The sequence below is a fragment of the Pseudomonas sp. B21-054 genome, assembly GCF_026016345.1.
GTDB lineage: Bacteria > Pseudomonadota > Gammaproteobacteria > Pseudomonadales > Pseudomonadaceae > Aquipseudomonas.
This window is the reverse complement of record NZ_CP087204.1, coordinates 2,236,248-2,348,033: the sequence shown is the minus strand read 5'-3', so window position 1 is coordinate 2,348,033 and position 111,786 is coordinate 2,236,248. Positions and strand designations below refer to the sequence as shown.

The window sequence follows — 111,786 nt, the reverse complement described above, 5'->3', positions numbered from 1 at the left end:
ACAGGTAACTGCAGCAATCAACGAGCGAGATTTGAACATGGCAGTTCTCTCAAAAAAGGGACGTCCCCTGTAAAGATATAGAGACTGACGGTGATATTAGTTCCATATCACGCTGGCGTCGCTTGCCTGCACCCGATAACACCTGAACACCGCAATCATGGAGTTTCATGCGCAAGGATTACCTGGCTTTTTTCACCTCAATGTTCCTCTCCCGGCTGGCCGACCAGATTTTGCTGTTCATCGTCCCGCTGATTGTTTTCCAGAGCACCAACAGCGTGTCCTGGGCGGGCCTGGCCTTCTTTGTCGAATCCTTGCCACGGTATCTATCGTTCCCGATCTGCGGAGCGTTGTGCGACAAGTTTGCGCCCATTCGTCTCCTGCACATCAGCCAGGTCTATCGCGCCGTGGCCTGTGGCGTGGCGGTCATGCTCTACGGAGTCTTTGGCGGTCTCTATTGGATCGTCATCGTCTCGGCCCTGTGCGGTGTACTCACCACCCAAGGCATCATGGCTCGCGAAGTGGTGATGCCCTACATCTTCAAGCACTACACCTACACCAAGACCCTGTCCTACTCGCAAATTGCCGACCAGACCGGGTTGGTGCTCGGCCCGCTGATCGCAGCGCTGATGCTCGAGGTGTGGGCGTGGCACTGGGTCGTGCTGGCGACTGCGGGGCTGTTCCTGCTGGCGGACCTGGCCATGAGATATTGGCAACGCACCAGCTCGGTCACGCTGGAAACCTTCGAGCAACATCACGATGTCTGGCTGAACCCGCTGCGCATTGCCTTCGGCCATATCCTGCGCCTTACAGAGTTGAAAAAAATCATCGGCCTGGCGGTGGGCGTCAACTTGATTATCGGCGTTACCCTCGCCACCTCGGCCGCCATGGTGATTGGCCAATACAGCGCCGGTAAGGACTATTACGCCGGGCTGCAGGCAGCCGGGGCGCTCACCACCATCATCATCCTGTTCTTCCTGGCGCGGGTGAGCCTGCCCTTGAAAATCCTGGGAGGCGTGTCCTACACGCTGATTACCGTCGGCGCCTTCATCACTGCGTTCAGCCCGAACACTGGTGGCTATGTCGTCGGTTTTCTGCTCATCGTCGGGTTCGACAAGATGTTCAACGTCTACTTCCGCACCCTCCGCCAGCAAGTCATTCCACCTAAGGATTTCGGCAAGACCGTCGGCGTCATTACGCTGCTCAATAACCTCTCGCAACCGCTCGCGGGCCTGCTGGTCGCGGTGCTGGCGGCGCCTGTTGGAACACAGCAGGTGATCCTGCTGCTCGCGCTCGCCACGGGCCTGATCGGCGCCAGAGTGATGGTGGCCTATAGAAACACGACACCCGTGCCAGAGGTCTATGGCGCAGATGCCGACTGATGAGCGCCCGCGTCGAAGTCCCCGACAAAAACAGCGGATTCGGATGCGTTGGTTTGTATTATCAGTGACTTATTGTTGAGGCAAGGTTGTCGTGTTGCCGCGTTGCTGAGCGTTTGCCTGGGCAGTTATGGACAGTAGACCCGCCATTCGTCGCCTGTTAAATGTTGGGCTCAATGGGCGGTCATGTCTGGCTTAGGGTTTGCACTGGCCTGTCTTAGCAGCCAAGAGCGACGTAATTCTGACGCGGCGGCAAATTAATCAATGCTTGGTCAGCAAACGGAGATGTACCGTGTCAACTCTCAACGAAATCGCAGCGAACCACGCGAGAATGGCAAAGGCAAAGGAAGAAGAGTCGATACGGCTGAGTGCGCTTCAGGGTCAGGTAGTGGGAAGCTTTGACATTTCGCCCATCGAAGCGAAACAGGAGATGCCGCTGCACTTTCTGGCGGGTGTACAGGAGCACTCATTCGGGGAGGCCACTGCACTGAATTATTGACCTGGGCATTGATTGGAACTCATCGCCCGCGGATGAGCGGGCGACTCGAGATCATCTGCGTTTCACAGTTGCCGGGTTAAGGCGGCTGCAAGTATGCCGGCCGCAATCGCAGGCAAGGGCTTTTTCACTATCAACATGACGATTGCCGTGGCCAGCAGAGCCATCCGCGCGCCGCTATCACCCTTCACCGCCAGCGGTGCCAGAACGGCCACTAACACCGAGCCGGACATGGCAGTGATGAATTGCTGCACCCGATAGTTGATCGGCACGAACGACATCACGAAAACACCGCCCCACCGAGTCGCCAATGTCACTGCGGCCATGATCAATATGACGATCAACGAGCCATAACCCGCCGTTTCGATGTTCATTGTTTTTTCTCCATCCAGCACGCGCCCAGAATGCCCCCCGCCAAAGCGCCGACCACCACATGACTGTTGGCCGGCAAGTACCAGTAAGCCAACAGCGAGGAGCAGGCAGCCACCGTCCAGATAATGAACATGCGTGGGTTTTTCTTCCCGCCAACGACCATCGCCAGCAAGAAACATCCCATCACCATGTCGAGCCCGAAACTGACCGGGTTCTCAATGGCGCTGCCAAAATGAAGACCCAGCCAACTGCCCAGGATCCAGGTGATCCAGAGTGCAAGGCCGCCCCCGAACAAAATCCCGAGCCCCGGCTTGCCTTGATTGAACGCCTGCATCGCCATCGCCCAGTTAGCATCGGAGACCACCAGCATCACTCCGTAGCGTTTGGCAACGGATAACTCCCGCAGCCACGGGTAAAGCGTTGCGCCCATCAACAGGTGTCGGGCGTTGATGGCGAAGACCGTGATCATCAGCGGAACAATGGGGACTTGCTGTCCCCACAGATCCAGCGCGGCAAATTGAGAAGCGCCGGCAAAAACCAGCGTACTCATGAGCACGGCGGAGGTATCACTCAAGCCAGTTTGTGCAGCAGCCAAGCCGAAGGCGACGCCGAACACGATGACGAAAAGAGAGATCGGAATTAACTGTCTGAAACCGTCATAAATATGGTGCCGCGTTAGGTCGTGCAGATGCGCTTCAACGTTCGACAAAACATCGCCTCTTCTGAGTGGCCGCTGTGAAAAAAAGGCAGTATGCGGCCTGACATGGGGGGCTCGACACTTTCGGCAGGACTTTTAGCCATGAACGATCAGGCAGCCGAACTACTGCGCCGCGTAGCTTTTACAGAGATCCTGTGCCATCGCCGCCATGCCTGAACGCTTGAGGGACTGCATCATGAATTCGACTTCGCCTTTGTAGGCGGGATCTGAACTTATTTTTCGGACTTCAGCCTTGGTCGACTCATCCACCTTGGGATCGCTGGCCATGGCATTTTCGACAGACCCCTTTAATCCTGGGTTTGCGTTATTGCACAGATGCTCCATCGCCACGAGCGTTACGGCAAGTTGATGGGTCTCAACGGCCTGATTGGCAAGTACGCTACCGGTCAATCCGGAAGCGCTCAGCAAGAGGGACAGGCTAGCGATCCTTACTAAAGACATTTGACAACTCCTTGATTGAAGCCCGTAGTCTATTTAGCGCTGCCGGGAGTATCAACTCTTATCCCGATTCACACACTCAACACCCCCATTTTGGACGCAGGTTCCAGATCCTTCATACAGTGATGCGCGTCACAGATCAGAGGGTCATTCAAGCAGCCAGTACGGTATTTCTTCGCACAAACGCTTATAAAGCGGGCAGACCAAACGCCTCGGACAATTTATTGGGTTCAACCGATCGAGAAACCAATAGAATCCGCGCGCCAAGATAGGAAAAACCGAAGCGCAGGACATCTCGGAAGAAAAAATCACCTCATGGAACACCAGGAGCCTTAAAAATGAGCACCACTGAACAAACCCAAACCAACGGCAAATACAGCGCCAAGTGGCAAGAACGCTTTAACTTCTTCGACACTTACGGTGCGCCAAGCGACCCACGATTCAAGCCGGCGCTCAAGGCGCTGCCTGGTTTCAAGAAAAAACTGCTCATTAACGCCAACGTGATTGCGTTTTTCTTCGGCCCTATTTATTTGTTCGTCCTGGGTCTGTGGAAGAAAAACCTCGCCCTGATCGGCATCATGCTGGCGATCAATATCGTGCTGAGTGTGATTTTCGCGATCGTGGGCATGGACTTTCCAAGGCCGTTGAGCACAGGCCTGAGCGTGGCGTTCTCCATGACCTATGCGCTTATGGCCAACTACTCGTACTACCTCAAAGAAGTGAAAGGTGAACAAAGCTGGAATCCGTTCCAAGGCATGCGTTTCTGATTGCAGGCATGGAGTCATCAAAAGCCCGCACCTCGTCATGAGTGTGCGGGCTTTGGGTTGCTGAGTCGTGAAATCAGAACAATCGGCCTCGTCGCAAGCGCGTGTTCTCAATGGGATTCGTAGGGCTGATGGTCATGGTAGCGATCATGGAAATTGTCTTCCTTACCGCATGGTTTCGAACATAAGCGACGCCCTCCTCGCCTAGCTCAATCAGCAGCTTCGCAAGGTAGCTGAGTCCAGGCAGTGCTTTGACTCGCGCTATGCTTTACAGGCGAGCCAGTAAAAGTAAACGTTCTCGTCAGGCTTTGGCTTCACTATGCGCTGAAAAAAGTCACTCAACGTGCTCGGATTATTTTGATTCTGAGAAATCAGATACCTATTCATAGAGGGATACCCATACAATCCGTTCATATCCATCTGCGTCCATTTTTCATCCAGCTCCCAAAAATTGTAATCAGGAATATCGGCGCCTGGACTGTATAAAATTCCTTCTATCGGAACACCTTTCCTCGCGCAAATAATATCCATAGGCGCGGAGTCCCCAAACGGGGATTTACACCTATGTGCCGCGGCTCGGATTTCGCTAAATAGACTAGCGCCTAAGCTATCGTACAAAGTGTCGAACGTGAAACCATGGATGATTACGGTAGCAGTTGATTTAAAATGCGTTCCGTTCTTCTCAGCATGACAAGAAACTATCCAATCAGACATTCTCAACTCCTCCATGTGGTGAGAAATTGATGTTAGTACAGAAATCGAAGGGACCGTTGCCGCCAGATCAAGCCGGTCGTTGACGTCGCTCGACGCACAAGTGATCAGACGATAGCGCCGTTACGGGCCGCGACACCCTTGCTGATACGCGAAAGGTGTCGGGCCCTTATGGAAACTGGGCGATTGACCTATTCAACGGCCGAACGGCTGTTGCGCCAGAATAGGTACGCCAGTCCCACCGGCGCCACCAAAATCGCGAATGACCAGCACATGGCCATGGTGAAAATCTTCACTATCAGCATCAACAGTGCATTCACGAAAAAAACATTGTTGCCCATGATGTAGCCGACAACGCTTTCGTAGACGAATCGAGAGTACGGATAAAGCAATGTGTTGATGATCGCCAACACAATCAGCCCAGGCTTCGCCCCGATTCCTCCAGGGCCGTTGGCCGCCAGGGAGATAATCATCACAGTGAACAGCAGCCCAAAAAGAAACTGGCGGATGTAGTAGCTGGTAGTAAGGCCGCCAAAAGTCTTGGCGAAAAATGAGCGCATAAGAGATCCCTCTAGAATGCTGATTTGAACGAGGCGCCACCCTACCAGCATCATTTATTCACGCAAGATCAAACAGGCTCAGGCCAACGAGTGAATGTCTCTTGCGCAAAAAACGCCGTCGATAAGGCAATCTCCATCAAATGGGCTTAACCACGAATGCGGCGCTCAGTGAAGTCATAATCTTCCTGGCAATCGCCGGAAGGGTCTGACGCCACGTTGACATAGTGCACGGTGTCGGCATCAATCAACTCGTAGGTGTAGACATCAGGCAAACGCACGCCGTCGGTTCTCATTTCGTTCTTGCCACTGCCAGCAGACCAGGTGCCATGTTCGGTTTGAATCGGCTGGGTCTGCTGGGCATCCCGGAAAAAAGTGATGGTGAAGCGACCGTCGGGCTTGAGGTTGTTGTTCCAGGATAGGAACTGGCATTTGCCGTTTTCTGCTCGCAGGCCTTTCCATGAACCAATCAAGGATGGATCATTGGCCGGCTTGTTGGCGGCGCAACCACCGAGCGTTGCAGCCAGGATGACAAGGATCAGGGAGAGATTCCGTTTCACGCGGTGTTTCCTTATTCAAATGAATGCCTTTGCCGGACGACTATTTTTTTGCAGCAAGGAGAGCTGATGAAATTCCATCCACTACGATTAGAAGCTCGAGACTTAAGCCTGGCTCTTTTTGCCTTCAGCCTCATGCTACCAGCCATTAATACGCGCAATGAAGTATGGGAATTTGAGAGTGTCACCTACGGCTACGAAGCTCTCTGCATCGGGTTTCTAGCGTTATTGGGTGACAGTGCTGCCTGGTTGGCCAATCCCTTTTTCATCGTGGCATATTTTTCGCAAAAAAGTGCGAAACGGCGACTGATCAGTTCCTTATGCGCCACGCTGCTCGGTCTATCGTCGTACCTCTACACGAGCATGTGGAATGATGGAGACGGACGTCTGACCGTCACGGGCTACAGCTACGGATTCTATGTATGGCTGTCCTCTTTTTTATGGCTGCTGTTCTTAGCGGCTCGAAAGACCATGAGGGACAGCCAAGCAGTCGATTGCCTGAACGCCCGGTAACTCCCGATAACGCCCCGGCAAATATCGACTCTTGGGCATGTGCTTTTCCAGACACTGAACAAAGCGACCGAGCACTTCTGCGTCCAACTGATTCAGGGAGCGTTGGATACACGCCCCTGACCTGACTGCGCTGAAAGCGGAACATCGAACACACGATCAAACACCCATTGAAAGACCAGCGAGTAAAAAAAGAAAAACACGAACAGTCCCAGGTTCGTCATCAGTGCCAGCCACAGGCTGATGCCTAGCCACGCCCCAATCACGGGGGTCAGAATCAACGTCAAACCGCCTTCAAATCCCAAGGAATGGAGCAGCCGTCGCTGCCAGTTGCGATGATGGCTACGCTGGCGGCGCTCCCACCATTCGAACAGACCATTGAAAAGCATGTTCCAGGCCAGCGCGACAGCAGAAATCACCAGCGACAACAGGGTTGAATAGCCCATGCCCTGGTCGTAGGTCAGCGCCAGCGCCGGCGCCACAAACAGCACGCCGCCGGCTTCGTAGAGTACGGCCTGGAGGATTTTTCGCGGCGTGCCTTGCATCGATGAACTCCTGGGTTGGCTTGGGAGACCACAGCCTGGCAAGTTGAGCGCCTGCGCACAATTGAGCTAAATTGAGCCACGCTCAACCTGAGTAACCTACCCGCCCATGTTCGCCAAACTGCCCCTCACCGCCTTGCGTGGCTTCGAGTCTGCCGCTCGGCTAGGCAGCTTCAAGGCAGCGGCCCTGGAACTGAACGTCAGCCCGGCGGCGATCTCCCACCAGGTCAGGAGCCTTGAAGCCTTCCTTGGCCTGCGACTGTTCGAACGCTCCAGCCAAAACGTGCGCCTGAGCGCCGACGGTGAGCGCCTTCAGCCACAACTGCACCGCGCCCTGCTGGATATCCAGCACGGCTTGCAGACGCTGTCGCCGCCGTGCACTGCGCAGTCCTTGGTCGTGAGCACCACACCGGCGTTCGCCAGCCTGTGGCTGATACCCCGGCTCGGGGACTTTCATCGGTTGCACCCGGCGATAGACATCAACCTGCACAGCAGCAACGACGTGGTGGACCTGAGGCGTGATGCAAGCATCGACCTGGCGATCCGCGCCCTCTTCACACCCGATCCACTGCTGTTCGAGCAGCCGTTGCTGGACGAGTACTTTGGCGTCTATTGCCGCCCCGACTGGCAACCGCCCGCACCGGGTTTGCCCGTGGAACTGATCGATGTGCCGTGGCTGAGTAGCGCGAATGTTGCGGTTGACTGGCCTGCCTGGTGCGCCCAGGCCGGCACCTTGAGCTGGCTGGATAATGCGCGCTTCAGGCGTTATGACCAGGAACAGCATGCATTGCAGGCGGCGATTGCCGGGCATGGGTTGGTGCTTGCCAGCAATGTATTGGTTGCTGAGACGGTTGCGCGTGGGGAACTGGTGGACTATCGCCCTGAGGTTCGCCTGGCGGGGGCGAGATATACGCTGGTGTGCGTGCCGGGGCGGGAGCGGCAAGCGGCGATTCGGGCGTTTAGTGAGTGGGTGCTGGGACAGAGTAACGGCTGAATGGGAAAGACCGTGGAGTTCTCCTCCAGGAGCGTGCTTGCAGTACAGTTACCGAAGATCGCATACGCAAGGTGGAGCTACGATGCTGGACACATTATTGGAGTTCATTTTCGAATATGTGGCGCGGGCGATTTTTTTCCAATCGGTTGGCCGATAGTCAAGCTCATCAGCTTGGGGCGCTACCCGAGTAAAGGTATGTGGTTCAAGGATACGCCCGAGTCGAACTGGACGATGGGATTAGGGATTGCTGCTGCGGTGATTGTGATGATGGTGGCGCTGCACCAGTTTCGGACCCCTTAGCCGTTCTGGGTTGAATGAAGACGAGGCTTCTGTTTTGAGAAAGCGAAAAGTCATCATAGATCGGTTCCGCTTTCACCAGGCAGGCCACCCATCCAGCATGGACAAAAGCCCAGTGGACAGGCGCCTATGGACAGGCAACAGGCGTTCGAGACTGGTGCTTGGTCCATAGGATACGACCATTGATTCTCCCCTCAGACCATGACTCGGTAACCTGAGAGCAATTGCCGCTCAGGTTCTCAACAAACGTCCTTGGATAGCCTTCAGGCTCATATCCACCAAGACGCATCCAGTTTGGATCTGTCGAGGTCACTGATTGATAAGGCATGCAGGCTGCCAATGTGACCAGCGAGAGTGCCAAAACTACTTTTTTCATATAAGTCCTAATCGATCTGGCGCCAACTCCTGGCCGCTATGGAAAAGACTGGGGACAGACCACGGTTTTGAGTTCACTCATCATCAGATCGTGATCTGTTCCCATTTTCTTCCCCCCACCCCGGATGGAGAATACTGAGGGATGACCAGCATCAGCATCTTGACTTCCAGTATCCAACTGGATACGGTCGATTCATGAATTATCTCATCCAGCAAACGCAGACGTTCATTGCCTGGCATTCATCGGTTCGTGATCTGCGAGCAAAAATCGCTATCGCCCGCCGCATTGACCGCGCAGCAGCAGGTAACCTGGGCGATGTGAAACCTGTCGGTGATGGTATTTCAGAATTGCGTGTGGATGTAGGCGCTGGCTACCGGGTCTATTTCACCATGCGCGGTGGAGTGGTCATCGTGCTATTGGCTGGTGGTGACAAGTCTTCACAGAGTGCTGATATCCGGCGAGCGAAGAAATTGGCAAAGGAGATTTGAGCATGAGCCAACACCTGACGACATTTGACATGGCGGCACTACTCGATAGCGATGAAGCGATCAGTGAATACCTTTCTCAGGTGTTGGCTGATGGTGATAGCGAGGAGTTTCTCCGAGCGATCGGCTATGTAGCCAAGGCCCGAGGCATGGCGCAGATCGCTAAAGACTCTGGCATGGGACGAGAAAGCTTGTACAAGGCGTTCGCCCCCGGATCAAAACCGAGATTCGATACCGTACTCAAGGTCATTCATGCGCTAGGCATTGATCTTCATGCGCAGCCTGGGCATGCGACTAATCATTCACCTGCCTGAAGGGTGAATCAGACAGCGTGGGAAACCGGGGACAGCAGGCCCCATCCGGGAATCATCGTTGAGGGCAACCAATCTTGAATCGCCTGAGAGAGAGCGCCTCGTTACGCGCGTCTTTTTCGTGCTGAGCTTTCATGGTGAAGCTGCCGTCTTGGTAGCTGCGAGCCATGGCTTGGTTGTTTCGGTCGATTTCACTGTAAATGCGCGCGCACTCAGTGGCCATTGCTGCCGGTTCGGTTGGAATGGGTGCATTTTCGACGTCGAGAACATATTGAGATTTCTGATAGGCGCAGCCAGCCAGTGCGGCGGCCGCTAAAAACGTCACTGCTATTTTGTACATGAGACATCTTTATCTCAGGTAGCAAACTCGTTTCAATGAAGAACCCTGCGGCTCTCCCCAATCCTGATGCGATCGAGCGCACGGTTTAGTGCATCCAAGGCGTCTAGAAGCGCTTTTGCTTCAGCTTCACGACCATCCCCCCAAAGACGCTCAGCCATTTTATTGAGGGCCAGGATCGATCTCTCGATATCAGCCGCAGTTGCTGGCTTGGAATCTGCCGACTGTTTCGTCGTCATCCGGTTCCTCCGCATGGATTGGGTTGCGAACGAATGGAAAAGGGACCGGCTAGTGGGTGCCTCCTTTTCATTAATTTAGCTCAGGACTTAGGCCCGCCACAGTGGAAGAGTCCCTTCGAAAAGTGAAAAGGCTCGATGCAGGAAACTATTGAAGCGAGCGGCATCACGCCGCAGCCCTGCCTGTTGACCACCAATCAGGCACAGATGGGCCACCTGCCCCATCACTTCTGCTTGGCCTGGCATATGGACCAAGCGGCGGCACGTGCGTACTGCGAAGTCCAGTCGTCTTGTGTCAACACGCTGCTGAAACTCGCCTACCAACGGATCGTGCAACGACCAGGCTCGGATGGACACTTCCCGCCCAGGTTGTTTCTCAGCGGCAATACTCAAGTAGCGTTTCAAGATTTCGCCCGCGCTACGACCCTGCGCCGCATAAGCGAGCATGCGCTCCGTGTAGTCTTCTTCCCAAGCAGCCAGCAAGGTGCGGACGAAGTCTTCGCGATTGCGGAAATGGTGATAGAACGATCCGCGGGTCACATTCAACCGGCGCGATAGACTCTCGGCCGAAACGCCAATGTGTCCTGTTTGGTCGAGGGCCTCAAAACCCGCCGCGATCCAGTGGTAACGCGTTAGTGTGCTCACCCGTTATTTCGCTCCATATTTAGCGCCATACAGACTGTGTATGGTGCGCAACCGATTGATACGCTGCGAACACCCGCAGATGGCCGTCGCGTTTTGCACGCCAGCACATGTCATGGAGTTCGCCTTGAAGAAAATCGTTCTGGTTGCTTTCGACCAATTCACCGATATCGACCTCTTCCTGATGTGGGACATCTTAGGCCGCAACACTGAGGACTGGCACGTCCGAATATTGGGTTCTAGTCCTATCGTGCGATCGGCGCACGGCTTGCCTGTTTCGGTACACGGTCCGCTTTCCGAGGCCAACAGTGCCGACGCGGTATTGTTCGTCAGCGGCAAGGAGGGAGTACCCGCTGCCCTTGCCGCCCCGGATTTCCTGCCGTCGTTTGAACTTGACGCTGGGCGCCAGCGAATCGGCTCCATATGCGCCGGCGCTTTCATTCTGGAACGGCTTGGGCTGCTCAGCGGTCAAGCGACTACACACCCGGATGCACGATCGAGCTTGCAAGCGCTGGGACTTGAGCCCGTAGACCAGCCTCTTGTCTGCCAGGGGAACGTTGCAACCGCTGGCGGATGCCTTTCGGCGCTCTATCTGGTGGGGTGGTTGGTGGAATCCTGGTTCGATGCCGACAAGCGCCGCGCGACGTTGCTCCCTGTTCTACCTGCTGGGCAGCAAGCGCTCTATGATGCCTTGATCGGGCGCAGTATCCGACAGGGTGACAAGGAACGCGGCATGGCATGTCGTCCAATCAATCGTTAGAACTCAGGAGAGATCCCCGATGCGCCGAGAATTTGAGCTCATTATGCCCGTGCCAGTCCCCTCGAGATCCGGCATCATCCACCTTTACCAGTCGATGAACCTGGCGGACGCTTTTGCGATTCGGCTCCCTGCGGGCACATCTGGCAATCCGGATTTGCTAGCTCGATTCATCCTTTCCCACCAGCCATCCTGGATCGGATGGCTCACGAACGTCCGTGACGCTGTCGTTGCCTGTTTTGGGCTCAAGACAGCCAAGCATCTGGCATCACTTGCTAATCGGATTGGACCCTTCAAGGTCTACAGCACGAACCAGGCTGAAATCGTGTTGGGAGAGGACGACAAGCACCTCGACTTCCGGATATCGATCCTATGTTCTGGAGAGGCAGAGCCAGAAGGCAGTCGCCAACTCGTTTTTTCAACCGTGGTCCAGTGCCACAACCGTCTAGGCCGGGTCTACATCTTCATGATTGCCCCATTTCACCGCTTGGTCGTCAAGGCCAGCCTTCTCCGCGCAGCGCGCGTCGGTTGGCCTCTGGCTACCTGTCCCTAAGGTTGTGTCTATCTCTCGACAATCAGCCACAGTTACCGTTTAGGAATCTTGTTTATCACTTGAAAAGTACATTGCACCGGGTACACCACTCTTCAGCTGCGCTCCGGTTCATTGGGAAACGGAAGGGAGGATGACTTGTATCGGCAACGGTCAAAATCAGTGAGAAGTTTATGAATCTACGTCGGATCTCGTCGGCTGGAACGCTCATGCCTGCCCCATCGACTACTCGAAGAACGCCGCCCGACACCCTGCTGTCAACCTGTTGCCACTCATACTGCCAGCCTGTTACCCAAGTGAGGTCTTGAATTTGATAGTCGCCGGTGGCGCTTTGGCATTGAGCGAGTTTCTTGTTGGAGAGGTCAAAGACAAAAAACAAGGGGTTTGGATAGCCGAGCAGCTGAGTATCGTCAAGGCTCAAGCCCTCTTTCAGGTTGATGGATGCTACAAGTGCTTTTGCTCGTCTCTTGCGCCATATCAAGTACCAGATGGTGAGGCAAAAAATAGAAAAAGAAGCCACGAAGAGCTGACGTCCTTCGACTGTAAGTTTGTCGGGCGAAAACCGTATCACGCCCCACAAGAGTCCTATCGTCGCAAGCCCCGATACCCAGGCGGCGGGGATCACTATACGGTTAGCGAGGCCAGCTCCGAGCGTCCCCAAACAACTTTTCATAACTGTTGGCCGGCTAATTTCTTCAGTCCTCCAGAGCCATCATCGACGTATGCAAATATGCCCAGAAATGCAGCTAGCTCACGGGCGAGCTGTTTCTGTTGGTTGACTTTTTTCCCGAGGATACGGCGAGCGATTAACAAGCGCCCGTTTTCATACTCGACATAATGACTGTAGGACGTGTGAAAAACTGCCGGATGGCCGTCGGGTTTGAGCACTACTCGCAGCGGTGTGCGTTTCGTTAGCCGATACCGCCCGAGGAAAGCCACGCCAGACGACTGCACAGCCAGTGAAGCACGCTCGCTGATATCTCTGCCCAGTTGATATACCCACCCCATCACAACAAGGCTTGCGAGGACAATGCCCGGCCATTCCCTCCCAGGTAACGACAACCCGGTCGATAAGCTGATACAAAAAACTGCCGTGATGCCCCAGGGTGCCTGGCGAAGCAGTGGGACGAAGAGCAAACGACCGATGCCGATCTTCGGTCGGATGATGAAAACCTCGTTGGAGCCAAGTGATGTCATCCGTAATCTTCTATCGCAGCCTGGCTTGTTAGTTCTTGCAGACCACCTGCGGAGGCGCAGCAGGCGTCAGCTTTTTGGGAATGACAATTGGAGTGCCAGGTAAAGTGGCGAGTTCGAAAACCCCCAATATGCAAAGAAGCGCTTGCCCACCTTCATTGTTTGGCATGCTACCCACTCCTGCCAAAGCTTCGTAGTCTTTTCCTGGTTCCAGCGTGTAAACGAGCGCCTGGGCACCGCAGGACGAGTAAGTGCTGCCATAGCTACCAATGGTCGCGCCCAGGGTCGCAATTTGGAAGGGTAAATCAGCCCTGACGCGATACTCGGTTACGACCTCTTTATACACCCCTTCGCCCATCCGAATGGCAGGGATGTACTGAGTCAGAGTGGGCGAAACTCTTTTCGGCATACCAACGCTCGCCGGCTTCAGGGGGTGCTGGGGATAGTTGATGTTCGCCGTCCCGTCTCCCCCGAAACGTCCGGCTTCAGCCATCTTATGACGGGTAGCAGGCGCACAACTGCCTGTGATGCTATCTCCGTACACACTGGAGTTCGTGATAACGCGAACACGCGCCAATCCTTCTGATTGAGCAGGCTCTTCGTATGGAACTGAAGGTATTCCAGAGCAACCAGTAAGTGCTACAGCAAAAAAAGTTACGAAAGCGACAACCCGCATGACCATGTCCTTGTGTACTCGATAACTCCAAAAAAAAACCCGACACTATGGCCGGGCTTTTTGTGCACTCCTACGTACGCAAGAATGACAGGATGAATAGATGATGGCTTGTTGGCTCGCCGGGCGTCAAACAGCTTTTGTCTCACGTCCAACATCGCCTTGGCGGACACAAGAGCATCAGATGCCCGCCCCGATCAACCGACGCTGGTCAGGTAGGATCGCATTACTTGGCTTTTGCGCTCTTAATGTCACTTATGATTTTCTGCGAAATAGCCTGAACCTGCTCCTGAGTCATAGCCGACATGACGCCTTCCCAGGCAGACGACGACGTGTCGTACGTCCGAGTCCCAATCAGGCGGCCTGATCTCAAGTCCGAGTAATCGACACTGGAATTGACCCACGCATTTCCCACCATGACCCCAGCTCCGTAGCGCGCGCCAGGGGTCAGGTAACGGAAATTGGTCACGTTGATCTTGATACCGACACCGTCTTTACCCTGAAGGCTCGGCGCCTTGGTTTCCACAAGGTTGTAACCGGCACGGGTTGCTTCCGCTTGCAGCGCTTCATTCCATTCCTGCTTCAAACGAGGCCAGTCCTCGTTTTGTTCAACCTTGCTGTTTCCCTGGAAGTTGACCACTAGGTTCTGCTTGGCTGACTCCCGAATGACCAGCGCTTGAGTGCCGCCGCTCTTCACAGAGGCAGCGCAGCCGCCCAACATGAAAATGGCAACGGCGCAGGACAGTGCAGTCGAAAGCTTGGATGTATTCATTGAATTTCCATATCCATAAATGGGTTTAAAGAGATGAGGCGTTCCAGCCGGACCAGATGATCGCACAGGTTGAACGCGCAGAATCTAGCATGAAAAAAAACAGGCACGCCCAGGAAGCTGCGCTTATGGAGTCACCCGACCGGGTCGCCAGAATCTGAAACCATATAAAGGTCTGGAGCACCTCGAGAAGGCTCGATTCAGAACAGCAATGATCAAGGTGGCATTGGCTGCTCTGATGGATCGGGACTGACGTCATGATCGACTGACGAAGCTTTCGGGGGGATCCAATAGGCATCTCTCACTTCATCCAAAGCCTGCCACGGTTGTGTACCGAACCTCGCGTTTTGGCAGTCCGGTTCGTGGACAAACTGGAGCTGCCTGTCTTGCTCAGGCTGCTCTACACCGCAGCGTCTGCATTTCACGGTCTGATTACGAAGAATCCAGCTTTCGTGCCAGGAGATCAGCTTTTCGAGGGGCGTCACTTTTCACATTCCGCTTAAAAACCTGTACAAAAATATAATTTATGTACAGCTTCTGTGCCACCCCATCGTTCTGTCATACCCTCATCGGCCGCACTACAGCTCGTGGGCTTCTTTGCCGCGACCGCCCCTACGCCATGAGTTTCGAGCAAGCCAGGGAGATGAAAATCGTGGCGTGGCGAATTTATCCAACTCACGCGCATACGCCTGGCATACCGATCAGCCCCTGTCGCCGGAATCAGTGATGGCGACAATTCGTTGGAGGAAACAGGGGACAGACCAGGAATACGTTGAGGTGGGCGCCGAACTGGCGTTGTAAGTGGAGGTTTTGCAAAAGTTTTGACAAAAAAAAGGGCCCACCTTTCGGTGAGCCCTTCTAGACCGCCCAGCAGAGCGGATTTTGTTTGGTAGGCGCGATTGGACTCGAACCAACGACCCCCACCATGTCAAGGTGGTGCTCTAACCAACTGAGCTACGTGCCTGCTGTGAGGCGGCATTCTACGGAATTCCAAAGGGGTGTCAATACCTTTTTTTTACCTAACCCTATGAATATGCAAAATATTTAATTTCACCAATACGACGAAGATTCAGGGGGTGGCTGGCGGCCAATTTTTATCTCGGGTAGGATCGGCGCATTCGTAAAAAATATAAAACAGAGGTTCCAGAATGGCGAACACACCGTATCCAGAGTCTTATTACGCCGCGTCGGCCAACCCGGTTCCTCCGCGCCCAGCTCTACAGGATGACGTCGAGACGGATGTTTGCGTGATCGGCGCTGGCTACACCGGCCTGTCCTCTGCGCTGTTTTTGCTGGAGAACGGTTTCAAGGTCACGGTGCTTGAGGCGGCGAAGGTGGGCTTTGGGGCTTCGGGTCGCAATGGCGGGCAGATCGTTAACAGTTATAGCCGCGACATCGATGTGATCGAGCGCAGTGTCGGTCCGCAGCAGGCGCAGTTGCTGGGCAATATGGCGTTTGAGGGCGGGCGGATCATTCGTGAGCGGGTGGCGAAGTATCAGATTCAGTGCGATTTGAAGGACGGCGGTGTATTCGCTGCGCTCACCGCTAAACAGATGGGCCATCTGGAGTCGCAGAAGCGTTTATGGGAGCGTTTCGGCCACACCCAGCTGGAGCTGCTGGATCAGCGGCGTATTCGCGAGGTGGTGGCTTGCGAGGAGTATGTGGGCGGCATGTTGGACATGAGCGGCGGGCATATTCATCCGCTCAACCTGGCATTGGGCGAAGCGACGGCTGTGGAGTCCCTTGGCGGAGTGATTTACGAGCAGTCGCCGGCGGTGCGTATCGAGCGTGGCGCCAGCCCGGTCGTGCACACGCCGCAGGGTAAGGTCAGGGCCAAGTTCATTATCGTGGCGGGCAATGCCTACCTGGGCAACCTGGTGCCGGAGCTGGCGGCCAAGTCCATGCCGTGCGGTACTCAGGTGATCGCCACTGAGCCGTTGGGTGATGAGCTGGCTCGCCGCCTGCTGCCGCAGGATTATTGCGTTGAAGACTGCAACTACCTGCTCGATTACTACCGGCTGACGGGGGACAAGCGTCTGATCTTCGGTGGCGGCGTGGTGTATGGCGCGAGGGATCCAGCGAATATCGAGGCGATCATTCGTCCGAAGATGCTCAAGGCATTCCCGCAGCTCAAGGATGTGAAGATCGATTACGCCTGGACCGGAAATTTCCTACTGACGTTGTCGCGTCTTCCGCAGGTCGGGCGCCTGGGGGATAACATCTACTATTCCCAGGGCTGCAGCGGCCATGGCGTGACGTATACGCACCTGGCGGGCAAGGTCCTGGCCGAGGCGCTACGTGGTCAGGCTGAGCGTTTTGATGCGTTTGCGGACCTGCCCCACTACCCTTTCCCTGGCGGGCAACTGTTGCGCACGCCGTTCGCGGCGATGGGTGCCTGGTATTACGGGTTGCGGGATAAATTGGGGTTCTGAAGCTGCCAACAACAAGGGCTGCTTCACGCAGCCCTGCGGGGATAAATCCCCTCGCCACAGCAAGCTCCCTCGTCACAGGTTTGTTCCAGTCTCATTTCGCCAAAAACAAAAAACCCCGGTCTTTCGACCAGGGTTTTTGCTATCGACCAGAAGATAGCTCTGCAGCTTTCTTCTTAGCTTCAAGGCGTTCAGTGGGCCTCGAAGCAGATATGGCGCAGCGGACGGGACTCGAACCCGCGACCCCCGGCGTGACAGGCCGGTATTCTAACCGACTGAACTACCGCTGCGTATCGCTATGGACTTGCGTCCAGTTAACTCGTCTGATCAAAACCCTTGGGCTTCAATCTCGAATCAGGCGAACCTGCTTCGGAAAATATGGCGCAGCGGACGGGACTCGAACCCGCGACCCCCGGCGTGACAGGCCGGTATTCTAACCGACTGAACTACCGCTGCGCGTCGGTGGAGGCTTTTGACAGCTTCCGTTTTGCTTTCGCAAAACTCTCGTAAAACATGGTGGGTGATGACGGGATCGAACCGCCGACATTCTGCTTGTAAGGCAGACGCTCTCCCAGCTGAGCTAATCACCCTTTGCTTCGTTGAGGCCGCGAAATTTACGCAGGTACCGAAGCTAAGTCAATAGCAGGGTTGAAGTTTTTTCAAAACAGTTTCAAACGGCACGGGCAACCGTGCTCACTCATAAATCATTTTCTTGGTCATGCCGCCGTCCACCACGAACTCCTGGCCCGTGACGAATCCGGCATTGCGCGACAACAGCCAGGCCACCATCGCCGCCACGTCCTCCACCGTACCAACCCTGCCCGTCGGATGCTGGGCGTGATCGGCGTCGGTCAGTGGCTGCGCACGACGTTGGGATGGGTCGCGGGCATCGATCCAACCGGGGCTGACGGCATTGACCCGGATCTCCGGCCCCAGGCTGATCGCCAGGGCATGGGTCAGGGCCAGCAAGCCACCCTTGCTCGCCGCATAGGCTTCGGAGTCGGGCTCCGATTGCGCGGCACGGGTCGAGGCCAGGTTGACGATGGCGCCGTTGTGGGCGCGCAGATACGGCGCGCAATGCTTGGCTAGCAACATCGGCCCGCCAAGATTCACGGCCAGGACACGATTCCAATAAGCCAGGTCCAGGCTTTCCAGGGTGATGTTGTGCGGGTCGGCGATGGCCGCATTGCACACCAACGCGTCGAGCCGCCCGAACTGCCCAAGCACTTCGGCGACGCAGGTGGCGACTTGCGACTCGTCCGATACGTCCATGGCGATGAACCAGGCGTTATCGCCCAACGTCTTCGCGACCTTGGAACCGCGTTCGCGGTCCAGGTCAGTCAGTACGACCTGCCAACCTTCACAGATCAGCCAGGCGGCAATGCCCAGGCCGATGCCCCGCGCGGCGCCCGTAACCAGGGCAACCCGGCCATGAGTGCCACTTGGAGGCGTTGCCAGCTCAATCACAAGGCCGCCAACCCGCGAGCCAGGTCGGCTTGCAAATCGGCCACGTCTTCCAGGCCGACCGCGACACGGATCAGGCTGTCACGAATTCCCGCCGCTTCACGCTCCTGGGGCGACAGACGGCCGTGGGAGGTGGTGCTTGGGTGAGTGATGGTGGTCTTGCTGTCACCCAGGTTGGCGGTGATGGAGATCAGCCGGGTAGCGTCGATAAAGCGCCAGGCGCCCTCCTTGCCCCCTCTGACCTCGAAACTCACCACGGCACCAAAACCGCGCTGCTGACGCGTGGCCAGATCATGTTGCGGATGGCTCTTGAGTCCGGCGTAATGCACTTTCTCGACGCCGTCCTGCTGCTCCAGCCACTCGGCCAGGGCTTGGGCGTTGGCACAGTGGGCTTTCATGCGCAGGCCCAGGGTTTCCAGGCCCTTGAGGAAGATCCAGGCGTTGAACGGGCTGAGGGTCGGCCCGGCGGTACGCAGGAAGCCCACGACTTCTTTCATCTGCTCGCCACGACCGGCCACCACGCCGCCCATGCAACGCCCCTGGCCGTCGATGAACTTGGTCGCCGAATGCACCACCACGTCCGCGCCCATTTTCAGCGGTTGTTGCAGCGCCGGAGTGCAGAAGCAGTTATCGACCACCAGCATCGAGCCTTTGGCGTGGGCGATTTCCGCCAGCGCCGCGATGTCCACCAGCTCGGCCAAAGGGTTGGAAGGCGACTCGACGAACAGCAACTTGGTGTTGGCCTTGATCGCGGCATCCCAAGCGGACAAGTCCGCCAGGGGTACGTAATCAACCTCCACGCCAAAGCGCTTGAAGTACTTTTCGAACAGGCTGATGGTCGAACCGAAGACGCTACGCGACACCAGCACGTGGTCACCAGCGCTGCACAGGCTCATCACCACGGCCATGATCGCGGCCATGCCGGTGGCGGTGGCCACGGCTTGCTCGGCGCCTTCCAGGGCGGCGATGCGCTCTTCGAATGCCCGCACGGTCGGGTTGGTGTAGCGCGAGTAAACGTTGCCCGGCACTTCGCCGGCAAACCGCGCCGCCGCATCGGCAGCGGTACGGAACACGTAGCTGGAGGTGAAGAACATCGGATCGCCATGTTCGGCTTCCGGCGTGCGGTGCTGGCCGGCGCGAACCGCCAGGGTATCGAACGCTACGCCTTCAAGGTCGCTGTCCAGCCGACCGGCATCCCAATCCTGACTCATGCTGTCACTCCTGAAATCGATTTAAACGCAAACCGGCCCCTCAGGGCCGGTTCGTCAATCAGTTGTTGTACAGATCGATGATCGCACTGACCGCCTGAGTCTTGGCCTTGGACGCATCGTTACGAGCGTTCTCGATCTTGTTCAGGTAGGCCTCGTCGATGTCGCCGGTGACGTACTTGCCGTCGAACACCGCGCAGTCGAACTGCTCGATCTTGATCTTGCCGCCACCGACCGCTTCGATCAGGTCCGGCAGGTCCTGGTAGATCAACCAGTCGGCACCGATCAGGTCAGCCACTTCCTGGGTGGTGCGGTTATGAGCGATCAGCTCATGGGCACTCGGCATGTCGATGCCGTAGACGTTCGGGTAGCGCACGGCCGGGGCCGCAGAGCAGAAATATACGTTCTTGGCACCGGCTTCGCGGGCCATCTGGATGATCTGCTTGCAGGTGGTGCCGCGCACGATGGAGTCATCCACCAGCATCACGTTCTTGCCGCGGAACTCCAGCTCGATGGCGTTGAGCTTCTGGCGTACGGATTTTTTCCGCGCAGCCTGGCCGGGCATGATGAAGGTACGGCCAATGTAGCGGTTCTTCACGAAGCCTTCGCGGAACTTGACGCCCAGGTGGTTCGCCAGCTCCAGGGCCGAAGTACGGCTGGTGTCCGGGATCGGGATGACCACGTCGATGTCGTGATCCGGACGCTCGCGCAGGATCTTGTCTGCCAGCTTCTCGCCCATGCGCAGGCGGGCCTTGTAGACCGAGACGCCGTCGATGATCGAATCCGGACGCGCCAGGTAGACGTGTTCGAAGATGCACGGGGTCAAGGACGGGTTGGTCGCGCACTGACGGGTGTACAGCTTGCCGTCTTCAGTGATGTAGACCGCTTCGCCCGGGGCCAGGTCGCGAATCAGGGTGAAGCCCAGTACGTCCAGGGACACGCTTTCGGAGGCGATCATGTACTCGACGCCTTCGTCGGTGTGACGCTGGCCGAACACGATCGGGCGGATGCCGTGCGGGTCGCGGAAACCGACGATACCGTAGCCGGTGATCATCGCCACCACCGCGTAGCCGCCGACGCAACGGTTATGCACGTCGGTCACAGCGGCGAACACGTCTTCTTCGGTCGGCTGCAACTTGCCGCGCTGGGCCAGCTCATGGGCGAACACGTTGAGCATCACTTCCGAGTCGGAATTGGTGTTGACGTGGCGCAGGTCCGATTCGTAGATCTCCTTGGCCAGCTGCTCGACGTTGGTCAAGTTGCCGTTGTGCGCCAGGGTGATGCCGTACGGCGAGTTGACATAGAACGGCTGGGCTTCAGCCGAGGTCGAGCTGCCCGCGGTCGGATAGCGCACGTGGCCAATGCCCATGTGGCCGACCAAGCGCTGCATGTGACGCTGGTGGAACACGTCACGCACCAGGCCGTTGTCCTTGCGCAGGAATAACCGGCCGTCATGGCTGGTCACGATACCGGCAGCGTCCTGGCCGCGGTGCTGGAGCACGGTTAGCGCGTCATACAGCGCCTGATTGACGTTCGACTTACCGACGATACCGACGATGCCACACATGCGACGCAACCCCTACTTAATGGATCTGAACTGAACAACACTCACTGCGGCGTTTTGGCCGTCGGCAAGAGGTGTTCCTTGAACGGTATTTCAGCGGGTACGCTGATACCGCTGGCAAGCCACTGACTGCTCCAACCCAGGATCAGGTTTTTGGACCAGTCTGCGACCAATAGAAATTGTGGCACGAGCCGAGACTCCTGCCACCACGTATCCTGTTGCACCGGCCCCAGGCTCAGGAGCCCGACGGCCACGACCACCAGCAACGCGCCACGCGCCGCGCCGAAGGCCATGCCCAGGAACCGGTCCGTCCCGGAAAGCCCGGTGACGCGAATCAGTTCGCCGATCAGATAATTGATCATTGCGCCGACCAGCAAGGTGGCGATAAACAAGATGGCACAGCCCGCGATCACGCGAGCCGAAGGCGTTTCGATGTATCCGGCGAGGTACTGGGACAGCGAACCACCAAACAACCAGGCTACGACCCCCGCGATAATCCAGGTCAGCAGCGAGAGGGCTTCCTTGACGAAGCCGCGGCTCAGGCTGATCAATGCGGAGATGGCGACGATCGCAACGATCGCCCAGTCAACCCAGGTAAATGGCACGGTGCAGCCTACAGACGGATAAGGCGGCGCATTTTAGCAGAGCGCAGAGCTGTCGGTAAGCTGCACGATTCAAATCAGCTGAATCGCTGTCAGCCGCGCTCCGGCTGGAAGCGCACCACGAAGCCCTTGAGGTTTTGCTGACGGCTGAGCAGGTCGCGCAGGCGATCGGCCTCGGCACGCTCGATCAACGGACCGACAAACACGCGATTCTTGCCATCGGCGGAGCGGATGTAGGCGTTGTAGCCCTGGCTGCGCAGGGTTTTCTGCAGGCTTTCAGCACTTTCGCGACTGGTCAGGCTGGCCAATTGCACCGACCAACTGACCGACAGGCCGTTGGCATCCACGCGGCTTTGCGTAGTGTCCGGCTTGGTCGTTGCGGCGGTAATCGGCTGGCTTGGCGGCGGCTTGACCGCCGGAGCGGCAGGGACCGGGGTTGGCGCAACAGGCGGCTTGCTCGGTGCGACAGGCGCAGGCGTTGCAGGCGTCGGTGCAATGGGCATCGAAGGCGCCGGTTGTTCGGCCAGCTCCTCATCGCTCGGGACAGGCTCCTGGGGCAGCGCCTGCGGCTCGGGCACTGCCACGGGCTCGACCTGCACAGGCGGCACGGACGGTGCCTGGGGAGCGGCGGGCGCATCGACCGTGACCTGGCGCTGCTCGTCCTGGCGGGAAAACAGCATCGGCAGGAAAATCACGGCCAGGGCCACCAATACCAAGGCCCCTACCATGCGCTGCTTGTACGCTTTATCCAGCAATGCCATCTGCAGCTTCCTCCGTGGCGTGCCGGGCCAACCATTGAAGGGCCTCGGCAACACAAAAAAATGATCCGAACAGCAGAATCTCGTCTTCGGCCGTCGCCAGGGCACACTGCCCTTCCAGCGCGGCGGCCACGCTGTCGTAGGCTTGCACCGAAGCACCGCGCTGCTGCAAGGCTGCCTGCAGCTCGGCCGCCGGCCGCGAGCGCGGCGAATCCAGCGGCGTCACCGCCCATTGCTGGACACTAGCACCCAACGCGTCGACTACGCCATCCAGATCCTTGTCGGACAATAGCCCGAACACCGCCAGGCGCCGCCCCGCAACCGGGCGCCGCGCCAGGCGCTCGGCCAGGTAATGCGCCGCATGGGGGTTGTGGCCGACATCCAGCAGCAGGTTCAGGCGCTTGCCCTGCCAATCGAACTGCCGCCGATCCAGGCGCCCGACAACGCGGGTCGCTTGCAAGGCGTCGACAATTTCCCCAGCCGCCCACGGCAAACCCAGCAACAGGTAGGCCTGGAGCGCCAGTGCGGCGTTTTCCATCGGCAGGTCCAGCAGCGGCAGATCGTGCAGCTCCACCGGGTTGCCCTGGGCGTCACTGCCGCGCCATTGCCAATGCTGCTCGGTCATCGCCAGATCGAAGTCCCGACCGCGCAGGAAGAACGGGCAGCTCAGTTCGCGGACCTTGTCCAGCAACGGCTGAGGGGGATTGAGATCGCCACAAAGCGCAGGCGCGCCCTGGCGAAAGATACCGGCCTTCTCGAAAGCCACGGATTCGCGGGTGTCACCCAGGTAATCGGCATGATCCACGCCGATACTGGTGACCAGTGCGATGTCCGCATCCACCAGGTTGACCGTATCGAGCCGCCCGCCCAGGCCGACTTCCAGCACAACGGCATCCAGGCCACTGCGGGCGAACAGCCAGAACGCCGCCAGGGTGCCCATTTCGAAATAAGTGAGGGACGTCTCGCCCCGCCCGGCTTCCACCGCGGCAAAGGCTTCGCACAGCTCGGCGTCAGTGGCTTCGACGCCGTTGACTTGCACCCGCTCGTTGTAGCGCAGCAGGTGCGGCGAACTGTACACACCGACACGCAGCCCCTGGGCCCGCAGCAGCGAGGCCACGAAGGCACAGGTAGAACCCTTGCCGTTGGTGCCGGTGACGGTAATGACCCGGGGCGCCGGCTTGACCAGTCCCATGCGGGACGCTACCGCTTGCGAGCGCTCCAGCCCCATGTCGATGGCCGACGGATGCAACTGCTCGAGGTAGGCAAGCCAGTCGCCCAGGGTACGTTGGATCATAGGCCAGCAGGCGCCGGTGGAACCACGATCGGCTCGATCGGTGCGGCGACGAATTTCGGCGTCGGCAGGCCCATCAGTTGAGCCAGCAGGTTACCCAGACGCGGACGCAGCTCCTGGCGATGAATGATCATGTCGATGGCGCCGTGCTCCAGCAGGAACTCACTGCGCTGGAAGCCTTCCGGCAGTTTTTCCCGCACGGTCTGCTCGATCACGCGCGGGCCGGCAAAGCCGATCAGGGCCTTCGGTTCGCCGACAATCACATCACCCAGCATCGCCAGGCTGGCGGAAACGCCGCCGTAGACCGGGTCGGTCAGTACCGAGATGAACGGAATGCCTTCTTCACGCAGACGCGCCAGCACCGCGGAGGTCTTGGCCATTTGCATCAGGGAGATCAGCGCTTCCTGCATCCGCGCACCGCCGGAAGCGGCGAAGCAGATCATCGGGCAACGGTTTTCCAGGGCATGGTTGGCGGCACGAACAAAGCGCTCACCGACGATGGCGCCCATGGAACCGCCCATGAAGGAGAATTCGAAGGCCGAGACCACCACCGGCATACCCAGCAAGGTGCCGCTCATGGACACCAGGGCATCTTTTTCGCCGGTCTGCTTCTGGGCCGCGGTCAGGCGGTCCTTGTATTTCTTGCCGTCGCGGAATTTCAGACGGTCCACGGGCTCCAGGTCGGCGCCCAATTCAACACGGCCTTCGGCATCCAGGAAAATGTCGATACGGGCACGCGCGCCGATGCGCATGTGGTGGTTGCACTTGGGGCAAACGTCCAGGGTCTTTTCCAGCTCGGGGCGGTACAGCACCGCTTCGCAGGATGGACATTTGTGCCACAGACCTTCAGGCACCGAGCTTTTCTTCACCTCGGAACGCATGATCGAAGGGATCAGTTTGTCTACCAACCAGTTGCTCATGCTTTCTTTCTCCAGTACCGGCGGCCCGAACACTGTGGTTCGCGGCCCCGCGTATGCCCTTGAGCTAAATTCATTGTGCGGCGAGTCGAAGGGCCGCCACGGTCAGTGCGAAACGTGACCTGCGTGCAGCCCAACCTTCCTCTGCCATCCCGGCAACCGCTGCAGCGCGGTTACCACTTCGCTATCGGCCCACCCGGAGGCGGCGCCTGCCTGCTTTGTACAGTGCTGGTATGGACGGCGGCAGTCTGCCAGCCGTCACATCGACAACTGGCTGCTGCGTACAGCGGCCATGAATGCACGAATCCTTGCTGGATCCTTGATGCCTTTGCTCTGCTCCACCCCGCCGCTCACGTCCACTGCGTAAGGGCGCACCTGGCGAATGGCCTCGGCCACGTTTTCCGCCGTCAAGCCACCGGCGAGGATAATCGGTTTGCCCAGGCCTTGCGGCACCAACGACCAGTCGAACGCTTCACCGGTGCCTCCAGGAACACCCTCTACGTATGTGTCCAGCAAAATACCGCTGGCACTGGCATAGGTTTCGCAGCTGGCCGCAATGTCATCCCCGGCCTTGACCCGCAACGCCTTGATGTACGGACGATGCCAGCCTTCACAATCGGCCGGCGTCTCGTCGCCGTGAAACTGCAACAGCGCCAGTGGCACCGCATCGAGGATCTCGCCCAACTCGCAACGACTGGCATTGACGAACAGGCCCACGGGGGTCACGAACGGCGGCAAGGCCTGGATAATCGCCCTCGCCTGCTGCACCGTCACCGCTCGTGGGCTCTTGGCATAAAACACCAACCCGATGGCATCGGCCCCGGCCTCGACCGCCGCCAACGCGTCCTCGACGCGGGTGATCCCGCAAATCTTGCTGCGAACGACCGGCATGTCGTTAAAACCTCAGGCAAATCCGTGAAAGTCCCGGATGGTAGCAAATGCTACGCAGGGCGTCAGCCGTCGAGTTCCGAGAAGCCCGTGAGGAAATGCGGCCCGATATACCGCTGCGGCAGCTCGAATTCGTCGTGATATTCGACCTGCACCAGATACAAGCCAAACGGATGCGCCGTCACGCCACCGGAACGGCGGATACGGCTTTCGAGCACTTCCTTGATCCATTCCACCGGCCGCTCGCCCGCGCCGATGGTCATCAGCACGCCGGCGATGTTGCGCACCATGTGGTGCAGGAACGCGCTGGCGCGGATGTCGAGCACGATCATTTTGCCGTGCCGGGTCACGCGCAGGTGGTGCAGCTCCTTGATGGGCGACTTGGCTTGGCACTGACCGGCGCGGAAGGCGCTGAAATCATGGACGCCGACCAGGTATTGCGCGGCCTCGGCCATGCGCTCGACGTCCAGCGGACGGTGGTTCCAGGTGATTTCTTCGTTCAGGTGCGCCGGGCGGATCTGATCGTTGTAAATCACATAGCGATAACGCCGGGCGATGGCTTTGAAGCGGGCATGGAAATGCGCGGGCATCGACTTGGCCCAACTGACACTGACGTCATGAGGCAAGTTGATGTTGGCACCCATCACCCAAGCTTTCATCGAACGCTCGACCTGGGTGTCGAAATGCACCACTTGGCCGCAGGCGTGCACACCGGCATCGGTACGGCCGGCGCAATGCAGCGACACGGGCGAATCGGCGACTTTGGACAGGGCGTTTTCAAGGGTTTCCTGCACCGTCAGTACACCGGAAGCCTGCCGCTGCCAGCCACGATAGCGCGAGCCCTTGTATTCAACGCCCAGGGCGATCCGGAAAAAGCCTTCGGCCGCCATTTCGGCAGCCGGGTTGTCTATGTTTGCCAAGGAATTACAGCCTGCTGAGGTACGCAAAGGCGGGCATTATAAGGCGGCCGGGGTGGGATGCCAGCGCAACCGTTGATCCTGGGGGGAATGGGCAGACGCCATCGCGAGCAAGCTCGCTTCCACATTTATTTGTCAGCCCCTTGTGGGAGCGAGCTTGCTCGCGATGGCGCCCGCAAAGCCCCCTCAAATTTCCGCCCCAAACAAAAACGGCAGCCTCATCGGCTGCCGCTTTTGTTCACCCGATCCTCTCAGACCAGGCGCGCCAGCATTTCCTGCGCTTCGCTCTTCTGCGTAGCGTCGCCTTCGCTGAGGACTTCGCCGAGGATATCCCGGGCGCCGTCGCTGTCGCCCATGTCGATGTAGGCCTGGGCCAGATCGAGCTTGGTCGCCACTTCGTCGGTGCCGCTGAGGAAATCGAAGTCCGGCTCGTCTTCAGCGCCGACCAGGGCGTCATCGGCGGTGAAGGTCGGCAGGCTCAGGTCGTCAGACAGGCGATCGAGTTCCGCGTTGACGTCATCCAGCTCGGACTCGAAAGCATCTTTTGGCTTGTCCTGGGCATCCATTTCATCGGCCAGGGACAGGTCGAAATCCGCCGGCAGTTCGAGGTCGTCGGCCGGCGTGTCAGCCAAGGCTGGCGTGTCGGCCTCAGGCAAGTCCAAGCCCTTGAGGTCGTCGCCCAGGTCCAGCAGGAAGTCTTCGTCATCGAGGGCCGGCATCGGGGCATCGGCGCCCAGGTCCAGGTCAAACTCTGACAGGTCGTCCAGGCTTTCGTTGGCTTCGGTCTGTTGCTTGAGCACCGACTCGAAACTCAGGTCGTCATCTTCCGGGAACGCGTCCAGCTCGGCGACAGGCTCGGGGGCCGGCGCGACGGGCGTGGCCTCCATATCATCCAGGCTCAGGTCGAAGGCGCTGTCCAGTTCCTCATCGGTCGGCACCTTGTCTTCCAGCAGGTCCTTGACGTACTGCGCGTCCAGCTCCGCAGCCACGGCCGCAGCGGCCAGCCCGGCAGTGGCGGCGACCACCATGGCCGGGAAACGGCTCTTGAGCTGTTCGACCTGGGCGTAGTTTTCGCCATTGGCCACCAGCTGACGCTCCTGGGCGACGAAGGCGTCGCGGTCGCCCTGCTGGCCGTAGACTTCCATCAGCTTGAGGCGCAAGTCGCTGCGCTGAGGCTCGGCCTTGATGCCTTGCTCAAGCAGATCCGCCGCCTGGTTCAAGCGACCGCGGTCGATATGGGACTGGGCCTGGGGCAGCACATCGTCGGAGCGCTCGGCGGCCGGCGCCACCAATGGCGCCGCGATAGGCGGCGTGACGATCACTGGTGCGACCAACGGGGCCGGCTTGGGCATGGGTTTAGGGGCCGGTGTTGGCTCGAGCTTTACGCTTGGCGGTGGAACATCAATGCCCTCGAAGCTGCTCGGGGGCAGATCGAGCTCCGGGGAGAAGTCGGCCTCCTCCTCGAGGGCTCGGGCCATGCGCAAGTGTTTCTCCGCTTCTTGCTGGGCCTTGCGACGGCGGGCGAGCAACAACAGCAGCAACAGCAGGACCAGTGCGCCGCCGCCAATCAATCCCAGCAGGATCGGGTTGGTCAGCAGGTCGTTGTACTTTTGCGTGTCGGAAGCAGGTGTCGGTTCGACCGGTGCAACTGGCGGCGTTGCCTCAGGGGACGCTTCAGGCGCAGGGGCCGGAACCGTCGCCGGGGTTTGCACCGCTGGCCCAGGGGTCAACTCTGCGGACATCGCCGGGGGCGCTTCACCGGCAGGCGGGACAGCGCTGCCGTCGGCCTGCATCTTGGCCAGTTGATTGTTCTTCAGCTCGATCAGGCGCTGCAGCTTGTCCAGCTGGCTTTGCAGATCGGCCATGCGGCTTTTCAGTTCTTCGTTGTCCCGGCGAGCCGAGTCGAGGCTTTCCTGGGTGACCGCGAGCTTGTTGCTCAGGGCCTGGGCGTCGCCGGCAGCGCCTTTGCCCTTGCCACCCGCTTTCGCAGATTCGGCCGACACCAGGCTCAAATTATCGCGACCGGCGGCCTGCGCCGGCGCACCTTCACCGCGACCACGCTTGGTCGCGTCCAACTGCTGCTGCCCATTGCGCGCCACGCCCGGACGCCCCTGGCGCCAGGCGGCATTCTGCGCAGCCACTTCGGCGATGGCCTGGGGTTGCGGCAGCGCGGTGCTTTGCACAGGGTCTGGCAGGCGCAGCACCTGGCCGGTCTTGAGCAGGTTGATATTGCCATTGATAAAGGCTTTGGGGTTCAACGCCTGGATCGCCAGCATGGTTTGCTGGACCGACCCGCCGTTGCGCACCTTGGCCGCGATTTCCCACAGGGTATCGCGCGGCGTGGTGGTGTACTGGGAGGGCTTGGTGGCCCCGGTAACCGGTGTGGACACAACCTGGGTCGGCTTCGCCCGCGCCGCCTCAGCAGCCTGCGGCGAGAATTTGGACGGATCGAGCAACACGCTGTAGTCGCGCAGCAGACGGCCGTTGGGCCACATCACCTGCACCAGGAATTTGACCATCGGTTCAGACAGCGGCTGACTGGAGGTCACCCGCAGGACGCTTTTGCCATTGGCGTTGATCACCGGGGTAAAGGCCAGATCGTTGAGGAAAGCCTTGCGGTCGACCCCAGCCTTGGCGAAGTCATCGGGCGAGGCCAGGCTCGGTACGACTTCGGCGGCAGTCAGTTGCTGGACATCGAGCAACTCGATCTCGGCGACCAGAGGCTGGTTCGGCGGCGACTTGAGGGTCAATTCCCCGAGTCCGAGCGCTTGCGCCATACCGGAGGACAGCGCCGAGGCGGCCGCTATTGCTAACACCAGTTTGCGAACTTGAACCATAGCCTCTTCCTTTGTTTGAACATTCCTCGGCCAGCGAGAAGGTGTTGATGCCGCTGCCGTAAGGCATTGCGCGCAGCCCCGAAGCGACGGCGCGCGCGATCGTTTCATTCATGCCCCGGAGGGATGTTCGCCTTCAACGCTCTGGCCAAGCATAGCGCCCAGCTAGAATGATTCGACAAATTGTTGCCAAGTATCTTTTACAGCAGGTCTTTTATCAACAACTCAGCCACCTGCACTGCATTGAGCGCCGTGCCCTTGCGCACGTTATCTGACGTCAGCCACATATTTAGTTCCGCCGGATCGTCGATGCCACCGCGTACACGACCGACATACACCACATCCTGCCCCACCGCATCGCCCACCGGCGTCGGGTAATCGCCCGCTTCCACCAGCTCGATACCGGGCGCCGCTTCCAGGGCCGCGTTGACCTTCGCCAGGTCGATGGCGTTGGCAGACTGCACAGTCACGCTAAAGCTATCGCCGAAAAACACCGGGGCTTGAATGCAAGTGACGGAAATCTTTAATAAAGGTTGATTCAGCACCTGGCGCAACTCACGGACCAGACGCTTTTCCAGTGGCGTATGACCCTGTTCGTCCGGGGCACCGACCTGGGCCAGCAGGTTGAACGCCATCTGCCGGTCAAAGAACGTCGGCTCCACGGGGCGGGCGTTAAGCAGCTCCGCGGTCTGGCGCGCCAGTTCGCTCACAGCGACACGGCCCTGGGCGGATACAGCGAGGCTGGCGGTCACGCTGATGCGCTGTAACTCCAGGTCGTCGCGCAGCGGTGCCAGGGCGACCGCCAGTATGGTGGCCGACGAGCTCGGACTGCTGACCTGAAAGGGTTTGCCCAGTCCGACCAGCACCTGGGCATTGGCTTCGGGCACGATCTGCGGCGCCTGTTCCGGCGGCAAGGCACCGGACAGGTCGATCAGCGCGCAACCGGCAGCCGTGGCCCGTGGCGCAAAACTCAGGGTCACCGCCGGGCCGGCGGCGAAGAACACCAGTTGGACTTTGCTGAAGTCGAACTCATCGACCTCACGCACCCGCACGTTTTTGCCGCGAAACATCACCGAACTGCCTGCCGATTCGCTGCTGGCCAGCAGGTGCAGGTTGCCCACCGGGAAGTCCCGCTCTTCGAGAATCTGGACGAGGGTTTCGCCGACAGTACCGGTGGCGCCGATCACGGCAATATCAAAGGACTGGCTCATGGGTCTACCTCAGGTAAAACGTGGGGAGCGGCACTTTACCGGGTGGCGGGTATGCAGGCAATTGGCTGGGGGGACTTGCAGTGCCTGGGCTGGCCCCATCGCGAGCAAGCTCGCTCCCACAGGTTTTGCGGTCACTGAAGATCCCATGTGGAAGCGAGCTTGCTCGCGATGAGGCCAACCCCGACACACAACTCGCCCAATAAAAAACCCGCGCCTCTCACAAGGCACGGGTTCTTTCACAGCAGCAATCGATCAACGCTCGAGCAAAATCCGCAGCATGCGACGCAGCGGTTCAGCCGCGCCCCACAGCAGTTGGTCGCCGACGGTAAAGGCACCGACGAATTGCGAGCCCATGTTCAGCTTGCGCAAACGCCCCACCGGCACGTTCAGGGTGCCGGTGACCTTGGTCGGGCTCAGCTCCTGCATGCTGATGTCGCGGTTGTTCGGCACCAGCTTGACCCAAGGGTTGTGCTGGCTGATCAGCCCTTCGATGTCGGCGATTGGCACATCTTTGTTCAGCTTGATGGTCAACGCCTGGCTGTGGCAGCGCATGGCGCCGATGCGCACGCAGATGCCGTCCACCGGGATCGGGCTCTTGAAGCGACCGAGGATCTTGTTGGTTTCGGCCTGCGCCTTCCACTCTTCACGGCTCTGGCCGTTGGGCAGTTCCTTGTCGATCCACGGAATCAGGCTGCCGGCTAGCGGCACGCCGAAGTTCTCGGTCGGGTACGCATCGCTGCGCATCGCCTCGGCGACCTTGCGGTCGATGTCCAGGATGGCGCTGGCCGGGTTGGCCAGGTCATCGGCGACGGCGGCGTGGGTCGCGCCCATCTGCTTGATCAGCTCGCGCATGTTCTGCGCGCCGGCACCGGAAGCCGCCTGATAGGTCATGGCGCTCATCCACTCCACCAGACCCGCTTCGAACAGGCCGCCCAGGCCCATCAGCATCAGGCTGACGGTGCAGTTGCCACCGATGTAGTTCTTGGTACCCGCGTCCAGCTGCTGGTCGATGACCTTGCGATTCACCGGGTCGAGGACGATCACCGCATCATCCTGCATGCGCAGGCTGGAAGCAGCGTCGATCCAGTAACCCTGCCAGCCGGCTTCACGCAGCTTGGGGAAGACTTCGCTGGTGTAGTCGCCGCCCTGGCAGGTCAGGATCACGTCGAGGGTCTTGAGCTCGTCAATGCTATAGGCATCCTTGAGCGCACCGGTGTCCTTGCCCACGGACGGGCCTTGGCCACCCACGTTGGACGTGGTGAAAAACACCGGCTCAATGAGATCGAAATCCTGCTCTTCCAGCATTCGCTGCATGAGCACGGAACCGACCATGCCGCGCCAACCGATCAGACCTACACGTTTCATCGCAACTACACCTATACAAAAGTGGGCCACCGTCGAAGCGGTGGGCCGGAAAGATTACAGATTCCGCAGCGCGGCGACTACTGCATCGCCCATTTGCTGCGTACCGACTTTGGTACAACCTTGCGACCAGATATCACCGGTGCGCAAGCCTTGGTCCAGGACCACGCTGACGGCTTTTTCGATCGCGTCGGCGGCATCGTTCAAGTTGAAGCTGTAGCGCAACATCATCGACACCGACAGGATGGTCGCCAATGGGTTGGCGATGCCCTGCCCGGCGATGTCCGGCGCCGAACCGTGGCACGGCTCGTACATGCCCTTGTTGTTGGCGTCCAGGGAGGCCGACGGCAGCATGCCGATGGAACCGGTAAGCATCGACGCTTCGTCGGACAGGATGTCGCCGAACATGTTGTCGGTGACGATCACATCGAACTGCTTCGGCGCGCGCACCAGTTGCATGGCGGCGTTGTCGACGTACATGTGGCTCAGCTCGATGTCCGGGTAATCCTTGGCCACCTGCTCGACCACTTCACGCCACAGTTGGCTGGAAGCCAGCACGTTGGCCTTGTCCACCGAGCACAACTTTTTGCCGCGTACGCGCGCCATGTCGAAACCGACCCGGGCGATACGGCGGATTTCGCTTTCGCTGTACGGCAAGGTGTCGTAGGCCTGACGCTCGCCATTATCCAACTCACGGGTGCCACGTGGGGCGCCGAAGTAGATACCGCCGGTCAGCTCACGGACGATGAGGATGTCCAGGCCCGAGACGATTTCCGGCTTCAGGCTCGAAGCATCGGCCAGTTGCGGGTAGAGAATCGCCGGACGCAGGTTGCCGAACAGGCCCAGTTGAGCACGAATCTTCAGCAGGCCGCGCTCGGGGCGGATGTCGCGTTCGATCTTGTCCCATTTCGGGCCGCCCACGGCACCCAGCAGCACGGCATCGGCTGCGCGGGCACGGTCCAGGGTTTCATCGGCCAGGGGCACGCCATGCTTGTCGATGGCCGCGCCGCCGATCACGTCGTGGCTGAGCTCAAAGCCCAGGCCGTACTTGTCGTTGGCCAATTCCAGGACCTTGACCGCTTCGGCCATGATTTCCGGGCCAATGCCGTCGCCTGGGAGAATCAGAATCTGCTTGCTCATGCTTTCCTCGTTTGCTTTATCGGCCCGTCCCGGGCTTTGTACCCGACTGGCCGGGAAAAATGCTATCGCTCGGCCCACAGCACCAGTACATCTGTACTGAACGAACCATCGGCCTCAATCTCAAAATATTCACGCACTTCGTCGCCCATCGAGCGCTGCAGCTCGAGAATCGCCGCCCGCATCACCTCGGGGGTGCGCATGCGCTCGACCCAGGAACGGTATTCCAGGCGCAGGCGCTGGCGCGAGGTGCTGCGGGTATGCAGTCCCGCTTCGCTGACCTGGCGCAACCATTCACCGGCGGAATAATCGCGCACATGGCTGGTGTCACGCAGCACTTCGACGCTTTGCAGGTACGTGTCCAGCAAGGGCGCGCCAGGCGACAGGACATCAATGAGCGCCACCACCCCGCCCGGCTTGAGCACCCGGCGCACTTCCCGCAAGGCCAGGCCCAGGTCGCTCCAATGATGCGCCGAATAACGGCTGAACACGAAGTCGAACTCAGCGTCGGCAAACGGCAGGCGCTCGGCGGCGCCCCGCACCGTGGCGATGTTGTCCAGGCCCCGCTCCACTGCCGCCGCGGTCACGACGTCGAGCATCTGCTGGGACAAGTCATAGGCCACCACTTCACCGGCCAATGGCGCGACATGGAAACTCACGTGCCCGGCGCCGCACCCCAGGTCCAGCACCCGGGCATCGCCATGACCTGCCAGCTCAGCCTGTAGCAGCGCGAACTCGGTGCCCTGGGCGTGCACGGCACTGCTCAGATAGGCCGAAGCCTGTTCACCGAATTGCTTTTGTACTACTTGACTGTGGGCGGTGCTGGTCATGGGATGTCCTTGAAGTTTGTATCGCCTGGGCTGTCCCCATCGCGAGCAAGCTCGCTCTCACAGGGGATTGTTAACACCGCAAATCCAATGTGGGAGCGAGCTTGCTCGCGATGAGGCCGGTACTGCCTACCTCAATCTCGAATCAATCAAGCATCGCGAAACAACCAAGGCTGGCTCGCCCGGTGCTTGGCCTCGAACGCGGCAATCGCCTCGCCGTCCTGCAGAGTCAAGCCGATGTCATCCAGGCCGTTGAGCAGGCAGTGCTTGCGAAACGCATCGATCTCGAACTTCAGCACCTTGCCGTCGGGGCGGGTCACGGTCTGGGCGGCCAGGTCGATCTGCAGTTGATAGCCAGGGTTGGCCTCGACCTGCTGGAACAGCTCATCCACGTCAGCATCGCTGAGGATGATCGGCAGCAAACCGTTCTTGAAGCTGTTGTTGAAGAAGATGTCGGCGTAGCTCGGCGCGATGATGCTGCGAAAACCGTACTCTTCCAACGCCCATGGCGCGTGCTCGCGGCTCGAACCGCAGCCGAAGTTCTCCCGGGCCAGCAACACGCTGGCGCCCTGGTAACGCTCGGCGTTGAGCACGAAATCCTTGTTCAACGGGCGCTTGGAGTTGTCCTGGTACGGCTGGCCGACATCCAGGTAGCGCCACTCATCGAACAAGTTCGGGCCGAAGCCGGTGCGCTTGATGGACTTCAAGAACTGCTTGGGAATGATCTGGTCGGTGTCAACGTTGGCACGATCCAAAGGCGCGACAAGACCAGTGTGCTGGGTAAAAGCTTTCATGCTGCGCTCCTTCAGATCAATTCGCGGACGTCGACGAAACGGCCGTTGACAGCCGCCGCCGCGGCCATGGCCGGGCTCACCAGGTGCGTACGGCCACCGGCGCCCTGACGGCCTTCGAAGTTACGGTTGGAGGTGGAGGCGCAATGCTCGCCCGACTCCAAACGGTCCGGGTTCATCGCCAGGCACATCGAGCACCCTGGCTCGCGCCATTCGAAACCGGCCTCGAGGAAAATCTTGTCCAGCCCTTCCGCTTCGGCCTGGGCCTTCACCAGGCCCGAGCCCGGCACCACGATGGCCTGCTTGATGGTCGAGGCCACCTTGCGGCCCTTGGCGATTACCGCAGCGGCGCGCAGGTCTTCGATCCGCGAGTTGGTGCAGGAGCCGATGAACACACGATCGAGCTGGATGTCAGTGATCGCCTGGTTGGCGCTCAAGCCCATGTACTTCAAGGCACGGACGATGGAGTCGCGCTTGACCAGGTCCATTTCCTTGGCCGGATCCGGTACGTTCTGGTCCACGGCCAAGACCATTTCCGGGGAAGTGCCCCAGCTGACTTGCGGCTTGATCTGCGTCGCGTCGAGCTCGACCACCGTGTCGAACTTGGCATCGGCATCGGAGACCAGGTCTTTCCAGGCCTCGACCGCCATGTCCCATTCCGCGCCCTTGGGCGAGAACGGACGGCCCTTGACGTATTCCACGGTCTTTTCATCGGCGGCCACCAGGCCCACGCGGGCACCGGCTTCGATGGACATGTTGCAGATGGTCATGCGGCCTTCGACGGACAAGTCGCGGATCGCGCTGCCGGCGAACTCGATGGCATGGCCGTTACCGCCAGCGGTGCCGATCTTGCCGATCACGGCCAGGACGATGTCCTTGGCGGTCACGCCGAACGGCAACTTGCCTTCGACGCGCACCAGCATGTTTTTCATTTTCTTGGCGACCAGGCACTGGGTGGCGAGCACGTGCTCGACCTCGGAGGTGCCAATACCGTGGGCCAAGGCGCCGAAGGCACCGTGGGTCGAGGTGTGGGAGTCGCCGCAGACCACGGTCATGCCCGGCAAGGTCGCGCCCTGCTCCGGGCCGATGACGTGGACGATGCCTTGGCGTACATCGTTCATCTTGAATTCAACGATGCCGTATTCGTCACAGTTATCGTCGAGGGTCTGGACCTGCAAACGCGAGACCTGGTCGGCAATGGCTTCGATGCCGCCCTTGCGCTCCGGGGTGGTCGGTACGTTGTGGTCCGGGGTCGCGATGTTGGCATCGATGCGCCATGGCTTGCGCCCGGCCAGGCGCAGGCCTTCGAAGGCTTGCGGCGAAGTCACTTCGTGGATGATGTGACGATCGATGTAGATCAGCGCCGAGCCATCGTCGCGCTGCTTGACCAAATGCGAATCCCAGAGCTTGTCGTAGAGCGTTTTGCCGGCCATCAGACGGTTTCCTCATCAGCTTGTTTCTATGCCCCGGGTCCTGAGCGAATCAATAACCCCTTGGCTTGTGAGGCTGATCCTATGGGGTTACATTAAATAACTCAAATTCATATTTTTCATACTTTGCATAACCAACTGGAATTCGACCGGAACCACCATGGACCTCGCCAACCTCAATGCCTTTATTGCCATCGCCGAGACTGGCAGTTTCTCCGGCGCCGGCGAACGCCTGCACCTGACCCAGCCGGCCATCAGCAAGCGCATTGCGGGCCTGGAGCAACAACTCAAGGTGCGCCTGTTCGATCGCCTGGGCCGTGAAGTGAGCTTGACCGAGGCCGGCCGCGCCCTGCTGCCACGGGCCTACCAAATCCTCAACGTGTTGGACGACACCCGCCGCGCCCTGACCAACCTGACCGGCGAAGTGACCGGCCGCCTGACGCTCGCCACCAGCCACCACATCGGCCTGCACCGCCTGCCTCCTTTATTGAGGGAGTTCACCCGACGCTACCCCCAAGTGGCGCTGGATATTCAGTTCCTGGATTCGGAAGTGGCCTACGAAGAAATCCTCCATGGCCGGGCGGAGCTGGCCGTCATCACCCTCGCCCCCGAGCCCCACACGCTGGTGCGCGCCACGCCGGTGTGGGACGACCCCCTGGACTTCGTGGTGGCCCCGGAACATGCGCTGCTGGACAACGGTGGTGTCAACCTGGCGGACATTGCCTTGCATCCAGCGGTTTTCCCGGGCGGCAACACCTTTACCCACCACATCGTCCGACGTTTGTTCGAGGCCCAGGGCCTGACGCCCAACATCGCCATGAGCACGAATTACCTGGAAACCATAAAAATGATGGTTTCCATCGGCCTGGCCTGGAGCGTCCTGCCGCGCACCATGCTCGATGATCAGGTGGCACGCATTCCTTTGCCGGGCATACAGCTCAGTCGCCAGCTAGGCTATATCTTGCACACCGAACGGACGCTGTCGAATGCCGCACGGGCTTTCATGGCCTTACTGGACGCACAAATCGATCTGCCAAGGACAAAGGCATAGGTTGTGCTACTCCTATAGAGCCGCAACACCTGTGCCCAACGCCCAATCTGCCAAGGCTCGCTAGATAATGCCCAAACCCGCTGACCACCTCCCGCCCCTGCCGCGCATCCAGGCGCTCGACCCAAAACGGTCCGAGCAAAGCTGGGACAGCGCACCGCAGTTGCTGGCCGCGCTGAACGGCGCACGGTTGGGGGCCTGGTCGTGGGACATCGATACCGGGCAGATCAGCTGGTCCCGGGGCACCCAGGCGTTGTTCGGCTTCGATCCGCGCCAGCCATTACCGGCCGACGTGGACTACCTGGACCTGTTATTGCCCGAAGACCGGGCCAAAGCCATGCGGGCCTTTCACGCGGCGGTGGCCGGCGTGCCACTGGAACAGGCAATGCACCACCGCATCGTCTGGCCTGACGGCAGCCTGCACTGGCTGGAAATCAGTGGCAGCGTGCTGCCCGACAAGCGTGGCCGTCCCCGAATGATCGGGGTGATCCGCGAGATCACCCATCAACGCGAGCGGGAACAGGCCCTGCGCAGCTCGGAAAAACGCTTTGCCACGCTCTTTCACCTCTGCCCCAACATGGTCTTGCTGACCCGTCAGGAAGACGGCTTGATCAGCGAGGCCAACCAGTATTTCGAAAGCCTGTTTGGTTGGCCGGTACACGACGTGATTGGCCGTACCACCCTGGAGCTGGGGCTGTGGGTCGACCCCGGGCAACGGGCAAAACTAGTGGAGGCGACGAAAGCCAAGGGCGAACTGGTGAGCATGGAGGTGGAGTTTCGAGCCAGCAACGGCCAGGTCCATAACGGTATTCTCAGCGCCCAAAAAGTCGAGCTCGAGGGCCAGCCCTATCTGTTGAGCACTTTCCTCGACACCACCGAGCGCAAACTGGCCGAACAGGCCCTCAAGGACAGCCAGGAACGCCTGGACCTGGCGCTTGACTCGGCGCAGCTGGGTACCTGGGATTGGCACATTCCCAGCGGCATGCTCTATGGCTCGGCGCGGGCCGCGCAACTCCATGGCCTGGAACCCAAGCCATTCCACGAATCCTTCGATGCGTTTTTTGACGGCGTGCCCACCGAAGAGCGCAATAACATGCGTAACGCCTACCGCAGCCTGCGGGAAGGGCCGGCGGGCAACTATCAACTGACCTACCGCGTGCAACTGCCGGACGGCAGCTCCCGTTACCTGGAAAGCCGCGCCCGCCTCTATCGCAATGACGACGGCAGCCCCTTGCGCATGGCCGGCACCTTGCTGGACATCACCGATCAGGTCGAGCGCGAGCAGAGCCTGGCGGCATCGGAGGAGAAATTCGCCACGCTGTTCCAGGTCAGCCCCGACCCGATCTGCGTCACTCATCAGGACAGCGGCCGGTTCCTCGAAATCAACTCCAGTTTCACCCAGACCTTCGGCTGGGCAGCGAGCGATGTGATCGGCCTCAGCGCCGACGAAATCGGGCTCTGGGATGCTTCGGGCAGCAGCCTGCAACGCATCGAACGAGTGATCCGCGAGCAATCCCTGAACAACGTCGCCATCGTCGTCCATCATAAAAACGGCCAGCCACTGACCTGCGTGATCTCCAGCCGACAAATCAACGTTAGCAACCAGCCGTGCATCGTCACCACCTTGCGGGACATCACCCAACAACAACGTTCCGAAGCGGCCCTCAAGGCCAGCGAGGAGAAATTCGCCAAGGCGTTTCACTCCAGCCCCGACGCCATCACCATTACCGAATGCGACAGCGGCCGCTACCTCGAAGTCAACGACGGCTTCTGCCGCCTGACCGGCTACCGCGCCGACGAAGTGATCGGGCACACGGTCTACGAAGTCGGAATCTGGGCCGAAGAAAAACAGCGCGCGACGTTGCTGGCTGAACTGCAGCTCAAGGGCCGCGTGCACCACATGGAAATGCTCGGGCGCAACAAACGGGGGGAATTGCTTACCGTAGAGGTCTCGGTGGAGCCCATCACGCTCAACGAAACGGCCTGCCTGTTGCTGACGGCCCGGGACGTGAGCCTGCTGCGCAACGCTGAAGCACAGATACGCCACCTGGCCTATCACGACTCGCTGACCAACCTGCCCAACCGGGCGTTGCTGATGGACCGGCTGAGCCAGCAAATCGCCCTGCTCAAGCGCCACAACCTGCGTGGCGCGCTGCTGTTTCTCGACCTGGACCACTTCAAGCACATCAACGACTCCCTCGGTCATCCGGTGGGCGACACCGTGCTGAAAATCATCACCGCGCGCCTTGAAGCCAGCGTGCGCCTGGAAGACACCGTGGCGCGGCTGGGCGGCGACGAATTCGTGGTCTTGCTCAGCGGTCTGGAAGGCAGCCGCGCAGCTGTCAGCGAGCAAGTGCAGAACCTGGCCGATACCTTGCGCGATTTGCTCTCGGAGCCGATGTTCCTCGATGGCCAGCGCCTGCAAGTCACGCCGAGCATCGGCATGGCGCTGATTCCCGACCACGGTTCTACCCCGACCGACCTGCTCAAGCGCGCCGACATCGCGCTGTACCGCGCCAAGGATTCGGGCCGCAACACCTCGCAGATGTTCCACGCCACCATGCAAAAAGCCGCCAGCGAACGACTGCGCATGGAAACCGACCTGCGCCAGGCCCTGGCACGCGGCGAATTCAGTTTGCATTTCCAGCCTCAGGTCGACGCTCGGGACAACCGCATCATCGGTGCCGAAGCCCTGGTACGCTGGCATCACCCAGACCTGGGCGCCCAGTCGCCCGCCGAATTCATCAAAGTGCTGGAGGACAGCGGCCTGATCCTGGAAGTCGGGACCTGGATCCTCGATGAAGCCTGCGACGGCTTCAAGCAACTGATCGCCAGGGGCAAGGTCGATCCGCAGCAATTCAGCCTGTGCGTGAACATTAGCCCGAGGCAGTTCCGCCAGAGCGACTTCGTCGAACGCATTGAAACCTGCCTCGCCACCCACGGCTTGCCCTGCTCCATGCTGAAGCTGGAAATCACCGAAGGCATCGTGATCCAGAACCTGGACGACACCATCGCCAAGATGCGCCGGCTCAAGAAATTGGGGGTGAGCTTCGCCATGGACGACTTTGGCACCGGCTACTCGTCGCTGACTTACCTCAAGCGCCTGCCGGTGGACACGCTGAAAATCGACCAGTCATTCGTGCGCGACGCCACCAGCGACCCCAACGACGCTGAAATCATCCGCGCCATCGTCGCCATGGCCCGCAGTCTCAACCTGGAAATGATTGCCGAAGGCGTGGAGACCCTGGAGCAATTGCAATTCCTGCAGGGGCTTGATTGCCATTTGTACCAAGGTTATTTGCATAGCCGGCCGTTGCCGCTGGAGGCGTTTGAGCGGTTGTTGCCGTAACTTTGTGGCGAGGGGATTTATCCCCGTTGGGCTGCGCAGCAGCCCCAAAGAAATTGAACGACACTGACCCGCCTGACATACCGAGGCGGCTGGTTTTGGGGCCGCTTCGCAGCCCAGCGGGGATAAATCCCCTCGCCACAATGGAATCCTCACACTGTCATTCCACAATGAAGAAGGGCGCCATTTGGCGCCCTTCTTCAGCTGCGATGCATCAGTTTTGCAACACGGCTTGCTGTTGCGCCCCATTGATCGGGATGCGCTTGGCTTTCGCCTCTTCCGGTACCACCCGCAACAGATCGATGCTCAACAGACCGTTGCTCAGGCCGGCGGATTTGATCTCGATATGATCCGCCAACCGGAAGGACAGCTTGAACGCACGCTGGGCGATACCCTGGTGCAGGTAAGTCACGCTGTCGCTGCTGGCCTCGCGTTTACCACCGCTGATGGTCAGCACACCTTTTTCCACTTGTAGGTCCAGGTCTTCTTCCTGGAACCCGGCGGCGGCGACCACGATGCGGTACTCGTCATCACCATGTTTTTCCACGTTGTAGGGTGGATAGCTGCTGCCCGGTTCGTTGCGCAGGGCGGTTTCGAACAGGTCGTTGAAACGGTCGAAACCCACCGAGGAACGGAACAGAGGGGCCAGGGAAAATGCAGTACTCATGATTCAAATCTCCTGAAAAATTCAGCAAGTTTTTTTGTCTCCGCGACCCGAATTCGGCATCGCGCAACCCCTATCTAGGGTCCGCCAAATACTTTTCAAGAGCTTTTTTTGATTTTTTTTCAGGCTGCTTCGGGACGCTGTACACCCAGCAAACGACCCACCGCGTCCAGCTCGGTTTCCCGCCGAAGGGCAGTGAACAGCGCCACCGCCTCAGGGTAATTGCGGGTCAGCATCGCCAGCCATTGCTTCAACCGACCGGGCGCCTGACGGGGTGTCAGTTGCTCGACCACCTGCACCCAGAAATCCTGGAGCATCGGTTGCAACTCGGCCCAGGACATCTCGACCACCTCTTCACCGGCCCGGGCCGCAGCGATCTGCCGGGCCAGGTCAGGGCGGGAAACGAGGCCGCGTCCGAGCATGATGTCTTCGACGCCGCTGATCTCGCGGCACCGACGCCAGTCTTCCACGCTCCAGATATCGCCGTTGGCGAACACCGGCACCTTGACCACGTCCTGAACCCTGGGGATCCATTCCCAGTGAGCCGGTGGTTTGTAGCCATCGGTCTTGGTCCGCGCATGCACCACGATGTGCGCCGCGCCGCCTTCGGCCAACGCCGTGGCACAGACCAGCGCGCCGTCAGGGCTGTCGAAACCCAAGCGCATCTTGGCGGTGACGGGGATGTGCCTGGGCACCGCGCGACGCACGTGTTCGACGATTTGGTTGAGCAGTTCCGGCTCCTTAAGCAACACCGCCCCGCCCCGGGATTTGTTCACGGTCTTGGCCGGGCAGCCAAAGTTCAGGTCAATGACCTCTGAGCCCAACTCACAAGCCAACGCCGCGTTTTCCGCCAGGCACACCGGATCGGACCCGAGCAACTGCACCCGCAACGGCACGCCGGCGGCGGTCCGGGCATCGGTCAGCAGCTCAGGGGCGAGCTTATGGAAATAGGCCGGCGTGAGCAGGCGGTCATTGATGCGGATGAACTCGGTGACGCACCAGTCGATACCACCAACCCGAGTCAGGACGTCCCGCAGGATGTTGTCGACCAACCCCTCCATGGGCGCCAGGGCAATTTGCATGGAAAAACACACTCAACGAAAAAACGTGCGGCAGTTTACCGGATTTTGCCCACATATCCGGCATTCACCACAAATCCTTGTGGGAGCGAGCTTGCTCGCGATGGCGGTGAGTCAGCTTGCGGGAGTGTTGAATGTGCCGCCGCTTTCGCGAGCAAGCTCGCTCCCACAGGGGTTGGGGACACCCACAGCATCGGAGCCCACCACAATCTATGTGGGAGCGAGCTTGCTCGCGATGGCGGTGGGTCAGTCTATGAAGGCGCCAGATGGATTCAGCGCCACGCCATAGCCTTCAATGAATTCCGGCGGCATGCGCTTGGGCCTGCCAGTGGACAGTTCGATGCAGACGAATGTGGTCTGGGCGCGCAGCAAGGTGGTGTTGTCACTGGGGCGGATCAGCTGGAAATGCCGGGTCATCTTCAACCGCTGGTCCCAGTCGACGATCCAGGTCGCCAGTTGCAGCTCGTCGCCTTCGTAGGCCGCCGCCAGATAATCGATTTCATGCCGCACCACCGCCATGGCCCGGTCCAGTCGCCGGTATTCGACCAGGTCCAGCCCCAGGCGCTGGGAATGGCGCCAGGCGCAACGCTCAAGCCAGGTGACGTATACCGCGTTGTTGGCGTGGCCCAGCCCGTCGATGTCTTCGGCATTGACTTGAAGATCAATGATGAATGGCGTTGCCCGATCCCAGCCCATGCCCCTCTCCCGGTTGAATGTGGATCGGGGCAGTGTAACGGATGATCAAGCCGATTGCCGCGCTTGCAGGCTGCGCCCAGCCAGCAGTGATAACACACCATCAATGACCCGAGGATCGGCCAGCACCCGCTGGTGCCCACCCTCGGGCAATCGCAGCAAGCGGCTGTCGAACCAGGCTTCGTGGATCAGTTGCGATTCCTTGACCGAGACGAACGTGTCGTCCTCGGCATGGACGATCAGCCCGGGCAGATCCAGCTGGTAGTGGGAGACGTCCATCTTCGAGACCCGCATGCCGACATCACGCTCCACTTCGCGAATGAAGGCCGAACGTGCCTTGGGTGGCAACCCCATCATTCGGGCGAACCCGCGCAACACGCCAAGAATACGCCCGGGTGCGGCAACACTGACCAGGGTCTCGGTACGCAACCCCAACTGAACCGCCAGCATGGCACTGGCACCGCCCATGGAATGCCCGATCACGGCTTGCAGCGGCGGCAACTCAGCCGCGGCTTCAAGCATGGCCCTGGCGAACAGCAAGACATTCGCCTCGCGACCAGGAGAGCGACCATGGGCCGGGCCGTCCAGCGCCACCACCATGTAGCCGGCGTTCACCAACGCAGTGATCAACGCCCCGAACTGAGTGGGCCGCCCTTCCCAGCCGTGCATCAGCAGAACGACCGGGCCCCTGCCCCAACGTAACGCCGACAGTCCGAAACGCAAGGTGATGCGCTCAGAACTGGCCAGCAGCGGCAATTCCCAGTCGCGGGGCGGCAGGTTCCGGGGCTGCATGAACACCCCACGCATCTTCTTCGCTACCAGGCGCGGAGCCAGCCGGCCAAGTGTGCCATTGACGCCACGAATCCAGCTCAACCTGTTCATCGCTCATCTCCAGGGCTTGCGCCTTAGCTCATCGCACCGCCGACTTCGCGGCACGCAACAAACGATCCGACAACTCTCCCGGGCCCAATGCCCGTGCCAGCGCCAGGCCACCGACCATCAGGGCAATGTCGGCCAAGACTTTGTCGGAGTCTTCCGGGCTGGCCGCCAACTGTGCGGTCATCAGCTCGATATGCTCATTGAGAACCTCACGGAACGCATCCGGCAGCCGCCCGAGCTCACCGACTGACGCAGGGATCGGGCAAGCGTTTTCTGTGGAGTCGCGGTGCTTGCGCGACAGATAGAACGCCGCGACCAAAGCGCGCCGCTCTTCACCGGTCAGCTCGGCATCCATGTCGGCAATCAAGCCACGCCGCCGGCTGAGCAGGTTCTTGAACGCCTCCAGCATCAAGGCATCCTTGCTTTCGAAATGGGCATAGAAGCCACCCACTGTCAGCCCGGCCGCGCCCATCACCTCGCCCACGCTCGGCTCCGCCGGGCCACGCTGGATCAGCGCGTCGCTGGCAGCCTTGAGAATGCGTTCACGGGTTTGTGCCTTTTTATCGCTCATCGCCACCTCCGAATATTACGATTGAAATATTATTCTCATAATAATTTTATGCAAGCGAAAATTCTGACCACTGATCAGAAGCATCTTTTCGAGAAATAGAAGAGTTGGCCGAACGCCAGGCAAACAAAAGGGCCATTCAAGAATTGAATGACCCTTATAAAATCCCGCAGAGCGGGTAATCGTGGCGTCCCCTAGGGGACTCGAACCCCTGTTACCGCCGTGAAAGGGCGGTGTCCTAGGCCACTAGACGAAGGGGACACAAACCTTCTGAACATGATCAGCGCTGAGAACTGATCGACTCAAGGCCGGTGTGGCCAGACCTTGAACCTGTAAATTGGTGGAGCTAGACGGGATCGAACCGTCGACCTCTTGCATGCCATGCAAGCGCTCTCCCAGCTGAGCTATAGCCCCGGATTTTTCGCCTCGCGGCGGAGCGATATCTTGCAACATCGCTTCTGTAAAACTGGCGTCCCCTAGGGGACTCGAACCCCTGTTACCGCCGTGAAAGGGCGGTGTCCTAGGCCACTAGACGAAGGGGACGCAAACCCTTCTATACAACTGATCAACGCTGAGTGTTGATCGCTTCAAGACCCGTGTGGCCAGGCCCTGAAGTGTAAATTGGTGGAGCTAGACGGGATCGAACCGTCGACCTCTTGCATGCCATGCAAGCGCTCTCCCAGCTGAGCTATAGCCCCTCATCGCTGAGGACGGGGCGAATCTTAAGGGCGTATCAGAGGGCTGTCAAATTTATTTTCAACAAATTTGAAAGTTTTTTGCCGGGATAACAATCACTTACCGACAAACCCCGGAAAACCGGGGCATGCCCTGCCCCATCGACCGCTTAGGCGATCGCACCCAACAGTTTTTCCCACTCCTTGTTTTCCTTCTTCGACACGCCACCGAGCAAGTCGATGGCCTGGCGCAGGCGGAAGCGGGTCAGGTCCGGGCCGAGAATTTCCATGGCATCGAGCACCGACACCGAACTGGCCTGACCGGTAATCGCGGCGAACATCAGCGGCATGGCGTCACGCAGCTTCAACTCCAGATGTTCGACAACCGCCTGGATGGTGGCGGTGATGCTGTCTTTTTCCCACTGGCGCAGGCTTTCGAGTTTCCACAGGATCAACTGCATCAACTGGCGGACCTGATCGGCCGACAGTTTCTTGGATTCGAACAGCTTCGCATCCGGCGTCACGCCACCGGCAAAGAAGAAACCGGCCAGCGGTGCGATCTGGCTGAAGGTCTCTACCCGGCCCTGCACGTGGGGAGCGATCTTCATCATGTACTCAGGGTTCAACGCCCACTTCTGCACCCGTGCGGCGAACTCCTCCACCGGCAGGTCCCGCAGCCACTGGCCGTTGAGCCAAGACAGCTTCTCGACGTCGAAGATCGGCCCACCCAGGGAGACACGCGACAGATCGAAGTGCTCGACCATTTCCTGCAGCGAGAACTTCTCGCGCTCGTCCGGCATCGACCAGCCCATGCGGCCCAGGTAATTGAGCATCGCTTCGGGCATGAAGCCCATGCGCTCGTAGAACGTCACCGAGGTCGGGTTCTTGCGCTTGGACAGCTTGCTCTTGTCCGGGTTACGCAGCAGCGGCATGTAGCACAGCTGCGGTTGTTCCCAGCCGAAGTATTCGTAGAGCAGGATCAGTTTCGGTGCCGACGGCAGCCATTCCTCACCGCGCAACACATGGGTGATGCCCATCAGGTGATCGTCGACCACGTTGGCCAGGAAGTACGTCGGCAGGCCGTCGGTCTTCATCAGCACTTGCATGTCCATGCGATCCCACGGGATCTCGACGTCGCCACGCAGCATGTCCGGCACCACGCAGACGCCCTCGGTGGGCACCTTCATGCGGATCACATGGGGCTCGCCAGCTGCCAGGCGACGAGCGACTTCTTCCTTGGACAGCAGCAATGCACGGCCGTCGTAGCGCGGGGTTTCGCCACGGGCCATCTGCTCGGCGCGCATCTGGTCCAGCTCTTCGGCGGTACAGAAGCAGGGGAACGCATGCCCCATGTCCACCAGCTGCTGGCAGTACTGCTTGTAGATATCGCCGCGCTCGCTCTGGCGATACGGGCCATGGGGGCCGCCGACGTCCGGGCCTTCGCTCCAGTCGATGCCCAGCCAGCGCAACGCGTCGAAAATCTGCTGTTCGGACTCGCGGGTCGAACGCAACTGGTCGGTGTCCTCGATCCGCAGGATGAATTCGCCGCCATGCTGCTTGGCAAAGCAATAGTTGAACAAAGCGATGTAAGCGGTGCCGACATGGGGATCGCCAGTAGGCGAAGGCGCGATGCGGGTGCGGACGGTGGTCATGGCATGTCTCGGAAAGAATATAAAAGCGAAGATCAAACAGGGGGCGAATGGTAACAGGCGATGGCGGGCGGGCTCCAGTAAGAGGCGGATTTGAGTGGCCAGTCGTTAGACCGAGGCGCCCCCATCGCGAGCAAGCTCGCTCCCACACTGGACCGCGCCCAATGCGGACAACTGGGTTCCCTGTGGGAGCGAGCTTGCTCGCGATGGCGCCCTTGAAATTACCCCAGAACCTCAGACAGTCAGCAACCGCTCCCGCAACTTGCCAATTTCATCACGCATTTGCGCCGCCGCTTCGAACTCCAGGTCCCGGGCCAGTTGGTACATTTTCTCTTCCAACTGCCGGATACGCTTGGCGATCTCGCTCGGCGAGCGCAGTTCGGCTTCGTAGCGGGCACTCTCTTCGGCGGCCTTGGCCATGCCCTTGCGCTTTTTACTGCGCGAGCCAGGCACGGTGGCGCCTTCCATGATATCGGCAACGTCCTTGAACACCCCTTTGGGCGTGATGCCGTTGGCCAGGTTGAAGGCAATCTGTTTGTCGCGACGGCGCTCGGTCTCGCCGATGGCCCGCTCCATGGAGCCGGTCATGCGGTCGGCGTAAAGAATCGCCCGGCCATTGAGGTTACGCGCAGCGCGACCGATGGTCTGGATCAACGAGCGCTCGGAGCGCAGGAAACCTTCCTTGTCGGCGTCGAGAATCGCCACCAGCGACACTTCCGGCATGTCCAGGCCTTCGCGCAGCAGGTTGATGCCCACCAGCACATCGAAGGTGCCCAGGCGCAGGTCGCGGATGATCTCGACCCGCTCCACCGTGTCGATGTCCGAGTGCAGGTACCGCACCCGCACGCCATGGTCGGCCAGGTAATCGGTAAGGTCTTCGGCCATGCGTTTGGTCAGCGTGGTGACCAGCACCCGCTCCTCCAACGCTACGCGCTTGGTGATTTCCGAAAGCAAGTCGTCGACCTGGGTCAGCGCCGGGCGCACTTCGATTTGCGGATCCACCAGCCCGGTCGGCCGCACCAATTGTTCGATCACCCGGCCAGCATGCTCAGCCTCGTAGTTGCCGGGGGTGGCCGAGACAAAGATCGTCTGCGGGCTGACGCTTTCCCATTCATCGAAGCGCATCGGCCGGTTGTCCAGGGCCGAGGGCAGGCGGAAACCGTACTCCACCAGGGTTTCCTTGCGCGAGCGGTCGCCTTTGTACATGGCGCCGACCTGGGGCACGCTGACGTGGGACTCGTCGATCACCAGCAAGGCGTCGGCCGGCAGATAGTCATACAAGGTGGGCGGCGGCGCACCCGCCGGGCGACCCGACAGGTAGCGCGAATAGTTTTCGATGCCGTTGCAGTAGCCCAGCTCCAGGATCATCTCCAGGTCGAAGCGGGTTCGCTGTTCCAGACGCTGGGCTTCCACCAGCTTGTTGTTCGAACGCAGGTATTCCACGCGCTCCTGCAGTTCGACCTTGATCCCTTCGATGGCATCCAGCAGGGTTTCCCGTGGCGTCACGTAGTGACTCTTGGGGTAGAAGGTGAAGCGTGGCAGCTTGCGGATGACTTCGCCGGTCAGCGGGTCGAATGCGGAAAGACTCTCCACCTCATCGTCGAACAGCTCGATGCGGATCGCTTCCAGGTCCGATTCCGCCGGGTAGATGTCGATCACATCGCCACGGACTCGGAACGTCGCCCGGGCGAAATCCATGTCGTTGCGGGTGTACTGCAAATCCGCCAGACGTCGGAGCAAGGCGCGCTGCTCGAGTTTGTCGCCGCGATCCACATGCAGCACCATCTTCAAATAGGTTTCCGGGCTCCCCAGGCCGTAGATGCACGACACCGTGGTGACGATGATCGCGTCCTTGCGTTCCAGCAACGCCTTGGTCGCCGACAGCCGCATCTGCTCGATGTGGTCGTTGATCGAGGCATCCTTCTCGATGAAGGTGTCCGACGATGGCACGTAGGCCTCGGGCTGGTAGTAATCGTAATAAGAGACGAAATACTCCACCGCGTTGTTCGGGAAGAACGCCTTGAACTCACCGTACAACTGCGCCGCCAGGGTTTTGTTCGGCGCCAGCACCAGGGTCGGGCGCTGAACCTGGGCGATCACATTGGCAATGCTGAAGGTCTTGCCCGAGCCGGTCACACCGAGCAGCGTCTGGTGCGCCAACCCGGCCTCGATGCCTTCGACCATCAAGCGGATCGCTTCCGGCTGGTCGCCGGCGGGCTCGAATCGGGTGACTAGCTGGAATTCAGACATAACATAACCTCTGGGTTCACCCCTGTCGGCCAGCCGACAGGAACGAGAAAGACCGAAACGGCTGCTGCCGTCCGAGGAAAAAGCTGGGATGCACACAATGTGGAGGTGAATGCCTTCGCTTTCAAGACGAACGTCCTACACGCCTTGAAGACTTTGACGCGGCGAAGGGACTAACGGTCGAAAAAAATCGAAAATACTTACCGTAAAAGCCGAATCGCCTGTCGCCCTGCCCAGTGATGGCCTCTATACTAGCTCCCCGTTTGTGCACCGCTCTAGTGCATCCGGCTGGAGCGCGACACGTCCCCCCACACTCCATTCAGAGCCGCGCAATAATGAGCCTGTTTTCCGCTGTCGAATTGGCACCCCGCGACCCCATCCTGGGCCTCAACGAAGCATTCAACGCCGACACCCGTACCAATAAGGTCAACCTGGGCGTGGGTGTTTACTGCAGCGAGGAGGGGCGCATTCCACTCCTGCGCGCCGTTGTCGAAGCCGAGACGACTCGCGTGGCTCAGCACGTTTCCCGTGGCTACCTGCCCATCGACGGCATTGCCGCCTACGACCAGGCGGTCCAGACCTTGTTGTTTGGCAAGGACAGCCCGCTGATCGCCTCCGGTCGCGTCATCACCACCCAGGCCGTGGGCGGCACCGGTGCTCTGAAGATCGGTGCCGACTTCCTCAAGCAACTGCTGCCTGACGCCGTCGTGGCCATCAGCGACCCGAGCTGGGAAAACCACCGCGCCCTGTTCGAAACCGCCGGCTTCCCGGTGCAGAACTACCGCTACTACGACGCGGCCACCCATGACGTGAACCGCAGCGGCCTGCTGGAAGACCTCAACGCCCTGCCCGACCGTTCGATCGTTGTGCTGCACGCCTGCTGCCACAACCCGACCGGCGTGGACCTGAGCTCGCAAGACTGGAAAAACGTGCTGGCCGTGGTCAAGGCCAAGAACCACGTACCGTTCCTGGACATGGCCTACCAGGGCTTTGGCGAAGGCATCGACGAAGACGCCGCGGCCGTGCGCCTGTTCGCCGAGTCGGGCCTGACCTTCTTTGCGTCCAGCTCGTTCTCCAAGTCGTTCTCCCTGTACGGCGAGCGCGTTGGCGCCCTGTCGATCGTCAGCGAATCGAAAGAGGAAAGCGCCCGTGTGCTGTCCCAGGTCAAGCGCGTGATCCGCACCAACTACTCCAACCCGCCGACCCATGGCGCCAGCATCGTCGCCGCCGTGCTCAACAGCCCTGAGCTGCGGGCCCAGTGGGAAGCGGAACTGGCCGAAATGCGCCTGCGCATTCGCGGCATGCGCAACCAGATGGTCGACATGCTGGCCAAGGCCGCGCCGCAGCACGACTTCAGCTTCGTCGCACGCCAGAGCGGGATGTTCTCCTACTCCGGCCTGACCGTTGAACAAGTGACGCGGCTGCGCAACGAGTTCGGCATCTATGCCCTGGACACCGGCCGCATCTGCGTGGCCGCGCTGAACCAGAACAACATCGATGCGGTGACCAAGGCCATTGTCCAGGTGATCTGAAGGTCGTCGGGATGAAAAACGGGAAGCCATGGCTTCCCGTTTTTTTTGGCTGTCTAAACCTATGAAAACAGGCACACACCAAAACCTGTGGCGAGGGGATTTATCCCCGCTGGGTTGCGAAGCAGCCCCAAGGTGCTTGAAGTTATTAACCTGCTACATCCGTTGCTGATTTCAGGGCTGCTACGCAGCCCAGCGGGGATAAATCCCCTCGCCACAAAGCATCCAGCCCCGCATTTCCTATACAAGCAAATGCATCGCGACTACAACTCCGTCGCCCGCTGACTCGCCGCATCGTCGTACACGACATATAACGACTCGGCGACCTGGCTCTTGATGGCCTTGGTGCTTTCCAGTCCCAGGACAAACCCCTCGGCCTTGCCCCCGGCACGGTTCAGTTCTTCAGCCGTGCTCGCCTGGACGATGGCGTCGTAAAGTTTTTCGGCGTGCGGCCCCACGCCTTTGGGCAAGCTGATCTGCGTGGTGCTCATAGCGACACCTCGGTGCGGTTGACTGGGTGAAGCGGTAACAGAGGGTTCATGGCGCGTACCTTGGTCGGCGAATGGCCGGCAGCGCGTCCTGCCACTTCCGGGCGACCATGGTAGTCCTCTCTCGCCGTCGCGGTAACTGCCAATCGTTGCCGAACCTTCAATGGTCACCTGGACTGCACCATTTGCCGGCAGAGGCTTGACTTCTCTTTTCCAATCAGTAACATACGCGTCATTCCGCGATAGCTCAGTTGGTAGAGCAAGTGACTGTTAATCACTGGGTCCCTGGTTCGAGTCCAGGTCGTGGAGCCAGATAGCGACAAATCAAGCCCCTGAATCGAAAGATTCGGGGGCTTTTTTGTGGGCAAAAAAAAGCGTTGCCGGTTGAAAAAGCCTGTCGAGGTCGCTGCCGGAACAATAATCTGGCGCCAAAAAGGCATTATGGTCTGAATCCTGCTTTCTTTTTTCGATCATCCAAGCTGTCACGCGAGTGTCATGGCATCGCCGCAAACTGGTGATGTCCGTCAATAACAGCTTCATAACAACAAGGACGAAGCTATGCCCACGCAAAATCCTCACCGCATTGTCGGCCTGTGCACCTCCAGCAAGGTGTACAACGTACTGACTGAACTCAGGCACCTGGAAGGCCACCGCAGCGCCAAGTTCCTTTCATTGCTGGCGGAAAACCTGGTTCGCAAGGGTCTGCTCAACGAGCAGGAAGTGGTGCATATGCTCGACTTGGTCGTCGATTGAGCGGCATCGATTCCTACTATCGAGGCTGTTGATTTTTCGTCTCCCCGGCTGAGTCGTAAGGTAACCCCATCGATTGATGGAGGTTCCCATGCCCAAGGTTCAAATCATGTCTGTCATTGGCAGTGCCGTCCCCGCCCCACTCCGGGAGCTCGGGCTGCTGGCCTGCTGGTACCTGGTGCAAGACGGCGTGACCATCAGCGGCCCGCTGACTTCACTGCCCGCCGCCCAGGCACTGTCGCAACGCATCGGGCCCTACCTGTTGAGGGCCTAGGGCAACTGCACACGCGGCGTGCTTTCGACGAACAAGGCCCAACAGGACATGAACAGCGCGGCGATCAGCGGCCCGATCACGAAGCCGTTCAGCCCGAACACCGCCAGCCCACCCAGTGTCGAGACCAGCACCATGTAGTCAGGCATCTTGGTGTCCTTGCCCACCAGGATCGGCCGCAGGAAATTGTCCACCAGGCCGATTACGAACACCCCGAACAGCGTCAGCACCACGCCCTGCCAGATCGCCCCCGAGAGCAGGAAGTACACCGCCACCGGTGCCCAGACGAGGCCCGCCCCCACCGCCGGCAACAACGACAGGAACGCCATCAGCACCGCCCAGGGCAATACGGTCGGAATCCCCAGGATCCAGAAGATCAGCCCACCCAGCGCACCTTGGCTGATGGCGACCAGCAGGTTGCCCTTCACCGTGGCCCGTACCACCCGATTGAACTTCAACTGCAGACGGCGCTTTTGATGTTCCCCCAGGGGAACGGCCATGCGCACTTTGCGCACCAGTTCCGCACCGTCGCGCAGAAAGAAGAACAGCAGATAGATCATCACGAAGAAGCTGACCAGGAACTGAAAGGTGCCCTGGCCGAAACTGAAGGCCTGGGTGGCGAAGAACTCGCTGCCCTGCATCGCGCTCTTGACGATCTTGTCGCGCAAGCCGTTCAGGTTGCCCAGGCCGAAACGGTCCAGCAGGTGCTGGAAGTACGGCGGCAAGGCATCCTTGAAGCGGGCCAGGTAATCGGCAATGTCCAGCTCGCCGCTTTCCAGGCTCTTGTACAACGCCGCGCCTTCCTGGACCAACAACGTACTGATGATGATCACCGGCAAGATCGCGCAGACCACACAGATGCTCAACGTGACCAGCGAGGTGACATTGCGGTGCCAGCCGAACCTCAACTGCAAGCGGCGCTGCATCGGCGCAAAGACGATACCCAGGATGACCGCCCAGAACACCGCACCGTAAAATGGCAGCAGAATCCAGATGAAGGCGACCGTGACCAGCACCAGGAGCAACATCTGGGCTTTGTTTTGTAGCATCTTTCGATTCATCAGCTTTCCATGTCCAAAGGCGGGATACACATTAGTCCGCCAGGACTCGCCGGAGTGCCTTCACGTTTGCGCTGCACATTGATTCAGGTCAATGAGGCCTGGCCGCCCCTGGCGTAGCCTCCCCGCTTTTTGCGACCTGACCCCACCATGACCCTCGCCGCCCCCGAACTGCTGGCGCCCGCCGGCACCCTGAAAAACATGCGCTATGCCTTCGCCTACGGTGCCGATGCGGTGTACGCCGGTCAGCCGCGCTACAGCCTGCGGGTGCGCAACAACGAATTCGACCACGCGAACCTGGCCTTGGGCATTGCCGAGGCCCAGGCCATGGGCAAGCGCTTCTACGTAGTGGTGAACATCGCCCCGCACAACGCCAAGCTACGCACGTTCCTCAAGGACCTGGAGCCGGTGATCGCCATGGCGCCGGACGCATTGATCATGTCCGACCCGGGGTTGATCATGCTGGTTCGCCGGCATTTTCCACAGATGCCAATCCACCTGTCGGTACAGGCCAATACGGTGAACTGGGCGAGCGTCGAGTTCTGGCAGCAGCAGGGTTTGAGCCGGATCATCCTGTCCCGGGAGTTGTCCCTGGAGGAAATCGCCGAGATCCGCGAGCAGGTGCCGGCCATGGAGCTGGAAGTGTTCGTCCATGGGGCGCTGTGCATGGCCTACTCCGGGCGCTGCTTGCTCTCGGGTTACATGAACAAGCGTGATGCCAACCAGGGCAGTTGCACCAATGCCTGTCGCTGGAAGTACTCGGCGCAACCGGCGGTGGAAAACGCAGCGGGCGATATCGTGCAAACCTTTGAGCCCGCACCGACCCTGGGCCTCGGCGCCCCCACCGATGAAGTGTTCCTGCTTCAGGAAGCGAACCGCCCTGGGGAGTTGATGCCGGCCTTCGAGGACGAGCATGGCACCTACATCATGAATGCCAAGGATCTACGGGCGGTGCAGCATGTGGAACGACTGGCGCGCATGGGCGTGCATTCCTTGAAGATCGAAGGCCGGACCAAGTCGCACTTCTATTGCGCCCGCACCACCCAGGTGTATCGCCGGGCCATCGATGACGCGGTGGCCGGCCGTGAGTTTGACCGCGGCCTGATGACCGACCTGGAATCCCTGGCCCAGCGCGGCTACACCGAAGGTTTTCTACGGCGCCACGTGCACGACGAATACCAGAATTACCAGAACGGCAGCTCGGTGTCGGAGCGCCAGCAGTTCGTCGGCGAACTGACCGGCGCACGGCGCGAACGCCTGGCCGAAGTACGGGTGAAGAATCGCTTCAGTCTGGGGGATCACATGGAGTTGATGACCCCCAAGGGCAACTTTCACTTCGATCTGCATCAGTTGCAGAACATCAAGGGCCAAGGCATCGACGTGGCACCGGGGGATGGGCATGTGGTGTACGTGCCGATTCCGGATGCGGTGGACCTGCGGTTTGGGTTGTTGATGCGGGATATCAGCGAGAAGTAAGACCGGCAGCGCAATTCCTCTGTGGGAGCGAGCTTGCTCGCGATAGCAATTTCATGATCAACGCAGGCGGTGGCTGATCGACCGCCTTCGCGAGCAAGCTCGCTCCCACAGAGATTGCTGGTGAATTCAGGATTTGCAAACTAGCAGGTTTCAGCCCGCGGCAGGAACTGCCGAAGGCTGCGATCCTTCTTTCCCGATAAGACCCGGTTGCCCAGGTGAAAACATCTGGATCGAGAGCAAAAGATCGCAGCCTTCGGCAGCTCCTGGACGTCAGATCCGGAACTGCCCTACCAGTTTGCCCAGGCGCTGGCCCAGATCAGCCAGGCTGCGGGAGGTCTGGGCGCCGAGCTGGGTTTCGTCGGCGACGCTGTCCACCGCCACGGCGATCTGATGCACGCTGCGGTTGATTTCCTCGGCCACGGCGGTCTGCTCTTCAGCGGCGCTGGCGATCTGGGCGTTCATCGAGTTGATGGTGCCGATCAACTGCGCCATGGTGTCCAGGGACGCCCCGGCCTCGTTGGCTTTCGCCGACGTGCCATCGCCCGCCTCGCTGGAGCGACGCATCGCTTCCACCGCCGCATGGGTGCCTGATTGCAGGCGATCGATCATGCCCTGGATTTCCTGGGTGCTTTGCTGAGTCCGGCTGGCCAGGGCCCGCACCTCATCGGCCACCACCGCGAACCCACGCCCCGCCTCCCCGGCACGCGCGGCCTCGATGGCGGCGTTGAGGGCCAGCAGGTTGGTCTGCTCGGCGATCGAACGAATCACCCCGAGCACACTGACAATCGAGGCCACGTCCTGCTGCAGGCTGTCCAGGGACACGCCGCTGCTGCGAATATCGTTCACCAACGCATGAATCTGCTGGATGCTGCCGGCCACCACGCGCTTGGCGGACTGGCCTTCTTCGTCGGTCTGCTGCGCCGCGACGGCGGCGCCCTGGGCACTGCGGGCGACTTCCTGGGCAGCCGAGGACATCTCGTTGATCGCCGTGGCAACCTGATCGGTTTCGTGGCGCTGACGTTCCATGGCTTGCTCGGAGCGCTGGGCCTGCTCGGAAACTTGCGTCACCAGGCCGGTCAGTTGCGAAGTCATGTCGGTGATCTGCCGCACCAGGCCGTGGATCTTGTCGACGAAGCGGTTGAACGAACCGGCCAGTTGGCCAAGTTCATCCTGGCTGGTGATCGCCAGGCGGCGCGTCAGGTCACCCTCGCCTGCCGCGATGTCATCGAGGTTGTCTTTCATCAGGTTCAGCGGCCGCAGGATGGTATTGGCCAGCAACAGGCCCACCACCGCAATTACCAGCAACACCACGGCGGCGATCCCGACAATGCTCAATATCACGCCTTGTACACGATCATGGACCTTGGCTTCTACCAGGGCCACCTGGCCTTCGATGCCGTCCAGGTTGACCGAGCTACCGACCGCCATGTCCCACTTGGCCAGGTATTCGGTGTAGCCGAGTTTCGGCACCAGGTCTTTGCTGTTAGGCAATGGCGAGCTGTATTCGAGGTAATGGGTGCCATCCTTGGCGACCTTCACCAGGTCGCGGTTGACGTAGACACCGTTCGGATCGCGGTTGTCCTTGAAACTCTTGCCCACGCCGTCGGGGCTGTTGGCCTTGAACAGGCGCACGGTCTCGGAATCGTAGCCGAAGAAGTAGCCGTCCTTGCCGTAGCTGACGCTCGACAGCAGCTTGATCGCCTGGGCGCGCGCCTCGGTATCGCCTGGGGCAGCGGCATCGTACAGCGGCTTAATGGCGGTAAGGCCCACCGCCACGTAGTTCTGCAACGTGGCCTTGGCATCGGCCAGCAGACGCTCGCGGGTCTGCTGTACCTCATTGCGGGCTTGTTCCTTCAAGATGAACGCCGTGGTCAGACTGATGATCACAGCGGACAACAAAACGGGCAGTATTGCCAGGGACAGGACTTTAGCCTTCAGGCTCAGGCGCATGCTGTTCACTCTTGTTGGTTTTATGGCGTGGTTAACTGTATTAACGGCACGGCGCGGTAAAACTGTAGGACAAGGTGAAAAGGCTTTCGCGAACGGTCTGAAGCAGAGTCGCTGAATGGAAGGCCCATCGCGAGCAAGCTCGCTCCCACATGGGACTGATGGTGTTCACAGCAGATCAATGTGGGAGCGAGCTTGCTCGCGATGCAGGCGACTCGGTCTTGAGGCTACAACACCATCGCCGCCACCCAACCGAACGCCAGCAACGGCAGGTTGTAATGGATGAAGGTCGGGACCACGGTGTCCCAGATGTGGTGGTGCTGACCGTCGATGTTCAGGCCAGAGGTCGGGCCCAGGGTCGAGTCCGAGGCGGGCGAGCCAGCATCGCCCAGGGCGCCGGCGGTGCCGACGATGCAGACGATCGCCAGCGGGCTGAAGCCCAGTTGCAGGCACAGCGGCACGAAAATCGTCGCCAGGATCGGCACCGTGGAAAACGACGAGCCGATGCCCATGGTCACCAGCAGCCCCACCAACAACATCATCAGCGCCCCGATGCCCTTGTTGTGGCCGATCCAGGCCGCCGAGGTCTCCACCAGGCTCTGGACTTCACCGGTGGCCTTCATCACTTCGGCGAAGCCTGAGGCGGCGATCATGATGAAGCCGATCATCGCCATCATCTTCATGCCTTCGGTGAACAGATCGTCAGTTTCACGCCAGCGCACCACACCCGATACCGAGAAAATCAGGAACCCGACCAGGGCGCCAATAATCATCGAGTCGACCAAGAGCTGGATGGCGAACGCCGCGACAATCGCCAGCCCCGCCACCAGCAGGGTCATGGGGTTGTAGCGCACCGCCACCTGCTCGACCCGGGCGATCCTCTTCAGGTCGTAGACGCGTTTCTTGCGGTAACTGAACAACGACAGCAGCAGGCCGAACACCATGCCCAGCGCCGGAATGCCCATGGCATGGGTGACGTTGATGCCACTGACGTCCACGCCGCTGCGGGCGATGTTGGCCAGCAGGATTTCATTGAGGAAGATATTGCCGAAGCCCACCGGCAGGAACATGTAGGGCGTGATCAAGCCGAAGGTCATGACGCAGGCGATCAAACGGCGGTCCAGTTGCAACTTGGTCAGCACAAAGAGAAGCGGCGGCACCAGCAGCGGGATGAAGGCGATATGGATCGGCAGAATGTTCTGGGAGGCGACTGCGACCGTTCCCAACAGGCCGATCAGCACCCATTTGACGCCCGTGCCACCGGCGGCGTCCTGGCGGTCCACCAGGGCCAGGGCTTTGTCCGCCAGGGCGTGGGCCATGCCGGATTTGGCAATCGCCACGGCGAAAGCGCCGAGCAAGGCGTAGGACAACGCCACCGTCGCGCCGCCACCCAGGCCGGCGTTGAACGCCTTGAGTGTCGCCTCGATGCCCAGGCCACCCGTCAGGCCACCCACCAACGCGCCGACAATCAGCGCGATCACCACATGCACGCGGGACAAGCTGAGCACCAGCATGACGCCAACCGCGGCAATTACTGCATTTATCATCGTTACCTCAAAGCACAGCGATGGAAAGCCACCGGACAAAAAGGTCGCGACTTTGCAGCAAGCGGCGGCAAGCTGCAAGCGTCATGCGGCGGGTTTTCCTGTCTCGCAGTATTTGCAGCCACCACCCTCGACTGTGGGAGCGAGCTTGCTCGCGATAGCAATCTATCAGTTGATACCGATGGGAATGAACGGACGCCATCGCGAGCAAGCTCGCTCCCACAGGATGGGCGGCGTCATGCGATAGAGGTCAGCGTTTAGGCAGTTCGATCACGACCTTCAACCCGCCCCACTCACTCTCGGCCAGCGCCAACGTCCCACCCCAGGTGTCGACGATGTCCCGCACGATGCCCAGCCCCAGGCCATGGCCATCGGTCTGCTCATCCAGTCGCGTGCCGCGGCTGAATACCTGTTCGCGACGATCCTCGGGAATGCCTGGGCCGTCGTCTTCCACCGCCAGGCTGAAACCCTCGGCCGTCTCGGTCACCGTCAGGCGCACTTCGGCGTCTGCCCATTTGCAGGCGTTGTCCAGCAGATTGCCCAGCAGTTCCAGCAGGTCTTCCCGATCCCAGGGCAGGTGCAAGCCCGGCGATGCGAGGTAACTCAAATGCAGGTGTTCGCCGTGAATCATGTTCAGCGTGGCCAACAATCCCGGCAGCTCGGCGTCGCAGTCCAGGTGCGCGCCGGGCAGCGCATCGCCGGAGAGTCGGGCACGGTTGAGTTCGCGGTTCAGGCGCTGCCTGACCTGCTCCAGTTGCTCGAGCAACAGCTTGCGCAACTCAGGATAGGGATCGAGCTTTTCGTTCGAAGCCACGCTTTGCAGCACCGCCAGCGGGGTTTTCAGGGCATGGCCCAGGTTGCCCAGCGCGTTGCGCGAACGCTTGAGGCTGTCTTCGGTGTGGGCCAGCAGATGGTTGATTTGCGCCACCAGCGGTTCCAGTTCCCGCGGCACCTGCTCGTCGAGCTGCGAGCGCTGCCCGCGCTGCAACTGGGCGATTTGCTCGCGGGCCCGATCCAGGGGACGCAAGGCGCGGTGCACAGTGATGCGTTGCAATAACAGAATCAACAGCAACCCCGCCAAGCCGAGGCCGAGGCCGATCTGCTGCATCCGCCGGAAACTGTCACGCACGGGTGTGTAGTCCTGGGCCACGCTGATGGAAATCGCCTGGCCCAGGCGTCGATAGTCGGTGCGCAGTACCAGCAGCTTCTGCCCCTCTGGCCCCAATTGCAGGTTGCTGTGCAGGCCTGGATGGTCGAGCCGGGGCAGTTCCTGGTCCCACAGGGAGCGAGAACGCCAATGCACTTCGGCAAAATCAATGCGGAAATAATGCCCGGAAAACGGCCGTTGATAGGCCGGCGACAAGCGTCGCTCATCCAGCTGTAGACCCTGCGGCCCACGCACCAGGGCCACCAGCAGGTTCTCGCTGTCGTTGCGCAGCCCGGCTTCCAGGTAACGCTGCAAGCCCAGTTCGAACAACCACAAACTGGTTTGCGCCAGAACCAGCCCGACCACCACCATCACACCAATCAGGCCCAGGCTCAGGCGCCGCTGGATGGAGATCACTGCGCCTGCCCGCCGAACAGGTAACCCTGGCCGCGACGGGTTTCGATCACACTGCGTCCCAGCTTGCGCCGCAGGTGATTGACGTGGACTTCCAGCACGTTGGAATCGCGCTCGGTTTCACCGTCATACAGATGTTCAGCGAGATGGCTTTTGGAAAGAATTTGCTCGGGATGAAGCATGAAATAGCGCAGCAGGCGAAACTCAGCGGCGGTCAGTTGGATGTCCGTGCCGTCGCGGATCACGCATTGGCGACCTTCATCCAGATGCAACCCCGCCGCCTTGAGCGTCGGCTGGTTGGCCTGGCCATGGGAACGGCGCAACAACGCCTGGACCCGCAGGTGCAGTTCTTCAGGATGAAACGGTTTGGTCAGGTAATCGTCGGCGCCGGCCTTCAGGCCCTCGATACGCTCGGCCCAGGAGCCGCGGGCGGTCAGGATCAGCACCGGGGTCGCCAGGCCGCCGGCGCGCCACTGGGCCAACACCTCGAGCCCCGGCACCCCCGGCAGGCCGAGGTCGAGGATGATCAGGTCATAGGGCTCGATGCTGCCTTGATACACCGCGTCGCGACCATCGGCGAGCCAATCGACGGCGTAACCCTGTCGTGTCAGCCCGGCCATCAGTTCGTCGGCCAGGGGAACGTGATCTTCCACCAGAAGCAGGCGCATCAGTCTTCCTTATCTTTGAGTAAGCGGCCGGTTGCGGCCTCCAAGTCCAGTTCGCGCACGACGCCGTCGGTATCCAGCAGCTCGACCTCATAAATATAGACGCCGTGTTTTTCCTCCAGCTCGGCCTCCAGCAGTTTGGCGCCGGGATGCAGGTCCAGCGCCTGTTGCAGCAAGTGCTCCAGCGGCAGGATCACACCCTGCTGGCGCAGTTGCAGCGCTTCGTCCTGGTCCAGGTCCCGGGCCATGGCCAGCGAACAAAACGCCAGCAGCACCAGCGTCCATCGGCTGCGGGCGCATAGATTAAGCTTCATTACGTATCCTGATGATTCTTGAGCACCTTGCCGGTGACGGCGTCCACTTCCAGATCCCAGTCAATGCCCTGGGTATCGCGCATGTCCACTTGATAAATGTACCGGCCGTACTCTTCTTCCAGCTCGGTATCGGTCAAGGTGGCGCCAGGGTGTTCGGCCAGGGCAATGGCATTGAGTTTTTCAAAGGACAGAATGGTACCAGCGTCTTGCAGTTTGCGGGCTTCGTCGTCGTTGAGGTCTCGGGCGTGAGCCAGGCCAGTGCTGAGGGCCATGAAGGTCGCGAGGAACAGGGCAGTCAGGCGGTTCATGGGTTTTCTCCTTTTATAGGTTTACCGGGCGACTGTATCGGGGTGAACTTAACTGAAACTGAATTGCCATCATGGAACCCACATCAATGTGGGAGCGAGCTTGCTCGCTCCCACAGGGTTTTGTGTCGTTATAATCAGCCGCCTACCCGTATTCGAGACCGGTATGACCGCCATCCACATCAAGTTTCCCGCCCTGACCCTCAAGGCCGGCCCCCGTGCCTTTGCACGAATCCGCCAGGCCGGCTTGAATGCCGCCGACGTCGGCATTTTGCCCGGCGCCGCTGGCGGTCCCAAGGCCCTGGGCATCCAAGGTCTGGACCTGGCGCTGTTCGGCGAATGGTTGCCCGCCGCGCCCCGGGAACGCTCGCTGATCGGGGCCTCGGTGGGAGCCTGGCGCTTCGCCAGCGCCTGCCTGCCGGACGCCGCCGAAGGGATCCGGCGCCTGGGCACCTTGTACAACGAACAAAGCTTCGCCAAAGGCGTGACCATGGCCGGTGTCAGCCAGAGCTCGCAGCGCATGCTCGATGACTTGCTCGACGGGCGCGACACCTCGATCCTCGATAACCCGCGATACCGGCTCAACATCATGGTCGTCAAGAGCCACGGCCTGCTCGCCCAGGATCATCGCGGCCGGCTGGGCCTGGGGCTGTCGTCGGTGATCGCCGACAACCTGCGGGGCCGCGCCCGGCTGTCGCGGCATTTCGAACGGTTGATCATCCATGACCCGCGCCTGGCCCCGCCCCTGCATCCGTTGAATGACTTTCCGTCGCGTTTCGTTCCATTGGCCGCCGGCAACCTGCGCCAGGCCCTGCTGGCGTCAGGCTCGATCCCGATGGTGATGGAAGGCGTGCGCGACCTGCCGGGCGCCGGTACCGGCACCTACCGCGACGGCGGTTTGCTGGACTACCACCTTGACCTGCCCTACAGCGGCGAGGACATCGTGCTCTATCCGCACTTCACCGACCGGGTCATTCCCGGCTGGTTCGACAAGGGCCTGCCGTGGCGTCGGGGCAACGTCGACCGCCTGCAGGACGTGCTGTTGCTGGCGCCGTCCCGTGAATACCTGGCGCGCCTGCCCTACGGCAAACTGCCGGACCGCAACGACTTCAAGCGCTTCATGGGCGATGACCCGAGCCGCCGCAAATATTGGCGCACGGCGATGGACGAGAGCCGCCGGCTCGGTGACGAGTTCCTCGAACTGGCGGCCAACGGTGGGCTGGGCGAGCGTTTGCTGACCCTTTAGTCAGCACGCTCGCGCAACGCAGGGATCAAACTGATAAACTCCGCCGCCTGCCTCGCGACCGCTACCTTAAAGAGCCCGAACCTGTGGAAATCTTCAAAGAATTTACCTTCGAATCCGCTCACCGCCTGCCCCACGTGCCGGAAGGCCACAAGTGCGGCCGCCTTCATGGCCACTCGTTCAAGGTGGCGATCCACCTGAGCGGCGACATCGACCCGCACACCGGCTGGATTCGTGACTTCTCCGAGATCAAGGCGATCTTCAAGCCGCTCTACGAGCGCCTGGACCACAACTACCTCAACGACATCCCGGGCCTGGAAAATCCCACCAGCGAAGTCCTGGCCAAGTGGATCTGGAATGAGTTGAAGCCGTTGCTACCGGAGCTCAGCGCCATTCGCATCCATGAGACGTGCACCAGCGGTTGCATCTATCACGGCGAATAAAGCCTGGGGAGCGAGCTTGCTCGCGATGACGGCGGCACATTCAACACCTAGGTGACAGACAAACCGCAATCGCGAGCAAGCTCGCTCCCACAGACTTGGCTGCCACCCCTGTGTTTTCCTGTCCCGTCAGCATTGGCCTATGCTTGGTCCCTGAGCCATTTTCAGTGGAGCGCCGATCATGACCAACTGGCCGCTGGATCAGGAATTCGACTTCAACGGGCACCGCATTCGCTACGCCATCCAGGGCGATGGCCCGCCGTTGGTGTTTGTCCATGGCACGCCCTTCTCTTCCTACGTGTGGCACCGAATCGCCCCACTGTTCTTCGCCACCCACAGGGTGCATTACTTCGATCTGCTGGGTTATGGCCAGTCCGCGCAACCGGATGCCGACGTGTCCCTCGGCGTGCAGAACCATCTGCTCACGCAACTGCTGGAGCACTGGGGCCTGGACTGCCCGGACGTGGTGGCCCATGATTTTGGCGGCGCCACCGCCCTGCGCACGCATCTGCTCAACGGCAAGAATTACCGCAGCCTGACCCTGATAGACCCCGTGGCGCTGTCGCCCTGGGGCTCACCTTTCGTGCAGCATGTACGCCAGCATGAAGCGGCCTTCAGCGGCCTGCCCGACTACATTCAGCGGGCCATCGTGCCCACCTATATCCGCGGCGCGATCAAACGGGACATCCCCGACGAAGAGTTGGCGCCCTACGTGCAGCCGTGGCTTGGCGAGACGGGCCAGGCGGCGTTCTATCGGCAGATCGCGCAGATGGACGAACGCTACACCCGTGAAGCCGAGGGCCTGTATCCGAACGTGCGCTGCCCGACCCAGATCCTTTGGGGGGAGGATGACCAGTGGATTCCCATCGAGCGCGGCCGGGCTCTGCACCGGTTGATCCCGGGGGCGCAACTTCACCCTGTTCCGAAGGCCGGGCACCTGGTCCAGGAAGATGCGCCGGAGGCCATCGTGGCAGCGGTGTTACGGTTTCTGCCATTGTCCTCCCCGACCTGAAAAACACTGCATTTCCCCTGTGGGAGCGAGCTTGCTCGCGATGACGGCGGCACATTCAACACATAGGTGACAGACAGACCGCTATCGCGAGCAAGCTCGCTCCCACAGGGATCTTCATGCGCAATGAGATCTGTGTTCCAACTTGAATCACTCGCGCACCGCTTTCGATCCCTGCGCCCACCCAATCCCCAGGATTGTCTATAAATAACCTCGCGATCACTCGCTTGGCACGGCCACTGCACGCTTGCGATATTCCCCTCATCCGCAAGGACCGCCACATGACTCAGAACGATCCGGGCAACGACTATCCCTTGAGCGAAGTCCCGATGCATGCCCGCAAGGGCCTGGCCTCCACGGCCATGGTGCTGCTGGGCTTCACCTTTTTCACCGCCACGATGTTTGCCGGGGGCAAGCTGGGGGTGGCGTTCGGTTTTGCCGAAATGCTCACGGTCATCACCCTCGGCAACCTGCTGCTGGGCCTCTATGCCGCGGGCCTGGGCTACATCGCGTTCAAGAGCGGGCTCAATTCGGTGCTGATGGGCCGCTTCTGCTTTGGCGAGGTGGGCAGCAAGCTCAGCGACTTGATCCTGGGCTTCACCCAGATCGGCTGGTACGCCTGGGGCACGGCGACCGCCGCCGTGGTGCTGGGCAAATATTTCGAATTGAGCGAAAGCACCGTGCTGGGCTTGATGGTGCTGTTCGGCCTGGGCTTCTGCGCCACGGCCTACGTGGGTTATCGCGGGCTGGAAATCCTTTCGTACATCGCCGTGCCAGCCATGATGTTGCTGCTGATGCTGTCGATGTGGGTGGCGACGGTTAAGATCGGCGGCCTCGACGGCTTGCTGGCGGTGGTACCGACCGCCAGCCTCGACTGGTCCACCGCCATCACGCTGGTGTTCGGCACCTTCGTCAGCGGCGCGACCCAGGCCACCAACTGGACGCGCTTCTCCCGTTCGGCGAAGGTCGCGGTGCTGGCGAGCCTGATCGGCTTCTTCCTCGGCAACGGCCTGATGGTGCTGATCGGCGCCTACGGGGCCATCGTCTATCAACAGCCGGACGTGGTCGAAGTGTTGCTGCTGCAGGGTTTCGCCATGGCGGCGATGGCCATGCTGCTGCTCAACATCTGGAGCACCCAGGACAACACCATCTACAACTTCGCAGTGGCCGGTTGCAACCTGCTGCGTACCCGTCGACGCAAAACCGTGACCCTGGGCGGCGCCGTGATCGGCACGCTGCTGGCCCTGCTGGGCATGTACGATTTGCTGGTGCCATACCTGATTCTGCTGGGCACCGTGATCCCGCCCATTGGTGGCGTGATCATGGCCGATTTCTTCTTCCGCTGGCGCGGTCGCTATCCACGCCTGGCCGAAGCACAGCTGCCGGCGTTCAACTGGCCCGGGTTGTTGGCCTATGGGCTTGGCACCGTCGCCGCGTTCAACTCGCCATGGGTCGCGCCACTGGTAGGAATCGCCACTGGCGCGCTAACGTATGTGCTATTGATCGGCGTAATGGGTACTCGCACCGCCGACGCACCACTACAAGACCTATAAAGGACTCGCCTGATGCACATCATCAACGCCCGCCTGCGCAACCGCGAAGGCTTGCATGAACTGCACCTGGAAAACGGCCTGATCGCCAACATCGCCCGTCAGACCGAGGCCCCCAGCCTGGGCCCGGAAGACCTCGATGCCGGCGGCAACCTGGTGGTGCCGCCCTTCGTCGAGCCGCACATCCACCTGGACGCGACCCTCACCGCCGGCGAGCCGCGCTGGAACATGAGCGGCACGCTGTTCGAAGGCATCGAGTGCTGGGGCGAACGCAAGGCCACCATCACCCAGGAAGACACCAAGACCCGCGCCAAGAAAACCCTCCAGGCCCTCGCCGCCCACGGCATCCAGCATGTGCGTACCCACATCGACGTGACCGACCCGGAGCTCACAGCCCTCAAGGCGATGCTGGAAGTGCGCGAGGAAAGCCGGCACCTTGTGGACATGCAGATCGTCGCGTTTCCCCAGGAAGGCATCGAGTCTTACCGCAACGGCCGCGAGCTGATGGAAGAAGCGATCCGCATGGGCGCCGACGTGGTGGGCGGCATTCCGCATTTCGAGTACACCCGCGACCAGGGCGTCAGCTCGGTGAAATTTCTGATGGACCTGGCCGAACGCACCGGTTGCCTGGTGGATGTGCATTGCGACGAAACCGACGATCCGCATTCGCGCTTCCTCGAAGTGCTCGCCGAAGAAGCCCGCAGCCGCGACATGGGCGCGCGGGTCACCGCCAGCCACACCACGGCCATGGGCTCCTACGACAACGCCTACTGCGCCAAGCTGTTTCGCTTGCTCGGGCACTCGGGCATCAGCTTCGTCTCCTGCCCCACTGAAAGCATCCACTTGCAGGGACGCTTCGATAACTTCCCCAAGCGCCGCGGCGTCACCCGGGTCAACGAACTGCTCGAAGCCGGGATGAACGTGTGCTTCGGCCAGGACTCCATCGTCGATCCGTGGTATCCGCTGGGCAACGGCAACATCCTGCGGGTATTGGAAGCCGGGCTGCATATCTGTCACATGCTCGGCTACCGCAACCTGCAAAGCGCCCTCGACCTGGTCACCGACAACAGCGCCAAGGCCATGGCCCTGGGCGAGCGCTACGGCCTGGAACCGGGGCGCCCGGCAAACCTGCTGATCCTGTCGGCCGACAGTGATTACGAAGTGATCCGCAGCCAGGGGTTACCGCTCTACTCGATCCGCAACGGTGAAGTGCTGATGAAGCGACAGATGCCGGTGGTGGAGTTTGCCCCGCAGTTGGGCTGATACAAACCCTGTGGGAGCCGCGGCGCATTTTTTTGTGAGCGCTCTCGCCACAGGGTTCGTTTTCTTAGATTGAAAGCGTTGCGACGCTCGAAGGTGCCTTCGGAGGGGCCATCGGCTTTGCGGTTTTCTCGGCCAACGCGATGCACTTCAGGGCCAGGATCGTCGTCGGGTCGACCAGGGCCACGGTATGCCCGTTAATGTCGACCCCCTCGCAATGATCCAGCACCAGCGGTAACTCCGTACACCCCAGAATCAGAACCCCCGCCCCCAGTTCACACAGGTGCTCGGCCGCCAGCAACAATTGCTCCTTGCAGAGCCCTTGGGTGAAACCGGCCTTGATACCGCGCGGCCCATAGATGGCCTCCATGACCATCGCCTGATAATCGACGCCTGGCGTGAGGACCTGAAGTCCGGCGCGGCGCGCGGCCTGGTGATAGACCTGGCTTTGCACAGTACCGGATGTCGCCAACAGCCCTACCGCCTTGCCCGAACCGTACGTGTGCACGATCCACTCCACCGTCTCGGTCAGCATGTTCACGATGGGCACCCTCAGGTGCGTCTGGATGCGCTCGACGAAAGCATGGGCGGTATTACAGGGAATCGCGATAGCGTTGGCACCCGCGCTTTCGAGGCGTTTGCAGGTGGCGTACATCGCCAGGGTCGGATCGGTTTCATCCCGTAGCAGGTTGGCCGTTCGATCCGGTATCTGGGGATTTTGCTCGACCACCATCTTGATGTGGTCCTGATCCTTACCTGCTGGCGTATTGGCCACCACCTTGGCCATGAAATCCACCGTGGCGGCAGGGCCGACGCCACCGACGATGCCCAGTTTGAAGGGCGGGCGCCTGGGCTGCTGCTGATCCAGCGTCGCGAAGTCAGCGTAAATCTCATTGATGTCCAGCACGGTGATGCCGCGACGCTGCAAGTCGGTACAGACGAGGGACAATTCGGTCATGCCAGGCAAGATCACCGTGGCGCCTTGGGCTTGCAGCGAGAGGCAAGCCTGGTAGACCGCTTCAAGCGGTACGCCTTCCAAGTGGCCATCCTTGATCCCGTTGAGGCCGTACATGGCCTCCATCAAATCCGATTGAGCATCAGCGGCGGGGTAGACAATCTTGAAGTGTTGCCCGAAATGTCGTTCGAACAAGCCGCAATGGCGCACGAAGTCGGAGGCGATGACTCCCAACGTCGTCTGGGCCGCAACCGTGTGGCTGACGTGCTGGGTCAAGGCGGCCATCATGTCCAGCACGGGAATACCCAGTTCGTCCTGGATTTCAGCGCGAAAGGTATGGCTGGCGAAGCACGGCAGCATCACCGCATCGACACCGCTTTCCTCGAACGATTTGCACACCTGGAATACATAGAACTTGCGCGACGTCATGCTCGCGTCCTGGTCCAGGGGCAGCAATACGTCCTTGAACGGGTGCTGCTCGAAGAGGAAGTGGTAGCGACCTTGATCCTCGAGTACCGCCCGCGACTTGACCAACTTGTAGAACAGATCGCCCCCGGCCAGTGACCCAAGCCCACCGACAATGCCCAGCTTGCGGACAACAGGAGCCTGGCGGCTCGACTTCGCTTTAACCTTCATGACCCTCTCCTCAAACCACCGGAACCGGTTCGGATCGAGACCGAACGGGGAAATGAGCGTCATCGTCCTCAACGGGTTCTTCGAGAGGTTCGGACTTGGCGACCACAGCCGTCGCGATGCTGTTACCCACCACGTTGGTGGCCGTGCGAGCCATGTCCAGGAACTGGTCGATGCCGATGATCAACAACAGCCCCGCCTCGGGAAGATTGAACATCGGCAGCGTGGCCGCGACTACGACGACCGAAGCGCGTGCAACCCCGGCCATGCCCTTGCTGGTGATCATCAGTGTCAGAAGAATCAGCAGTTGCTGAGTGAAACTCAGGTCAATGTTGTAGGCCTGGGCGATGAATAGAATGGCGAATGCCTGGTACATCATCGAGCCGTCCAGGTTGAACGAATAACCCAGGGGCAACACGAAGCTGGAGACGCGTTTGGGTGCGCCGAACTTCTCCAGCGCTTCAATGGTCTTCGGGTAGGCGGATTCGCTACTGGCAGTCGAAAAGGCCAGGAGAATCGGCTCGCGAATGAGCTTGCCGAGGTGAAAAACGGAACGCCCGAGAAATAGGTACCCGGCACCGAACAACAAGGCCCAGAGGATCAGGATCCCGAGGTAGAACTCGGCAATCAGCTTGCCGTAATCCACCAGCAAGCCAAGCCCCTGGGTGGTGATGGCCGAGGCGATGGCGGCAAACACCCCAATCGGTGCGAAGGCCATCACGTAGTCGGTGATCTTGAACATCACCTTCGCCAACTCTTCGATGGAGTCCGTGATCCGGGTATAACCGGCCCGTTTCACTGCGGCCAGGGCGAAGCCGAAGAACAGCGAGAACACCACGATCTGCAGGATCTCATTGTTGGCCATCGCCTCGGCAATACTGCGCGGAAACACGTGGCCAATGAATGCCTTGAGACTGAAATCGCCCGTGTTGACTGGAACGGCAGCCGTTGCATGCTGGGCGACGTCCATGTTCAGTCCGGCGCCGGGCTGAAACAGATTGACCAGGCCCATCCCGATCAGCAGCGACACAACTGAAGCAGTGACGAACCAGGCCATCGCCCGAGCGCCAATCCTGCCGACGGAACGGGAATTGCCCATGCTGGCGATACCACCGACCAGCGTCGCGAAAACCAGGGGCGCGATGATCATCTTGATCATGCGCAGGAAAATGTCGGTGACCATCGAGAAGTAAGCGGCTATCTCTTTGGCACTTTGCTCGCTCCCTGCGAAATGGTGACACGCCCAACCGACCAGCACGCCCAGGGCAATGCCCATTGCAATTCGACGTGGGAGCTTATTCTTCTTCACGGTGCTGTCCTCAAGTAGTTCTTGGATTTTTTTACTTGGCAGGAATCAAGTGGCGGTACCGATGCCGTACGTGGCACAGGGACTACGAAGACGATTCTAAGGAGCGGATTCAAAGGCATGATGAGTAATCCAGATCAACCCATGCGCTTTTGGAATAGTTGTTCAAATACCGCGATAGGCCGGGCCATTGCACAGTAAAATGGCGCACTCACAGCGGGAGATTTCGGGATGCAACTCAAATGGCTGGACGATCTTCTGGCGATTGCCGAATGGAAGAACTTCTCCCGCGCGGCCGAAGTTCGTTGCGTGACTCAATCCGCTTTGTCGCGGCGAATCCAGTCCCTTGAGGAATGGGTGGGGGTCAAGCTGGTGGACCGTGGCACCTACCCTGTCCAGCTCACGGCGGCGGGCATCACCTTCTGCGATGAAAGCAGAGAGGCGCTCGCCGGTTTACTCCGGTTGCGTTCGACCTTGCGCGACGTGGAACGGATGCCGGGGCGCTCCATCCAGATCACCGCCGGCCACAGCCTGTCGATGACCTTCCTGCCGAAATGGCTCTCACAGTTCCAGCAAAACACTGAACAGTTCAACGCCCGGGTGGTGGCCGCCAATATTCACGACGCCGTCATCGCCTTGGAGGAAGGCAGCTGCGATTTGATGATGGTCTACCACCATCCGCTCGCCCCGATCCTGCTGGACGCCGAACGCTTCGGCAGCCTGACCCTCGGCCATGACGCGTTCATCCCCTTGTGCGCGCCCAACCACCGGGGCGAGCCGCTGTTCCGTTTACCGGGACGCTCTGGAAAACCGGTCCCCTACCTGGCCTACACGGCAACGACTTTCCTGGGGCGCGTCGCTGATATCGTCATCCACAACGGCCCTGAGCCGGTCGCGCTGGAGCGTTGTTATGAAGCGGACATGGCGATGCTGCTGATGCGCATGGCAATCGAGGGCTACGGCGTGGCCTGGCTGCCGCAGAGTGCAGTCGCCGACGAGTTGGAGCGTGGCTTGTTGGTCAGGGCCGGTGGCGAGCAATGGAGCACGCGATTGGAGATTCGCTCATATTGCGCGATTGCCAATCGCAATCCGACGATGCGCAAGCTTTGGAAGACCCTGGAGGGAGCTTCGTTGCATCGACCGGGCAGCGCACCCACTGCGCTCGATGGTGCGCCTGATCAATGATCCGGGGCGAGGCTACGCATTCAAGCCGATCCAGCCGTGGATACCCACGTATAGACCGACACCAATGATCAACACGCTGGACAGGTACGGTGCGCGTCGGGCAACGGTGCCCAGCCAAGGCCAGCGATTGGAGGCCTGCCTTGCGCCAATGGCCGCGGCGGCACCCACCGTGACCAGGGTCATCGCCAGGCCGATGCTGAAGCACAGGACCAGCAGGCCGCCCAGCGCGACCTCTTTGACCTGGAGGCACAACAGCAGGACGGTAATGGCCGCGGGGCACGGGATCAGGCCGCCCGTCAGGCCGAACATGATGATCTGGCCCGTGGTGACCTCCCGGTTGGTGAAACGCTTGCGGATATCGCTGGCATGCGCCCGCTCATGGGCATCCTGGTAGCCTTCCAGCGACAGCGCCAGGCCTTCGGGTTCCGAATGGTCATGTTTGTGATCGTGATGATGGTGGTGGTCATGCCCCTGCTCGAACCTGAACATCTGCTCGCCACGCCAGGTACGCCACAACATCCACAATGCGATGGCAATGATCAGCGCAGAAGACGCCAGTTGGAAATAAGGCTCCGTGGTTTCGGCATCCAGTCCCTGGCCCAGGTACATGCCGCCGATGGCAATCGCCCACACCACGGCGGTATGGGAAAGCGTCGCCGCCAATCCCAGTAACACCGCCTGCTTGACCGAGCCCCGGATGGCCACGATAAACGCCGCCATCATGGTTTTGGAATGGCCAGGCTCAAGACCATGCAGCGCGCCCAGCAGGATAGCGCTGGGGAAATACAGCCAGGCGTGAGCGCTCCCCTGTTGCAGCAGTTCAGCAAAATTGGGCATGTCGGGCCTAGAGGTACTTGGTGATTTGTTTGAAGGCTTCCAGCGGAGCGCGCTCGCCGTTATTCAGCGACGAAACGGTGTCCTCCAGGCAGTGGTCGATGTGATCCTGGATCAATGTCCGCTTGGCCTGGCACACCGCTTTTTCCACCGCGTGCAACTGCTGGGCGATGTCCACGCACTCACGGCCCTCTTCGATCATGGTGATGATGCTGCGCAAGTGGCCGTCCGCGCGCTTGAGGCGCTTGATGATCGCTGTATGGCTTTGGTGGGGATGGGGATGTTCGTGGTCGTGCTCACTCATGGGCTGAGCCTCGGGTTTCAGTAGATTTACGTAGGCACCCTATCCTCCCCAGGAGGATATAACAAATTCATCGAAGCACTGATCACCCTGTGGGAGTGAGCTTGCTCGCGATGACGGCGGCACATCCAACCCCCTCATCAACTGACCCACCGCTATCGCGAGCAAGCTCGCTCCCACAGGAGATTTGCAGTGAACGCGATACCGTTGAACAACTCGGAAGAAACTGTTGCGTGACAGCCGCGACGCGGTAGGCGGCGGTGTCGTGCAGTACGTCCAGAGGTGCTTCTGTGTCGAGCGTCAAGTGTCCATGGCCTCGGCAAAGTCAGCCCTGGTCCTGGTAGTACTGAGCCATGTAATCGACAAACGCTCGGACCTTGGCAGGCAAGTTCCGGGCATTAGGAAAAAGCGCGTAGTAATGCCGCACCCCAAGGGTGTAATCAGGCAGAATCCGAACCAGCCGCCCCGTCAGCAGGTCATCCTGCACCGTCGCCAGGGTAAACGCAGCAATGCCCCCACCCGCCAGGGCACAGGCATGCAAGGCGGTGATGGTGTCCGTATGGAAGGCGCTGTGACAGTCCAGGGTGATCGACTCGCCCCCTTCATTGACCAGCGACCACTGGGTAGCCGATGCATACGTCAACAGGCGATGCTCGTTGAGATCAGCGACATGGCGAGCCAGCCCCGCCTTGAATACATAGGCCGGTGCCGCGACCAAGACCAGCGGCGAAACACTGAGCAAGCGTGCGACAAGACTGCTATCGGCCAGCGGCCCACAAATCCGTAACGCCACATCAAACCCTTCGGCCACCAGATCGACAAGAGGATCAGAACAGGACAGATCGACCTGGATGTCTGGATAACGCTGCTGGAAAGCCGGCAGCCAACGAGCCAATTCCAAGGTGCCCACCGCCAGCGGCACGCTGATTCGAAGCAATCCCGAGGGACGTTGCTGCTCAAGGGTTACCGCTTGGGATGCTGCATCAACACGATCGAGAATATCCACGCAAGCCGCGTAATACCGTTCGCCAGCCGCCGTAGGGCTCATGCTTCGGGTATTGCGATTGACCAGACGCACGCCCAGCGCAGACTCCAGTTGCTGCAAGTGTCGCGACACTGAAGAGTGGGTGGTATCGAGCCGCTCAGCCGCGGCCGAAAACCCCTGGGCTTCTACGATGCAGCGGAACACACGCATGGCGAGCATCTGGTTCATAGCGTTTTAGCGCACCGGTAACTGGATGATCTGCTTGGTAGTCATCACATCACCGAAAGTGTCCTCGACTTCAGCCAACGCGGCTTTGTGCAAAGAATCCTTGTCTATTGCGTCACCGTTGACCCGGGTAATCGCGCGGGTCGCCGATGCATCGGAAGCGACCAGTACGTTGTAGCCCAGAGACGCCGCATCACGGGCAGCACCGGCCACACACGCATGGGTCATGAGGCCCGAGATGATCAGGTTCTCGATACCTGCGCTCTTCAAACGCGTGTCCAGATCGGTACTGCCGAAGACGCTGACGGTGGTTTTCTGCAACACCACATCCCGAACCCTGGGTTGCATGTCTGGGTGGAACTTCACGGTTTGGCCATCCTTCGCAAACACAGGCGAACCTGCAGGTGCAATGTGCTGGACATGGTAGACCGGCATCTTGTGTTCATCTGCGAACTTAATCAGCTCCCGGGCATTGGCCAGCGCCGCAGCACCATCGGGGATCGGCATCTTACCGGTGAAGTATTCGTTCTGAAAATCGATCACCAGTAACGCCGTTTTACCGGCAGGCAGTTCGCTGGTCGGCTGTGCACCGGCCATGGCTCGAATGGTTGGATGGACTTCGGCCAATGCGCCAGTGCTGGCGACAATGCCGAAAAATGCACAGGCGGCGAGGAAGCGGCGAGTGAAACACTGCATGAGAAATTCCTTCTGTGGGGTAACTGAGTGAAGGAATGCTAAGGGGTGACCGCGTGCTGAAACACAGCGCCTAAGGTACAGAGCTTGTCTGGATTTCGCACAAATACGAAGTCGCGATTTAACCGCTTGCTTGCAACGATACCGGCGCAGCACGCCTGGATTTCATCCAGCAATTAAAGCCATCCAGACCATTGGCAGGCCGCAATGCGCTGTGGTTAGCTAGCTGCACTTTCCCCGCCCTTTAGCCGCCGAAGCCAAAAATGAACCTTACCCAGCCTCGTTTGAGATTGCTGTTGATACTGAGCGCGATCCTGTTAGTGGTGGGCGCTACGTCCTACTACCTGTTTCGCCAGAACACTACGTGGGCAGATGAAAGTTTCACCGCCGAGGACATGAACGAAGGGGGCATAGAGGACATCGGCACGCTGACACTGCCTGAGGCGCAAAAGCGTCTGAATTACCTGATCCATGACACCGGTGAAACCCTCAGAGCCTTGGACTTGGTCATTGACTCGGAATTTAGCCTGACCGTTGAAAAGACCGAGTCGGCCAGCCAGCAAGAACTGCAATACGAGGAGTTGTTTGTTCCTTTCACCAGTGCACAGGTGAAAACGGCTCTGACATCGACCCAGGACCTGCGTTTTGTTCAACGGCTGTTTGCTGACAGTTCCGAAGTGAGGTTCGACACCAGCAGCCTTGACCCCCTGTGGAAGCGTGCCGCCACGCCGGATGAGCCGGCGGCCGAACAGTACCGCCCAGAACGCCTGCATTTTCGAGACGGCAGCGAGAAAGCATTCGCCGATATCAAGGTATCCTCCAAGGCAGGCCCTGATGATGATGCGTCGCTCGATAACCCCATCACACTGGCGCTCAACAAACCCTTGGCCAGCCTCAGCCTGACGATCGCTTACCGCAGCTATCCGGCGTTCAAAAAAGTGGTCCTGGACAAGGACCATCCGCGAGTGACCCTGGACGACGGCCAATCTTTTCAGCTCACGGCCCTGGGTGACGCCAGCGCCTCGATACGGCTGAGTACGCCCAAAATGTCGACCTTCGTAGTGCAGGGTTTGACCGACTCGGGCAAGGCGCTTTACAGCAACGGCAACAGCACCCGCTCCTTCCCTTCGGACGGCGATATTGCGGCGATGCATGATTTTTACAAAGCCCTGCTGCAGACCAAGGATGACCTCGATCGGCTCAAGACCAGTCAGGCTGTGCAACAACAAATCGAGCGACTGGCCAATCATCTTTCCACTCAGGCGGGGCCGTTGAAAAACACCGAGGTCGACTACCAGTTCGAGGCCACGCCGCAGCGTATCGTCATTCATGTGCTCGATCCGATGGAAGACCACACCGCCGTTATCGACGAGGTGCACAACGTTCTAGCAGAGCAAACGCGTTATATCGCCCGCGAGCGGAAATCCGGGCTCTACGGCTTCATCGATCCGGCCGGACAGTGGTTGATCAAACCGCGCTGGACAGAAGTGCAGGATGGCGGAGTGGCGGATACCTACACGTTATTTACGCTGGAAAAATCCAACGAGCCGCAACGGGACGTGCAGGAGGTGCGGAGCCAACTCGCTTACTTCGCCCCCGGCAGCAATAAACTTATAAACCTGCCGTTCGAATACATATCGCAAACATTGGACAATGACCTGTTGCTGGTAGAGCGTGAAACCAACGGCCCCTATGGGATTTACGACGCCAAGGCGCACCGCTTCACGCTGCCAATGAAGTTCGTCAATCCCACGGTAACCGGTAACGTGTTCATTGCTCGTCTCGGCAATAAAACCTATGCCACGGAAGGCCATTACGGCGCTTATACCCTGGCCGGCAAGGAGATTCTGCCACCGCAGTTCTCCAACATTGAGCAAAGCGGTGATTACCTCTACACCCACTCAGCCGACCGAAGTCGCCAGGACGTCTTCAACCTGGAAGGCAAGCGAATCAACGCCCAGGGTTACAACGCAATCGGCCGTTTTTTTGGCGAGCAACCGCTGTTGGTACAGGACGCTAAAAGTAAGAAGTTTGCTTTTATCAACCGCCAGGGCACGCAGCTTCCCATCAAACTCCCCTATGACGAGGTGGAGCCGTTCTCCAACGGTATGGCAGTGGTCGGCCGTGACCAAAGCTATGGTGCCATCGACCTGACCGGTAGATTGCGGATTGCGCTGGAGTACAACAGGATCAGCGCGTTCCAAACCCGCTACGCCGCCGCCATCCCGGCCGGCAGTGGATCTGGGCTGGTGCTGATCAGTCAAAACAACAAACAGTTCAAAAAGCTCGGTTCTTACACCAGCATGACCGTCCCTGATAACGGCAACGAAGCCCGTTACAGCGTGAGGGATCCGAACAATTCCGACGAGTTCCTGGTCTATGACGCCGATGGTAATCTTGTGAAGGAAGAAGAATAAGGGGGGCCTTCTCAGGGGCCATCCGTACAGGCTGCGACATAGGCCATGCCAGCGGGATGGGCTATAATCGGCTCACCAACGCGATTGAGGTCCAGCCCCATGGGCAATATCAGCATTGAAACCAAAAAAGCCTACGCAGCCCGGACACGCCGTTCAAACTATGCGGCCAGCCTACGCCTGGAGGGCTTCAAAATGACCTTGGCGGACGGCGAAGAAAAAATGCCGACCCGTGAAGAGGTCTTGAAGACTTTCGCCAAGACCAAGGCCTGATGCCAGACAAATATGGAGTCGGCGAAGACGCTTATTGCTATCCCGGCTCCAGAGTCTTGCGCAATAAACTCGATATTCGCGATGAATCGACGTTAAGCGAAGCCGAGCAACAGCTCTCGGCCATCGCGGCGGACAACGTCGAATTCAGCCCTCCTCCCTACAGCCTTGCTTACCTGCAGAACATTCATCGAATCCTGTTCTCGGACTTGTTCGAGTGGGCCGGGGAGCTGCGCACCGTTGGCATGTCCAAACAAGACACCCGCTTCTGCCAACCCGAGTACATGGAGAAGGAGGCCAACAAGATCTTCGCCAACATGGCGGCGGCGAACTGGTTCGAGGGGCTGAACCGTGCGGACCTGATCGTCGCTGTCGCCGAAGTCTATTCCGATATCAACGTCGTCCACCCTTTCCGCGAAGGCAACGGCCGGGCGCAGCGCATTCTCTTTGAGCACCTGATCATGAATGCCGGATTTGAAATCAGCTGGTGGGGGATCGAAAAGGACGAATGGATTTTTGCCAACATTGCGGCTTACAACTGCGCCCTGGCGCCGATGGAGCAGGTTTTCGAAAAGTGTATCGGGCAAACGATTCAACCTTGATCGCAGGACCTCCCCACGTACAGCGCCTTACGCGCTCATTCCGCCAAGTGATACAGTTGCCATCAACTAAAATCTGCTAAAGCACAAAAAATGTACAGGACGACGTCATTCCCACCCAACAAGGAAGGTCGCGATTTTGCGGTGGGCGACATTCACGGGCACTTCAAGCTCCTGACAGAAGCCCTGGATAAGGTGAACTTCAATAGCGAAGTGGACCGTGTTTTCTCTGTGGGAGACCTCATCGACCGAGGCCCCGACTCTATAGACATATTGAACTGGCTTGAAAAACCGTGGTTCCATGCGGTACGCGGCAATCATGAACATATGCTTATTGAATGCATCTCCGGCCACGGCGACATACGCAGGCATATCCGAAATGGTGGGGCGTGGCTCTACGAATTACAGCCAGACATCCAGCAAGAACTTTTAAAAGCCTTGCAAGCACTCCCTTTGATTATTGAAATCAATTTATCAAGCGATCAAACAATTGGAATAGTTCATGCCGAAGCTCCTGCCATCAGGAGTAACGGTGGCTGGCCGGAAGCGAAGGACGCTATTACTGGAAGACTCGGAAAGCCGAATCAACAACAAGCTTTGAAAACAGCACTGTATGCCAGAGAAAAAATCGAGCGAGAGGATTACACCTTCATCGAAGGAGTCACCCGGCTCTATGTGGGTCACTCAACAGTACCCGCTGTTATGCACCTAGGTAATGTCGTCTATATCGACACCGGCTGCTCATTTTCCGATGGCGCATTAAGCCTCGTAGAGATCAAAACCGAAACCATCACCCGTATCGGCATGAGCCAGTGAGTATACGATGAGCGGTATTCCCCATCCCGCACCTGGTAGAAATTTTTCCCCCACAAGTCAAACAACCGGCAAATGGGTCATGAATGTTTAGGGTTGGAAGGTGGGGCAAAATTCGATCAAACCGTTGTTCGCTATCGCTAATCATCCTCCATCGGATCTCCTGCATTCAACAACATATGATAGTCGTCAATCATTGATCTCTGATCATCCGTTAGATAGGAGCGAACGACACCCACCTGCGCTGCCGTGAAATGATCATTCTCAAGCTGTGGATTGTTCCTGCTGGCATTACTAGCCAGCTCAGAGTACATGCTATATCCCGGCATGGTCTCATATATTCTGCCGTTATATTCCAACCACATATGTTCAGGACCGCTCTGCCCTCGGCGAAACCCTCCGTATATGATGCAGGGGTCAGCAGTTATAACCGAATTCTGATTTGCCCGAACAGTGGTAACTATATGGGTCAAGGCGGCTGTTCGGGCGCCTTGATTATTAGCAACTGCACCCTGTTGCAGAATTGCCGCCGTGTACGCCGTGTTCACTGCCCTTGCGATGTCATCATCATAGTACCCAGCGATAGCCCAGACATGGCAAGAAATATCATTGAACGACATACCCTCCTCCTCTTGCTTGTACGATAAAAGCCTCATTGACTTCGACACTTGGAGTGATCGGATACAAACTTCAGTATTGATAGATCAGTATTCTCTTGCACAGGATCAATCCAAGCGTAGCCGAGGAGTAGCCAAATGCCATCCACGCAATACGAGCCTCAACCTCTCTCCCAATCCTGATAAACTCCCCACCTCCCAGCCTTGCCCATTCCAGAAACGCCAATGTCCCCAATCATCGTCGCACCTGCCCCACTCTCACGCCGCTTCTCCGTTGCCCCGATGATGGATTGGACGGATTCATCACCGAACCCGCCGTTCCGCTTGCTTAGCGCCGCTTTTTTAGCCGCCCCCGTAGCAAATATCTAGCAACCGCAGCTTCGCGCATTACATCCGTGCAGCGCTGGCCGAGAGTTACGCCGTGTGGGGTGGGTTCTATCTCACTACGCTCATCCAGCATGAGCTTCAGCCAATCGCGGGCCTAAGCGACAGACAGCAATCGGCCTGAAACGGTCATTCGGAATCCTAGTAATGCTGCATCGCAAGTCAGCCATCCACCAAAAATGGCGCTGCTGAGCAACATACATTGCTCCGAATCCGTGCCATTAAAGGTTCCCCGGCCACTTGGCAGGTGAAGGATCAGCGCTGTAAGGACGCCACCGCTGCATACTGCAACAATCAATGGTGTGCCCGACGTTAAACCAAACTGAATTTATTAGTTACTGATCATAATGCCCAACTAACCAACTGTTCAGCACTCAAAATTACATTATCTACGATAGGTATAAGGATCTTATCTCCTGCCACAATTGTGAAGCTGAATCGATATTCCTGCTCTGGCGAAAACGAGGCAGGCTTTACAAATGCCATATCCCATATCTTTCGCATGAAGTGATCCGCGGTGAACGCGCTGGCATCTGATATGTGGATTTCACGACCAAGGTAAGAAACTAGTTCATGCCGACAGTGGATTGACAAATCTACCAATGAAATGTCTGGATCCACGATGTGATTACCTGACTGACGCCCAGAGACAATGCGGTCCCTTAGAAGTGCTGAAAGCGTTTGCCCCAGGTCATGAGCTTTTGTTGCGGTCATGTACCAACAGTCGTCGTATTCAGGAAATAGTCCTACAGCATCTCGTAACTTCCTAACTCTGGACATGCAAAAAATGAACTCGTTGAGCGCTTCTCGGTGGATGCTTGCGCTTGAGTTTCTCACCCTGATGAACTTTTCATCGACACCATATAATTCAAGTTCATGAATGATCGCGTTCATGGCTCCCGGAATTTGCGGATGATGTTCATCGCCACCTATATTGACTGCGCCTTGAAACATGAGACTGAACCAGCGCCTTTCAATCTCAACTATTCCATCAAATTTTAGTAAAAAAGAGTATGTGCCTTCTCCGCTATCAACGATCTGAGTACTTTCAATTTTTCTATACTCATACAGCGTACCCAGCTTTATAGTTTTTCTAGTTTTCAGGTTGTCCTTTGTGAAGCAGTTTTTTGCAAGGAGCATTTCCTATCCCCTACTCTTAAGGAGGGCGCGCGCCCCCAAACCCATCCTTTGAAGGCTCTTTGATATCACAAAACTCAGTTTTTGTTCACTGTATGCCCATAGAAATTGTTTTTTATCTAGCCGGTATGAAGGTCCGCAATGGATCCAAAGCGGCCCCTGGGCATCCTCCATGATGGATTAATCGCCGGGCACGCCGCCCTGCTTGCTTAGAATTCATTTCCTCATACTTCCCGTAGCAAAAACCTAACAATCACAGCTTGCATTTTTCAGCCCTACGGCGATGGGCGAGATGGAAACCGCTACGTCCTATGGGTTTTGCTTGGCGGTAAAGTCAGGGCTGTGTGTTTAGATCCACCTGATTTCTCCCTCAATATGCAATGTTTGGCACGAGAATCGTCTATCCACAGCCTCGCTTCGGCTGCAACGAAGGGGGCGTTTTCGTAGCGGAAGCTTCTTTTTGCTCGCTCAGTGCCGGCTTTCTGCCAAAAAAAAGCCAACTGCCCTCCCCCCGCAGAGCTATGTCGATTTTAAGCGCTCAGTCCTCCTGAATTCGAATTTCCATCGGTAGTCGGGCAAATTCGTAACCACCTGACAAAATCCGCAAACTCCATATCCCGGCGATTTCTGCACCGAATTGCACAGCTATACACTGGGTAAAATTAGCAACAAGCCGATCCTCGCCCCTAATCACGTTGAACGGCAGTCTAAAAATCTCTTGTCCATTTGGATCATCAACAACAATAAAAAAGGTGAGTAAAAGAGAGGCCGGCACTTGCCCCATAGATACAACAACCGTCGCTGGCCAGACAACATCTGCTGGAAGCTGTGGAATAATCCAGCTCTCTGCGGCGCCTCCCAATACATAAAGCAGACCGCCCTTTGAATGTAATGCATCAGCGACCATGAGCGTCGACACAACAAGCCCGGAGTCAATTTCTGCGGATGTCACCTCCCGAGCTGCCGGGGGCATTGCGAAGCCTGGCTGCCCCCTCCCCCCTCCCTTAGCTACAATAGATCTAACTATCTTCCCGTCGGCTGTAACAAAGCGCAGTTCAGTGTTGCCTCCGTTACCGGAATGTTCACCAGGATGCCGCCCACTTTTTCCACCTTCACCAATGCACACCTCTATGGTTAACGGCTCTTCGGGAGAATCGAGCTGATCTAAAGAAAGCGTCGTGTAAACGCTTTCTCCTCCGCCACCTCCGCCGCCGCCCACCGCATTTTCACCTTCCGCACCTGCTCCGCCGCCGCCAGCTCCAGGGGACTCACCAGAGGGGAGCTTGTAATTCAAAACACCGTCGCTCTTCCATATGCTTTCGTAACGAATACTTCCACCGTTGCCACCATCCCCTGCTTTCGCGTTCTTCCCCACAACCCCGCCGCCTCCACCTCCAGCACCGGGGCCAGCGCCGCCTAAACCGCCAAGGTGCAAAACGGAGTTTTTGATCGTAATGCCATCTACAGACGCACGTAATGCCTCACTTGCCATCTCAGATGTAAGCATCCAACCTTGCCCTCCTATAGCATCGAACTCTTTGAGTTGTTCTTGCTTCCAGGTTCTGAGCAGATTAGGGGGAAATACATCCACTCGATTAGGTCGGTCGACCTCCCAAGCATGTTCAAGACAAAGTATTAGGAGGTTTCTTATCGAACGATTCTCCTCCTCTGTCATATCGGCGTCCCAACGTTCGCCCCCTTCACTACGAGCGCATATATGAGCAACATTGGAGTTCAAAAACCTCTCACCGGTTTCTGAATCAACCTTATATAGCGGCCGCTGGCATGATGGGTACGCACACCTGAACGCGTTGGCATAAAGCTCTTTCACTGTAGCTTGGGTCGGTGGGCGATGCTCAACAGGCATAACAGGGTCCTTTCAAATGGCCACAGGTAGTCTGAACTGGTTAACGTGCTGCTCTTTGAGGTCGCTCCCCTTGAGTCGATTCACTTCAACCAGCCTTCACCATCGTTACGAGCTTTTAAATCTGAAATCACTGCAAACTCTCGTGAAGAGACCAAGACAAGCTCTATTGTATTGCCACGAGTCATGGCTAGTCTTTTACGGGCCGCTTACTTACAGCGAACCATCCATAGCTGATCTAGTCTAGTCGTAAAGCTCCGACTCATCATGCCGCGCCGCATCCACCAATCTGGATTGACGGGCACGCTGGCTGATCGGAGTGTCCCCCTCCCCCATCGTCCGTTGATCTGGTCCAACACAGCCATTAGTTTCGTGGCGTCGGTTGGCTGGGAGGTGGCAAACAGGTCGTCGGTGTATTCCCCTTGATGACAGAGGTTCATCAACAGCACCTCGGCCTTGCTGTACTTGAACCCCGGCCGGAAAACCCGGTCGAGCGCGTCCACCGCCGCCTTGGTCAGTAGCCGCACATCATCAGTCGGGTACGGCATATCGATCAGTACACCGTTGGCATACTTCGCCTCCTCCGGGTTGAACATGCCGGTGCGAATGCTGACGCGGATCTTCTTGCACAGCGACTTCTGCGCCCTGAGCTTTTCCGAGGCTCGCATCATGTATGTGGCCACCGCTTCCTTGATCGGTGCCAGCTCCGTGAGCCGCTTACCGAACATCCGGCTACAGCAGATCTCCTGCTTCGGCGGATCCGGCTCGTCCAGCTCCAGGCACGGCGTGCCGGCCAGCTCGCGGGCGGTCTTCTCGATCACCACGCTGAACTTCTTGCGTAGCGTCCACGGGTCGGTTTTCGCCAGGTCCATCGCGGTTTTGATCCCCATGGCGTCCAGATGAAGTTTCATCTTACGACCGACGCCCCAGACCTCAGACACGTCGGTGTTGCGCAGCACCCAGTCACGCTTGAACGAATCGCAGATGTCGACCACGCCGCCCGTTTGCACCTGGAGCCGCTTGGCGGTGTAATTAGCCAGCTTTGCCAGGGTTTTGGTATGAGCGATGCCCACCCCGACGGGGATGCCGGTGCAGCGCAGCACATGGCTGCGGATCTTGCGGCCGAGGGCATCGCGGCCGTCGATGCCGGTAAGATCCGCAAAGGCCTCGTCGATGCTGTAGACCTCGACGGCCGGCACCATCGATTCAATGAGGGTCATCACGCGCTCGCTCATGTCGCCATAGAGTGCGTAGTTCGACGAGAACGGGACGATGCCGTGCTTCTGCAGCTTGTGTTTGATCTGGAAATACGGCTCGCCCATTTTCACGTAGGGCTTGGCGTCGTAGCTACGGGCGATCACGCACCCGTCGTTGTTGCTCAGCACCACGATGGGTACGCGGGCCAGGTCCGGGCGGAACACTCTTTCGCAACTGGCGTAGAAGCTGTTGCAATCGATCAGGGCGAAAACTGGTAGGGCTTTAGACATGGCTGCGCACGCTGCAGGTGATGATGCCCCAGATGACCAGTTCGTCGCCCTCGAGCACGTACCTCGGTGGGTACTTTGGGTTCTCCGACAGGAGAATCACCTCCTTCCCACGTATGCAAAGGCGTTTGCATACGGGTTCGTTGTTCAGCAGCGCCACGACGATATGGCCATGCATCGGTTCAATCGCACGGTCTACAACGGCCAAATCACCTTCAAAGATCCCAGCGCCCTGCATGCTCTCCCCGGCGATGGAAACCAGGTAAACATGCGGGGCGCGAATGTTCAGAACCTCATCCAATGAGATGTGAGCTTCGATGTGATCAGCCGCCGGAGACGGAAACCCCGCAGGCACACGAAACGAACATAGAGGCAGCTTCAACCCGCCCCCGTTGATCAGTCCTAGAATTGAAAAGCTCATGACGCACGACTTCCAAAAAACTGTACAAATATACAGTATCCTGTACAAGTATTACGGTCAATTTGCGTAGAAATCATCAGACAAGCGGCTTGGTGCAAACGTCTCGCGACCTTTGCATTTCGTCGCCTCGGTATCGCCCAGCACCAGGGCTCTCGATTACTGTATATCCAGACAGTATTCCATCAGCGATTCCCACCATGAACTTTGAACAGGCCAAGGCATTGAGACTTCAGCTCTGGCGCGCAGCTCTCGACGATCACGACTTCCGAACGCAAAACCCCGAGGCACACAGATATCACCTGCACGAGATCAGCGCCCGTCTCGCCGAGGAAAAGCTAATTGATCGAATGGAGCAGCTGGAGCTGGATGAAATGGCGAATGCCGCTTACTGGTACACGGTGGAAGAGCTGCAGTTGAACCCGATCCTCTATCGCGGTGCATGCGATTATGACGTTGTCCCTCAAGAGGGAGGCCGGAGGATCGGGACAATATTCCATTCGATCCTGCGCCTGGACGATAGCCGTGGCGATCCACTACGCCCCTATGATGGGAAAGTTTATCGGACTAAATCGGGATTAATTCTCAAGCACAGCTTTTCGACAGACGTCGGGCGCATAGAAGGTCTTACCCTGACGATGGACGATGGCCGACAGTTCGACTTGGTGGAGACGCAGCGAATGGTCTTGGGAAAGATGTATGGGGCGATTGAAGACCCAGACGCATACCGATGGATGGTCGACGTTATCCAGGTCGCAACTGAAAATCGGGATCTAGTAATCGTTGAAAGGATCAGGCCTTTTCTAGAGATGGCTAGGTTTATTCAGTGCTGGAAGTGTCTGGATCGGTTCGGCGAACGAGAGGATTGCCAGCTTTGCAGTGGTCTGGGGTTCGTCGAAAAAATGCGATGCCCGAGCAAACTTCCCGAGGAATGCCAAGGTCCACACCACAAGGCAGGCGAATCAGGGGAATGTGATGTGCGGCGGAGTCGAGGCAGCGGATCAGAATAAAGCTTACGAGCGGGTCAAGGTGTATTTCCCAAATCCCAAGGCTGCGATTCCCGTCCTACTTGAAGACGGGACTGATCTTGGGTGGGTGCGATGGGGCCGGCGCCGAGAGGAAACCGGCACAGGCCCATCTGGTGGTTGGGCGAAATGGGAGACCGTAGAACGGGGTGGCTGGGACAAATATCACCCGAAGCGCGCAGTCGGTCTCGTGCAGCGATACATGGAAAAGGATGGAGAACGGGTATCACACTGGTTCGATATGAACGAGGGCTACGGGTTGGAGTGCCTGGTGCTTGGCGACGACGAAAATCGGCGCGTTTACGTAATCACCACCTCCCCTCCGGCCGAGTACGCCTGGATTCATGATCGGTGGCCAATGATAGGGCGTATCCCTGCTGATGCCGCTGGATCACTCCCCTGAGGCCCCCCGTCATGTCACCAGCCCCGTCAGCTTTGGAGATTGTAGGGAGCGCGGAGAGGTTCCTCAAAACAATCCTCCCAGCGCCGCACGATCCCAGTTCATGATCACTAGTTCGCCGCTGATTTCAGCCTTGCCTTGACGCTGGTTCGTATTGCTGTACCGAATGTCCAACGTCTCAAAATGAAAGCCCTCGAACAGCCGGCGGATGTCCGGGTGATCGTTGATGCTGACCATTACTTTGCCCTTACAGCGACGCATGAAGTCAGCCATCCGCTCATAATTCTCGAACGGGAAATCCACGCCATATCCGGCGGTCTGCCAGTACGGCGGGTCCATGTAGTGAAACGTATGGGCGCGGTCATAGCGCTCAGCACAATCAAGCCAAGGGAGGTTTTCGACGTAGGTGCCGGACAGTCGCTGCCACGCGGCCGAAAGGTTTTCCTCGATCCGCAGCAGGTTGATGGCTGGACCAGTGGTCCTAGTTCCAAATGTCTGCTCCGTGACCCTGCCAGCGAAGGCATGGTGCTGCAGGTAGAAGAACCGGGCAGCGCGCTGGATGTCGGTGAGGGTTTCAGGACGGGTCATTTTCTGCCACTCGAACACCTGGCGGGAGCTGAGCGCCCATTTGAACTGGCGCACGAATTCTTCCAGGTGGTTCTGCACGACGCGGTAGAGCGTCACCAGGTCGCCGTTGATGTCGTTCAGGACTTCGATAGGCGCGGCCTGGGGTCGCATGAAGTAAAGCGCGGCACCGCCGGCAAAGACTTCGACATAGCATTCGTGAGGCGGAAAAAGCGGAATGAGGCGGTCGGCTAGGCGGCGTTTGCCGCCCATCCAGGGGATGATGGGAGAAGACATTGAAAGCAAGACCTTTACTGTATGGATAAACAGGTGCTAGGCTCGCCGCGCTTTGTGCACGGAGCAGGAGCCTTGGCTGGACTTGCAGGGACATCTGCAGGGACGGCGACCGGGTTAGATGTTGGCGCATCTGGTCCGGTCGCTCCTTTTCACTTCGGTGTTGAAACTTCTTTGGCATAGGCTTGGCAGGCCGCCAGGGCAATTAGCCCCCGGTCGCCGGCATCGGTGATGCCGACAATTCGTTGAGCATGCGCTGGGTCAAGTTGGGCGCGTGTGGCTCCATGAACCACGCGGCCGGTGCCGGCGGTGGCTGGCACTTCACAATTACCGGCGGTATCGGTTGCGTCGAGTAGGACTGACAGCCGGACATCAGCAGTAGCGAGGCGATCACGCAGGCGATCCTGGTCACGTTGGGCATCGGTAAGGACTCGGTAGTGGGTTTGCTCGCTGGCGGCTAGCCGCTGTTCCAGGGCCAGACGCTTGTCTTGTTCGGCACGCTGCTGCGCGGCCGAGGCCTGGGCGATTTGCTTGAGGGTTTCGGTGTGGAGCCGGGCTTGTTTTTCGAGCTGCAGACCATATCGCCAGCCCTGGACCGTCCAGGCGATGGCCGCCGAAGCGGCGACCAAAGCGCACAGTAAAAGCCCGGCGACCAGCACGCGGTATTGCAGCGGGATCAGGTCGACGAGACGCATAGCACAGCCCTCGCCCGCTCCCATAGCTGCAGCCGATCCTGCAGGCCGTTGAGTCCACCGTTGATTTTCCGGGTGATCGTTTCGAACTCATCACGGTCAGCCAGCACGTTCAGCTCTCTGACCCACCAGAACCATGCAGCCGACTCAGCCGCCCATTGGGGCAGCTCCAGCAGTTCGGGCGTGCGCAACAGACGCTCGTCACCGAACAGCGCCAAGCTGCAGCGTAGGTAATTGTGGGTACCGGTAATCTGGATTAAGCCGCGACCACGATAGCGCTGGCCATCTCCGTCGGGCTCGGGGTGTTGCCGAGTTTCAAAGCCAGCGAACCGGTGTCGTATTTGCTGAGGTATTGATCGCCGCCCAGCTCGCGCACGTACTGCAGTTGGCCGGACTCATGCCCAACTTGGGCTAGGAATGCCGCCTGCCGTTTGGGGGTATCGATCTGTCGGTGGGCCATGGCGGCGTTCAGGGCCGAAACAAAAACGCCCGCTTGGCGGCGGGCGTTGGGCATGATCCGTTGTAGTTGCTGCTCGGTAATAGACATGGGGGGCTCCAAAAAAAAGCCCGCTCGGTGGCGGGCTGCGATTGTATTTGATGGTAGTGCTGGGCTCGTCTAAAGCTGGACGACCTTGACCGGCTTAGCTTCCTTCTTCTTTTTCTTCCCCTTGGCATTGGCCTTGCCCTTCTTACCGCCATTGCACTCGACCACGGTGGTCCAGCCCGCAGGGGTGAACATCTGTTCCACTGCATCCGCCAGATACTCTCCATCGAGGCCGGGCTTGATGCCCTGGACCACGATAAGTCGCTCGGCAAAAACATCGGTTCGCCCGGCCATTTCCAGGCGCACGCCGGCAGTACTGCGGTTGAACGCAGCCAAGCGCGCCTTTGCGGCCTGCTCGGCGGCGGATTTGTTTGGGTAGATATGACGGTCGGTATGCACGGCGGGCAGCCCATCGGGCAAATCCTTGTTATCCAGCTCCACCACTTTCAGGGCGCCGCTTTTCTTGTCTTGATGCTTGGTGCGTACGGCCTTCTGCGCGTTGCGATCACCGAGGCTAAATTGGTACCGGCTCAGGTCCGAACGCTGGAGCACCACCGGACTCAGGTTTTTGCCGCTCGCGGTTTGTCCGCCTTGGCGGGGCATCACTAACAGTTTGCCGTCGGCCAGTTTGGCCGTGCAGTCATACTGCTTGGCCAGGCGGGTGATGAAGTTGTAATCGGACTCATTAAGCTGATCGACACGGGGCACCTTCGCCAACACAGGGCACACTGGCTGCCAGCCGTTGCGCGCCGCCACATCGCGCACAATCTGTTGTAACGCCACGTTTTCCCACGAGCTACTGCGCACGGTTTTACCGCTACCGCGCATGTCACTGGCCTTGCCCTGAATACTCATGGTATCGGGCGGCCCGGACACCACGATCTTGTCGACGGTGTATTTTCCCAAACGCGTCAGCGCGTGCCCGACATATCCCAGGTAAACCTCAATGCGTGCGCCGCGTGCAGGCAACGCGACCGCTTGATCACGATCATCAATGCGCAACTCAAACTCGTCCGACTCCATTCCCTGCTTGTCGGAAATGCGCAGATCCAACAACCGGTCGTTAATCAGCGTGGTGATGTCCTTGCCGTCCGCGACAATGCGAAAGGTAGGCTTCATTGATGACACTCCTGATGAAAGAAACCCCGCACAAGGCGGGGTCCGTGGGATGAGACGACAGGGATTAATCCCACAATTGGACCTCCTCCAGCGTCTGCGCTGGCAGATCCGGCAACAGGATGATCACACCAGCGTGAAACGGCTGAGGCTCATCGGCCAGGCCTTGATTGGCGGCAAGCACGGCCTCCACCGTGCCATTTAGATGGCCGTAGTAGTGATGACAGATGGTGTCCAACAGATCCCCGTCAGACGTTCTGCAGGTCGTCGCCATAGCTCACAAACTCCAGTGAAAAGGATTGCTTCCGTGGGATGCCACCGGCGAGCAGATGGCTTTGTTCTTCCTCGATGTTGAGCAAGCACCAGGTACCCAGCACTTCGCCGTAGCCGGTGGTCAGGTTCACCGGCTGCAGACGGCCGCCGATGGTGCGCAGGGTATCCAGCTGTTTGAGCCCTCCTTTGAAGCCAGGGAAAATCGCCCCCTTGAGGGTGATCTTGTCCTCTCCCTGGCCGACCGCCTGCTGGGCAATGCTGCGCGTCAGGCGCTCCTGGCCAGCCCAGCGGAACGATGTCTGCCGACGCAGTTCCTCGAACGCCGCCGTGTCCAGGTTGAAGTAGTACGGCTGGGCGTTCGGCTCCAGCGGCTGCATGATCAGCAGGTGCGGGAAGGGTTTCACCGCTTCTGCAGCTGGGGTCAGCTGCGGAGTGAATGCCCCCGTGGGCATGATGTTGCCCAGCGAGGGGCTTACCTGTCCGGCAATGCGGTTGATCGCCGCGCCCGCCTTCCCCGCCTGTTCCTTGAGCGAGCCCAGCCGTTCCTGCACCTGACTGGCGGCGTTGACGGCCTGATTGTATTTGGCCGCCACCTGCCCTACGGCGGACTGTGCTGCGTTGATGGCTCGCATGGTCCGCTGGACCTTGGCGCCGATGGCTGGACCGATGAAGGGCACGCCGTCCAGCTCCGAGGCGGCGCCGGTCATGTCGCTGATGGCGCCGTTGAGCGGCCCCAGCATGCCGTCGAGGCTGGTACGGCCAGACTCCCCCGCCGCAAGCAGCGATTTCAGCACCGATTGCATTTGCTCCATGTAGGCCATGGCATCTCCTTAAACGTGCGGCGCATCGAACAATTGATTTGACGATTGGCGGGCAAGCGTCTCGCGAGAGAACGCCTCCATAAGCTGACGCAAGTGTGGCTCCAGTTCCCGAGCCAGTTGCGCGGGGTCCTTCACATCGCCTTGAACGGTGATGGAGACATTCGGCGCGAAGCTGAAAGCCTGCTCAACCTTTGGCGACACGGACGGTGTGGGTTCAGCTGGCTTGGCGACCTCGGGAGGCTTGGCCTCTTCAGCCTTGGCCTCACTGCCAAACCAGGACTTGCCCAAGAAGCTGCCGATACTCTCCCCACCCAGGCCGCCCAAAGCGGCGCCGATTGCGCCGCCAATGGCTGTACCGATGATCGGCACGACCGAACCGATAGCGGCCCCTGCTGCACCGCCGGCTAGGGCACCCGCAAAACCTCCCGCAGCCCCGCCATAGCCCTCGGCTTTTTCGTCCTGGGTCGTGGCGTTGAGCGCGGTATCAATGACACCCACCCCAGCATCCAGAACCGAACCGCCAGGGATACGCTTAGTGGCTCGGGTGACACCTCTGAGCGAGTGAACTGCCCGGCCAAGCGAACCACTGGGCACCGCCTCCGCCGCAGCAGCCATAGGGACAGCCGCCAGAAGGCCGGCCTTTGGCATCACCGACGCGGCGGCGGGCATTGGTACTGCCGGGACGCTGGGCGCCCTGGCGGGTACCCGCCGACGCGAGATTGTCCCAATGCCCGTACGTCGACCACGTCGGCCACGCTGACGCCTGCCAGCACCACCTCCGGGGCCTGCACCTGGGTCGGAGCCCGCCCGGCCTATTGCATCGGCATTGACGACAAAAACACGCTGCGGCTCATTGCTGATTCCTGCTGCTGGATCGGTGCCAGCGCCCATCAACTTGCCGAGAACACCCAAGCCCCTATCCACTGTCTTGTTACCGGTTTTCGGAACCTTGGCGACTGCATCACCGAGGGCACCAGCACCACGCTCCATCGCCCGGCCGCGACTGATGTTGTACAAGCCCTTACCAATCTTGACGGCGCCGGCTGCCGTCTTGAGCGCTATCAACCCAGCGGTGATGCCGGCGATACCGAGCACCACCGGTTGCGCGCCATCCGACAGTTTCGTTAACCCACGGACAATCGAAGTGAGGCCCTGAGCGACTGCATCGGTTGCTGGGCGGATGGCGTCACCGATGCTACGCATCCCATCGCTGACCGCCTGGCCCAGCTCGTCCCACATCTGTTTCGAGGTTTCGCGCCGCTCGGCCAGGTTCTTGTCCAGGATCCCGCCGGAGGATTGCGAATCTTTCTTCAGTTGCTCGTACAGCTGCTTATTTTGCGAATAGGCCGTGAGTGCTGCCTTGACCTGCATGTCGGCGAACAGATCACCAGTTCGCAGGGACTTCTCCAGCGCATCAAGTGCAGCCTTGGCTTTCTCCGGATCAGCCTCCTTGCTGATCTTCGCCTGGGCCTCGGCCATTTTTGCGGCTTTGGCCGGGTCAGTGGCCTGGATATATTTCATGGCCAGAGCAAAGCTGGATTCCAGGGTCGACATGCCCTTTTGAATGCCAGTATTGAGCGAGGCCTGATAATCGATGCCAGCGTCCTTGTACGCCTTGACCACATCGCTCGAACCGATCTTCTCCATCCAGTTCTTGAGGTTGTTGGCCGCCTCGTCCGAACCACCGGCAGTTTTCATCTGGACCTGGAGCATCGCGCCCAGGGAGCTGACAGCGTCCATGCCGGTGCTGCCATTCTTCTCCATGGTGGCCAGCAGTTGAGGAAACCACCGGGCCATGTCGCTGGCCTCAAAGCTACCCGCCTGCCCCTGGAAGGCGATGGCCTCCAGCGCCTGCTGCATCACCTTGGGGTCATTGATCTTGGCGTTTTGTTGCAGCGCCATGATCATGCTGGCCGTGTCGACGCCCGACGCGCCCTGGCCGATGGCGAACTTGGCCGCCGTCGGCGCGTAGGCCATGGCTTGCTTGAGGTCCATACCGGCACCGACCAGCTGATTCACCAGATCCGCCACATCGTTTCGAGCCATGCCCGTATCGCGTGAGGTCTGGATTACCGTCTGGTTAAGCTGTGCTTCCTGTGGTTTGTTGACCACGTCGGCCTTGATGGCGATGTCGCGGATAATCGCTTGATAGTCTGCGCTGATCTTCGTGGGGATCGCGGCAAGGCCAGTGGCAACGACGCCTTGACCAATGCTCGACGTAAGCCCTTTCTTGCCGGCATCAAGCTGTTGATGCCCTTTGAGCTGCAGATCGGCAGCCTTGGCGGCTTGGCCGAGCCTCTGGTATTCCTGGCCCAACCGGCCCACCTGAACACCCTGCTTGCGCAGGGCATCAAGGTTGCCGTTGAGCTTGCGCAACAGGCCGTCCGCCGAGGCAGCGCCCGTTTCGTGCGCCCGCTTCCATTCATCACGCAGACGGATGGTTTCGCCTATGGTGCTCTTGAGCACCTTGGCCTTGTTGCCTTTGTCCTCCAGCTTTCTGATATGCCCTTCAACCGTGCGAAAGGCAGACCCCACCGTCGAACTGACGGCGCCGCCAATCACCAGCGATAACGCCAGCTTGCTTGCCATCGACTACCCCTTGTTCAATCCGAGAGCCACCAGACCATGTCAGAGAACGGCATGGTCTGGATTTCTTCAGAGGAAAAATTCAGCTCGGCGGCTAAGCGCTTAGCGAGTTGCTTCTGCACTGCCTGGGTGAAGTTCATCTTCTTGCACCAGACGAAAATAACCGGCCTGCAAGCGGGCGTAGTCCTTCAGGGCCATGCCGTCCAGATCCTTGGTGCCCACCTCGGCCAGCGAGGCGAACAGGTTCAAATCCTGTTGTTCCTCATCGTTGGGCGCGGTTTGCCGGGCCACACGAAGGTCACGCACCGTCGGTGCTCGCAGGCTCAGCGTATCGACACGCACGCCATTGGCCTCGACTGGGACGGTCAGTTTCACGGTGACGCGGTCAGCGGCCAGAGTCATCCAGCTTGGAGTTTCAGTATTGCTCATGGTGATGTTTCCTTGAATTCAAGAGAGGGGATCAGACGCCCAGGGCCGAGCGTTGGGCAGCGAGTTGGTCAACGCCGTTGATTACTCGGCGCATACCGATAGGATCGATCTCGTAGACGGTTCGGCCGTCGACTTCGAGCTTGTAGTAGGTCAGCCCGACGGCATGTTTGATTTCAGCTTTGTCGCCCGCTTTCCAGTCGCCCATGTCGACCTCTTTCAACGTGCCGCGCAGGGTGACGATGACCGGCGTGACTTTGCCTTTGAGCCCTTTGTAAGCCCCCCGGAACGTGCCGTTGAACGAGGTCCCGTCAGCCAAGCCAAAGAAATTCAACGACTCACGGCGCACGCCCGTGGTGGTGAAGTTCGCCTCCTGCTTTTCCATGCCCATGTCCAGTTCGACCGGCGCGTCCATGCCGCCGCCGCGATGCTCTTCCATCTTGAGCGTGAGCTTGGGCAGCGTCAGGCTCGGCACGTCGCCCTGGAAGCTGACGCCGTCTACAAACAAGTTCAGGTTCGCCAGGGTTTCGGGAATCATTGCCATTGAGGTCGCTCCTTAAGCGGCGGTGTCGAGGACTTCGGTCAGCCATTGGTTGGTGACCTCTACGCGGAAGTTAGGGTTTTCTGCCGGAGGAACATCGGTGAAGCGGATGTTCCAGTACACCCTGCCCAGCTCCAGCTGGCTGGCCGTGTTCAGCTCCGGATCGGCAAACACCTCGAAGTTGATGATTGCGCCTAGGGCTTTGAGGTCGCGCATGAAGGCTTGCAGCCCTTCGGTCACGTCCTTGATGTAGGTCCCGGTAATGGAGCGGTCCACCGCCCATTTGTGGGCGTACAGAATCGCGTCCATGACGATGTCCATGGTTCGCACGCGAGTCACGAAGGCCCACTTCGGATCGCTCGACAGGGTGCGATTGCCCCACAGGCGGTAGCCATCGTCGCGAATGATCGTGGTGATCTTGGCGTTGTTGAGCAGGTTGGCCCGGCAGGTTTCGTCCCCATCCAAAAACTCAATCGGGCGCGAGGTACCGGTGATGCCGACAAATTCCTTGTTCGAAGGCGAAGCCCAGAAGCCATATTCCCTGTCGGTCCAGGCGAACAAACCCGCCACCCAGGCAGAGCCCGGCGCATCGACCGTGGCGTCCGCCGTGGTGTCCCAATACTGCACACCTGGGTCAACCAGAAATGCCCGCTTGGCGCCGAAGTTCTCGGCGTACGCCATAACGGCCTCATCGGTGGTGTTCGGGCCGTCGAGGATGGCCAGCCCCCGCAGTTTGTCAGCCAGCGCAACCAGGGCCGTACCGACCGCCAGTGTCGAGCTGTGTTTGGGGGTCACCAACAGCCGCGGCTGCGCGTTGAACCGACTCTTACCATCCAGCAGCGCTTGCAGGCCAGTACGCTTACCGTTGGCTTGTACACCGCCGATGATTGCCGAGGTCTGTTCAGCAGGATCCGCAACCTTGGCCACGCCGCACGCGACGATCACCGCCTTGGCTCGGGTGTAGATGGCCTGGCAGGCTTTGGTCATTGCCGAGTCAGGACCGAACGCGGCCACCGCTTCGCGCTCATTGGTGATCATCACCAGATCATTCGGCTGCGCGGTGTAGGCCGGCGCCGGCACGAAGGTGTCCACCAGTCCGATGATCGAGGACGACGGCAATGCAATAACGCGAGCACCGGTGTCCACGTTCGTGACGGTCACGCCATGAAAGAAGCTCATAGATTCTCCAGATACGAAAAAGCCCCGCAGCGCGAGGCTTTGTTTGTGGTGAAGCGGAAAAGAAAACGCCCCGTCAGTGCGGGGCGTCTAATGGGACTGCTGGCCTATCCAAGCCGGTGCAATTGGACGGTGTTCTGTAAGCGGAAACTCGGCGCCCTGCGGCCATTTGCGCAGTTCTTGTCGGTACGCTTGCAGCTCTGTGTACTGTTCGACGGTCAGCGTGGTGGCGCCACCGGCTTCCGCTTCGTCACGGTGGCGTGAAACCAGCGGATCCGTTAACGCTAGTTGCGCATCACGCCAGGCGCGCTCAATAGCTGCCAACACCTCAGCGCTAGGCAGCGGCCGCTCGATAAGAATAGGGCCGCCGTACTCATCAGCAGCGATGGCCATTCCAGCAGATTGCCCATCCATGAGCGCGCGGTGATCCTCAGCGGAAACCTCGACGCAACCCTCTGGAATAGAGCTGTGCACGGCTGAGTCGTAGAAACCAGACTTGGCTGCATTAAAAAAGATCATGATCAATATCCCCATACACGCCAGGTTACGAATTGAGTCACAGACGTGGTCGGCCCCGTGTTCGCGCTTACTAAAATAGTACTGAGACTGGTGACGTTTCGCCGCGCAGCTGCCGTGGCGAACTCACCGGCTCCGGCTGCTGCGGCGACGGCGGGAGATGCGACCATCCCGAGAATAGCGTTGGGGAAAGCAGTGGGAAGGGTGATGATCTGCTCGGTGTTATCTACGACAGAGACACCGCCCCATTGCTCGATCAGACCAGATGGGAGTTTCTGGTATCCGTTCGGCGCGGCAGACAAGGCAAATTCCACCGCGTACTTCAGAGCCGACACCCCTCTTCAACGACCCACTGACCGTTACCTACCGTGATGACAAGGTTAGAGGCGGACTGCATAGTTACCGAGGTCAGCAGTCCACTACCAAAGGCGGAAATAATATCTGCACCTTGCCGAACAACAGTGACCACTCCCTGGGTCGCGTTGAACAGATAAAACTTGGCTCCGGTAGGCACAGAATCAACCGGCGGAAGGGTCAACGTCCCTGATGCAGATAACACAATACGGTTGCCGGCGTGCGAGGCATTCAGTGTTGCAGGCAGTGCCGGGATACCCATAGTCCCGGCAAAATTCCCCTGTGCCCGCTGCACAAACTCAGTTGTAGCCAGCAACTTGCTGTTATCGAATTGAGGCGGTGTATTTGCCGTAGGATTTATCAACGCCGGGGAATTGATAGGCGCAAAGCCCTGGGTGATGTTCTGGAACGCTAAGGCGGTGGTACCGAGAACAATCGAACCATCCGTGACCAACTGCCAGCGAGTATCGGCCTGGGTAGTCCCCTGCTCCACCGACACCAGCAAGGCCGATGTAACTTCGGCGTTGTTATCGGCATCCAGCGAGCGCGACCAAGACCCAGCAGCGGCGACATACAAGCCGTTGTCCTTGGCCGCCGTCTGGTTTTTAACCAGAACTCGATCCCCGTCTACCAAGGCGACCCCGTCGAGCGTCTGGAGACCAGACAATACGATATTGGCGGTACTCGCGACGCGAACCGATTGTTTGGTGTCGAGTTTGCCCAGCTCTTCGAAAATGCGCGAATCGACATACTCTCGCGTGGCCAGCACCACCGAAGGGTCAATCTTGAGCGTGACATTGCCGGCGCTGGACACGATTAAGTTCATCCGCACCACTTGCGTGCGGCCGGAACCTTGCGTCAACACCGGCTTGAAGCTCGGCGCGCAATTTGCCACCGCCACCAGATCACCATCGGCGTCATACAGCCCAATTTCGCGAATCCACTTACCGCCCTCATCAGCCGGAATAACCTGCTCGGCAATGATCACTGCCGGGTTCACCGGGTCCACCTTGAGTTGATTTAACGGCCGGCGTCGCCATTCGTTGATCAGCCTGGTTTGAGCTGCATTGGGGATAGGATCCGTGCCATTGGCATCGCCTACGCCCATATCAGTGATTTTCCAAGGAATGCCGAGCGCGTCGGCGTTCGCCTGCTTGGCCATCCCCACGTTCGTAAGGATGGCGAAGAACTGCGAGTTCGCATCAATCATGGTAAACATCCAGGGTATCTATGGAGTGTTCGCGACCCACCACGCCGAAACGGCCCGTGACTTCAATGTCACGCATAACCGGTGGGTACACGTCGATTTCATCGCCTTCGTAGAGGGCAGCGCCGATGTTCAATCGGCCTTGTGTTTCGAGGCTGATCGCCAGCCCGGTCAAATGCCTACTAACCGGCCGGGCGTCGTCAATCAGCCACGTCAGCTCCCGATAGGTCTCTTCGCTGATACCTTCATCAGAAACGCCGATTTTTAAGGCGAACGTACCCGGCACACCCATGGGTTGGGTCTTGAACCACTCGACCACCTCAATGAGATAACCAAACGGCTCAACCACCCGACGCAAGGCGCCGATGGTGCCCTTATGGGCATGGACGTAGAACGAAGAACGAATCACTGAGCGCTTGACCTCCTCGGGCCACGCCTCGTCCCAGCGATCCACGGACCAGGCCCACGCCAACTGGTAAAGCAGGTGGGCAGGACATGTGTCCGGGTTGTACAGCGTTCTGAGCGGTACCTCTGTGGTTTCATCGATAGCCGCTTCGATAGCCCTTTCAAGCTGGGTACTGTTGAGCGGTAGCAAGCTTTTCATCAGCCACCCCGCGTTACGCTAAAGCCCGAACACCACGCCGCTTGAGCCTTCGAGGGTCGGATATCCTCCCACCCAGGGATCTCTACACGAGCCACGCCACTGACATGGACTTGCGCATCAATGGCTGAACGAGCCACCTCCACCCCCAAGCGTCGGCGTGGATTGAGCCAGGCTTGCAGGCGCGCCTTGCACTCCGCCAACGCCGCCTCGTTTTCCGGTCCAGTACCGGCCATGTACACAACAGCATCGATTCGATAAGGCAGGATCTCAGCGCCCTGCACCGTCAGCCGGTCAGCAACCGGCCGCCGGTCATCATCGCTAAGGTAGGTTTCGACCTCGGCTAATAGCTCGGGGCTGGCCGTGCCGTCGCCTTCAAGGGACAGCACCGTCACTACCACCTCCGCAGGCGCCGGGCTTTCGGCCGTGGCATCTGCCACCAGGCCCGAAGCGTTTCGTGCGTGCAGGATGTAGCTGTTTCGGGGGCCGGCCGTGGTCAGCCCTTCGTATACCAGCTGGACCCGCTCGCGCAGGGCGTCGTCCTCCTCCATCACCGCCGACACGGGCGGAACGGCGGAGAGATCCTCGGCTTGAACAACCAAGCGTTTGAGCCCTACGTTGGCTGCCAGATGATCAAGGTCGGCCCGCTTTGCAAAAGCCAGCAGCAACGCTTTACCGGCATCGTTGACCCGCGCCCGGTTCTGCATGCGTCGATAAGCGCCCAGCTCCAGCAGCTTCGTCACCGGATCGCTTTCAAGAAGCGCCGTCCAGTTATCGCCCATGTATTCGCGAAACGCCGACAGCTCCCCTTGATAGAGTTCTTCGAAATCCAGGCTTTCCAACACTTGCGGCGCTGGCAGCGCCGAAAGGTCGATAGTGCTCATACGTTCACCTCCAGCACTACGCCGTCGCCCATATATGATCCCGTCAGCTGCAGGGTGATTTGGCCATCCACCACCGCAGTGACCCGCACGCGCTCCAACTTCAAACGGGGCTCCCAACGCCCCAGGGCGCGGGCGACTTCGGCCTGCACCGCGCTTTTCCAGCCCTCGTTCACCGGCAGGTCGACGTAACGGCGCGAATGGCTGCCGTACTCCGGACGCATGCGGCGACTGCCTACCGGCGTGCTGAGAATGTCTTCCACGGACTGCCGCAGATGCGCCGAACCTGACAGCGGCTGCCCCGTACGACGGTCCATTCCGATCATGGTGTTTACTCAGTCAGCGGTTGCAGATCCGGGTGGGCCTTCAAGAAGGCGTATTGCTCATCGCCGCACGCTGTCACCTGACCGGCGACCACCGGTACCGGCTGGCCGTCGGGCATGATGAGAGTGCGTGAGGTGAATCGCGTGTCGCGAAACACCCGCGCCGGGCCGATGCTTGAGGGCGGCTCGGCTGGTGCAGGCCCAGGCATTGCCGCTTCGGCAGTTGTTCGCTCATGCTCTGTTCGTACTTTGCTCATATGGACTACTCCAGAAATGCAAAAAACCGCACGCGGCGGGTTGTGGGTAAACGACAGGGTCAGTGTTTGTGGTTCGGGGTGTTGCCTGCGGTGTCGATGATTTTGCCGCCGCCGTTAATGTCGCCCGTGACCCGTAACGGACCGTCGATCAGCACATTGCCGGTCAAGGTGATATCGCCCGCTAAGGCGTTGATCGCGCTGTCTGTGACCAGTACTTCGGTACCGCCAACCTTAATGGTGACGGTGCCGCTTGGCACAGTGATGCTGTAGGAGCTGGCCTGCCAGTCATAGACCAGCGAGCCACCATCATCGAAGCGCCATACCTCAACGTGATCGCGATTGTCCGGAGGTGCACCAGCACTGCCATACAGGCCGGGAATGAAGGTACCCTGGGCCACTTCGCCACTCGCACTTACCAGAGTTCCCTGCTCGCCCATGCTAGGCGCTCGCCAATGACGAGCTTTGCCAGCAGCGATGCTGTGCCAACGTACCCAGGCACTGACCCATTCCCCATCCGACACTCGACATACCGGCGGCGAAGCGGCCAAATCAACCGCCACCACATAGCAATCCTTGACTAGGCCGGCCAGCATGCGGTCATGCTGTGCGCTTGCGTAGGTCATGCCATCTCCTCCGGAGGCAGGTAACTGCCTTCGCTTCCAGGCCCGGTTTCAGAGCCGAAGCCCCAGAGCAGGGAGCCGGGTGGCTGATTGGGCCAGGGCCACTCTTCTTCACCCAGGTAAACGGTCTGCGTCCATTCGACGACCCAGACCGCATAGCCATCCAACTCGGGGCGGGTCCAGTCTTGGGCTGCCCGAACAAACTCGGCAGGTTCGACCTCCAGCCCCCATGTCTGGATCCGCAACAGCACAGCCATTTGTGCGGCGGCGAATGCCGCCTTCTGCTGGCATTCGGCATCCTCACCGCCAACGATGAACCGCACCTCCAAGCGCGCTACCAGCGCCGTCTCCCCTGTTCCAGGATCCCGGCCGGGCTCCAGCTCGACCAACTCAATAACTGCAGCAGGCAAGACAATATGATCGGCCATATAGGGCATGGTCCGCACGCAGGCCAATCCGGGGATCGCTTTGTCGATATGAGCCTCAACGGCCTCATACAAAAGCTCAAGACTGAAGTCAGACACGGCCAGATCCTCGCAGATACTTCTGCAGTTCAAAGTTCAGTTCCTGCTCCAGGATCTCAAGCAGGCGCTGGTGAGCGCGATTGGTCCACGATTCGAAGTGTGGCCGCACGTCCTCCAGTGAAATCTTGGCTTTGGCCAGGGGGTAGCGGCTGCCATTCTCTGCAATCCAGCCCGAGCTAGGCCCTGTTCCGCCGGACACTTCACTGTCGGGGTAATCACTGGCCTTGAAGTGCTTGCTCGCCGTACGAATCCAGATATCTGCTCGACCGCCGTAGACCTTTTTGAAAAACGCCCCCTGATACCGGCGCCCCGCCACCGACACACCCGACCGCGATTGCCGAGGTCGCCCCGCCCGGCTGGCCTCAATTGCGTTGATACCGAACCAGAGCTTGCCTTGACCATTGCCCGAGAGCGGGTAGGCTCGCAGGCGCTGCCGCACTGCAGAGACCGCAATGCGCTCCTGTCGGCTGACGGTGCGAGCAATGTGGGTGCGCAACCATCGCAGGGTTTTGTTGATCGCCCGACGCTGGGCTGCAATGGCAGCTTTGGGGACCAACGCAGCGAAGTCGGCGAACGCCTTTAAATCAGATCGATCCGCCTGCAGCGTAATCATCCCGCTGCTGGCTGATTGCTTGAAGTAGCTGCCGACGCTCATGGCGATTTCCTCAATACCAACGTCACCAGACCATCCCCTCCGGGTTCCGGCCTCACGATGATGTAATTTCCACCACCGTCATGCACCGGCAGATCAACCACGACCTGCTGCCGCTCGCTGACGCCCTCGGCGTCGGCTACCCGAATGACCAGGTGCGGCTCGCGAAGGCCGGTGTTAATCCGGCCAAGTTTGGGTTGCAACCAAGGTGCGGAAAACATGCCCAGGACTGGTCGGCCTTCGATCAGCACCGGGTCGCCGAGAACATCGAATACCGTGTTGTCCAGGTCACCGACCAGCTCGCGAAAGCTCATGGTTAGAGTTCCAGCAGGATCTGCGCACGGGGCCGTGAGCACAGGTGCAGCGGGTTGGATTGCGCTTCGCCGGCCACACCCTTGTTGAACGGCAACGGCTCCAGCTTGCTGTAGTACGGAATACCCTGGGTATTGACCGTTTCCATGTAGTCAGCCGGTGCGAACACCGAGATGTACAGGTCCGGCACGCCTTCAGGCACCAGCAGCGCCTTGTCGTCGTGGACAAAGGCCACACCGGCCACCTTGCCTCGGTAGCGCTCCCAGACGATGCCGCCGAACTCAAAACTCTCCCGAGCGTCACCGCGCAATGCCGCCGCTTGCTGCGTGGCGATGTAGGTTTCCTTGACCGACTTGTGAACGATCAGCTTGTTCCAGAAGTTCTTGCCGCAGAAGGCGCGGGAGCCGGTACTGGTGACGCTACCCAGCGCGTCCTCCTGCATGTCCAATGCCTCACCGCATTTGACTCGCAGTTCGGTGCTCGGGTCGTTCAGTCCCATGGTCAGTTTCTGTCGGGACACCCCGAAGGTGGCATACAGGTCCAACAAAGGTGTCGAACCGTCAGCATCCAGAATCAAGCCGTTGAGTGCGCCCATGCGCTGAAACTCGTGCGTGGCATCCAACTGGCGGCGCGCTTTTGCCAGCCGGGTATTCACGACGTCCTGTACCGCTTGCAACTCGGTGCGGGTGCCGAACGCCCGGATGCCCTGGATCTCATCGGCCTTGATGGTGAAGCGTTCCGGCAGGTGCACGGTGTTGAAAGGAATCATCTTGCGTTTGCTGGCACCGACGACCAGACCCGAAGTACCACGCTCACCGGCTGGCACCAGCGCCAGGGTGTCGCCATCCTTCTCGATTTGCACTGTCAGGGTAGCAACGCCCTCTTCTTGAAACAGGCCGAGGCTGCTGATACGGCCCGGCAGATAGGGTTGTTCGTTGATTGCTGCGGTGAGCGCCGGTACGGCAAACGCTTCGTCGTCAAAAATGGCAATATCGGCCATGGGTACACTCCAGAAATGAAAAAACCCGCTCTGAGCGGGTTTGGAAACGAGGGAGATCGACTCAGCGGACGATCAAGAAATGCGCGGCTAGGGCTTTTTCAGCATCCGGGTCGAGGCCGGTCAGGTGGACTTCGCTCACCTCAGCCAGGCGCACCACGGCACGGGCTCGACGTACCACGTCGGATTCGCCAAGCGGGCCGAAGAGGATCGCCACGGCGGTTTGTGTGCCGTCTTCAGCTGTCGGGTCGTAAGGGGCGAACTCGCCCGTGGCAGTGATCAGCCCGAGTACTTGCCCTGGATTCAAGGCCGGGCCTGCCGCGACGTTGATCGCTTCACGCGAGATGTTCCCGGCCCCCTCGGACAGGAGGAATTCTCCGGCGTGCATCGGTTCCAGTTTGATGGTCATGGTCTTGCTCCTTTCGAGGTATTAGCGATACCTGACTGCGCCGCCTGACGGGCTGCCCAGATAGAGGTGGGGTCGGGTTGTTTGGCCTGGACCTTCGGGGCCGGATCTGCGTTGAGCGGTAGGCTGTTATCGATCTCGAAGCCTTTGCCGCTGCCCACCAGCTTGTCGAACAGACGCGCTCGAACCGAGGCGGCATCCAAACCGGCCGCGACGTATTCGGCGCTGAACTCAGGCAGTCGTGCGGCAACGCAGAGATCGTTTACGGCTTTGGCACGGGCCAAGCCTGCCAGGACGATGGCCTCGCTTTCCAGTTTGGTCGAGTTGAGCAGCGGCTCAATCAGGTTGCTGATGCCGTCCGCCGTACAACGCTGGGTGATCATCAGGGCCAGCTTGGCCGAGTTCGCCACAGGAGGATCCTGGGGCGGATCAGTAGGTTCAGGCTCCAGCTCGATATCCGGTTCAGGTGGCTCGTCCAGTTGGGCAAGCAATTCAGCCGGGGCATGCTGGTAACGCTGCAGCACGGCGCCCTGCCCCAGACACGCCTTGACCTTCACCCCGTCGCCCACCTCATCGGCCAGCCCGAGGGCCACTGCTTCGTTGGCAGTCAGCCAGGTTTCAGCCGCCACCAGGCGCCGAAGCTCGGCTTCGTCGATGTCCGGCGCCTTGGCCTTGTAGGCCGCGATAATGGCCTCCATGGTTTGATCCAGGACGTCGGCCACTTTCCGGAAGTCTTCGGCGTCCCCTGCCGCGTAGGTCCATGGGTTGTGGATCATCAGCATTGCGTTGGAGGCGATGACCACGCGGTGGGCCCCGCAGACCGCGACACTGGCCGCGCTGGCTGCCAGGGCATCGACCCGGCCGGTACAACGCTCGCCCAGGCGGGACAACGCGTTGTGCATCGCCAGACCATCGAACAAATCGCCGCCGATGCTGTTGAATGCGGCGATAACCGGCGAAACGCCGTCGTCCATGGCGCGCAGATCCTGTACGAACTGATTGGCGGTGATGCCCCAGGTGCCGATCTCGCCGTAGACGAACACCTCGATAACCCGCTCCTCGGCTTCGCCGCTCTCCTGCATGGCGTACCAGGTCTTGTCCTGGACACTCACCCGCTGGCCGGCTCTGTTGTAAATGCGCGGAAGCGCTGGTTTGCTCATGGTTGCTCCTTGTCGTCAGTAACCTCGACGGCTTCGTGCGTGTTGTAGTTGAGGCCCAGCGCCTGGGCTCTGGCGTTGTCGGCTGCGTTTTCTGCATCGACGGTTTCGGCGTCGTAACCGGTGCGGGTGACCATTTCGCTGCGCGAGGCGAAGCCGGCCTGCACTTCCATCCGGCGGGCCTGCACGTCCTGGACGGGCTGGATGTAGGCCCAGCCTTGCGGCACCCAGCGTGTGCGCAGGTATTCGCGGCGCCGTTTGGCGTAGTCGTCCAACACCAAGGCACCGGACAGGACCGCCATGTCCATCCAGGCAGCACGGATCGGGCGGCAGAGCTGATGCACATACACGCCAAACTGCAGTTGTTCCAAGCGGCGCCGGAACTCGTTCAATACGACGCGCAACGCCCGGTCATTCACTTCACGCATGTCACCGGTGAGGATCTCGTATGGCGTGCCGGTGCCCGCCGCTGCTGCCATCAGTTGTTGGCGCATGAAGTCGGGATAGTTGTTGCCTGCGTCCGGCGGCTTGGAGAACTCAACCTCCTCACCCGGCCCCAGCTCCTGCATGGTGCCGGGCTCCAGCGCGACCATGGGCGTGAAGCCGTCTCGGTCGAAGCTCAGCGGCTCACCGGTTACGGGATCCCTAGGTACTGGGCCAGAGTCCGGTGCCGGGCGGCTGATGAATCCGGCGAACAGGTTTGCAACCTCCTGCCGGAACAGTACCGCATCGTCATAGTTATCGAGGCTACGCAGCCGTTTCAGTACAGGAGACAAGCGCGGTACGCCGCGCAATTGCCCCGGCTCGACCGGTTCGAAGATGTGCAGCACCTGCGATGCCGGCACCCGCACCAACTGGTTGTAACCAGCGTTCAGCGATACGCCGTCGCGGGGGTGCGACAGGTACATCCAGTAGGCCACCCGCTTGCCATCCGGTGTGAACTCGATGCCAGCACGAATGGCGTTGCCGGTGCGCGTGGTCTCGAATTTGTCGTGGGGCACGAACTCCGGCGCGAGGATCTGCACTTGAAGCGGCACCGCCAGCCCCTCGTCAAGGCTGCGTGGTCGTAGGCGGACAAAGCACTCGCCGGAAGTCTCGACGGTTCGAGCGACCAGCGCCTGCTGCCCGTAGAAGTCGGTGTGTTCATCGGCGTCCGACTCGTCTACCCAGTCATCCCATAGCAGTTGCAGCAGCTTGCGAAGCGCGTTGTCTTCGGTGTTCGGCCTGGGCGTGATGCCCGTGCCGATCAAGTTGCTGACGCGTTTGTCGATGACGTTGAAGGCATACGGGTCGTTGCGCACCGCCGCCCGTGACCGGCCGCGCAGGTTGCGCAGTGCCGGTGTGTTGATGCTGTTGATTCCGTTGTCGGGCGCATCCCAGCCAGTGGATCGACGACCCTCTCCGGCGCCTTCGTAACTGGCTTTGATGTTCGACGGCAACAAGAATCCGCTACGGCTCAGCGTCGGATAGTGTCGGGCCATCAGACTCCTTTGCCTCCGTGATAAAGCCGGACTACGCGGGAGCGCGGCCCGGCCGAGTTGACCAGAGAGGTGCGGATCTCGTCGCGAGCCCTGATCAGCTCGTCGACGGTGCGGTACTCCACGGTGCGGTCGGTGTAGCGCACGACTTTCTCACCGCGAGCGATGGCCGCCTCAACCGCGTCGAGGTGCTTTTGTGTAAAGGACATATCAGCGTCTCTTCAGATAGCCGCTGGTGGAGCTGCGGCGTTGAGGGGTTGGTGCAGCGGGTCGCGGTTGAACCGCTTGAGCAACAGGCTGTGGTGCTGGTTGTGACATGGCCGCCGGAACCGACTGAGTGACTCGTTCGCCCTGCACGGGCTTGATCCCCAGCGCGTCATCAAACAACCCAGATTGCGCCAGGGCCTGCCGGACCCGCTCCCAGTCGTGCTCCTTGTAGCGGTTGATGCCCAGGTAGTGCGCCATGGCAAGGCAGTACACCATCAGGTCGAGGGCTTCATTGCGCTCGGCCTTGCCCTTGACCCATTCGATGCGTTTGTGACCCCGCACGTAGCGGGCGACCTTACGTTCAGCTACGCACTGCGCGAAGAAGTCGTCCGGCAGGTCACTGGCAAAGTGCAACGCGCCCGGGCCGGACTCGAACGGGTAGCGGTTGTAGATCCAGTCTTTCGCCGTGTCGGTACCGACAAACCACAGCTCGGCGCCGTTGCGTTCGGTCTGGCCTTTCCAGGTCACGTCCACCATGGATGGTCGCTGAGCAATCACCGGCTTACCCGGCTTGCTCGCGCCCTTGATGGCGAATACGTTGCGCCAGCGGCGCACGCGGCAGAACTGGTAGACCTCGTCGGTATGATGGCCGCCGGAGTCGACAGCCGTCGCCAGAATGCCCAGGCCAACACCGCACGGATGCCGGTACTTGGCCTTCAGCAACTCGTCCAGCGCAGCCCAGGTGCGGTCGTCAGCCGGGTCGCCTGCGACAATCTGATAGTCAATGACCCAGCGCTCCATGCCGACGCCCCAGCCCATCGCCATGAACTCCAGGCGGTTGGCCTGGACGTCAACGGCGCCGGTGATCATGAGCACGCCAGCCGGCATCGAGCCGAGGGTGAAGTTTTCCAGGCGTGCCCGGTGCTTCAGGGTATCGGCCTTGGTTTGCTCCTGGGCGCTGTCCCATACCTTCGCCAAACGGGTGTTGTAGAACACCTGCATCGGTTCAAGGTCGCCCTTGGCCTGGGCTTTTTTGGCCTTTTCGAACTGCTTGGCGAGGGACTTCCAGTCCATCCAGCCGAGCGGTGAGTACAAGGCGTTGAGGGTGAACCCCACCGTCTCGCCGTCACCCTCGGCATGGGCACGCCATTCGCCTTTGGCGAGCATCTCGGCCTTGTGGTACTCCTCGATCAGCACGTCACAATCAGGGCCTGCGCACTGGTAGTGCACCACGCTGAAGTCCCGCGAGTAGTGCAGGCGTTCCCATTCCAGGGTCTGCATGTGGCCGCAGGTGGGGCACGGCACGTAGTAGTGACGCTGGTCGCTGCCCTCGAACAGGTCGGAGATCCGCGAGGCACCTTTGATGGTTGGAGAACTGGAGAAGTAGAACTTCGCATTGCGACCGAACGTACTGCCCCGCGTTTCCGCCAGCTCGATGGGGTCACCTTCCTCGCCGATGTCCACTTCCCAGCGGTCGATCTCGTCGCCGTAGACGTAGCGCGCCGACAACTCCGAAAGGTTGGCCGCCGAGCCGGCTGTGGTGACGTACAGCGAACCGCCTTCGAACTCCTTGGTGTCCATGGTATTGCGTGAGTCTCGCGAGCGGCTGGAGGCCACCCGTTCACGCAGGACCGGCGTAGCCTTGATGGTCTTGCCAATGCGCGAGGAGACCCGCTTCGCCAAGCCCAGGCTAGGCAGCAGAGTCAGGATGTTCGACGGCGCCATATGGATCAGGCCGCCGATCCAGTTCAAGGCGATCTGGGTTTTCATCAACTGCGAGGCGACCATAGTCACCACGCGCTTGCAGGGGTGAGCCGGTGACAAGCAACGCATAGGTTCGCGGGCATACGGTGTTCGCGACGTGCGGTACTGGCCGGGCTCGGCGGCGCCGGTGTCACGCGGGATGCGCATGTACTCGTCGGCCCATACATCGATCCAGACATCCGGGTCGGGACGCAGCCCACGGAAATACGCCTCGCGGTACACCTCTGCACCGTCAGGGATTTCCGTGGGCATAGGCTCAACTCGTGTTCAGGGCGTGTTCAAGGTCCGCCGAGGACAGGCGCTCCGCGTCCTCCAGCGTGCGGCGCAAGGCCGCCGTCAGGTGCTTTTCGATTTCCCAGGGGTCGGTCATGACCGCCAGCTCCGGCGCCAGCTGTGGCGGCATGCCGAACAGCTGATCGCGCAGGAGGCGGCCAGCGTTGTAGGCACCCAATTTCACAGCGGGCAATGCGACCAGCGATCCCTTGGCTTTGTGCAGCTCGATTTCCGCGAGCTGAGCCAGGTTGTGCTCGCGTAGTGCGCGGGCTTTCTGGAAATCCGGGAGCTGCCCCGCAGGGGTGTTCGCGGGCGGCGGCGCAGCCGTGGGAGTCGGCTCAACCGAAGTTGAAAGCTGGCCGTACACGTCGCGCTGGATCCGGTCCTGCTGGTGACGCTCGGCGACGGCGGCTTTGCTCGGGTCGGCGGTGTCGCGAATCAACGCTTCGCTGGCCTGAACATCGACTTGTTTGCCGTCGGCACTGAGCACCAGCCGGTTGTTGTTTTTCAACCAGGTGATGTAACTCGGCGCCCTGCCGATCCGGGCCGCGAAGGCGCTCTTCGACAGGTACTGTGGTTCTGTCATGAGCCCTCCTTTCAACGGCTTTTCAATGCAGACCTTTCAATTTCAACGGGTTGAATTTCAGTAAGCTGACAACCCTGCCGCTAACGCTTTCCCGCGGGTTTGCGATCCCGTGCCCCCTGAATGTTCCCAGGGTCCCCGGCGCCAGAATCATCCCTGGCCACCACTGGCCGGCGGTGCCTCTGCTATACCCAGCCGCTTGGCGGCCCAGCGTTCGTAAAGGCCGATGGCTACATCGGCACCGGCCATCGCTGTGATGCTGCCCAGGCTCCCTGCCGTCCAGAGCGACATGCCGGCGGCGATCATCAACATCATCGCTGACACCCCGCAGACAACGCAGGCCCCGGACCGCAGCGCCAAGCGCCTCAACAACACCCAGCCCCGCGCCCCGTCTTTGTCGGCCCGCCACATCTCCCCCGATACGCCACCGACCAAAGCCAGGAGAATTACTAACCAGATCGGCATCTCTGCCAGTGCTTGCTGCTCGCTCGTCATTGCCCCGCCCCTTAAACGCAAAAACCCGGCGCAAGGGCCGGGTTTGGTGTGTGGTGCCTCCCGCTTTATGCGGTCGCACCTATCGAAGATGAGTACTTTTTACAGGTCGATTCCGGTGGCAGCAAGCCCCTTTTAATGCCACCCGGTGAATGTCTGGTGAACGCCTAGGCAATGTCGGCGAATATCTTTATTTCGGCCTCCAGCGCCTGGGGCGCTGTCCTTCCTGTCCCACTATCTCAGGTCGAAGTAGGACAGCTACAGGCGCCTAGAATCGGGGCCTGCCCCACTGTCCTACTTTATTTTCTCCTCTCTCCCGTAAAGAGAAAAAGCTAAGAACACGCGTGCGCGCCATGGGCGCGTATGCGCTCCCGCTACGCTCACACATGGGCGGGACGTGTGGGAGGGTTGGACAGTAGGACAGACCAACAACAGCGCGGCCCGCGCTAGTCCAACTGCATCAAACAACAGTGGGACAAGGCGAGCCGGTCGGACAGCCACGGACGCAGAAAGGATCAAGCAGCGATCCCCATCAACAGCCCATAGATGCACAGATGCGCGTCATGCAGACGCTGGTAGTAGGTGTCGCGCCCGCAGCCGCAGTGGGCATACTTCAAGCGCATGTCCGAGTCCTGGTTGCAGTAGTGCTCTCGCACGATTTGCACATGCAGGGGGTCGAGATGCTTGGTCACGATCAGCTCGATATCTAGCGAACCCTCCAAGGGTGCCCGGAACGCACGCCGGCCTCGAATCAACTGCCCATTGCTCTCCATCATCATGGCGACCATGTTCCCACCGGCGAGCCCGCCGGCACTCAGGCCGCAATGCAGATCCTCGGCCCATTTGCGCAGCCGCGCATCGATCTCCTTAATCATCGAAACATGGCTCCTCGACCGGCTGCACTTTCAGGTTCGATGCCCTGCCCCAATCTTGTGGCTTCTTGTATCCCCAGGGCCGGACGCCGCTCTTAGGCAATGCGGGTAGCCGGACCTTGCGCCAACCCAACCGATGCATGATCGCTCCAACGCGCATCTGTTCAGGTTTGCCCCAATGTCCGTAGTCCAGCTTCAAAGCGCCCAGCAGAATGTCGGTGCCGGTTGCCGTCTCGCCAAGCTGGGACTCCTCGAGCCAGGCCAGGATGGGGCCTTCCCACTCATCCACCACAAAGCGCTCTTCCTGGGCCTCGGCGAACAACGGCGCCTCCTCCCGATTGACCCACCAGATATCGCCGGACTGATAGCAAAACATCGCCTCGGCCCACAGTTGGTCGCGGATCTCGCGCAGTTGCTCCAGGTCCACTTTGGTACAAGCGACCGGCCAATAACGCCGGTTCCCCGTGGCGTCCTTCAGGTATTCGTCCTGGTTCGTCGTACCCACGAAAACACACTGGCGTGGCACGTCCATCGTTCTACGGCCATAGCTCTCGCGGTAGGTGTCGGTCGAGGCCGAGAAGAACTGCTTTGCCTTGGTGGACTCGGCCTTGTTGAAGCTATCCAGCTCCCCCAGTTCAACGATCCACTTGCCGCGAATCGCCTGGAACCCATCCTTGTCGCCCAAGGCGAAGGGGGTATCCATAAACCAGGCACCACCCAGCACCGACATGGCCGTGGATTTACCGGCGCCCTGTGCGCCTTCGAGGATCATCACCGAGTCAGCCTTGCAGCCCGGCTGCATCACCCGGCCGACCGCCGACACCATCCAGCGCTTACCGACCTTCGAGCTGTAGTCCGAAGGGGCAACACCCATGATGTCCGTCAACCATGTGTCCAGCCGTGGCACCCGATCCCATTCAAGGCCGTTGAGGTAATCGCGTACAGGATGAAAGGCATGGTCATGTGCAACAACACTGACAGCCTCAATAACGCTGCTCGCCTTTACCCGCAGGTTGTACTGTTGCGCGAGCCACTTCATGACCAACATGTCATCTATATCAGCCCAATCGCCAACACCGCCGCCATACGGGGCAGCACGCAGCTTGACGATCTTGGAGCTGAACGCACTGAAGCCAATCACACCGGACCAACGTTCATCGTTGCCCAGGATCAGCTCTACGTTTTGCATGTGCGCGATCAACATGCCGTTTTCTGTACGGGCTAACTGGTCTTTCCAGCCACCCGCTGCAGGTGGCTTGACCACCGCCAGTACCTGGCGGCGCACCGCCTCCAATCCTTCTGCACAGTGGAGGTCGTTGAAGTCAGTCCACTTGTCCTCTCGTTCCCCCGAAAAGATAGGGCCGACTACCTGACCACCTATAACCGTTGCCGCGTTGTTGGCTTTCTCTTCACCTGGGTTCCAAGGCTCGCCATTCGGGCGCTTGGTCTTCCAGTCATCATCCCGGCAGATGATGAGTGGACGCCCCGGGAACCGCTCGCGCATTACCTTGGCGACCACCATCAGGTTGCCCGCATCAAAGGCAATGGCGACCGTTAACGAGGTCGCCATGTGCAGGCTTGCCCCGGTGGCGTAGCCCTCACACACCAGCACCGGCTCGCCCGGCTCAGGGTGCGGACCAATGAGGTGGAAGGCGCCTTCCTTCGCCATCCCATAGGGCCAGTAAGACTTGTCGCGGCCGGTTTCCTCTTGCTTCTCGGGGAATATCACTTGCAACCCGACGATCTGGTCCCGAGCGTTTTGCATGGGTACCAAAACCGCGCCGGAGCGCGGGGCATAACGAACGCCCAGGCCCACGATCTGCTTTCGATCCAGATAGGCGCTACGGCCTTTCTCGGGCATCCGCTTGAATAAACCAGCAGCACGGTTAGCCGCTCGACGGGCAGCGTTGGCAGCCTTCTCGGCGGCCTTGCGCTTGGCTTCCTCCTGACGAGCGCGCATCACTTCACGCTCTTCAGGCGTCATCCGGCCGGGTTTCACCTTGATCTTTTGCGTTTCCCCTGTACGCCAGTCGCCGAACGCACCGAAGATCAAGGTTTCGCCCTTCTCGGTGTGGTGCTCGTGTAGAACGTACCAGCCGTTTTTCTCTTTGCCTTTATCCAGGGCGGTCTTGCATCGAGTCAGCTTGCCGTAAATCAGCGGTTGCGCGGGCTCCAGACCGAAGTCCGCAAATTGATTCAGCACGTCATCGAGCATGACGAGCCTCCCGCATCTCATCGATGGACTGACAGTTCACACACTGCGTGCATCCCTGCTGGGCCAATCGCCGCGCCTCAGGGATCGGATCGTCACAGCTTTCACAGAACAACAAGGAATGCCCAGGCAACGCCGGCTTGAACGCACTGCGAGCAGCAAGCGCCTGATCGATTCGCTCCTGCACCAGGTCATTGGCGAAATCAGCAATATCAGCCACGGCCATCACCCCGCGTTGTTTGGTTGACGTACGTGGCGCGGTTGAACAAGCCCAGCAGCCCCTGGATACCTCGAAACACCTGCAGGCGAATCGCTGCAAGCTCGTGATCGCTAACCACACCATCGCCAATGCTCTTGGCCCAGGTATCGGCCAGATCAGCCACCTGCCGGAAATACTCGGCGAGGCCGACGGTCAGGGTTTCCGGCATGTCAGTGGTGTACACCTCCGACAGCTCATGCCAGATCGTATCGCCGACCAAGGCATGCACCGCATCCAGGATGCGTCTGTCCTTGGTCAGTTCGAGGATCTCGCCAAACTCTTGGATATTCACCGAGTGGCTAGGGTGCGTGGGGGATAGCTTGTGCTGCAGGGTGGTGGGGTTGCGGCCGGTGGTGGCGGCGATTGCAGCGGCGCCGCCCGGATAGTCCCGTGCGGCATGGTAAAGCGCCAGATCGAGCGGCAGGACTTCCCGCTGTGCTCGTTCGACGCAACTCAGAGCGATTCGGCTCATGGCATTAATCCTTGAAAGTTGCCAGTGCCGCGCGACATGCAGTGGTGATACATTTGCCGCGTGGCTTGAAAGGGCCCAAACGCCGGCTAGATCTTAGGGATCAACACCGGCACCGTGCCGGGACGAACAATCCTTTGTTCACCCCTGGCGCAACAGCCGCCCAATCTGTGGTGGAAAAGGCAGCAACACCAAGGCTTCCGAGCCCTGGGAAAGCGCGATAAAGAGAGGTGGTTTGCATGTGGT

General features: G+C 59.6%; 113 protein-coding genes, 9 tRNA genes and 5 pseudogenes (1 of these 127 cut by a window edge). 29 read left to right on the top strand and 98 right to left on the bottom strand.

What is annotated here, in order from left to right; translation table 11 throughout:
- Positions 1–39, bottom strand: the 5' end (the start) of a protein-coding gene (locus LOY70_RS10555) for an RcnB family protein (RefSeq protein ID WP_265036100.1). 480 nt of this gene lie to the left of the window's left edge; the window shows 39 of its 519 coding nt (coding positions 1–39); it begins with the start codon at positions 37–39; the stop codon falls past the left edge of the window.
- 128 nt (positions 40–167) lie between these two features.
- On the opposite strand from LOY70_RS10555, the gene LOY70_RS10550 reads away from it, so the two are divergent.
- Both LOY70_RS10550 and LOY70_RS10545 read left to right on the top strand, forming a co-directional pair.
- Positions 168–1,379 carry an MFS transporter gene (locus tag LOY70_RS10550; RefSeq protein WP_265036098.1) on the top strand — a complete coding sequence of 404 codons (1,212 nt, stop codon included), beginning with the start codon at positions 168–170 and terminating at the stop codon, positions 1,377–1,379.
- 289 nt (positions 1,380–1,668) lie between these two features.
- Positions 1,669–1,875, top strand: coding sequence for a hypothetical protein (locus LOY70_RS10545; RefSeq protein WP_265036096.1), 207 nt, complete (start codon positions 1,669–1,671; stop codon positions 1,873–1,875).
- A 62-nt stretch (positions 1,876–1,937) separates the two neighbouring features.
- Here the strand turns inward: LOY70_RS10545 and LOY70_RS10540 are convergent, their stop codons facing one another.
- The 3 genes from LOY70_RS10540 to LOY70_RS10530 all read right to left on the bottom strand — a co-directional run bounded on the left by LOY70_RS10540 (position 1,938) and on the right by LOY70_RS10530 (position 3,403).
- Positions 1,938–2,246: an AzlD family protein gene (locus tag LOY70_RS10540; protein WP_265036094.1), complete on the bottom strand. Its 309-nt coding sequence runs from the start codon at positions 2,244–2,246 to the stop codon at positions 1,938–1,940.
- Positions 2,243–2,953 carry an AzlC family ABC transporter permease gene (locus LOY70_RS10535; protein WP_265036092.1) on the bottom strand — a complete coding sequence of 237 codons (711 nt, stop codon included), beginning with the start codon at positions 2,951–2,953 and terminating at the stop codon, positions 2,243–2,245. Before LOY70_RS10535 ends, LOY70_RS10540 begins: the two co-directional genes overlap by 4 nt.
- Before the next feature lie 111 nt (positions 2,954–3,064).
- On the bottom strand, positions 3,065–3,403 hold the full coding sequence (locus tag LOY70_RS10530) for a hypothetical protein (RefSeq protein ID WP_265036091.1): 339 nt from the start codon (positions 3,401–3,403) through the stop codon (positions 3,065–3,067).
- 335 nt (positions 3,404–3,738) lie between these two features.
- On the opposite strand from LOY70_RS10530, the gene LOY70_RS10525 reads away from it, so the two are divergent.
- Complete coding sequence (locus tag LOY70_RS10525; protein WP_265036089.1) at positions 3,739–4,167, top strand: DUF2628 domain-containing protein; 429 nt, start codon at positions 3,739–3,741, stop codon at positions 4,165–4,167.
- An 899-nt stretch (positions 4,168–5,066) separates the two neighbouring features.
- Here the strand turns inward: LOY70_RS10525 and LOY70_RS10520 are convergent.
- Complete coding sequence (locus tag LOY70_RS10520; protein WP_265036087.1) at positions 5,067–5,435, bottom strand: hypothetical protein; 369 nt, start codon at positions 5,433–5,435, stop codon at positions 5,067–5,069.
- Positions 5,436–5,581: 146 nt separating this feature from the next.
- Complete coding sequence (locus LOY70_RS10515) at positions 5,582–5,992, bottom strand: hypothetical protein (RefSeq protein ID WP_265036085.1); 411 nt, start codon at positions 5,990–5,992, stop codon at positions 5,582–5,584.
- Between the two features lie 66 nt (positions 5,993–6,058).
- Here LOY70_RS10515 and LOY70_RS10510 point away from each other — a divergent pair, with 66 nt between their 5' ends.
- Complete coding sequence (locus tag LOY70_RS10510) at positions 6,059–6,502, top strand: hypothetical protein (protein ID WP_265036084.1); 444 nt, start codon at positions 6,059–6,061, stop codon at positions 6,500–6,502.
- 92 nt (positions 6,503–6,594) lie between these two features.
- On the opposite strand, the gene LOY70_RS10505 is transcribed toward LOY70_RS10510, so the two are convergent.
- On the bottom strand, positions 6,595–7,044 hold the full coding sequence (locus tag LOY70_RS10505; protein ID WP_265036082.1) for a PACE efflux transporter: 450 nt from the start codon (positions 7,042–7,044) through the stop codon (positions 6,595–6,597).
- 106 nt (positions 7,045–7,150) lie between these two features.
- On the opposite strand from LOY70_RS10505, the gene LOY70_RS10500 reads away from it, so the two are divergent.
- The 3 genes from LOY70_RS10500 (at position 7,151) to LOY70_RS10490 (ending at position 9,507) form a co-directional block, all read left to right on the top strand.
- Positions 7,151–8,035: a LysR substrate-binding domain-containing protein gene (locus tag LOY70_RS10500; protein ID WP_265036080.1), complete on the top strand. Its 885-nt coding sequence runs from the start codon at positions 7,151–7,153 to the stop codon at positions 8,033–8,035.
- Between the two features lie 867 nt (positions 8,036–8,902).
- A complete protein-coding gene (locus tag LOY70_RS10495) occupies positions 8,903–9,196 on the top strand; it encodes a type II toxin-antitoxin system RelE/ParE family toxin (protein WP_265036078.1) in 294 nt (97 codons plus the stop codon).
- A gap of 2 nt (positions 9,197–9,198) precedes the next feature.
- Positions 9,199–9,507 (top strand): addiction module antidote protein, encoded by a 309-nt coding sequence (locus LOY70_RS10490; RefSeq protein WP_025212841.1) that lies wholly within the window; start codon positions 9,199–9,201, stop codon positions 9,505–9,507.
- Between the two features lie 52 nt (positions 9,508–9,559).
- Here LOY70_RS10490 and LOY70_RS10485 read toward each other — a convergent pair whose 3' ends face one another.
- The 3 genes from LOY70_RS10485 to LOY70_RS10475 all read right to left on the bottom strand — a co-directional run bounded on the left by LOY70_RS10485 (position 9,560) and on the right by LOY70_RS10475 (position 10,722).
- Complete coding sequence (locus LOY70_RS10485; protein ID WP_265036076.1) at positions 9,560–9,844, bottom strand: hypothetical protein; 285 nt, start codon at positions 9,842–9,844, stop codon at positions 9,560–9,562.
- Between the two features lie 32 nt (positions 9,845–9,876).
- The gene (locus LOY70_RS10480; protein WP_025212839.1) at positions 9,877–10,080 is read right to left on the bottom strand and encodes a hypothetical protein; all 204 of its coding nucleotides are present in this window, start codon (positions 10,078–10,080) and stop codon (positions 9,877–9,879) included.
- 87 nt (positions 10,081–10,167) lie between these two features.
- Positions 10,168–10,722: a TetR/AcrR family transcriptional regulator gene (locus LOY70_RS10475; RefSeq protein ID WP_265036073.1), complete on the bottom strand. Its 555-nt coding sequence runs from the start codon at positions 10,720–10,722 to the stop codon at positions 10,168–10,170.
- Positions 10,723–10,846: 124 nt separating this feature from the next.
- On the opposite strand from LOY70_RS10475, the pseudogene LOY70_RS10470 reads away from it, so the two are divergent.
- Positions 10,847–11,469, top strand: a pseudogene (locus tag LOY70_RS10470) (DJ-1/PfpI family protein); the annotation flags it as partial.
- Between the two features lie 29 nt (positions 11,470–11,498).
- Positions 11,499–12,029, top strand: a complete 531-nt coding sequence (locus tag LOY70_RS10465) for a DUF2867 domain-containing protein (protein WP_265036069.1) — start codon at positions 11,499–11,501, stop codon at positions 12,027–12,029.
- Positions 12,030–12,084: 55 nt separating this feature from the next.
- Here the strand turns inward: LOY70_RS10465 and LOY70_RS10460 are convergent, their stop codons facing one another.
- The 5 genes from LOY70_RS10460 to LOY70_RS10440 form a co-directional block, all read right to left on the bottom strand.
- Positions 12,085–12,546, bottom strand: coding sequence for a hypothetical protein (locus LOY70_RS10460; RefSeq protein ID WP_265036067.1), 462 nt, complete (start codon positions 12,544–12,546; stop codon positions 12,085–12,087).
- Between the two features lie 149 nt (positions 12,547–12,695).
- A complete protein-coding gene (locus LOY70_RS10455; RefSeq protein ID WP_265036065.1) occupies positions 12,696–13,223 on the bottom strand; it encodes a hypothetical protein in 528 nt (175 codons plus the stop codon).
- A 28-nt stretch (positions 13,224–13,251) separates the two neighbouring features.
- On the bottom strand, positions 13,252–13,896 hold the full coding sequence (locus LOY70_RS10450) for a hypothetical protein (RefSeq protein WP_265036063.1): 645 nt from the start codon (positions 13,894–13,896) through the stop codon (positions 13,252–13,254).
- A 223-nt stretch (positions 13,897–14,119) separates the two neighbouring features.
- Positions 14,120–14,665, bottom strand: coding sequence for a hypothetical protein (locus LOY70_RS10445; protein WP_265036061.1), 546 nt, complete (start codon positions 14,663–14,665; stop codon positions 14,120–14,122).
- An 884-nt stretch (positions 14,666–15,549) separates the two neighbouring features.
- Positions 15,550–15,626: transfer RNA gene (locus LOY70_RS10440), tRNA-Val, on the bottom strand.
- 184 nt (positions 15,627–15,810) lie between these two features.
- Between LOY70_RS10440 and LOY70_RS10435 the strand changes: the two genes are divergently transcribed.
- Complete coding sequence (locus LOY70_RS10435) at positions 15,811–17,094, top strand: NAD(P)/FAD-dependent oxidoreductase (protein WP_265036059.1); 1,284 nt, start codon at positions 15,811–15,813, stop codon at positions 17,092–17,094.
- A 210-nt stretch (positions 17,095–17,304) separates the two neighbouring features.
- Here the strand turns inward: LOY70_RS10435 and LOY70_RS10430 are convergent.
- The 19 genes from LOY70_RS10430 to leuC form a co-directional block, all read right to left on the bottom strand.
- A tRNA-Asp gene (locus tag LOY70_RS10430) sits at positions 17,305–17,381 on the bottom strand.
- 89 nt (positions 17,382–17,470) lie between these two features.
- Positions 17,471–17,547, bottom strand: a tRNA-Asp gene (locus tag LOY70_RS10425).
- Between the two features lie 58 nt (positions 17,548–17,605).
- Positions 17,606–17,681: transfer RNA gene (locus LOY70_RS10420), tRNA-Val, on the bottom strand.
- A 103-nt stretch (positions 17,682–17,784) separates the two neighbouring features.
- Positions 17,785–18,558, bottom strand: a complete 774-nt coding sequence (locus LOY70_RS10415) for an SDR family oxidoreductase (RefSeq protein WP_265036057.1) — start codon at positions 18,556–18,558, stop codon at positions 17,785–17,787.
- Positions 18,555–19,766, bottom strand: a complete 1,212-nt coding sequence (locus LOY70_RS10410; protein WP_265036055.1) for an O-succinylhomoserine sulfhydrylase — start codon at positions 19,764–19,766, stop codon at positions 18,555–18,557. The genes LOY70_RS10415 and LOY70_RS10410 overlap by 4 nt, the downstream gene beginning before the upstream one ends.
- 58 nt (positions 19,767–19,824) lie before the next feature.
- Positions 19,825–21,330, bottom strand: coding sequence for an amidophosphoribosyltransferase (gene purF, locus LOY70_RS10405; RefSeq protein WP_025212828.1), 1,506 nt, complete (start codon positions 21,328–21,330; stop codon positions 19,825–19,827).
- A gap of 41 nt (positions 21,331–21,371) precedes the next feature.
- A complete protein-coding gene (locus tag LOY70_RS10400; protein ID WP_025212827.1) occupies positions 21,372–21,932 on the bottom strand; it encodes a CvpA family protein in 561 nt (186 codons plus the stop codon).
- Positions 21,933–22,021: 89 nt separating this feature from the next.
- Positions 22,022–22,690 (bottom strand): SPOR domain-containing protein, encoded by a 669-nt coding sequence (locus LOY70_RS10395; protein WP_265036052.1) that lies wholly within the window; start codon positions 22,688–22,690, stop codon positions 22,022–22,024.
- Positions 22,674–23,981, bottom strand: coding sequence for a bifunctional tetrahydrofolate synthase/dihydrofolate synthase (gene folC, locus LOY70_RS10390; protein WP_265036050.1), 1,308 nt, complete (start codon positions 23,979–23,981; stop codon positions 22,674–22,676). The genes LOY70_RS10395 and folC overlap by 17 nt, the downstream gene beginning before the upstream one ends.
- Positions 23,978–24,898 (bottom strand): acetyl-CoA carboxylase, carboxyltransferase subunit beta, encoded by a 921-nt coding sequence (gene accD / locus LOY70_RS10385; protein WP_123414410.1) that lies wholly within the window; start codon positions 24,896–24,898, stop codon positions 23,978–23,980. Before accD ends, folC begins: the two co-directional genes overlap by 4 nt.
- Positions 24,899–25,153: 255 nt before the next feature.
- Entirely contained in the window at positions 25,154–25,786 is a 633-nt protein-coding gene (locus LOY70_RS10380; RefSeq protein ID WP_265036048.1) for a phosphoribosylanthranilate isomerase, read from the bottom strand.
- Between the two features lie 62 nt (positions 25,787–25,848).
- Entirely contained in the window at positions 25,849–26,673 is an 825-nt protein-coding gene (gene truA, locus LOY70_RS10375) for a tRNA pseudouridine(38-40) synthase TruA (protein ID WP_123342947.1), read from the bottom strand.
- A 278-nt stretch (positions 26,674–26,951) separates the two neighbouring features.
- Positions 26,952–29,537, bottom strand: coding sequence for a FimV/HubP family polar landmark protein (locus LOY70_RS10370; protein ID WP_265036046.1), 2,586 nt, complete (start codon positions 29,535–29,537; stop codon positions 26,952–26,954).
- A 197-nt stretch (positions 29,538–29,734) separates the two neighbouring features.
- The gene (locus LOY70_RS10365; RefSeq protein WP_265036044.1) at positions 29,735–30,745 is read right to left on the bottom strand and encodes an aspartate-semialdehyde dehydrogenase; all 1,011 of its coding nucleotides are present in this window, start codon (positions 30,743–30,745) and stop codon (positions 29,735–29,737) included.
- Positions 30,746–30,997: 252 nt separating this feature from the next.
- Positions 30,998–32,110: an aspartate-semialdehyde dehydrogenase gene (gene asd / locus LOY70_RS10360; RefSeq protein WP_025212819.1), complete on the bottom strand. Its 1,113-nt coding sequence runs from the start codon at positions 32,108–32,110 to the stop codon at positions 30,998–31,000.
- A gap of 54 nt (positions 32,111–32,164) precedes the next feature.
- On the bottom strand, positions 32,165–33,247 hold the full coding sequence (leuB, locus tag LOY70_RS10355) for a 3-isopropylmalate dehydrogenase (RefSeq protein WP_060741441.1): 1,083 nt from the start codon (positions 33,245–33,247) through the stop codon (positions 32,165–32,167).
- A 62-nt stretch (positions 33,248–33,309) separates the two neighbouring features.
- Positions 33,310–34,074 carry a class I SAM-dependent methyltransferase gene (locus tag LOY70_RS10350; protein WP_265036040.1) on the bottom strand — a complete coding sequence of 255 codons (765 nt, stop codon included), beginning with the start codon at positions 34,072–34,074 and terminating at the stop codon, positions 33,310–33,312.
- 146 nt (positions 34,075–34,220) lie between these two features.
- Positions 34,221–34,865 (bottom strand): 3-isopropylmalate dehydratase small subunit, encoded by a 645-nt coding sequence (leuD, locus tag LOY70_RS10345; protein ID WP_123414416.1) that lies wholly within the window; start codon positions 34,863–34,865, stop codon positions 34,221–34,223.
- Between the two features lie 11 nt (positions 34,866–34,876).
- Entirely contained in the window at positions 34,877–36,295 is a 1,419-nt protein-coding gene (gene leuC, locus LOY70_RS10340; protein WP_003203866.1) for a 3-isopropylmalate dehydratase large subunit, read from the bottom strand.
- A gap of 157 nt (positions 36,296–36,452) precedes the next feature.
- On the opposite strand from leuC, the gene LOY70_RS10335 reads away from it, so the two are divergent.
- Together LOY70_RS10335 and LOY70_RS10330 are read left to right on the top strand one after the other, a co-directional pair.
- Positions 36,453–37,343, top strand: a complete 891-nt coding sequence (locus tag LOY70_RS10335; RefSeq protein WP_265036030.1) for a LysR family transcriptional regulator — start codon at positions 36,453–36,455, stop codon at positions 37,341–37,343.
- A 67-nt stretch (positions 37,344–37,410) separates the two neighbouring features.
- A complete protein-coding gene (locus LOY70_RS10330) occupies positions 37,411–40,689 on the top strand; it encodes an EAL domain-containing protein (RefSeq protein WP_265036028.1) in 3,279 nt (1,092 codons plus the stop codon).
- 211 nt (positions 40,690–40,900) lie between these two features.
- Here the strand turns inward: LOY70_RS10330 and LOY70_RS10325 are convergent, their stop codons facing one another.
- The 11 genes from LOY70_RS10325 to uvrB form a co-directional block, all read right to left on the bottom strand.
- A complete protein-coding gene (locus tag LOY70_RS10325) occupies positions 40,901–41,353 on the bottom strand; it encodes an Hsp20 family protein (protein ID WP_265036026.1) in 453 nt (150 codons plus the stop codon).
- 119 nt (positions 41,354–41,472) lie between these two features.
- Positions 41,473–42,432 (bottom strand): tRNA dihydrouridine synthase, encoded by a 960-nt coding sequence (locus tag LOY70_RS10320; protein ID WP_265036024.1) that lies wholly within the window; start codon positions 42,430–42,432, stop codon positions 41,473–41,475.
- Positions 42,433–42,675: 243 nt separating this feature from the next.
- Positions 42,676–43,125: an acyl-CoA thioesterase gene (locus tag LOY70_RS10315; protein ID WP_265036022.1), complete on the bottom strand. Its 450-nt coding sequence runs from the start codon at positions 43,123–43,125 to the stop codon at positions 42,676–42,678.
- 45 nt (positions 43,126–43,170) lie between these two features.
- Positions 43,171–44,004, bottom strand: a complete 834-nt coding sequence (locus LOY70_RS10310; protein ID WP_265036021.1) for an alpha/beta fold hydrolase — start codon at positions 44,002–44,004, stop codon at positions 43,171–43,173.
- A 28-nt stretch (positions 44,005–44,032) separates the two neighbouring features.
- On the bottom strand, positions 44,033–44,572 hold the full coding sequence (locus LOY70_RS10305) for a TetR/AcrR family transcriptional regulator (RefSeq protein ID WP_265036019.1): 540 nt from the start codon (positions 44,570–44,572) through the stop codon (positions 44,033–44,035).
- A gap of 182 nt (positions 44,573–44,754) precedes the next feature.
- Positions 44,755–44,830, bottom strand: a tRNA-Glu gene (locus tag LOY70_RS10300).
- A 77-nt stretch (positions 44,831–44,907) separates the two neighbouring features.
- Positions 44,908–44,983, bottom strand: a tRNA-Ala gene (locus LOY70_RS10295).
- A 53-nt stretch (positions 44,984–45,036) separates the two neighbouring features.
- Positions 45,037–45,112: transfer RNA gene (locus tag LOY70_RS10290), tRNA-Glu, on the bottom strand.
- Positions 45,113–45,191: 79 nt separating this feature from the next.
- Positions 45,192–45,267: transfer RNA gene (locus LOY70_RS10285), tRNA-Ala, on the bottom strand.
- A 146-nt stretch (positions 45,268–45,413) separates the two neighbouring features.
- The gene (gltX, locus tag LOY70_RS10280; RefSeq protein ID WP_265036017.1) at positions 45,414–46,895 is read right to left on the bottom strand and encodes a glutamate--tRNA ligase; all 1,482 of its coding nucleotides are present in this window, start codon (positions 46,893–46,895) and stop codon (positions 45,414–45,416) included.
- 231 nt (positions 46,896–47,126) lie between these two features.
- Positions 47,127–49,142, bottom strand: a complete 2,016-nt coding sequence (uvrB, locus tag LOY70_RS10275; protein ID WP_265036015.1) for an excinuclease ABC subunit UvrB — start codon at positions 49,140–49,142, stop codon at positions 47,127–47,129.
- 332 nt (positions 49,143–49,474) lie between these two features.
- On the opposite strand from uvrB, the gene LOY70_RS10270 reads away from it, so the two are divergent.
- The gene (locus LOY70_RS10270) at positions 49,475–50,671 is read left to right on the top strand and encodes an amino acid aminotransferase (RefSeq protein WP_265036013.1); all 1,197 of its coding nucleotides are present in this window, start codon (positions 49,475–49,477) and stop codon (positions 50,669–50,671) included.
- A 260-nt stretch (positions 50,672–50,931) separates the two neighbouring features.
- Here LOY70_RS10270 and LOY70_RS10265 read toward each other — a convergent pair whose 3' ends face one another.
- Entirely contained in the window at positions 50,932–51,159 is a 228-nt protein-coding gene (locus LOY70_RS10265) for a hypothetical protein (RefSeq protein WP_123341917.1), read from the bottom strand.
- Between the two features lie 233 nt (positions 51,160–51,392).
- On the opposite strand from LOY70_RS10265, the gene LOY70_RS10260 reads away from it, so the two are divergent.
- The 3 genes from LOY70_RS10260 to LOY70_RS10250 all read left to right on the top strand — a co-directional run bounded on the left by LOY70_RS10260 (position 51,393) and on the right by LOY70_RS10250 (position 52,180).
- Positions 51,393–51,468, top strand: a tRNA-Asn gene (locus LOY70_RS10260).
- A gap of 246 nt (positions 51,469–51,714) precedes the next feature.
- A complete protein-coding gene (locus tag LOY70_RS10255; RefSeq protein WP_025212803.1) occupies positions 51,715–51,909 on the top strand; it encodes a hypothetical protein in 195 nt (64 codons plus the stop codon).
- Positions 51,910–51,997: 88 nt separating this feature from the next.
- On the top strand, positions 51,998–52,180 hold the full coding sequence (locus tag LOY70_RS10250; protein ID WP_046063464.1) for a hypothetical protein: 183 nt from the start codon (positions 51,998–52,000) through the stop codon (positions 52,178–52,180).
- On the opposite strand, the gene LOY70_RS10245 is transcribed toward LOY70_RS10250, so the two are convergent.
- Positions 52,177–53,238, bottom strand: a complete 1,062-nt coding sequence (locus LOY70_RS10245) for an AI-2E family transporter (protein ID WP_192260858.1) — start codon at positions 53,236–53,238, stop codon at positions 52,177–52,179. The two genes, LOY70_RS10250 and LOY70_RS10245, sit on opposite strands and share 4 nt — an antisense overlap.
- A 147-nt stretch (positions 53,239–53,385) precedes the next feature.
- Here LOY70_RS10245 and yegQ point away from each other — a divergent pair, with 147 nt between their 5' ends.
- Positions 53,386–54,711, top strand: coding sequence for a tRNA 5-hydroxyuridine modification protein YegQ (gene yegQ, locus LOY70_RS10240; RefSeq protein ID WP_265036006.1), 1,326 nt, complete (start codon positions 53,386–53,388; stop codon positions 54,709–54,711).
- A 270-nt stretch (positions 54,712–54,981) separates the two neighbouring features.
- On the opposite strand, the gene LOY70_RS30125 is transcribed toward yegQ, so the two are convergent.
- The 7 genes and pseudogenes from LOY70_RS30125 to LOY70_RS10210 form a co-directional block, all read right to left on the bottom strand.
- Positions 54,982–55,737 (bottom strand): methyl-accepting chemotaxis protein, encoded by a 756-nt coding sequence (locus LOY70_RS30125; protein WP_405045646.1) that lies wholly within the window; start codon positions 55,735–55,737, stop codon positions 54,982–54,984.
- A gap of 102 nt (positions 55,738–55,839) precedes the next feature.
- A pseudogene (locus LOY70_RS30120) lies at positions 55,840–56,661 on the bottom strand (cache domain-containing protein); the annotation flags it as partial.
- 224 nt (positions 56,662–56,885) lie between these two features.
- The gene (locus LOY70_RS10230; RefSeq protein WP_265038005.1) at positions 56,886–58,202 is read right to left on the bottom strand and encodes a Na+/H+ antiporter family protein; all 1,317 of its coding nucleotides are present in this window, start codon (positions 58,200–58,202) and stop codon (positions 56,886–56,888) included.
- A gap of 250 nt (positions 58,203–58,452) precedes the next feature.
- Positions 58,453–59,766, bottom strand: a complete 1,314-nt coding sequence (locus tag LOY70_RS10225) for a sensor histidine kinase (RefSeq protein WP_265036003.1) — start codon at positions 59,764–59,766, stop codon at positions 58,453–58,455.
- Positions 59,763–60,431 (bottom strand): response regulator transcription factor, encoded by a 669-nt coding sequence (locus LOY70_RS10220; RefSeq protein WP_025212796.1) that lies wholly within the window; start codon positions 60,429–60,431, stop codon positions 59,763–59,765. Before LOY70_RS10220 ends, LOY70_RS10225 begins: the two co-directional genes overlap by 4 nt.
- On the bottom strand, positions 60,431–60,742 hold the full coding sequence (locus LOY70_RS10215) for a PepSY domain-containing protein (RefSeq protein WP_123341924.1): 312 nt from the start codon (positions 60,740–60,742) through the stop codon (positions 60,431–60,433). The genes LOY70_RS10220 and LOY70_RS10215 overlap by 1 nt, the downstream gene beginning before the upstream one ends.
- Positions 60,742–61,050, bottom strand: coding sequence for a PepSY domain-containing protein (locus LOY70_RS10210; RefSeq protein ID WP_123414428.1), 309 nt, complete (start codon positions 61,048–61,050; stop codon positions 60,742–60,744). The genes LOY70_RS10215 and LOY70_RS10210 overlap by 1 nt, the downstream gene beginning before the upstream one ends.
- Before the next feature lie 163 nt (positions 61,051–61,213).
- Between LOY70_RS10210 and LOY70_RS10205 the strand changes: the two genes are divergently transcribed.
- From LOY70_RS10205 to codA, 5 genes are all read left to right on the top strand, one after another.
- A complete protein-coding gene (locus LOY70_RS10205; RefSeq protein ID WP_265035999.1) occupies positions 61,214–62,293 on the top strand; it encodes a patatin-like phospholipase family protein in 1,080 nt (359 codons plus the stop codon).
- Positions 62,294–62,376: 83 nt separating this feature from the next.
- Positions 62,377–62,733, top strand: coding sequence for a 6-carboxytetrahydropterin synthase QueD (gene queD, locus LOY70_RS10200; protein WP_025212792.1), 357 nt, complete (start codon positions 62,377–62,379; stop codon positions 62,731–62,733).
- Positions 62,734–62,911: 178 nt separating this feature from the next.
- Positions 62,912–63,742, top strand: a complete 831-nt coding sequence (locus LOY70_RS10195; RefSeq protein ID WP_265035994.1) for an alpha/beta fold hydrolase — start codon at positions 62,912–62,914, stop codon at positions 63,740–63,742.
- 278 nt (positions 63,743–64,020) lie between these two features.
- Positions 64,021–65,292, top strand: a complete 1,272-nt coding sequence (gene codB / locus LOY70_RS10190) for a cytosine permease (protein ID WP_265035992.1) — start codon at positions 64,021–64,023, stop codon at positions 65,290–65,292.
- Between the two features lie 12 nt (positions 65,293–65,304).
- Complete coding sequence (codA, locus tag LOY70_RS10185) at positions 65,305–66,552, top strand: cytosine deaminase (protein ID WP_265035991.1); 1,248 nt, start codon at positions 65,305–65,307, stop codon at positions 66,550–66,552.
- 64 nt (positions 66,553–66,616) lie between these two features.
- On the opposite strand, the gene LOY70_RS10180 is transcribed toward codA, so the two are convergent.
- Positions 66,617–68,140, bottom strand: coding sequence for an amino acid racemase (locus LOY70_RS10180; RefSeq protein ID WP_265035989.1), 1,524 nt, complete (start codon positions 68,138–68,140; stop codon positions 66,617–66,619).
- Between the two features lie 10 nt (positions 68,141–68,150).
- Positions 68,151–69,446 carry a dicarboxylate/amino acid:cation symporter gene (locus tag LOY70_RS10175; protein WP_265035987.1) on the bottom strand — a complete coding sequence of 432 codons (1,296 nt, stop codon included), beginning with the start codon at positions 69,444–69,446 and terminating at the stop codon, positions 68,151–68,153.
- 228 nt (positions 69,447–69,674) lie between these two features.
- Between LOY70_RS10175 and LOY70_RS10170 the strand changes: the two genes are divergently transcribed.
- Entirely contained in the window at positions 69,675–70,628 is a 954-nt protein-coding gene (locus tag LOY70_RS10170; protein WP_265035985.1) for a LysR substrate-binding domain-containing protein, read from the top strand.
- A 12-nt stretch (positions 70,629–70,640) separates the two neighbouring features.
- On the opposite strand, the gene LOY70_RS10165 is transcribed toward LOY70_RS10170, so the two are convergent.
- The 4 genes from LOY70_RS10165 to LOY70_RS10150 form a co-directional block, all read right to left on the bottom strand.
- Positions 70,641–71,465, bottom strand: coding sequence for a nickel/cobalt efflux protein RcnA (locus tag LOY70_RS10165; RefSeq protein WP_265035983.1), 825 nt, complete (start codon positions 71,463–71,465; stop codon positions 70,641–70,643).
- A 7-nt stretch (positions 71,466–71,472) separates the two neighbouring features.
- On the bottom strand, positions 71,473–71,766 hold the full coding sequence (locus LOY70_RS10160; RefSeq protein WP_265035981.1) for a metal-sensing transcriptional repressor: 294 nt from the start codon (positions 71,764–71,766) through the stop codon (positions 71,473–71,475).
- Between the two features lie 322 nt (positions 71,767–72,088).
- Positions 72,089–72,976 carry a LysR family transcriptional regulator gene (locus tag LOY70_RS10155; protein WP_265035979.1) on the bottom strand — a complete coding sequence of 296 codons (888 nt, stop codon included), beginning with the start codon at positions 72,974–72,976 and terminating at the stop codon, positions 72,089–72,091.
- Positions 72,977–72,982: 6 nt separating this feature from the next.
- Positions 72,983–73,669 (bottom strand): cysteine hydrolase family protein, encoded by a 687-nt coding sequence (locus LOY70_RS10150; RefSeq protein ID WP_265035977.1) that lies wholly within the window; start codon positions 73,667–73,669, stop codon positions 72,983–72,985.
- A 260-nt stretch (positions 73,670–73,929) separates the two neighbouring features.
- On the opposite strand from LOY70_RS10150, the gene LOY70_RS10145 reads away from it, so the two are divergent.
- The 4 genes from LOY70_RS10145 to LOY70_RS10130 all read left to right on the top strand — a co-directional run bounded on the left by LOY70_RS10145 (position 73,930) and on the right by LOY70_RS10130 (position 77,765).
- Positions 73,930–76,083, top strand: coding sequence for a WG repeat-containing protein (locus LOY70_RS10145; RefSeq protein ID WP_265035975.1), 2,154 nt, complete (start codon positions 73,930–73,932; stop codon positions 76,081–76,083).
- 99 nt (positions 76,084–76,182) lie between these two features.
- A complete protein-coding gene (locus tag LOY70_RS10140; protein WP_265035973.1) occupies positions 76,183–76,353 on the top strand; it encodes a YhfG family protein in 171 nt (56 codons plus the stop codon).
- Positions 76,353–76,952 carry a putative adenosine monophosphate-protein transferase Fic gene (locus LOY70_RS10135; RefSeq protein ID WP_265035971.1) on the top strand — a complete coding sequence of 200 codons (600 nt, stop codon included), beginning with the start codon at positions 76,353–76,355 and terminating at the stop codon, positions 76,950–76,952. Before LOY70_RS10140 ends, LOY70_RS10135 begins: the two co-directional genes overlap by 1 nt.
- A 90-nt stretch (positions 76,953–77,042) precedes the next feature.
- Complete coding sequence (locus LOY70_RS10130) at positions 77,043–77,765, top strand: metallophosphoesterase (protein WP_265035969.1); 723 nt, start codon at positions 77,043–77,045, stop codon at positions 77,763–77,765.
- A 137-nt stretch (positions 77,766–77,902) separates the two neighbouring features.
- Here LOY70_RS10130 and LOY70_RS10125 read toward each other — a convergent pair whose 3' ends face one another.
- On the bottom strand, positions 77,903–78,382 hold the full coding sequence (locus LOY70_RS10125) for a hypothetical protein (protein WP_265035967.1): 480 nt from the start codon (positions 78,380–78,382) through the stop codon (positions 77,903–77,905).
- A gap of 222 nt (positions 78,383–78,604) precedes the next feature.
- Between LOY70_RS10125 and LOY70_RS30115 the strand changes: the two are divergent.
- Positions 78,605–78,712: pseudogene (locus LOY70_RS30115) on the top strand (tRNA dihydrouridine(20/20a) synthase DusA); the annotation flags it as partial.
- 393 nt (positions 78,713–79,105) lie between these two features.
- Here LOY70_RS30115 and LOY70_RS10120 read toward each other — a convergent pair.
- From LOY70_RS10120 to LOY70_RS10105, 4 genes are all read right to left on the bottom strand, one after another.
- On the bottom strand, positions 79,106–79,903 hold the full coding sequence (locus tag LOY70_RS10120; RefSeq protein ID WP_265035965.1) for a hypothetical protein: 798 nt from the start codon (positions 79,901–79,903) through the stop codon (positions 79,106–79,108).
- 535 nt (positions 79,904–80,438) lie between these two features.
- A complete protein-coding gene (locus tag LOY70_RS10115; protein WP_265035963.1) occupies positions 80,439–81,767 on the bottom strand; it encodes a glycine-rich domain-containing protein in 1,329 nt (442 codons plus the stop codon).
- A 206-nt stretch (positions 81,768–81,973) separates the two neighbouring features.
- Complete coding sequence (gene umuC, locus LOY70_RS10110) at positions 81,974–83,251, bottom strand: translesion error-prone DNA polymerase V subunit UmuC (protein WP_265035961.1); 1,278 nt, start codon at positions 83,249–83,251, stop codon at positions 81,974–81,976.
- Complete coding sequence (locus LOY70_RS10105; RefSeq protein ID WP_265035959.1) at positions 83,244–83,669, bottom strand: LexA family protein; 426 nt, start codon at positions 83,667–83,669, stop codon at positions 83,244–83,246. The genes umuC and LOY70_RS10105 overlap by 8 nt, the downstream gene beginning before the upstream one ends.
- A gap of 197 nt (positions 83,670–83,866) precedes the next feature.
- Here LOY70_RS10105 and LOY70_RS10100 point away from each other — a divergent pair, with 197 nt between their 5' ends.
- Positions 83,867–84,676 (top strand): hypothetical protein, encoded by an 810-nt coding sequence (locus LOY70_RS10100; protein ID WP_265035957.1) that lies wholly within the window; start codon positions 83,867–83,869, stop codon positions 84,674–84,676.
- A 481-nt stretch (positions 84,677–85,157) separates the two neighbouring features.
- On the opposite strand, the gene LOY70_RS10095 is transcribed toward LOY70_RS10100, so the two are convergent.
- The 33 genes and pseudogenes from LOY70_RS10095 to LOY70_RS09940 form a co-directional block, all read right to left on the bottom strand.
- Positions 85,158–85,952: a DNA adenine methylase gene (locus tag LOY70_RS10095; RefSeq protein ID WP_265035955.1), complete on the bottom strand. Its 795-nt coding sequence runs from the start codon at positions 85,950–85,952 to the stop codon at positions 85,158–85,160.
- A 149-nt stretch (positions 85,953–86,101) separates the two neighbouring features.
- Positions 86,102–86,644 carry a lysis protein gene (locus LOY70_RS10090; RefSeq protein WP_265035953.1) on the bottom strand — a complete coding sequence of 181 codons (543 nt, stop codon included), beginning with the start codon at positions 86,642–86,644 and terminating at the stop codon, positions 86,102–86,104.
- Positions 86,626–87,188: pseudogene (locus LOY70_RS10085) on the bottom strand (glycoside hydrolase family 19 protein). Before LOY70_RS10085 ends, LOY70_RS10090 begins: the two are co-directional and overlap by 19 nt.
- Before the next feature lie 69 nt (positions 87,189–87,257).
- Positions 87,258–88,304 carry a phage late control D family protein gene (locus LOY70_RS10080; RefSeq protein ID WP_265035951.1) on the bottom strand — a complete coding sequence of 349 codons (1,047 nt, stop codon included), beginning with the start codon at positions 88,302–88,304 and terminating at the stop codon, positions 87,258–87,260.
- A gap of 64 nt (positions 88,305–88,368) precedes the next feature.
- Entirely contained in the window at positions 88,369–88,575 is a 207-nt protein-coding gene (locus tag LOY70_RS10075) for a tail protein X (protein ID WP_265035949.1), read from the bottom strand.
- The gene (locus tag LOY70_RS10070; RefSeq protein WP_265035947.1) at positions 88,550–89,395 is read right to left on the bottom strand and encodes a phage tail protein; all 846 of its coding nucleotides are present in this window, start codon (positions 89,393–89,395) and stop codon (positions 88,550–88,552) included. Before LOY70_RS10070 ends, LOY70_RS10075 begins: the two co-directional genes overlap by 26 nt.
- Before the next feature lie 9 nt (positions 89,396–89,404).
- A complete protein-coding gene (locus LOY70_RS10065; protein ID WP_265035946.1) occupies positions 89,405–91,984 on the bottom strand; it encodes a phage tail tape measure protein in 2,580 nt (859 codons plus the stop codon).
- 99 nt (positions 91,985–92,083) lie between these two features.
- Positions 92,084–92,410, bottom strand: a complete 327-nt coding sequence (locus LOY70_RS10060; RefSeq protein WP_265035944.1) for a phage tail assembly protein — start codon at positions 92,408–92,410, stop codon at positions 92,084–92,086.
- 31 nt (positions 92,411–92,441) lie between these two features.
- Positions 92,442–92,951, bottom strand: a complete 510-nt coding sequence (locus LOY70_RS10055) for a phage major tail tube protein (protein WP_265035943.1) — start codon at positions 92,949–92,951, stop codon at positions 92,442–92,444.
- Positions 92,952–92,963: 12 nt separating this feature from the next.
- Positions 92,964–94,127, bottom strand: a complete 1,164-nt coding sequence (locus tag LOY70_RS10050) for a phage tail sheath family protein (protein ID WP_265035942.1) — start codon at positions 94,125–94,127, stop codon at positions 92,964–92,966.
- 87 nt (positions 94,128–94,214) lie between these two features.
- Positions 94,215–94,643, bottom strand: coding sequence for a phage tail assembly chaperone (locus LOY70_RS10045; RefSeq protein ID WP_265035941.1), 429 nt, complete (start codon positions 94,641–94,643; stop codon positions 94,215–94,217).
- Between the two features lie 2 nt (positions 94,644–94,645).
- Positions 94,646–94,954 (bottom strand): gp53-like domain-containing protein, encoded by a 309-nt coding sequence (locus tag LOY70_RS30110; protein ID WP_413776629.1) that lies wholly within the window; start codon positions 94,952–94,954, stop codon positions 94,646–94,648.
- A gap of 251 nt (positions 94,955–95,205) precedes the next feature.
- Positions 95,206–96,204: pseudogene (locus LOY70_RS10040) on the bottom strand (phage tail protein); the annotation flags it as partial.
- Positions 96,197–96,805: a phage tail protein I gene (locus LOY70_RS10035; protein ID WP_265035939.1), complete on the bottom strand. Its 609-nt coding sequence runs from the start codon at positions 96,803–96,805 to the stop codon at positions 96,197–96,199. The gene LOY70_RS10035 and the pseudogene LOY70_RS10040, both read right to left, overlap by 8 nt.
- Entirely contained in the window at positions 96,805–97,686 is an 882-nt protein-coding gene (locus LOY70_RS10030; protein WP_265035937.1) for a baseplate J/gp47 family protein, read from the bottom strand. Before LOY70_RS10030 ends, LOY70_RS10035 begins: the two co-directional genes overlap by 1 nt.
- Positions 97,683–98,009 (bottom strand): GPW/gp25 family protein, encoded by a 327-nt coding sequence (locus tag LOY70_RS10025; RefSeq protein WP_265035936.1) that lies wholly within the window; start codon positions 98,007–98,009, stop codon positions 97,683–97,685. The genes LOY70_RS10030 and LOY70_RS10025 overlap by 4 nt, the downstream gene beginning before the upstream one ends.
- 5 nt (positions 98,010–98,014) lie before the next feature.
- On the bottom strand, positions 98,015–98,263 hold the full coding sequence (locus tag LOY70_RS10020; protein WP_265035935.1) for a hypothetical protein: 249 nt from the start codon (positions 98,261–98,263) through the stop codon (positions 98,015–98,017).
- 59 nt (positions 98,264–98,322) lie between these two features.
- Positions 98,323–98,886 (bottom strand): phage baseplate assembly protein V, encoded by a 564-nt coding sequence (locus tag LOY70_RS10015; RefSeq protein WP_265035934.1) that lies wholly within the window; start codon positions 98,884–98,886, stop codon positions 98,323–98,325.
- The gene (locus LOY70_RS10010) at positions 98,883–99,413 is read right to left on the bottom strand and encodes a hypothetical protein (RefSeq protein ID WP_413776643.1); all 531 of its coding nucleotides are present in this window, start codon (positions 99,411–99,413) and stop codon (positions 98,883–98,885) included. The genes LOY70_RS10015 and LOY70_RS10010 overlap by 4 nt, the downstream gene beginning before the upstream one ends.
- On the bottom strand, positions 99,400–100,062 hold the full coding sequence (locus LOY70_RS10005) for a hypothetical protein (protein ID WP_265035930.1): 663 nt from the start codon (positions 100,060–100,062) through the stop codon (positions 99,400–99,402). The genes LOY70_RS10010 and LOY70_RS10005 overlap by 14 nt, the downstream gene beginning before the upstream one ends.
- Positions 100,059–100,373, bottom strand: coding sequence for a hypothetical protein (locus LOY70_RS10000; RefSeq protein ID WP_232775334.1), 315 nt, complete (start codon positions 100,371–100,373; stop codon positions 100,059–100,061). The genes LOY70_RS10005 and LOY70_RS10000 overlap by 4 nt, the downstream gene beginning before the upstream one ends.
- 2 nt (positions 100,374–100,375) lie before the next feature.
- Positions 100,376–101,371: a major capsid protein gene (locus LOY70_RS09995; protein ID WP_123351329.1), complete on the bottom strand. Its 996-nt coding sequence runs from the start codon at positions 101,369–101,371 to the stop codon at positions 100,376–100,378.
- 61 nt (positions 101,372–101,432) lie between these two features.
- A complete protein-coding gene (locus tag LOY70_RS09990) occupies positions 101,433–101,777 on the bottom strand; it encodes a head decoration protein (protein ID WP_014339648.1) in 345 nt (114 codons plus the stop codon).
- Positions 101,774–102,934 (bottom strand): head maturation protease, ClpP-related, encoded by a 1,161-nt coding sequence (locus LOY70_RS09985; protein ID WP_265035924.1) that lies wholly within the window; start codon positions 102,932–102,934, stop codon positions 101,774–101,776. The genes LOY70_RS09990 and LOY70_RS09985 overlap by 4 nt, the downstream gene beginning before the upstream one ends.
- The gene (locus LOY70_RS09980) at positions 102,931–104,412 is read right to left on the bottom strand and encodes a phage portal protein (protein WP_265035922.1); all 1,482 of its coding nucleotides are present in this window, start codon (positions 104,410–104,412) and stop codon (positions 102,931–102,933) included. Before LOY70_RS09980 ends, LOY70_RS09985 begins: the two co-directional genes overlap by 4 nt.
- Positions 104,412–104,618 (bottom strand): phage head-tail joining protein, encoded by a 207-nt coding sequence (locus LOY70_RS09975; protein WP_265035920.1) that lies wholly within the window; start codon positions 104,616–104,618, stop codon positions 104,412–104,414. The genes LOY70_RS09980 and LOY70_RS09975 overlap by 1 nt, the downstream gene beginning before the upstream one ends.
- Before the next feature lies 1 nt (position 104,619).
- The gene (locus tag LOY70_RS09970) at positions 104,620–106,632 is read right to left on the bottom strand and encodes a phage terminase large subunit family protein (RefSeq protein WP_265035918.1); all 2,013 of its coding nucleotides are present in this window, start codon (positions 106,630–106,632) and stop codon (positions 104,620–104,622) included.
- Between the two features lie 4 nt (positions 106,633–106,636).
- A complete protein-coding gene (locus LOY70_RS09965; protein WP_265035916.1) occupies positions 106,637–107,239 on the bottom strand; it encodes a terminase small subunit in 603 nt (200 codons plus the stop codon).
- A gap of 147 nt (positions 107,240–107,386) precedes the next feature.
- Positions 107,387–107,731 carry a phage holin family protein gene (locus LOY70_RS09960; RefSeq protein WP_265035914.1) on the bottom strand — a complete coding sequence of 115 codons (345 nt, stop codon included), beginning with the start codon at positions 107,729–107,731 and terminating at the stop codon, positions 107,387–107,389.
- A 512-nt stretch (positions 107,732–108,243) separates the two neighbouring features.
- Positions 108,244–108,603, bottom strand: a complete 360-nt coding sequence (locus tag LOY70_RS09955; protein ID WP_072348339.1) for a hypothetical protein — start codon at positions 108,601–108,603, stop codon at positions 108,244–108,246.
- A complete protein-coding gene (locus tag LOY70_RS09950) occupies positions 108,596–110,815 on the bottom strand; it encodes a VapE domain-containing protein (protein ID WP_265035910.1) in 2,220 nt (739 codons plus the stop codon). Before LOY70_RS09950 ends, LOY70_RS09955 begins: the two co-directional genes overlap by 8 nt.
- Positions 110,805–111,032, bottom strand: coding sequence for a TraR/DksA family transcriptional regulator (locus LOY70_RS09945; RefSeq protein ID WP_014339657.1), 228 nt, complete (start codon positions 111,030–111,032; stop codon positions 110,805–110,807). The genes LOY70_RS09950 and LOY70_RS09945 overlap by 11 nt, the downstream gene beginning before the upstream one ends.
- Positions 111,025–111,543, bottom strand: a complete 519-nt coding sequence (locus tag LOY70_RS09940; protein WP_181289207.1) for a phage regulatory CII family protein — start codon at positions 111,541–111,543, stop codon at positions 111,025–111,027. Before LOY70_RS09940 ends, LOY70_RS09945 begins: the two co-directional genes overlap by 8 nt.
- Positions 111,544–111,786: the final 243 nt, after the last annotated feature.

Excerpts from the sequence above, each read along its gene's own strand:
- LOY70_RS10550 (WP_265036098.1), top strand. The coding sequence starts at position 168 with ATGCGCAAGGATTACCTGGCTTTTTTCACCTCAATGTTCCTCTCCCGG.
- LOY70_RS10540 (WP_265036094.1), bottom strand. The coding sequence starts at position 2,246 with ATGAACATCGAAACGGCGGGTTATGGCTCGTTGATCGTCATATTGATC.
- LOY70_RS10530 (WP_265036091.1), bottom strand. The coding sequence starts at position 3,403 with ATGTCTTTAGTAAGGATCGCTAGCCTGTCCCTCTTGCTGAGCGCTTCC.
- LOY70_RS10525 (WP_265036089.1), top strand. The coding sequence starts at position 3,739 with ATGAGCACCACTGAACAAACCCAAACCAACGGCAAATACAGCGCCAAG.
- LOY70_RS10520 (WP_265036087.1), bottom strand. The coding sequence starts at position 5,435 with ATGCGCTCATTTTTCGCCAAGACTTTTGGCGGCCTTACTACCAGCTAC.
- LOY70_RS10510 (WP_265036084.1), top strand. The coding sequence starts at position 6,059 with ATGAAATTCCATCCACTACGATTAGAAGCTCGAGACTTAAGCCTGGCT.
- LOY70_RS10505 (WP_265036082.1), bottom strand. The coding sequence starts at position 7,044 with ATGCAAGGCACGCCGCGAAAAATCCTCCAGGCCGTACTCTACGAAGCC.
- LOY70_RS10500 (WP_265036080.1), top strand. The coding sequence starts at position 7,151 with ATGTTCGCCAAACTGCCCCTCACCGCCTTGCGTGGCTTCGAGTCTGCC.
- LOY70_RS10495 (WP_265036078.1), top strand. The coding sequence starts at position 8,903 with ATGAATTATCTCATCCAGCAAACGCAGACGTTCATTGCCTGGCATTCA.
- LOY70_RS10490 (WP_025212841.1), top strand. The coding sequence starts at position 9,199 with ATGAGCCAACACCTGACGACATTTGACATGGCGGCACTACTCGATAGC.
- LOY70_RS10485 (WP_265036076.1), bottom strand. The coding sequence starts at position 9,844 with ATGTACAAAATAGCAGTGACGTTTTTAGCGGCCGCCGCACTGGCTGGC.
- LOY70_RS10480 (WP_025212839.1), bottom strand. The coding sequence starts at position 10,080 with ATGACGACGAAACAGTCGGCAGATTCCAAGCCAGCAACTGCGGCTGAT.
- LOY70_RS10465 (WP_265036069.1), top strand. The coding sequence starts at position 11,499 with ATGCGCCGAGAATTTGAGCTCATTATGCCCGTGCCAGTCCCCTCGAGA.
- LOY70_RS10455 (WP_265036065.1), bottom strand. The coding sequence starts at position 13,223 with ATGACATCACTTGGCTCCAACGAGGTTTTCATCATCCGACCGAAGATC.
- LOY70_RS10450 (WP_265036063.1), bottom strand. The coding sequence starts at position 13,896 with ATGCGGGTTGTCGCTTTCGTAACTTTTTTTGCTGTAGCACTTACTGGT.
- LOY70_RS10445 (WP_265036061.1), bottom strand. The coding sequence starts at position 14,665 with ATGAATACATCCAAGCTTTCGACTGCACTGTCCTGCGCCGTTGCCATT.
- LOY70_RS10435 (WP_265036059.1), top strand. The coding sequence starts at position 15,811 with ATGGCGAACACACCGTATCCAGAGTCTTATTACGCCGCGTCGGCCAAC.
- LOY70_RS10410 (WP_265036055.1), bottom strand. The coding sequence starts at position 19,766 with ATGAGTCAGGATTGGGATGCCGGTCGGCTGGACAGCGACCTTGAAGGC.
- purF (WP_025212828.1), bottom strand. The coding sequence starts at position 21,330 with ATGTGTGGCATCGTCGGTATCGTCGGTAAGTCGAACGTCAATCAGGCG.
- LOY70_RS10395 (WP_265036052.1), bottom strand. The coding sequence starts at position 22,690 with ATGGCATTGCTGGATAAAGCGTACAAGCAGCGCATGGTAGGGGCCTTG.
- folC (WP_265036050.1), bottom strand. The coding sequence starts at position 23,981 with ATGATCCAACGTACCCTGGGCGACTGGCTTGCCTACCTCGAGCAGTTG.
- accD (WP_123414410.1), bottom strand. The coding sequence starts at position 24,898 with ATGAGCAACTGGTTGGTAGACAAACTGATCCCTTCGATCATGCGTTCC.
- LOY70_RS10380 (WP_265036048.1), bottom strand. The coding sequence starts at position 25,786 with ATGCCGGTCGTTCGCAGCAAGATTTGCGGGATCACCCGCGTCGAGGAC.
- truA (WP_123342947.1), bottom strand. The coding sequence starts at position 26,673 with ATGGCGGCCGAAGGCTTTTTCCGGATCGCCCTGGGCGTTGAATACAAG.
- LOY70_RS10370 (WP_265036046.1), bottom strand. The coding sequence starts at position 29,537 with ATGGTTCAAGTTCGCAAACTGGTGTTAGCAATAGCGGCCGCCTCGGCG.
- LOY70_RS10365 (WP_265036044.1), bottom strand. The coding sequence starts at position 30,745 with ATGAGCCAGTCCTTTGATATTGCCGTGATCGGCGCCACCGGTACTGTC.
- asd (WP_025212819.1), bottom strand. The coding sequence starts at position 32,110 with ATGAAACGTGTAGGTCTGATCGGTTGGCGCGGCATGGTCGGTTCCGTG.
- leuB (WP_060741441.1), bottom strand. The coding sequence starts at position 33,247 with ATGAGCAAGCAGATTCTGATTCTCCCAGGCGACGGCATTGGCCCGGAA.
- LOY70_RS10350 (WP_265036040.1), bottom strand. The coding sequence starts at position 34,074 with ATGACCAGCACCGCCCACAGTCAAGTAGTACAAAAGCAATTCGGTGAA.
- leuD (WP_123414416.1), bottom strand. The coding sequence starts at position 34,865 with ATGAAAGCTTTTACCCAGCACACTGGTCTTGTCGCGCCTTTGGATCGT.
- leuC (WP_003203866.1), bottom strand. The coding sequence starts at position 36,295 with ATGGCCGGCAAAACGCTCTACGACAAGCTCTGGGATTCGCATTTGGTC.
- LOY70_RS10335 (WP_265036030.1), top strand. The coding sequence starts at position 36,453 with ATGGACCTCGCCAACCTCAATGCCTTTATTGCCATCGCCGAGACTGGC.
- LOY70_RS10330 (WP_265036028.1), top strand. The coding sequence starts at position 37,411 with ATGCCCAAACCCGCTGACCACCTCCCGCCCCTGCCGCGCATCCAGGCG.
- LOY70_RS10325 (WP_265036026.1), bottom strand. The coding sequence starts at position 41,353 with ATGAGTACTGCATTTTCCCTGGCCCCTCTGTTCCGTTCCTCGGTGGGT.
- LOY70_RS10320 (WP_265036024.1), bottom strand. The coding sequence starts at position 42,432 with ATGCAAATTGCCCTGGCGCCCATGGAGGGGTTGGTCGACAACATCCTG.
- LOY70_RS10315 (WP_265036022.1), bottom strand. The coding sequence starts at position 43,125 with ATGGGCTGGGATCGGGCAACGCCATTCATCATTGATCTTCAAGTCAAT.
- LOY70_RS10310 (WP_265036021.1), bottom strand. The coding sequence starts at position 44,004 with ATGAACAGGTTGAGCTGGATTCGTGGCGTCAATGGCACACTTGGCCGG.
- LOY70_RS10305 (WP_265036019.1), bottom strand. The coding sequence starts at position 44,572 with ATGAGCGATAAAAAGGCACAAACCCGTGAACGCATTCTCAAGGCTGCC.
- gltX (WP_265036017.1), bottom strand. The coding sequence starts at position 46,895 with ATGACCACCGTCCGCACCCGCATCGCGCCTTCGCCTACTGGCGATCCC.
- uvrB (WP_265036015.1), bottom strand. The coding sequence starts at position 49,142 with ATGTCTGAATTCCAGCTAGTCACCCGATTCGAGCCCGCCGGCGACCAG.
- LOY70_RS10270 (WP_265036013.1), top strand. The coding sequence starts at position 49,475 with ATGAGCCTGTTTTCCGCTGTCGAATTGGCACCCCGCGACCCCATCCTG.
- LOY70_RS10265 (WP_123341917.1), bottom strand. The coding sequence starts at position 51,159 with ATGAGCACCACGCAGATCAGCTTGCCCAAAGGCGTGGGGCCGCACGCC.
- LOY70_RS10255 (WP_025212803.1), top strand. The coding sequence starts at position 51,715 with ATGCCCACGCAAAATCCTCACCGCATTGTCGGCCTGTGCACCTCCAGC.
- LOY70_RS10250 (WP_046063464.1), top strand. The coding sequence starts at position 51,998 with ATGCCCAAGGTTCAAATCATGTCTGTCATTGGCAGTGCCGTCCCCGCC.
- LOY70_RS10245 (WP_192260858.1), bottom strand. The coding sequence starts at position 53,238 with ATGAATCGAAAGATGCTACAAAACAAAGCCCAGATGTTGCTCCTGGTG.
- yegQ (WP_265036006.1), top strand. The coding sequence starts at position 53,386 with ATGACCCTCGCCGCCCCCGAACTGCTGGCGCCCGCCGGCACCCTGAAA.
- LOY70_RS30125 (WP_405045646.1), bottom strand. The coding sequence starts at position 55,737 with ATGGAACGTCAGCGCCACGAAACCGATCAGGTTGCCACGGCGATCAAC.
- LOY70_RS10220 (WP_025212796.1), bottom strand. The coding sequence starts at position 60,431 with ATGCGCCTGCTTCTGGTGGAAGATCACGTTCCCCTGGCCGACGAACTG.
- LOY70_RS10215 (WP_123341924.1), bottom strand. The coding sequence starts at position 60,742 with ATGAAGCTTAATCTATGCGCCCGCAGCCGATGGACGCTGGTGCTGCTG.
- LOY70_RS10210 (WP_123414428.1), bottom strand. The coding sequence starts at position 61,050 with ATGAACCGCCTGACTGCCCTGTTCCTCGCGACCTTCATGGCCCTCAGC.
- LOY70_RS10205 (WP_265035999.1), top strand. The coding sequence starts at position 61,214 with ATGACCGCCATCCACATCAAGTTTCCCGCCCTGACCCTCAAGGCCGGC.
- LOY70_RS10195 (WP_265035994.1), top strand. The coding sequence starts at position 62,912 with ATGACCAACTGGCCGCTGGATCAGGAATTCGACTTCAACGGGCACCGC.
- codB (WP_265035992.1), top strand. The coding sequence starts at position 64,021 with ATGACTCAGAACGATCCGGGCAACGACTATCCCTTGAGCGAAGTCCCG.
- codA (WP_265035991.1), top strand. The coding sequence starts at position 65,305 with ATGCACATCATCAACGCCCGCCTGCGCAACCGCGAAGGCTTGCATGAA.
- LOY70_RS10180 (WP_265035989.1), bottom strand. The coding sequence starts at position 68,140 with ATGAAGGTTAAAGCGAAGTCGAGCCGCCAGGCTCCTGTTGTCCGCAAG.
- LOY70_RS10170 (WP_265035985.1), top strand. The coding sequence starts at position 69,675 with ATGCAACTCAAATGGCTGGACGATCTTCTGGCGATTGCCGAATGGAAG.
- LOY70_RS10165 (WP_265035983.1), bottom strand. The coding sequence starts at position 71,465 with ATGCCCAATTTTGCTGAACTGCTGCAACAGGGGAGCGCTCACGCCTGG.
- LOY70_RS10160 (WP_265035981.1), bottom strand. The coding sequence starts at position 71,766 with ATGAGTGAGCACGACCACGAACATCCCCATCCCCACCAAAGCCATACA.
- LOY70_RS10155 (WP_265035979.1), bottom strand. The coding sequence starts at position 72,976 with ATGAACCAGATGCTCGCCATGCGTGTGTTCCGCTGCATCGTAGAAGCC.
- LOY70_RS10150 (WP_265035977.1), bottom strand. The coding sequence starts at position 73,669 with ATGCAGTGTTTCACTCGCCGCTTCCTCGCCGCCTGTGCATTTTTCGGC.
- LOY70_RS10145 (WP_265035975.1), top strand. The coding sequence starts at position 73,930 with ATGAACCTTACCCAGCCTCGTTTGAGATTGCTGTTGATACTGAGCGCG.
- LOY70_RS10140 (WP_265035973.1), top strand. The coding sequence starts at position 76,183 with ATGGGCAATATCAGCATTGAAACCAAAAAAGCCTACGCAGCCCGGACA.
- LOY70_RS10135 (WP_265035971.1), top strand. The coding sequence starts at position 76,353 with ATGCCAGACAAATATGGAGTCGGCGAAGACGCTTATTGCTATCCCGGC.
- LOY70_RS10130 (WP_265035969.1), top strand. The coding sequence starts at position 77,043 with ATGTACAGGACGACGTCATTCCCACCCAACAAGGAAGGTCGCGATTTT.
- LOY70_RS10125 (WP_265035967.1), bottom strand. The coding sequence starts at position 78,382 with ATGTCGTTCAATGATATTTCTTGCCATGTCTGGGCTATCGCTGGGTAC.
- LOY70_RS10120 (WP_265035965.1), bottom strand. The coding sequence starts at position 79,903 with ATGCTCCTTGCAAAAAACTGCTTCACAAAGGACAACCTGAAAACTAGA.
- LOY70_RS10115 (WP_265035963.1), bottom strand. The coding sequence starts at position 81,767 with ATGCCTGTTGAGCATCGCCCACCGACCCAAGCTACAGTGAAAGAGCTT.
- umuC (WP_265035961.1), bottom strand. The coding sequence starts at position 83,251 with ATGTCTAAAGCCCTACCAGTTTTCGCCCTGATCGATTGCAACAGCTTC.
- LOY70_RS10105 (WP_265035959.1), bottom strand. The coding sequence starts at position 83,669 with ATGAGCTTTTCAATTCTAGGACTGATCAACGGGGGCGGGTTGAAGCTG.
- LOY70_RS10100 (WP_265035957.1), top strand. The coding sequence starts at position 83,867 with ATGAACTTTGAACAGGCCAAGGCATTGAGACTTCAGCTCTGGCGCGCA.
- LOY70_RS10095 (WP_265035955.1), bottom strand. The coding sequence starts at position 85,952 with ATGTCTTCTCCCATCATCCCCTGGATGGGCGGCAAACGCCGCCTAGCC.
- LOY70_RS10090 (WP_265035953.1), bottom strand. The coding sequence starts at position 86,644 with ATGCGTCTCGTCGACCTGATCCCGCTGCAATACCGCGTGCTGGTCGCC.
- LOY70_RS10080 (WP_265035951.1), bottom strand. The coding sequence starts at position 88,304 with ATGAAGCCTACCTTTCGCATTGTCGCGGACGGCAAGGACATCACCACG.
- LOY70_RS10075 (WP_265035949.1), bottom strand. The coding sequence starts at position 88,575 with ATGGCGACGACCTGCAGAACGTCTGACGGGGATCTGTTGGACACCATC.
- LOY70_RS10070 (WP_265035947.1), bottom strand. The coding sequence starts at position 89,395 with ATGGCCTACATGGAGCAAATGCAATCGGTGCTGAAATCGCTGCTTGCG.
- LOY70_RS10065 (WP_265035946.1), bottom strand. The coding sequence starts at position 91,984 with ATGGCAAGCAAGCTGGCGTTATCGCTGGTGATTGGCGGCGCCGTCAGT.
- LOY70_RS10060 (WP_265035944.1), bottom strand. The coding sequence starts at position 92,410 with ATGAGCAATACTGAAACTCCAAGCTGGATGACTCTGGCCGCTGACCGC.
- LOY70_RS10055 (WP_265035943.1), bottom strand. The coding sequence starts at position 92,951 with ATGGCAATGATTCCCGAAACCCTGGCGAACCTGAACTTGTTTGTAGAC.
- LOY70_RS10050 (WP_265035942.1), bottom strand. The coding sequence starts at position 94,127 with ATGAGCTTCTTTCATGGCGTGACCGTCACGAACGTGGACACCGGTGCT.
- LOY70_RS10045 (WP_265035941.1), bottom strand. The coding sequence starts at position 94,643 with ATGATCTTTTTTAATGCAGCCAAGTCTGGTTTCTACGACTCAGCCGTG.
- LOY70_RS10035 (WP_265035939.1), bottom strand. The coding sequence starts at position 96,805 with ATGAAAAGCTTGCTACCGCTCAACAGTACCCAGCTTGAAAGGGCTATC.
- LOY70_RS10030 (WP_265035937.1), bottom strand. The coding sequence starts at position 97,686 with ATGAGCACTATCGACCTTTCGGCGCTGCCAGCGCCGCAAGTGTTGGAA.
- LOY70_RS10025 (WP_265035936.1), bottom strand. The coding sequence starts at position 98,009 with ATGATCGGAATGGACCGTCGTACGGGGCAGCCGCTGTCAGGTTCGGCG.
- LOY70_RS10020 (WP_265035935.1), bottom strand. The coding sequence starts at position 98,263 with ATGAGCAAAGTACGAACAGAGCATGAGCGAACAACTGCCGAAGCGGCA.
- LOY70_RS10015 (WP_265035934.1), bottom strand. The coding sequence starts at position 98,886 with ATGACCTACGCAAGCGCACAGCATGACCGCATGCTGGCCGGCCTAGTC.
- LOY70_RS10005 (WP_265035930.1), bottom strand. The coding sequence starts at position 100,062 with ATGAGCGTCGGCAGCTACTTCAAGCAATCAGCCAGCAGCGGGATGATT.
- LOY70_RS10000 (WP_232775334.1), bottom strand. The coding sequence starts at position 100,373 with ATGAGCTTTCGCGAGCTGGTCGGTGACCTGGACAACACGGTATTCGAT.
- LOY70_RS09995 (WP_123351329.1), bottom strand. The coding sequence starts at position 101,371 with ATGGCCGATATTGCCATTTTTGACGACGAAGCGTTTGCCGTACCGGCG.
- LOY70_RS09990 (WP_014339648.1), bottom strand. The coding sequence starts at position 101,777 with ATGACCATCAAACTGGAACCGATGCACGCCGGAGAATTCCTCCTGTCC.
- LOY70_RS09985 (WP_265035924.1), bottom strand. The coding sequence starts at position 102,934 with ATGAGCAAACCAGCGCTTCCGCGCATTTACAACAGAGCCGGCCAGCGG.
- LOY70_RS09980 (WP_265035922.1), bottom strand. The coding sequence starts at position 104,412 with ATGGCCCGACACTATCCGACGCTGAGCCGTAGCGGATTCTTGTTGCCG.
- LOY70_RS09975 (WP_265035920.1), bottom strand. The coding sequence starts at position 104,618 with ATGTCCTTTACACAAAAGCACCTCGACGCGGTTGAGGCGGCCATCGCT.
- LOY70_RS09970 (WP_265035918.1), bottom strand. The coding sequence starts at position 106,632 with ATGCCCACGGAAATCCCTGACGGTGCAGAGGTGTACCGCGAGGCGTAT.
- LOY70_RS09965 (WP_265035916.1), bottom strand. The coding sequence starts at position 107,239 with ATGACAGAACCACAGTACCTGTCGAAGAGCGCCTTCGCGGCCCGGATC.
- LOY70_RS09960 (WP_265035914.1), bottom strand. The coding sequence starts at position 107,731 with ATGACGAGCGAGCAGCAAGCACTGGCAGAGATGCCGATCTGGTTAGTA.
- LOY70_RS09955 (WP_072348339.1), bottom strand. The coding sequence starts at position 108,603 with ATGATTAAGGAGATCGATGCGCGGCTGCGCAAATGGGCCGAGGATCTG.
- LOY70_RS09950 (WP_265035910.1), bottom strand. The coding sequence starts at position 110,815 with ATGCTCGATGACGTGCTGAATCAATTTGCGGACTTCGGTCTGGAGCCC.
- LOY70_RS09940 (WP_181289207.1), bottom strand. The coding sequence starts at position 111,543 with ATGAGCCGAATCGCTCTGAGTTGCGTCGAACGAGCACAGCGGGAAGTC.